Source organism: Clostridium sp. HCS.1 (assembly GCF_047900555.1).
GTDB lineage: Bacteria > Bacillota > Clostridia > Clostridiales > Clostridiaceae > Clostridium.
This window is the reverse complement of record NZ_CP170704.1, coordinates 1,057,400-1,172,742: the sequence shown is the minus strand read 5'-3', so window position 1 is coordinate 1,172,742 and position 115,343 is coordinate 1,057,400. Positions and strand designations below refer to the sequence as shown.

Genomic DNA, 115,343 nt, shown 5'->3' with positions numbered 1-115,343 from the left:
TATTAATAATTTCTTCTGATAAAAACTTAGAGCCATAACTTCCTATAAGGCTTCCTATCAAAATACTTATTCCCATATAACCTATTAGCTTTTTATTTAAATAGCCACTTTTTCTATAGACCATAATTCCACCAATAGTAGCAAAGAATACTTGAACAGCACTAATACCTGATACCTCATGAGCACTAAAGGCTGCTAACCCAAATAGTGGTGGTATATATAAAAGCATTGGGTATTTAATTATAGAACCTCCTATTCCAAGCATTCCTGATAAATATGATCCTATAAATCCTATTAAAAATATTGTTATTATATATGAAATTTCCATTTGTTTCCTCCTAGGTATTTAATAAAGAGGCTGTCCAAGCAGCCTCTAATTAAAAGTTTAGAATGTAAAATGAAGAATTATTGAAGTAATTGTTCCAAATTACTAAAAATATATCTTTTTCATAAACTCCTGAAGGAGTTTATTCATTTATTTTACATTTTTAATTATTAATTTTACATTGTGCCACAGCACCCTATAAACTATCTAACTGCACATCTATTAGGGCCAATCTCCATTTCTCTTTGTCTATCTTCATCTGGAGATATATTACCAATATTGGCTAGTCTTATATCTTTATAGTCATTAGGTTGAGGTGGAAGATTCTTTGTAACAAGATTTTTAAATTCCTCTTCATCCTTTATATTTAGACCATGATTTTTTTCAAAAAGTTCTCCCAATTTCTTGCCTACAGTTCCATCTTCATTAAGTTCATCTACTATCATAAAGTGAGCTGGAAGTACTAAAAGTTCATTAGATAATTCTCTATATTTCTTATATAGACTTTCTCTTAAATCCAATACCCAATCTTCAGCAAGTCCTGCAAGATCTGGTCTTCCTATTGAGTCAATAAATAGTATATCTCCTGTAAGTAAATAGCTATTATCTACAATAAAAGAAGTTGATCCAATAGTATGTCCTGGAGAATATAAAGCATGAATATCTACAGAACTGCTACCTACAACAATTTCTAATCCATCTTCTAAAGGATTATAGCTAAATGTTACCCCTTCTGCATCCTTTGGTGGAAGATAATATTTTGCTTCTGTCTTTTCAGCAAGGAAACGTCCTCCTGAAATATGATCTGCATGAAGATGTGTATCAAATACATGTTTAATCTTAGCACCCTTTGAATTTGCAAAATCACTATAGATATTAATGAATCTTGTAGCATCTATTACAGCTGCTTCACCATCAGAGATAATCATGTAAGAAAGACATCCCTTACCTATACGAACAAATTGATAAAGTTCTCCTCCGCTCTTTAAATCCGCAACCTTTAATGGTTCTAAATATTCACTATAGCTTTTCATACCACCTTCAAGATATGATGCTTTAAATCCAGCTTCATCTAACATATCAGCTATCATTAAAGAAGATCCTTCCTTAGCACATACTACTAATAATTCTTCGTTTTTAGGAAGCTTATCTGTAATACTGTCCACTCCATCTAAAAGATCAAAGTAAGGAACATTCATATGGGTAAAGTTTTTACCCTCTATTTTCCAATCTTTAAATTCTTCTGTATTTCTAACGTCTAATATAAATAATTTTTCTTTATTAATTACTTTTTTAGTTATTTCTTTTACATTTACTTTTCTTATACTCATCTCAAGTATACCCCCTTAGGTATTATTTTTTTAAAAAAATTTAGAAACTTAAAGTAATATCTGCATCTTTAGCAAATTCTAAAAATGTTACAGCTCCGACTACTTCAATATTGTCAAATAAATCTTCTTTATTAATTCCCATAACATCCATAGTCATTTGACATGCAATAAATTTAACATCCATTTCTTGTGCCATTAAAGCAAGTTCTTCTACTGAAAGTACATTAGCATTTTTAAAGCCTTCCTCTAATTGCTCATTTCCCTTTGGCATTACAATTCCCTTAACTCCTTGCTTGTGAATAAGGTTAAGTCCTTCAAAGGTAAAGAAAACTGTTACCTCCATATCTGTTGCTGCTGCTGCATTAGCAATGTTAAAAACTTTATAAGCGTTAAATATATCTCCATTGCTAGATATTATAGCTACCTTTTTACTCATTCTTATTTCCTCCTCTATTATTACATTATCCTCTATTATATATTTATATAATTTTACTTAAATATTATATTAATTTATTCCTTCTATGTCCCCTGTCCAATTACTCATTCCAGGAATAACATTTATAACCTTATTAAAACCATTATCAGAAAGCATTTGTGCTGCTAAATCACTTCTATGACCTGTTCTACAAATTACATATACTTCTTTATCTTTAGATAACTTAGAAATATTATCTTCTAAATCCCCTAAAGGCATAGATATAGCATTAGGTATATGAGCAAAAACATATTCTGCTTCTTCTCTTACATCTACAATTTGTATATCTTCTTTAGCATGAATCTTCTTAATTAACTCATCATTTGTAGTTGTTACTTCATGTTTTTTCTCTATTACTTCATTAGAAGATTCTTTTCTAATATAATGCTTGAATACTCCTTCATCTTGAAAACTACCTAAGTATTGGTATCCAGTATTATTTGCCCAAGCTTTTACATCTGCCATTGAACCCTTATCAGTTGATTGAAGTTCAACCACTTGACCAACTTCTAATTGAGCCATACCCTTCTTAAGTTTTACTATTGGCATAGGGCATGATAACCCATTTGCATCTACTACTAAATCAACCTTTATATTTTTCATATAAATTTTCTCCTTAATATTTTTTATTTTTTATATTTTTCCTATTCTCTCTTCAAGATTATTACTGAACTCTTGAATAATAAGGTCCTGTCTTTCTTAATTTCTAAGCTTGATATTTACTTTATTTCTTTATTAGAAGTAAATCATCAAATAATATATAGTACTAATAGATAAAATTATAAGTTGTGTAATACAATTAAATTTTACTCAAAGCCATTATACCCTATAGGGTATATTTTTCTTAAAAAAAATTTATCTGCTTTTTACTAGAAGATCTACAGCTTCTTGTACAATTTTATGTTTATTCTCTTCAGTGTCTTCTTGTGTTACAGACTTTACAAGATTTTCACTAACAATAATTCCTATGGACCTATCAATAGCTGATCGAACTGCTGAAAGTTGTGTTATAACTTCTTTACATTCCTTTTCATCTTCCATCATATTTAATATACCTTTTAATTGGCCTTCTAATCTTTTAATCCTATTTACAACTTTATGATTGTATTTCATAATTTCACCCCTAATATATGTACTATATTATTATTTTTTAACACATTATATACCATACGGGGTATATTGTCAACAGGTGAATACCTAGGATTAAAGTAAATAATCTTAATATTCTTTTTATTCTACAGATAATTTTTAAATTATATTTAATAACTTTATCTATAAATATAATGTCTATGTTCTATGTTGTTAATCTCATTATATACCCCCTATGGTATATTGTCAACATCTATTTCTAACAAATAATAATTATCCTCAAAATCCAACAATTGAAGTGATTATTGAAAAAGTAAAAAGTAAAGGTAAAGTAAAATCCACGACAATAATATCGTGGATTTATTGGTGGAAGCGAAATATTACTACACCTTGTTCCTTTTTGCTTATAAGTTTGTAAATACTCCTAACAAATCTAAAATTCCATACCCCCATTCTATATTAGGATATATATCATTTTTTCTTCTATATGTCCCTCTTAACATATAGGACTTAAGAGTTTGAGAATACATATAGGGATCATTCCCTTCTACTATTCCCCATTGAAATAATAATAAAGCTGCTCCTGTAGCTACAGCGGCTGATACACTTGTTCCTGTAATATAAACTCTTTGATTATTTAAAAATATACATTTTACATCTACCCCACCAGCTGCAACATCTATTTCAAAACCTTCTATTGATGTAGTAGCTAATCCTGATTTAGGATAAACTGTTATATTATTTTGATTATAATTGCTTATAGTTAAGGAATATCTGCTTGTACTTGGATTTGTAATGGTTCCACAAGTACATGGAGAAGTTAAGGAAGTTTCACCCTTTAACATCTTTCTAGAAAACATCCAAATATCAAACCTACCATTAACTATATATTCTCCCTTTAATCTTATTTTCCATATGCCAGCTTTAATATTTGAAAATGATAAAACAAAAGTCTGTAATCCAGTAAAGTTATCAACGTTGTAAAAATCAATCTTTAATGTTGTATTTTCAAGAACATATTCTATAACTTTTTCTTTATAAAGGTTAGAACTCATAAATTCAGAACTCTCAGAACTTGGAGCAATAACTGCTATAGCCATTTTATTAGGTCGCCTTACATATACCTTGAATTGCAAAAGCTTCATGCTTTCCCCAACTTGTAATTCAACTTCTTTTACGTCACCAATACCAGTTATATATCCAGAAGCATGCCCTTCTGCTAATCCTTCATTACCACAGCCTGCTACAAAAACAAGCCCTCTATAACTAGCTATTCTATTTAAATATCTAGAAAATATATCGCTAGAATCATGACTATGTTCTGAAGTACCAATAGAATTTAATATAATCATTGGTTTTTTCACTTTTAATGCATAATTTTTCAAATACTCTATTCCTGCTATTATAGAACTTAGATAATATACTGGAACATTTCTTATATTTTCATCTTCAAGTTGCTTTTTAAACTTTTTTGACTCTTTAAGTTTTACTATAGCAAAAGTACAGTCATTAGCTACACCTTCAACATCTTCATCATATCCTCGTGCACCTGCTATACTTGCCATTTGAGTGCCATGTCCTATTTCATCTTTTGATGGCACTATAGCATACGGATCATTTCCACTTAACTTTGCTTTAATAGCTTCATTAATTTTAGTATTATCAAAAATTGTTCCTGTAAATACCTCATCTGGATTCTGATTGGAATTAGGTAAATTTATAGTTTGATCCCATATAACCTCAATTCTAGAAGTATTGTCTTCTCTTAAAAATTCTCTATTTGTATAATCTATGCCAGTATCAACTATCCCGATTATTACTCCTCTTCCAGTTAGATTTAAATACTTATTAATTTTTATAGGATTAATATTACTTACATCTTCTACACTTGTCCCTTCTAAAACATACATATTTCTAAAGTTTACAAATATAATTGCAGGGACATTTTTTCTAAGTTCCTCCAACCTATCACCTTTTACAGCCAGTAAGGCTAATTTACTTGTGACTCTAAATACACAGGCATAATCAATGTTCTTCATTTGTTCTAATATATTCCCCCTATATTCTATTAGATACTCTTCTACATCATCTTGGTCTATAAATAGATTGCAAGTATTTCTATTCACTAATTGTTTCCCCTTATAAGTAGTATTTAATATAATATATTTGTGTAAATTATTACTTATTCAAAGAAAATAGCCTTAACCACTTACTTAAAAGGGTTAAGGCTAAAAAATCTCATTTATTTATAGTTCAATATTTTATTCTACTAAAAATTTAATCCACGACATTTGTGTGGTGGATTTATTGCTAATTTCTCTTTTGTATTACATCATTCTATAAACTTTAATTTCTATTTCTCCAGATTTATCTCCACCTTCTAAGGCACCTACATATACCCCCGTATTTAACCAGGCATATTTGCTGCTATTGTCTACTAAAAACTTAGTTCTTGTTTTTATAGTACTTTCATTAAGAAAATTAATAACACCTTCATTTTCAATAGATATATACTCATCATCTTCAGTTTTAAGCACATATTTAGCACTTGCATGAGCTATGCCATTCCCCCTATCTATATTCCAGTCTGCACCAATAGGCATTACACTTCCTTTGATCTTACCATCAAAAGTACCTCCTATAATAGGAATAACATTAAGGTTACCATCAACAACTTTTCCTACCTCTAAATTATTTGAACATATTACATGTATATTTAAAATTAATTCCGCTTGTAAATTCACCATATTATCATACTCTCCTAACTTTTATATTAATATTATTTATAGTTTTCATATCAACTTACTGATATATATATTTAAAGATTTTAATTTATACATTATTAGTATCTTTTAAGTTAATTTATAAGTATTTCAAACCTAAGCATATCCATAGATAAAAAGGCACCTCAAATATTATTTATTTGAGGTGCGAATTTAATTAACAAATAGTTAAATTATTGTGCTACTGCTTTTCTTCTAGCATCTAATTCTGCTTTTATTTGAGGATATTGTTTATCTAATTTATAAAATAAATTAGCTATGATGATTATACCAAACATAATCATTGGTATAACTAAATAATTGAATTGTATAGCTTTAACTGCAGCTTCAGTTTGAACAGCTTCTCCTCCAATATACCCATTACTTGCTAGAATTGCAGATGCTAACATAGTAGCAACAGAATTTGCTATTTTAACTCCAAATCCTATGAATGCTAATAATGATCCTTGAACTCTTTTACCATTCTTCCATTCGCCGTAATCAACACTTTCTGCAGACATTACATTAACAACACTATTTGGTATTGACATACCTACAGAAGCAATTACTGTAAAGAATAAAATTAATGCTGTACTACTTGTAGAGAAATAAACTCCTACACAACCTCCTATAGCCAGGAAACTTCCCATGATAACCATATTTCTTTTTCCCATTTTAGGAGCAAGTACTGGAACAAGCATTGCTATTGGAATACCCATTAAGTTAGCTATTGTTAATAAAATAGCTCCTATAGCTACATTTCCTACAACATATTGAGCATAGTATATAGTTTGAGTTGCACGAACTACAATTGCAGCTATATTTAATAGAATAGTTAGTGTACAAATAAACCATGGTAGGTTTTTGAATGCTTGTAATAAATCTTTTACAGTTATTTTTTCTCCGTGAGCTTGTGTAATTCTTTCACGTGAATTCTTAAAGCAAGTTAATAAAAGTAATACTCCAACTGTAGCAAAGATTATAATTGTACGTTGATATCCTTTATATTCTGAACCAGCACCTAAAAATGATACTAATGTTATTGTTAGTGCACCAACTAATAATTGTCCCATGTTAGTTCCTAGTGTTCCAAACATATTTGTTTGTAACCTGTCTTTTTCATCATCAGTAACACTTGCAAGCATAACTGTTTGAGGAATACATATAGCAGTATAAGCTATAGTATATAAAATATACATTACTAAACAATATATGTATTTTATTGAGCTACTAGCATCAGGTATTCTAAACATAAATGATACTACAAGTCCTAATGGTATTGCGCAGAATAATAAGTAAGGTCTGCATTTCCCCCATTTAGTATTTGTCTTATCTATGATAATTCCCATAAGTGGATCTGAAATTGCATCTGCAACTCCTCCAAGCATCATTATTGTTGATATTTGAACTAAGCTAATTTTTACAATATCAGAGTAGAAATACATCATGTATGTAGTTACTAAAGATGTAATTAAACATAATCCCATATTTCCACATCCATAACTAATTTTTTCTAACAATGACATTTTTCCTAGTCCAACACTTCCATACTTGTGACCAGTTTTTCCTAAAAAAGGTATTTCGTTTGATACATTATTTTCCATAAGTCCTCCTTAATAAATAAATTATTATATTAATAAATTAATATTTTACTGATTCATATTAAGATTTCTTTTACTTAAAATTTGTAAAAAGTCCTCCTAAAATCTTTAGATTTCAATTCTATTTTTCATCTAAAAGCCACTTCACAGCCTTTTCCAAATATTCATTCCAGAAATTCCAGTCATGGATTCCTTTGCTTTCCTTATAATCTACATTGATTCCCTCTTTAACTAAAAACTCATTAAACTCTCTATTTTGATTTAATAAGAAGTCTTCAGTTCCGCATGCCATAAAAATAGGCGGAATATCTTTACCTTCTCTTTTTAATTGTTTAATTAGATATTCAGGATTTTTATCACTTTCTTCTAATTCACTTAAATCTCCAAATACAGATGCATAATAATAGTAATCAGCTACTTCATTTTTAAAGTCTTCTTTTTTATTCTTAATATCATTTATAATTAGTGCAGATGATAGCCCAAATATCTTTCCAAAAGTATCAGTATTATTTAGCCCATTACGTATTGCACCAAATCCTCCCATAGATAATCCACCTATAAAAGTATCTTCTTTCTTATCAGAAAGATTAAATACTTTCCTTGTGTATTCAACTAATTCCTGGCTTACATAGTCTCCATAATTTTTACCTGTACCATTAGCATTTACATAAAAACTATTATCGCCAGCAGGCATAATAACAGCAATGTTATATTGTACTGCAATATTCTGTATTAGACTTCCATAAAGCCAGTCATTTTCATTTCCTGAAAATCCATGCAATAAATATAATGCTTTAGTTTTTCTTTTATAATGTTCATTTCCCTCTATCATTATTGGTAATAAATCGTTAGGAATTACAATATTAAAATTTGTTGCTTTCATTAGCGCTTGTGAATAAAAATTCACCTTCATTAGTGCCATATTTACTTTTCTCCTTTATATATACTTGAATGGTTCTTTTGCATCAATAAATTCAACGGGTATATCTCCAACAATATCCTTTACCCATGCAGCAGCATGTTTCATTCCCATTTCTTCGCTTCTTTCATGTCCTAAAATCAGCATAGCTTTATCTTGTCCAAATTCTATAGCATCCCTTACATATGGAACAATGGTCCATTCAGTAATATCTCCACATATTACTGTATCAAGATTGTTCTTTAGCATAAGCTGCATAGGAAGTTCCTCTACTCCTAATCCAAGACTTCCCCCTCCAACAAGAACACCTACTCTTTTTACAGTCATTTCAGGATTTCCAACAATCTGAACCACATCCATTTCTAGCTTGTCCTTAAAAAATAAGCATAGGTCTCTTAATGATGTTTCAGGAATCTCATAGCTAGCCCCAAACCATTCCATTCCTTTTGGATTATCTATTCTATATTTATTCCATTCTGTTTCTATTTCATAGCCTCTATATATCCCATCTTCATTTCCAATATGCATATGATCATGGAATCTCCAGATTGCAATATTATTTTCTTCTATAAGTTTTTTCTTTTCTAAATAAATTGGATCATTTTCTAGCCAGTCCACCTTATCATTTGCAGTAAACCATGTTGGTTCATGAGTAATAATAAAATCAGCACCTATCTCTGCAGCTTTTTTTATTACCTCTACTGTTGCCATAAAAGTAGTTACAATCTTTTTCACCTCTTTATCTTTGTCACCAATGATTAGATGATCACAGGTTTTTTCATATTCTATTGGTTCTAGTCCTGTTTTTTTGATTATTTCATCGATAATTTCATATACCTTCATAATTAATCTCTCCTTATAAAACTTCAATACATCCTGAATCTATTTTTTTTATCTCTCCATTATTTTTTATCCATACTGGTTCACATGAAGGATTATAAACAAATTTTCCATCTGCAGAATATTCAAGGTTATTAAACCTTTTCATACAGTCTACGATTTCTCCATTTGATGCCATCCATATCTTGTCCCTATATCCATGTAGATATTTAAACAAGTTCTCTATTACTTGCCAATTATTTTTTTGTGAAAATTCATAGGAATGTCCCCATAGATAAAATATCTGAGATTCTCCAAAGATATTATTTTCTTCACAAAAAGTTTTAGCTAAATTCATTAGTTCTGCATCATTATGATGACAGGTTGGATGCCATCTGAGGAAATCCTTTGGTATATCAAAACTCCTTGTATTCTCAACTGTTCTTGCATAATTAATACCACAATTTTTTAGAATTTGGATAACGTTATCATCATATACCCCAAAAGGATATGCAAATCCCTTTATAATCCTATTAGTCAATCTTTCTAAGTTTTTTCTATCTTCAATGATCTCATATGAAACCATTCCGAAATCTGATTCTGTAAGTTTCATATGAGTATATGCATGAGCTGCTATTTCATGATTACAGTACAAATCTACAATTTCATCTTCGGGTATTCTAGAGATATCTGTATCATATCCATCTATGACAGCTCTGCCTTCTTTTCCGAATAAAGATGAATTCAGATTAAAAGTACCTTTAATACCATACTCATTCATAAGTTTTATTAAATCCTTATCGAAAATAGTTCCATCATCATAACTTGCTGTAAATGCTTTTTCTTTTCCTTCTGGAAATACTAGCTGTATCATAAAAAACTATTCTCCCTTCAAGCCAAGATATTCTAACTTAACTAAGTCAGCCATTACTTTTCCACCTTCTACATTTGGATGTAATCCATCACCTATATGAGTTTTATTATTCATATAATGCTCATTATCTTTATCTCTTATTGCCTTGTCAAAATCCATAATGCCATCAGTAATTTTTTGTTGTCTTACCCATGAGTTGTATGCAATTCTTGTAGCTTCCCCTTCTGTCATCCAAGTAAATTCTTCATTAAAGAATGGCATAATAGTTCCTAGATAAACTCTACTATTAATACTGTGTAATTTATCAATAAGTGTTTTCATACCATTAATTAAATCTTCTGCTGTAACTACTTCATCCATATGATCAAATTGATAAGGATGCATGATATCATTTACACCTTCAAGAATAAAAACCGCATCTGGTTTCTCTCTTAAAACATCATTAGTAAATCTTTTTATTCCAGCTTCACCAAAAAATTTACCTTTGCCATCAATTGATTCTATATATGTAGCATCATTAAGAACTCTATTACCACCAATTCCCCTATTGATAAATGTGATTTCATCAGGATATTTGCTATATATTCTTTCAATTAATGCATCATAATAATATGACATATGAGTAATTGAATCACCAAAAAGTACCACTGTTTTGATATTTTTATTTGTAAATACCTTTATTTCTGATATACCAAACACTATATTAGATTTATTTACATCTGCTTTGACAAAAGGAAAAATGTCTTCACTTTTCTCACCAGCTATATTTTGAGTTTCTGTAAAATCTCCACCTTTAATATATTCTGTGTGCCAGCTTCTTGCTGCCCATGTAGAACAGGCTGATTGAATATTAGTTTTGTCTTTTACATACATAGAAATGACAAATTCTTCTCCTGCTAATATATCGAAATCAATGTCATCACTATAAAATTCTTCTCCACTTTTAATTACTATCTTTTCTTTTCCTTGGTAAGTGACATTAATGAAATTACTTATTTCTTTATCATTATTTTTTCTAGAACCAACTACTACTTTATCTAAAGTTAAATCTTCTTTAGAATATATATTTGAAAACTTTAACTTAATTTTATTTCCTGAAATATTATTCTTAAAATATGTTCTTTGTGTTAAATCACTTACACTACCAATAGTAGTATCATAATTAATGGGGCAATAACTCCACGCTGTTTTCCATTCCATTTTCTATACTCCATCACATTAAAATTAATTTAAAACATAATAATTCTAAATCTTTTCTGTAATCATTTTAACAATTTATAAATTTCTACTCTTGTTTTTCTTTAACTCTTATTATGTCAAAAATTGATTTATTTTAAATTTTCAAATAATAAAAGTATAAATATTGATCTTTTCAATAACAAATACTTATATTTTTCTACTTAATCCATATTTCTTATATACTTATATGGAGTTTCTCCATATGTTCTTTTGAATGCTGTTATAAATGATTTTAAATTAGGAAAACCATTTTCTAATGCTATATGTGTTATTGAATAATCCGTATTAATTAAATCCCTGTAGGCATTACTCAATCTAACATTTACTAAATAATTTTTAAAGTTAATTCCCATATACTTCGTAAAGCTACGGGATAAATACTCTTTTGAGAAATTAAACTTCATAGCTACATTTTCTAATGTAATATTGTCTTTATAGTTTTCATTTATATAATCAGTTATTCTCATCATTCTCTCTAAATATTTTTGGGATAAACAAGAGTTAATACTATCTTTTTTCACAGTATAATTTTTTAATAAAATATACATCACTTCATATACTAAAGAATTTATTTTAAGATAATTTAGCGAATTATTACTTTGAGTATAAAATATTGCAATTTCTCTAAAAATTCTTTTTAAATCCATAAGTTCTTTATTATCCCTTAATTCAAATATAATTTTATCTATATCTGGATAACTTTTTTTCAAGAAATCATAAGATACTATTATAGTTAATCCTATAAATACGTCTTCATTATCACCCTGGATGGAATGTACCTGCTTACTATTAATTAATATTAAATCATCACTCTTTACCAATGAAGGATTTCCATCAATACAAATATTCATTTCACCTTTGAGTATATAGGTTAATTCTAAATGATTATGCCAATGCTCAGGAACTACGAATTTAGCCTCCTCATGAATAATCACATTTGCTGCCATTCTATTATCTATCTCTATTACTTCATGATCATAATTCATTTCACTACCTACTTTACTATCAATAATTTTATAAACTATATATTATAATAATTTCAAAATTTATTCAATATTTATACAATATTTATTCTATATTTATCCAATATTTATTTTATAAATAAATACATTAAGCTGCAAAAAAATATATGTCAAACGCTTGACATATATTTTTTTTATATTTATACTCTTCTCATATAAAATAGTTTGGAGGTACTCATGTTTAATTTTAATAATGCTATACAATTTCAAAATAGAACTAATGATGTATTTACAATTGGTGAAATTTTAGTAGATATGATTTCAGATGACTACGATACTGATTTTTCTTGTAGTAAATACTCAAGATTCTTTGGTGGTTCACCTGCAAATATAACTATGAATATAAAAAAACTTGGCAGAAATCCAATTATAACTTCATGCGTAGGTAATGATGGATTAGGTGATTTTTTAGTTAATCACTTAAAGAAAAATAATATTAATACAGAACTAATAAATAGAGTTAATCATTCTACAAGTATGGTGCTTGTAACTAAAAGCAAAGAAACTCCTATACCTATTTTCTACCGTAATGCTGATTATAATTTGGAATATACTTCTGAAATCCATTCAGCATTAAAAAATAGTAAAATAGTTCATTTTTCTTGCTGGCCTATTTCTCAAAGAAAATCAAGAGAAATGATTGAAAAAGTAATTGAAGAAGCTAGAAAAAATGATGTTCTTATAGGATTTGATCCTAACTATCATGAAATGATTTGGGAAGAAGGACATGATGGAATAGAATATATAAAAAATCTTATAAGTAAAATAGATATAATAAAACCATCAGAAGTTGATGCTGAAAGAATCTTTGGCCCAGATACTCCTGAGAACCATGTAAACAAATTCATAGAGTGTGGCGCAAAATTTGTAATAATGACACTAGGTAAAGATGGTGCAATAGTTTCTAACGGAAAAGAAACTATAAGATTTAAAACTTTAGCTACTGAAATTGTAGATACTACTGGTGCTGGAGATGCATTCTGGGGAGGATTCTATGCTTCTATAACTAGTAATTATACCTTAAAGGAATCCTTAAATATTGGTTTTGCAGCAAGTGCATTTAAATTAAAACATACAGGTGCTATTGCGAAATTACCTTCTATCCAAGAATTAAAATTACTTTATAATATATAGCAATTCAAAAGGAGATAATAAAATGGCAGTTAAAAATAAAGTTCAACTAATAACGTACCCAGACTCTTTAGGTGGAGATTTAAAAACATTAGACAAGGTACTAAATAAATATTTTCCAAATACATTTAAAGGTGGTATTCATATACTTCCACCATTCCCATCATCAGGAGATAGAGGATTTGCACCTCTTACTTATCTAGAAATAGAACCAAAGTTTGGTACATGGGAAGATATCCGTAAGATAGGTGAAAAATATGATGTACTGCTTGATTTAATGGTTAATCATATTTCTAAGAATTCAGTATTCTTCCAAGACTTTTTAAAAAATGGAAAAGAATCAAAATATGCTGATTTATTTATTACATTAGATAAACTTTGGAGTGATGGAAAGCCTGTTCAAGAAGATATAGATAAAATGTTCTTACGTAGACAAGTTCCATACTCAACATTTAACATAAAAGGAGAAGAAACTTCTGTTTGGACTACTTTTGGTAAAGAAACTCCTTCTGAACAAATTGATCTTGATATAAACTCAGAATCAGTTAAAGCATTATTGAAAGAATTCTTCGAGAACTTCCATAAAAATAATGTTAAAATTGTAAGACTTGATGCTGTAGGATATATAACAAAAAAGCTTGGCACTAGCTGCTTCTTTGTTGAACCAGAAATATATAAATTCTTAGACTGGGTATCTGATTTAGCTAAATCTCTTGATATAAGCTTACTTCCAGAGGTTCATGCTCATTATACTACTCAATTTAAGTTAGCTAAGTATGGAAATTATATTTATGATTTTATACTTCCATACATGATTCTTAGTACAATAGTTAATAAATCTAGTTCTCAAATTAAAGAATACTTAAAAGATAGACCTAATAATCAATTTACAATGTTAGACTGTCATGATGGAATTCCTATAAAGCCTGACTTAGATGATTTAGTATCCTCTAATGATGCTAGAAAAATTGTTAATTACTGCTTAGATCATGGTGCAAATTTAAGTCTAGTTCATTCTGATGCACATAAGAGTGCTGATGGATTTGATGTTCATCAAATAAGATGTTCTTATTATTCTGTTTTAGGCTGTAATGATGATGCATACTTAACTGCAAGAGCAATACAATTCTTTGCTCCTGGTATTCCACAAGTATACTATGTTGGATTATTAGCTGGTGAAAATGATGTTGCAAATGTTACTCGTACTGGAGAAGGACGTGAAATAAATAGACACAACTTTACTTTAGAAGAAATCGATAAAGCCTATAACAAAAATGTAGTTCAAAGATTACTTAAACTTATTGATTTCAGAAATGATTATCCTGCATTTGATGGTGATTTTATTGTTGAAGACTCGGACAATAATAAAATTATATTAACTTGGAAAAAAGATGATAAATATTGTACTCTAAATGTTGATTTAAACACTAGCAAATCAACAATCAAATATATAAATAATGATGGTGATACATCAATATACACACTTTAATATAATAAGGGACTGTCGCAACCTAAATTAAAAATTTAGGGCGACAGCTCCTTTTATCTATTTATAGTACTATTTCTAATTATTAATTCTATAGGTAATATAGTATTTTTTATTACCTCTAAGTCCTTATTTTTTTTCTCAATTAATTCAATTGCTAAAGTTGCCATTTCTTTAATTGGCTGATGAATAGTTGTTATTGTTGGAGTTGTTAAAGTGGCTATATCAACATCGTCAAATCCAACTAATTGAATATCTTCAGGTATTCTGATTTTTAATTCATTACAAACTTGAATAACTTGTGCAGCTATTAAATCACTACTAGCAAAGATTCCATCTATATCTTTTAATTCTATTAATGCACTTTTTATATGACTATAGTAATTTTTCTCTTTATATGTATTAATATCATACTTTTTGATATGATATTCAATATTGTTTTTATTACAAATATCTATAAAAGCCTTTTCTCTATTATCTGCTGGCATATCCTCATCAATAACTCCACTAAAATGTAATAGTTTTTTGCAGCCACATTTTATTAGGTGTTCCGTTGCAATCTTTCCACCTTGATAATTATTACATTGAATTCCTAATTTATCTTCTTCAAAGTTTTTCTCTAATAATACAACAGGAATATTACCTGTATTTATTTTATTTGATTCTATATTCCCACTACAAAGGATTATTCCTGCAACTCTATTGCTTTTACACATATCTAAATATTGTTTTTCTTTTTCAACCTTTTCTTTACTATTACATAAAAGAATCTTATAACCACTTTTAGCAGCTTCTGTTTCTAGATTACTTATTAATTTTGCAAAGTATGGATGAGATATATGAGGAACTATTATTCCTATTGTATTGCTTTTTCGATTTGATAATGATCGTGCTATCTCATTAGGCTGATAGCCTAACTGTTCCATTGCTGCATTAACTTTATTCCTAGTTTTTTCACTAATATAACCTCTATTATTAATTACACGCGAAACAGTAGTTGGTGTAACTTCTGCTAACTTTGCAACATCTACTATTGTAGCCATATACCTTCTCCTATCCTATTTAATATTAATAATTATAATAAATTTCTACCTACAAGGTCAATGAACTTATTTATTTAATAATTTTTTATAAATAAAATATTTATGAGATATAGAATTACTATCTTTATAATCTTTATTATAATATTATATCGTGGTAATCTTATTATTTAACTTTTTAAAGAAAATTAATAATCCACCTCTAATTTTATTTCTCCCTTTTTTCTTTTGAAAACCTATGCCACTACCTAAAAGTATTTCCTCTTCTCCCTAACATTCACTGCACAAATTACATTATTATTGATAACTCACGTAACTTTCATTATAGTTATTAATAATTTTCAGTATAATTTACATACTATTATTTAGGAGGTGAAATTTTGAGAACAATAAAGGTTAGAATAAAAGATAGACATATATTAGATTATTTAAAAAATAAAATTTTTCTTACTCAACATTTTGAAAATATGTTAATAATCTTAATAAATCAAGATATAAACCAAAATAATGGTAAAAACTTTAGATTTTTAACTAATGGAAGAGTTATGAGGGCAATATTTACGAATACTAGTGGTGGTGTATTAAGAAATGATGTTGAGTATGTTAAAACATATTACAAAGATAATTCTCTTATGAATGATTTAATTAATGTTAGTAGAGAATTAAAATCTCATAATCTTGTAGAACAAATTAAAAATATTAAGAAAAACTATAAATCTACCTACACACAATCACAAAATGGCAACTTTAAAGTCAATAAACCATCTACTAAGAAACTATCCTCTGTAAACCACATAACATTATATATGGATGGATATAAATCTATAACACTTAAGAGGAAAAATGTTATTGGCTTAAATCTATATGATAAAATGATATACACTCATGTAAAACATGAACCATTATTGAAAATAGTGAAAAATTTTAGCAATATAAAAAATATAAATTTAAATTATTCAAATGGATATGTATATATGTTAATAAATTATATTGAATCTCAATTAAATATTGAAAGCGTTTATAGTATAAAATATGCTGGGTTAGATATTGGAATAAAGAATATAGCTTCAATATATATACATGATAATACTAGTAAGTCATTGATAATTAGTGGCAAAAAATTCATTGGTTATAATTCTAGTTTCAATAGATTACTTTCAAAGATAGATAATACCATTAATAATATTGAAGATAATAATTATTTAAATACTTATAAAAGATTTATATTTGAAAAGAAAAATAATTATTTCCATTCTGAATTCCATAAACTTTCCAAATATATATTATTATATTTAAAAAATAATAATGTCACACATTTAGTATTATCTAAAAGTATTAATGAATTAAAAAATAATGGTAAGTGCAAAATATCAAAAAATATAAGGCAACACTTTTTTCAAATCCCAATAATAAAACTGATAGATTATATTTGCTTAAAAGCATCTAAATTTAATATAAAAATAATCCAAATAGATGAATCATATACATCAAAAACTTCTTGCTTAAGTAGTAATATTTTTTACATAAAATCATTAGCTTCAAGTAATTTAATTTCAACTGATGTCTTCGGAGGAAGACGAGTTAAAAGAGGATTATTTAAAGATACTAAATATAATAAAATTTTAAATGCAGACTTAAATGCAGCCTTTAATATATGTAAATATGGCAGTTATGAATTAAAGGGTTTTGAAAGTATTTCAATACAATACTATAAATTATGTAACCCTAAAAAAATATATACGATAGCAATCTAAATATTAGTAGCTTAATCGAATAAAAGGATTTTTTCCTAACGTAAATTTTACGGCGAGGGGTCGTGCTCATATATATATTTTTTTACATATAATTATATTTTAATTAACCTTATAAATATTAAATTATGTATAATATATTATAAAAGAGTTATATTAATAGTAGATAATTAAATATACAAAAAAGCCGTGAATTACTTCACGGCTTATTAAGGTTATGGTGGAGGCGAGGGGTATCGAACCCCTGTCCGAAAGCAGACCAATCTGACTTTCTACGAGCGTAGTTTGTGACTAAAATTTCGGTCCTTAGTTCGCTCACAAACAAACTCCTAATTTCCTAGCTTCATGAATACCCCTTTAGCTCAAAGCTTTGCTAAACTTCGTTTCCCACTTTAATGACACCAGTGATCCAGAGCGTGGGCACCCTGGGCTGATGAACAGCTACATTAAGCTGCTAATGCAAAATTGTCTTCTGCGTTTATCTTTAATGCATACTTTATTAGCGAGGTGACATGCTTGCCTCGGCCCGCTTATCAAACCCATCTTACCCCCGTCGAAGCCAAAACGCCCCCAGGTTAAAATTAGTTTAACGCGAATATTCAATTTTCATTACGTTTGTAATTATATATTATAAAATTTTTTCTGTCAACAGCCTTAAAGGATACATTTTATCTAGTAATTTCCAATTTTGAATTATTTAAATTTCGAATTATCATAATTATAAGGAATACTTGTTCCAACTACTACATCTTCTATTTTATTTATAATTAGCCAATCATCCATATTATTTTGATGATCAAATTCTAAAGGACCTATTTCTTCTACATTATTAAATTCTACTAAGCATAAACACTATTTTATAAATGGTTGACATACTGGACAATAATAAACTGAACCACCTAAATATGTTTCTTTTATAATTTGGCCGCCACATTTTGGACACCCTTCTGAAACAGTATTTTTTGACATTTTAACTTTATAACCGCCTTTATGTCCAAAGATATCTTTTTCTGTATCACGTCCGCCTTCTTTAAGCATATTATTAGTAACTTTAATAATAGACTTTAATAAACTATCCTTTTCATCCTTACTTAAAGTACTTATTTTCCTCTTTGGATGAATACCTGCTTCAAATAAGATATCCTGTAATACCCCATTCCCAATGCCAGGAAATCTTTGTTCTGTTGCTAGAAAAGCCTTAACACTTAGATTATCTTTACTTTCTAAAAGGACTTTATTATAATATTTTTCAAATTCATCTGATAAAGGTGATGTATAATTTTTGCTTTTTATATAGTATTCATTATCATAATTATTATTATGAAGAATAATTCCACCATACATTACAACCTTAAATACTAACATTGACTCATCATCTAATTCTATTAGTAATTGATAATCCTTTGGAATTTCATCATCAGTAAAAAGTCTTATATTTACACCATCATTAAAACAAAGCTTATATCCATTATCAAAAGCTATTTCTACATATATTCCAAAACCCTCTACTGATACTATTTTAGAATTTTTTATTGCATCATTATATTCTGCTGGCTCTCCATTATACCAACAAAACTTATGTATCTTAGTTGGTGGCATAACCCTTTTAACTTTTTTCAAAGCAATGATATTATTAAGCTCTTTTGATATAGTTATTACTTCAGGAAATTCTAGCATAACTATAGCTCCTCTCATAAAATTCTTTTAATTATCCCAATTTAACAATTTAATATTATGTAATTAGCTGCCTCTGTTGGACTAATTCTTGATACATCTACTTTTTCTGTACTTAAATTTTTGTACAGAGGTACTCTTTCTAAACTTTTGCTAATAACATCTGTAGTTCTTAACCCATTATCTACATCCAATTCTAATCTATCCTTTAAAGCTTTTCTATTACAAACTAAAGAAATTAAATATACATTACAATTTTCAGTATTTAATTTAGATAAAATTTCATCAATAATACTTTGCTCATGCATAACCCAACAGAAAATTATATTTCGTAAACTGAAGACTTTATATAGTTATTTAGTAAAAAGCAAATGTTCTCCATAACTATTTTCTTAGTTTCTTCATTTACTATAAAGGGATCCATATCCCAGCACCAGTCTCCATCAAGAAAAACACTATTATTCAATTTTCTCTTCATAATTTGACAGGTGGTAGTTTTTCCAACACCCATAGTACCACCAATTAAATATAAATTCTTCATATATAAACTACCCCCCATTATAAATTATAATTTTTCTATTTCCTTTTCTAATAAGTAAAAAACACCTGCAACTAAGTATCCATCTGCTGCTGCATGATTCATCCTTACTGTTACTGGCATCATTAATTTGTTATTTTCTTTTTTATATTTTCCCCAATTTATAATTGGAATTAAATATAAATATCCATCTGGTAATTCTATATTTAATGAATCATATGAAAGCCAAGATATATATGAAGCATCAAAATAATTTTCATAACTATTATCTAATCCATAATTTCTTGTTTTCTTTGCATTTTCAATATCAGCCAAGCAGTTCTTATAAAACAACTCATAATCATCATTAAATTCACTATAAACAATGGTGAAAGTTTCTGTATCTTCATGAAAAATATAATGTTTAGGATTTATTTTCTCATATACTATAAGTTTATTATTCTTATAGTCATACTGCATTTTATAATCATCCCGAGAATTTAAAACCTTTGAAAGTATATATAAAAAGTTTATATAAAATTTTGTTTGTGTATCTTTAGAATGCTCCACTAATTTTGTTACATTGATTTTACTTGTTATTGATGTAGAGCACTTACAATCCTCTGAAAAATGCTTAAATACATCCTTTCTATAATAGTTATCTATATCTATAACTTTATATTTACTTGTTTCCATATAACCCACCTTTATTAAATTTCTGATTCTTATAATTCTTTAACAAAATAGTGCCTCTTCCCAATAACAGGATATTCATCTAGTGAAAATACCTTTTTATAGCCTAACTTAAGATAACATCCTTCTGCTTGAAAACTAAAGGTGTTTAGAAATGCATACTTGCAACCTCTTGATTTAGACTCCATTTCTGCCTTATTTATTATTTCACTTCCTATATCATTTCCCCTTAGGCTTTCATGAACCCATAAATAATCAATAGTTAACCAATTACCATGAGTCTTACCTATAAGCCCTGCTACTTTTTCGCCTTCTTCATTTTCTAAAAATATACCTAATTCCTGAACTTGACTATTTTCTAGATATTTAAGATTATACTTTAATAATTCATCATATATTTCTTGCTTATCACCTTCAGAAGGCATACTAGTTATCTTATAATGCATATATATTCCTCCATATATTAAGTAAGAAAATATTAATCTTATTCCCACTGACCTGGTAATTTTAATTTCTCCATATAAGGAAACTTCTTATCAAACTCATCTACCTTTTCATTAGATAAGTTTTCAAATACTTCAGACTCATAGAATTTCCCCTGTACTCCTTTAAGTCCATCCTTAACTAATTCTATTCCCATAAATGCATCAAAATTCTTAGAATCCCTAGTTGTAATATTAAAATTATCACAAGTTTTAAATCCATGTTTAGGATAATATCCAGGCTCTCCAAATATTATAATTGCTTTATAACCTGCTTTTCTTGCTAATTCCATTGTGGTTTCTAATAACACTCCACCAATTCCTTTATTTTGATAGCTTGGCTCAACACATAAAGGCCCAAAGGTTAAAACTTCTATTTTATTAATACCATCAGTAACATAAGCCTTTGAATACATTATTGTTCCAACAATTTCACCATCTATTTCTGCAACCCTACTTAATTCTGGAATATAATCTTCACTTTCACGAATTTTATGAACTAAATAATGCTCATTACATCCAGGAACATATTTGTTCCAAAAAGCATTCTTAGTCATATATTCAACCTCAAAATAATCCTTTTCATTTTCTTGTCTTATTATTAAATTCTCCAAATTCTCACCCCTTTAATTAATGCATAATGCATAATTTCTAAATTCCTGTGGAATTTATTCCTTAATTTTTTCATTCCTTCATTTTGATTTTGCCAATACAAAAGAGAATTTTCATTTTTTCATCCCCTCATTTTTCAAAACTCTGGAAGAGTTTTCTCCTAAATTCTTCATTCTACATTCTTCATTTTTCATTCCATTTAGTCTGCTGGGTATATTACTCCTATTTGTTTTCTAGCTTCTTCAATAACTTCAATAACATCTCTTGATACTTTTAATGAATTAATCTTAGACTCCTTTTCCCCAGAGTTAATTAGATTTGCAAATTCTTGAACTTCATAGCACATATCAGCTTCATTTTGTTCTAAAGATAAATTCTCTTCTCTTCCATCTCTATATATTATTTTCACATTATTAAATCCATTAATTCTATCTATTATAATGTTACCTTCTTCTCCTTGAATTTCTGATGGTAAATATGAATTACTTATTTTTGAGTAAATAACTACTGCTTCCATATCATCATAACCGAAAACTACACTACCTTCTCCATCTACTCCTGTGTTTAACATAATTCCATTGGCTTTTATAGTATTAGGTTTTCCAAAAAGGTTTACCATAGGAGATATGCAATAAACTCCTATATCCATTATTGCACCATTGGATAATTCATTTTTAAAGGCATTTAATACCTCACCTACTTTGTATTTATCATATCTAGAAGAATACTGACAGTAACTTGCAAAGTACTTTCTAACCTTTCCAATCTTATGCAGATTATCTTTAATAACTCTAAAGTTTGGTAATAAAGTAGTTTTCATTGCTTCCATAAGAACAACATCATTTTCCTTAGCTGCCTTTATCATTTCATCAACTTCTTTTGTGTTTGAAGCAAAGGCTTTTTCACATAAAACATGTTTTTTATTTTTTAAAAATAAGATAGCTTGGCTAGAATGTAATGCATTTGGAGAGGCAATATATACTGCATCTATTAAATCACTTTTAGCCATTTCTTCTAAATTTGTATATGTATATTTAATTCCATGCTTATTTGCAAATTCTTTAGCTCTTTCTTCAGTTCTTGAATATACAGCTGAAATATTTACATCACTAACTATTTTAGCCCCTTCAATTAATCTATCAGTAATAAAATTACTCCCAATTATACCTATATTTATCATATTAAACACCTCTTTTTATATAAAATCTTAATAATTTTATTATACCATATATTAGTTAATTATTAGCCAACAATTTCCAAAGAATTATACTGCTTTTAATGAGCATACTAATAATATCCTAATTTGGATTATTAACCTTTAATTTATACAAATTTAACTAAGGAGAGATTTTATGAATAAGAAATTATTAAAACTACTATCTGGATTTTTTCTTTATGCTTTTATAATAACTAATTTTATTTACTTTTTATCTAATACAAAAAAATTTATAAGTAATTCTGATAATCCTACTACCTCAAATGTTGGTACCTTTATAACTGATTCAAATAAAAATATTGAAACTTCAATAATTAATTTTATGCAAAATATTTTCGATATAAGAAATACTGCATTTTTAAATGGAAATGTAGAAAAGCTTTATAAGTTTTATGATACTAGTGAAAATTTTGGTGAGTACTCCTTAACCCATGAATTCAAAAGAATAGCTTTTTTAAGAAATTTAGCTAAAGATAAAAGATTAACTTTTAAAAATATAGAATCTACTCCTACAATCAAAGAGTTAAAAGTTAAAAATGGTTTATATAATTTAACTTTAAATGAAAAATATACTTTTACTTATTTTAATAATGATACTCCTGATAAAGTTAAAACCTTTAGTGTAGATTTAATTCATACTTTAGAATTAAAGGATTCAGGAAATAGTTTTATTATTTCTAAAGATTATTATGAAGATTATTTTAAAAATGGTTTAGATGAATATGAATTTAACTTAACAGAAAAGAAAATTCCCTAGAAATGTTATATGTGAAAATGAAATTAGAGGCCGCCTAAGCAGCCTCTAGGTGTTTTATTTATAGAACGTCACTTAATGTATATCTAGAAAACTCATGAAGAAACGCCTCTAGAGATTCCTTCATGATCCCTTTGATTTTGCAATCAGAAGATATATATGGACAACAATTGTCTTTGTTAAAACATTGAGCAATATTTAAGTTATCCTCTGTGATTCTAATTACTTCACCTAAATTTATATCTTGTGGTTCTAACCCTAATTTTAAACCACCAGTTCTCCCTTTCATAGATATAATTAAATCTGTTTTAGCTAACTTATGTATTATCTTCTTTAAATGATGTTCTGATATTTCTAACTTTTTAGCTAACTCCTCTACTGTACATAATTTATCTCTATTTTCTGCTAAATATATTAGTGCCCTAAAAGAATAATCAGTGAATTTGGATAAATACATATATACCCCTCTCTTTCGTGTTGTATAATAATCAATTACGAATATTATATGCATAATTTAAAAGTCTAATATAATTGTTATTACTTATATTTATATCCTTTTCTCATAAATATATGCAAAAATACCCTTTGCTAGATTATACTATAAAACGAAGCAAAATATCTCTAATTTATATACAATATTTACACATTATTTACATTATTCTTAGAATATACATATTATTTATACCTTATTAATAGTTTTTCACATAAAAATAAGAGGTTGTCTAAACAACCTCCTTAATTTTAAGTTATTTACTTAAATATTCATCTATTGCAGCTGCAGCTTTTTTGCCTGCTCCCATTGCTAGTATTACTGTTGCAGCACCTGTTACAGCATCTCCACCAGCATATACTCCTTCTTTTGTTGTGTGTCCATTTTCATCAGCAATTATACACTTCCACTTATTAATTTCTAATCCCTTTGTTGTTGATGAAATTAATGGATTTGGTGAAGTTCCAAGAGACATTATAACAGTATCAACATCCATAATGTATTCTGATCCTTCTTTAGCTATAGGCTTTCTTCTTCCTGACTCATCTGGCTCTCCAAGTTCCATTTCTACACACTTCATACCTTGTACCCAACCATTTTCGTCTACTAATATTTCAGTAGGATTAGTTAGTACATCAAAAATTACACCTTCTTCTTTTGCATGATGTACTTCTTCTATTCTTGCTGGAAGTTCAGATTCACTTCTTCTGTAAACTATATGAGTTTCAGAACCTAGTCTTAAAGCAGTTCTTGCTGCATCCATAGCAACATTACCGCCTCCTACAACTGCAACCTTCTTTCCTATTTTAACTGGAGTGTGATATTCTTCTTTGAATGCCTTCATTAAATTAACTCTTGTTAAGAATTCATTTGCTGATAATACTCCATTTGCATTTTCCCCTTGTATTCCCATAAACTTAGGAAGCCCTGCACCAGAACCTATAAATACAGCACTGAAATTTTCTACTTCCATAAGTTCGTCAATAGTTATAGTTCTACCAACAATAACATTTGTTTCTATAGTAACACCAAGTTTTTTGATATTTTCTATTTCAGGTCTAACAACATCATCCTTAGGTAATCTAAATTCAGGAATTCCATAAACTAAAACTCCACCTGGTTCATGTAAAGCTTCAAATATAGTTACATCATAACCCTTTTTAGCTAATTCTCCTGCACAAGTTAATCCTGCTGGACCACTTCCTATTACTGCAACCTTCTTATTCTTAAGTTCTTCTCTACTAGCTAAATCTATATTATTTTTTCTTGACCAGTCTGCTATAAATCTTTCTAATTTTCCTATTGAAACAGGTTCACCTTTAATTCCTAGTACACACTTACCTTCACATTGGCTTTCTTGTGGACAAACTCTTCCACAAACTGCTGGTAATGCACTATATTTAGCTACTTCCTTAGCAGCCTCTTCAAATTCACCTTTTTTCATATGTGATATAAAGTTTGGTATGTTAATAGATACAGGGCAACCATCTACACATTTAGGATTTTTACATCCTAAACATCTACTTGCTTCTCTTATTGCCTCTTCATCTGTATATCCAAGACATACTTCTTCAAAGTTTTTTGCTCTTACTTCTGGATTTTGCTCTGCTATAGGTACTCTCTTCATTCTATCTTGTACTTGAACACTCATAACTATTCCACCTTACAACCACAACCACCATGTTTGTGAGTTTCCCCTTCTTCTAATTTTAACTGTTCTCTACCTTCTTCAGTTTTATACATTGTTTGTCTTCTCATAGATTCATCAAAATCTACTAGATGCCCATCAAATTCTGGTCCATCAACACAAGCAAATTTAACTTTTCCACCAACAGTAACTCTACAAGCACCACACATTCCTGTTCCGTCTACCATTATTGGATTTAAACTTACTGTAGTTGGTATATTAAGTTCTTTAGTTAAAATTGACATAAACTTCATCATTATCATTGGTCCAATTACTACAGCATGGTCATATTTTTCCCCTTTTTCTTCTACTAAATATTTTAAACAATCTGTTACTCTTCCATTAAATCCATATGTTCCATCATCAGTTGATATATATAAATTTCCTGCAACTGCTTTTAACTCTTCTTCTAATATTAATAAATCTTTAGTCCTACTTCCAACGATTACATCACAGTCAACTCCATGTTCCTTCATCCACTTAACTTGAGGATATACTGGCGCTGCTCCTACACCACCTGCAATAAAAATAATATTTTTCTTTTTTAATTCCTCAATATCTTCGTGAATAAATTCACTAGGTTGTCCAAGAGGACCAACAAAGTCAGCTACATATTCCCCTACTTCAAAGCTAGCAAGTTCTCTTGTCCCTCTTCCAACGGCTTGAAAAACTATGCTCACTGTACCCTTTTCTGGATTATAATCAGCTATTGTAAGTGGTATTCTTTCACCCTTGTCATCATTTTTAATAATAATAAACTGACCTGGCTTAGCTGATTTGGCAACTCTAGGAGCTTCTATATCCATTAGGTATATATTTTCTGTAAGCTCTCTCTTATTAACTATCTTATACATAATTGTCCCCCTCATAATTTATATCTCAATATTATATTAACATTTTTCGAATTTTCATACAATTGTTTATTGTATTTTTAGGTCTAATTTAATTGCAAAAGTTACCTAAAATAGAACTAATATCTATTAAGGTAACTTTCATCAAATATTTGTCATATTAAGTTATTAATACTAAAAATCAACCTGTGCTCCATAGTATGTGCGTTCAAATAATTTTGCCATAGTTTCATCATCTATTTTTCTTGGATTAGAACCTGTACATGCATCTAAAACTGCATTATGAGAAATAAATTCTAAATTCGCCTTAAAGTCATCTTCTTTAACTCCATACTCCTTCATAGTATGTGGTATATTCAATTCTGTATTTAAGTTATTTATCATTTCAATTAATGAATCAGTTAATTCAGCATTTGTTTCACCTTTTAATTTTAATGCTTTCGCTATATCAGCATATCTATCTTCACATTCAACTCTATTATATTGAATTACATATGGTAAGAATATTGCATTGGCACATCCATGAGGAATATGGAATACAGCCCCTGTCTTATGAGCCATTGAGTGAACTATTCCAAGTAAAGCATTTGAGAATGCCATTCCTGCTAAACATTGTGCTTCATGCATTAAGTTTCTTGCTTCTTCATTTCCATTATATGAATTAACCAAATTTGCACTAACCATTTCTATTGCCTTAATAGCTAATGGATCTGAAAAGTTAGATCTAAGTGCTGCTGTATAAGCTTCAATAGCATGAGTTAATGCATCCATACCTGTATGTGCAACTAATTCAGCTGGCATAGTTTGAGCTAAATCAGGATCTACAATTGCTACATCTGGAGTTATATTAAAATCTGCTAAAGGATATTTAATCCTAGCCTTGTAATCAGTAATTACTGAAAATGCTGTAACTTCTGTTGCAGTCCCACTTGTAGATGGAATAGCTACAAATTTAGCTTTTTGTCTAAGTTCTGGTAATCCAAATGGAACAATTGCTTCTTCAAAAGTAAAATCAGGATATTCATAAAAAATCCACATTGCTTTTGCAGCATCTATTGGTGAACCACCACCCATTGAAACAATCCAATCAGGCTCAAATCTTCTCATGGCTTCTGCACCCTTCATAACAGTTTCCACTGATGGATCTGGTTCTACACCTTCAAAAATCTCAACTTCCATTCCTGCTTCTTTTAAATAATTTTCAGCCTTATCTAAAAATCCAAAACGCTTCATTGAGCCTCCACCAACTACAATAAAAGCTTTCTTTCCTTTTAAATTCTTTAATTCTTCTAAAGAACCCTTTCCATGATATAAATCTCTTGGTAATGTGAAACGTGCCATAATAAACCTCCCATAAGTATAAAATTTATTTTTACTCTCACTTATTATTAAGCAAGTGTTATGCCAACTGTTTTTTATTTAACAATATTGTTAAACAATTCACCTTTATGAGTTCATTTATATTTAAAAAATAATAATGTCATAAAATTGAACAATTAAAATTATTTATATCTGTTAAATTTTATGACAGTGTCCTATTATTGTACATTGACCTTTTCTATATTTAAATTATATTTTTTTATCTTAAGATATAATGTATTCCTACTTACCCCTAGTGCTTTTGCAGTTCTAGTAATATTATATTCATTATACTTTATAGCATTTATAATAGCTTCTTTTTCTATAAAATCTAAATTCAAATTCTTATTCTCTACATCTCTTGAATCTATAATACTATTTTTATTTACCACTTCTTTATTTATCTCTTCAAATTCATCTAGAAAATCCGGAGATAGTTCACCATTTAAATTAACTATGTTTTCAATGCAATTTTCTAACTGCCTTATATTTCCCTTCCATTCATAACTTAATAACCTTTCTAGAAGCTTATCACTTAACTTAGGTATATCTTTTTCTAATTTAAGTGACTTAACCCCTAAGAAATACTCAATTAATAGATTTATATCTCCACTTCTTTCTCTTAATGGTGGTAATTTTATTGGAATAACACATAGTCTATAAAATAAATCTTCTCTGAATCTTCCTTCTCTAACTTCTCTTTTTAAATCTTTATTAGTGGCAGCTATTACCCTCATATCTATTGTAATTTCTTTGCTTCCACCTAACCTTGTTACTCTTCCTTCTTGTAGAACTCTAAGAAGTTTAACTTGCATATCTAAAGGCATTTCTCCAATTTCATCTAAAAATAAAGTTCCTCCATTTGCTAATTCAATTTTACCTATTTTCCCTCCTTTTTTCCCACCTGTAAAGGTTCCATCTTCATATCCAAATAGCTCACTTTCAATAATATTTGATGGTATTGCTCCACAATTTATAGCTATAAATTTATTGTTTTTTCTTATGCTATAATTATGAATAGCTTGGGCTAATACTTCTTTTCCTGTTCCACTTTCTCCTTGTATTAATACTGTTGATGGGCTATTGGCTATAATTTTACAATTTGTAATTACATTTTTAATAGCATCACTTTTTCCTATAATATCACTAAAGGTAAAGAAAGCTCCAGTAAAGCTATTTTCAAAGTCCTTTTCCTTTATCTTTCCTAAAGTTGCAACAACTCCTATAACTTTATCTCCATGCTTTATTCCCTTAAGTATAACTTCTGTTTTATACTTACTATCATGACTTAACTTTATTTCTCTTCTTAAGCTTTCATTATTCTTTGAGATTCTTTCTATTATATTCTTAAAGCTTGGCACTATATAATTAATATCTTCATTGATTAAGTTATGATTTCTCTTATCTAAAATTTTTAATCCTAACTCATTTATATTAATTATTTTCCCATAGATATCTATTATGATTATTCCTTTATCCACATTTTCTATAACTGTTTTCATATAATTATATGTTTGATTTAATATATCCTTAGTATTAATTCTTAATATTTCATTTTCAATTGCCTTAACCCCAAATATAACTAAACCTAGTGTATGTGGATGCTTCATATTGCTTTTTCCTGTTAAGTTTAAAGTACCAATTATTTCACCCTTGCTATTATGAATAGGCGCTGCTGAGCAAGTTAAACTTTGAAATATTGATATATAATGTTCTTTTGCAGTAATTTGAATACATCTATCCTCTGATATTGCCATAGACATTGCATTGGTACCTATATTTCTTTCATCCATATAGGCTCCAACCTTTAAATTCAATTTTTCTAATTCATCTCTTATTTCACTAGCTCCTCTAATATATAGAATACATCCATTTTTATCAGTTAATATTATAATAAAGTCTTTATCATCAACAGATTCAGCTACCATATCTATATATGGCTTAGATATTTCAATAAGCTCTTTATTTGCTTCTAGAACTTTTTTAAGTTCATCTCTTTCTAGTATTATCTTTGAGTGATTTATATTTTTATTTACTCCATAAACTTCACTTCTCTTATGGGATTCTTCAATCAATAAACTTTTATTAATCATACTTACATACCTCATATTTTTCCATAAATACTCATTTATAGTTATAGTTTACTATTACAATAAAATATTTACCATATAAAATTTCATAAGCTTTATTTAATGTAAGGCTTTATTTAGCAAAATAAAAATAAGACTTTAATTTTAATATTTCTATTAAGCTTAAAGTCTTATTAATTTAATTAATATCTATTAGATTCCTTTAACTGTCTTTCTATGTCTCTCTTATGAGCTTTTTCTATCATTGAATCTCTTTTATCGTAATTCTTTTTACCTCTGCATAACCCAAGTGCTACCTTTACTTTACCATTTTTTAAATATAATGATAATGGAACTAATGTATAACCTTGTTGAGCTACTAATCCATTAAATCTAGCAATTTGCTCTTTATGAAGTAAAAGCTTTCTTTCTCTTAAAGGATCAACATTAAATATATTACCTTGCTCATAAGGACTTATATGCATATTCTTTACTATTATTTCACTGTTATCTACATCGGCATAGCAATCTTTTAAATTACATTTACCTGCTCTTATAGATTTAACTTCAGTTCCAACTAAAGCTATTCCAGCTTCTATAGTTTCTTCCACAAAATAATCATGTCTAGCTTTTCTATTTTCAGCTAATGAATTACTATTTTTCTTCCTTACCATAATCTCACCACGCATTTTATTTTTACTTATTAAGTATATCAAATTATTAATCAATAACTAAAATTTAAATTTATTGGACTAAGAAATTATTCTAATTCTTCCTCTTCATCATCTTCCAATAAGTCACTATTTATATTTACTTTAGCTTCATTTATTTTTTCAATTGTCTTTTCACTTGGAATTATTTCTTCTTTAGCTTCTTCTTCAATTAAATCGAAATATACTTCCCTATTGTCTATATCAACTCTAGTACATCTTACCTTTACTTCGTCCCCTAATCTATAAACCTTCTTAGTTCTTTCTCCTATTAGGCATAAATGAGCTTCATCATAAATATAATAATCATCATCTAAAGCAGTAATATGAATTAATCCTTCTATTGTATTTGGAAGTTCTGCAAATAATCCAAAGGATGTAACTGAAGAAATAATAGCAGAGAATTCTTCTCCAATTCTTTCTTGCATATATTCTGCTTTCTTTAAATCATCCACTTCTCTTTCAGCTTCTTGAGCTAATCTTTCCATTTCAGAGGATTGCTTTGATGCAATTTCTACTATATTAGATAATTTTGCAATTCTCTTTTCATCTATTTTTCCATTTAATTGTTCTTTAATAATTCTATGGATTTGTAAATCTGGATATCTTCTTATTGGTGATGTAAAGTGACAATAATATTTAGCTGCAAGACCAAAGTGACCTACACATTCTGGAGAGTATTTTGCTTGCATCATTGAACGTAATAGTAACGTACTTACTACAGTTTCTTCTTTTTTACCCTTAACCTTATCAAGTATATCTTGAAGGGCTCTTGGATGTGCTTCTTGTCCCCATCTAACTACATAACCTAAGTTATATACAAATTCCTTAAACTTTTCTAGTTTTTCTTCATCTGGATCTTCATGAATTCTATATACGAATGGCAAATTAGTCCAATACATATGTTCTGCAATGGTTTCATTACAAACTAACATAAATTCTTCTATTATTCTATTTGCAATAGCTCTATCATAAGGTTTAATATCTACTGGTTTTCCTAAATCATTTAATATTATCTTTGATTCTTCAAAATTAAAATCAATGGCTCCTCTTCGCATTCTCTTTTCACGTAAAATATTACAAAGCTCTTCCATAGCTTTAAAGTCATCAACTAAATAATCATATCTCTTTATTAGCTCTTCATCATTATTCTCAAGAATTTTTGTAACATCAGTATAAGTCATTCTCTCACTAGTTTTTATAACTGTTTCTTCTATTTCGTGTTGAATTACCTTTCCCTTGTTATCTATAATCATAAAGCAGCTTAATGCTAATCTATCAACCTTAGGATTTAAAGAACATATTCCATTAGATAACTTCTTAGGAAGCATTGGTATAACTCTATCTATTAAATAAACAGAAGTTGCTCTCTTTAAAGCTTCTCTATCTAAAGGATTTTTTTCTTTTACATAGTGAGATACATCTGCAATATGAACTCCTAATCTAAACTTACCATTATCAAGTCTTTCAATAGATACAGCATCATCTAAATCCTTAGCATCTTCTCCATCTATAGTTACCATTCTTAAATTTCTAAGGTCAACTCTTCTTGCATATTCCTTTTCTGGAATTTCTTCTTCTATGTTTTCTGCGTAATTTAATACTTTAGCTGGGAACTCTTCAGGCAATCCATATTTTTTTATAATTGTAAGAATATCTAAACCCTTATCTCCCTTTTTGCCTAGTACTTCTTTAACTACACCTTCTGGGCTTCTTCTTTTATCTGCCCATTTTACAATTTCGCAAATTACTAAATCACCTTCATTTGCTCCATTTCTATCTTTTTTAGATATGAAGATATCCTGATTTAGTCTAGAATCTTCTGGAACTACAAAGCCAAAGTTTCTACTATCTTCATATACACCTATAATCTTATTATTTGCTCTGCTTAATACTTCTCTTACTTCACCTTCACGCTTTTTACCATTAATATCTTCTCTTGTTATTTGAACTAGAACCTTATCTCCATTCATAGCTCCATTCATAGAAGAACTTGGTACAAAGACATCTTTTTCTCCTTCAGTTTCTGGTATTAAAAATCCATATCCCTTTGAATGAACTTCTAATTTTCCTGAAATTAGTCCAAGTCTTTCTGGAACTCCAAACTTATCCTTTTTAGTTCTAACAATAAGTCCTTCTTTTTCCATAGTCTTTAGTACTTTTTTAAAGGATTTATACTCGTCGGGATTTATATCAAATACAGATACTAATTCTTGAATGTCCATTGGTCTGTATGCTTCTTCTCTCATAAAACTTAATAAAGTTTCTTTAATTCCCATCTATATCACTTCCTTTATCTTTATTTTTATATTTTTGTATTATATTCAAATTATATTATTCTCCTTCTCTATTTTCCCCCATCTTGCTCATTATAAACAAAAAAGTTTATTTTAAGCAGTAGGTTGCTAATACTTGTTGTAATTCATAAATATTAAGACTGCTATTGAATTGCTTTTCAATAGGCAGTGCAGTTCCTGAAATCCAAATTTTAAGTTCTGCTTCTAAATCAAAATGTCCTGCAGTTTCTATACTAAAATGTGTAATAGATTTATAAGGTATTGAATGATATTCTGTTTTCTTTCCCGTTACCCCTTGCTTATCAACTAATATAAGTCTTTTATTAGTAAAGATAAATAAATCTCTAATTAATTTATATGATTTTTCTATTCTTTCATTTTCCGCTAATATTTTATTATACTCTTTAATTATACCATCTAAATCCATTTCTGAAGCATTACCCATTAATCCATTAAATATTCCCATATTAACCACTCCTTTATAGTATAAAAGAGCTACCTAAAGCAGCTCTTTTTTAATATTATATTAAGTTTAAAGCTAATGTATTCACAGCAAAAAGAGCCATAGATATAATTGTTAATTTTAACAACATAGCTTCCTTAGTTCTTGCTTTATTCTTAGAGAAGAATGTTTCATTTTTACTTCCTTGAATAAGTCCACTTAATGCATCTGTTTTACTTGGTTGTAATAATACTGATACTATAATTACTAATCCCAAAACTGCTTCCAATACTAACAATAAATTCTTCATTGCTATACCTCCCAACCTTAATAAAAATGGTCGTATTTACATAAGGTTATATTAACATATAAAATACTATAACACAAGTAATTATCTTCAAAAAAATTACATTAAAGTTTGTTATATAAGGTTGCTTATGACCTCGCATTCGCTCCAAGTCATCGCAACCTTATATAACAAACTTAGAAACTAAAGGTAATAATTCCTCATTTCATTCAGAATTATGAACTATCTATTTCAAATTAAAATATAAATTTAAAAGATATACTCGTTGCGACCTCGCAAGCTCCAAGTCGCCCTCATATAACATTTGTCTCTTTTTATACTTAATATAAATTATTAAAGATCATCCCCAAAAAGATAATTTTAAAATTATTAAATAAATTTAATAGGGATTGTAGGCTTTCGCTTACAATCCCTTATAAATTATATGGTAATTAAATTACTTCTTGATGTTGAAGAATGCTTTTCTTCCTCTGTATTCAGCTACATCGTCTAATTCTTCTTCAATTCTTATTAATTGGTTGTACTTAGCAACTCTTTCAGATCTTGCAGGAGCACCAGTCTTGATTTGACCAGCATTAACAGCTACAACTAAGTCAGCTATAGTTGTATCTTCTGTTTCACCTGATCTGTGAGATATAACTGCTGTGTATCCAGCTCTGTTAGCCATTTCTATAGCATTTAAAGTTTCAGTTAAAGTACCGATTTGGTTTAACTTAATTAATATTGAGTTACCAACTCCTAAATCAATACCTCTTTCTAATCTTTCAGTGTTTGTAACGAATAAATCATCACCAACTAATTGAACCTTCTTACCTAATCTTTCAGTTAATAGCTTCCAACCTTCCCAGTCTTCTTCAGCCATACCATCTTCGATTGATATAATTGGGTATTTGTTAACCCAGTTTTCTAAGAAGTCAACCATTTCAGCTGCAGTTAATGTCTTTCCTTCATGTTCTAATACATACTTTCCATCTTTGTAGTATTCTGATGAAGCAGCATCTATAGCTATGAACATATCTTCTCCAGCTTTGTATCCAGCTGCAGTTATAGCTTCTATAATAACTTCGATAGCTTCTTCGTTTGACTTAAGGTTTGGAGCGAATCCACCTTCATCACCTATAGCAGTTGAGTATCCTTTATCGTGTAAAGTTTTCTTTAATGTATGGTAAACTTCTGCACACATTTGTAAAGCGCCACTGAAAGTCTTAGCTCCAACTGGCATAACCATGAATTCTTGTAAATCTACTGAGTTGTCAGCATGTGATCCACCATTGATTATGTTCATCATAGGTACTGGTAAAACTTTTGCATTTACTCCACCTACATATTGGTATAATGGTAAATCTAATGACTTAGCTGCTGCATTAGCTACTGCTAAAGAAACACCTAATATAGCATTAGCACCAAGCTTAGCTTTGTTTGGAGTACCATCTAATTCTATAAGTAACTTATCTATATATGGTTGATCATATACGTTACATCCAATTAATTCTTCAGCTATTGTATCATTTACGTTTTGAACAGCCTTTAAAACACCTTTTCCTAAGTACTTACTCTTATCTCCATCTCTTAATTCAACTGCTTCATACATTCCTGTTGATGCACCTGATGGAACAGCAGCTCTTCCTACAGTACCATCTTCTAAATAAACTTCAACTTCTACAGTTGGGAAACATCTTGAGTCTAGAATTTGTCTAGCTACAACGTCAACTATTTCGCAATAATTTTTCATTACGTATCCTCCTTTATTTTAATGTTATTTATTATATTCTCTATATATTACCTTTATTATTATATCATAAACTGACATAATTATTCATAAAGCTACTAATAGTAATAGAAAATATTAAAACAAATAACATCTTTTGGCAAACAATAATCGTTATCATATTTTCTATATTATTATACCACTTTGCCCATAATTTTCAACATCAATTTAACATGTAATCATTTAACAAATTAATTATTTTTTCTTTTGTTTATTTAGAAACTGATATTTTTTCATTTATATTCCACATAGTATTTCATTTTACTTATATCCTCTTATTTAATATGCGTATTTAAAAATACTTTTTATTAATTTTTTATAATTAAAAAGAGGTTGTAGCAACAACCTCTAATTTTAAGTTAAGAATTACTTTAGTAATTTGAAACAAATTACTAAAAATATATATTTTATTATAAATTCCTTCAGGAGTTTATTCATCAATTTTACATTTTACATTATTAATTTTACATTTAATTAAACTGTTGCTTTTCTTTTACTAAATACATCAAATGCTACTGCTAATAAAAGAACTAGTCCCTTTATAGCCATTTGCATATCACTACCTACACCTAATATTGACATACCATTATTTAAAACACCCATTACTAATGCTCCAACTATAGCACCAATAACTGTACCTACACCACCGTAAGCTGATGCCCCTCCGATATAACATGCAGCTATTGCATCTAATTCGAAGTTTAAACCTGATTGAGGTGATGCAGCATTTAATCTTGATGTAAAACTTATAGCTGCTATTGCAGAAAGAACAGCCATATTAACATATACTAAGAATAAAACTTTATTAGTATTTATTCCTGATAGTTTTGCTGATTTTTCATTTCCACCCATAGCATAAAGATATCTTCCAGGTATTGTTTTAGAAGTAATTATTGTATAAATAAATACTAAAATACCTATAATTGCAAACATTATTGGAATTCCTTTATATATAGCAAGCCAATAAGTTACTAACATAGTTGCTGATACTATTAAGATAATTTTTGCTATACATAGTGGCATAGGAATAAGTTGGAAATTATATTTTTGTCTTTCAGCTCTATTTTTAAGTTCTATATATACATACACTAATGATAGTAATATACCTACAACAAAAGTTGTAATATTTACATTGCTACCTCCAAATAAATCTGGGAAAAACCCTCCACTTATAGCTTGAAATGATTTTGGAAATGGACTTAAAGTTAATCCTTGAAGTAGTTTTACTGTTAATCCTCTGAATAATAACATTCCTGAAAGAGTTACTATAAAGGCTGGTATTCTAACATATGCTATCCAGAAGCCTTGCCATATTCCTATTAATACTCCCACTGCTATACAAATTAATACTGCTGGAAAAACTGCCATACCTTTATTTATAATAAGTATTCCTGCAAGAGCACCCACAAAAGCAACTATAGAACCAACTGAAAGATCTATATTCCCACTAGATACTATACACAATGTCATACCAATAGATAAAATAAAAACATAACTGTTTTGAAGTATCAAATTAGTTACATTCATAGGCACTAAAAGTATGCCTTTAGTTAAAATTTGAAATAAAATTATAATTACAACTAATGCTATAAGCATTGCATATTGTCTTACATTATCTTTAAATATATTTTTTAATGATTCCCCTAAAGTTGGCTTAGATTTTAATTCTATATTTTTACCTAGTTGCATTTAAACTACCTCCTTATTACTATCCATTATGCATTTCATTATAATTTCTTGTGATGCTTCACTAGTTGGTAATTCACCAACAATTCTTCCAACATTCATTACATATACCCTATCACATATACCTAATATTTCAGGAAGCTCTGATGAAATTACTAAAATAGATTTGCCAGAGTCTGCTAAGTCATTTATTATCTTATATATTTCATACTTTGCCCCTACATCTATTCCTCTAGTTGGTTCGTCTAAGATTAAAATATCTGGATCAGTAAATATCCATTTACTTAAAACAACTTTTTGTTGATTACCACCTGACAAGTTTCCAGCTTTTTGTATTATTGAAGGAGATTTAATATTAAGTTTTTTCCTAAAGTCTTCTGTTACTCCTATTTCTTCATTATCATTTATAAATTGTATCTTACTAATCTTTTTAATTTTTGCTATTGATATATTATTCTTAATACTATCAATTAAGTTAAGGCCTGCTGTTTTACGGTCTTCTGTTACATAAGCTAGACCTGAATCTATTGCTTCTCTTATATTATTCAACTTAATTTCTTTTCCATTTTTAATTATAGTTCCACTTATATTTCTGCCATAAGCCTTTCCAAAAATACTCATAGCAAATTCTGTTCTTCCAGCTCCCATTAAACCTGAGAGTCCAACTATTTCACCTTTTCTTATATTTATATTTACATCTTTAATAATCTTTCTATCATCTATAATAGGATCATAAACATTCCAATTCTTAACTTCAAAAATAACTTCACCTATATTTGATTCATGGCTAGGATATCTGTTAGTAAGCTCTCTTCCAACCATGCATTTAATAATGTCATCCTCATCAATACTTCCATCATTTTTCATTGATTGTATTGTTGATCCATCTCTAAGAATTGTTATATTATCAGCTACTCTTAAAAGTTCATTTAGCTTATGAGAAATTAAAATACATGTAATTCCATCTTTCTTTAATTCCAATAAAAGTTGAAGTAAACTTTCTGAGTCCTTATCATTTAGTGCAGCTGTAGGTTCATCTAAAATTAACAGCTTAACATCCTTTGCTAAAGCTTTAGCTACTTCCACTAATTGTTGTTTACCAACACCAATATTTTTTATTTTGGTTTGTACATTTTGTTCTAATTTAACTCTTTCTAACATTTTTGCTGCTTCTACATCTGTCTCTCTCCAATTTATCATTAGCCCCTTCGCTCTTTCATTTCCAAGAAATATATTTTCTGATATAGATAATTCAGGTATTAATGCTAACTCTTGATGGATTATAACTATTCCTTTTTTTTCGCTATCTTTTATGTTGTTAAATTTGCATAGCTCACCATTAAAAATTATATCCCCACTATATGTTCCATAACTGTATATTCCACTAAGTACATTCATAAGAGTTGACTTCCCTGCGCCATTTTCTCCAATTAGTGCATGTATTTCTCCTTCTGTTACTTTAAGATTCACATCATCTAAAGCTTTAACTCCTGGAAAAGTTTTTGTTATATTTTTCATTTCTAAAATGACTTTTTCCATCTACTTTCCTCCCTCCTACCTTCATTCTTCTATGAATATATGCTATAGCTGAAATGCATATTACATTCAGCTATAGCTAATATATTTATCTTAAATGGTGATTTTTACTTTAAGTCAGCTTCTTTATAATATCCACTATCAATTAAAGCTTCTTTATAATTGTCTACAGTAACATTTACAGGATCACAAAGGTATGATGGAACTACTTTTGCACCATTATTATAAGTCTTAGTATCATTTACTTCTGCTTCTTTTCCATCAATTAAAGCATTTACCATTTCAACAACTTTTTTAGCAAGAGTTCTTGTATCTTTAAATACAGACATAGATTGTTGTTTATTTATCATAGCTAATACATTTGGTTTATCACAGTCTTGTCCAGTTAATATTGGATAAGGTTTATCTGCTGATCCATAACCAGCATTTTGAAGAGAAGCTACAACACCTATAGCAACACTATCATTTGATGATAAAATAGCATCTAACTTTTTATCACTAGCATAGTTTGCAGTAATTATGTTATCCATTCTAGCTTGTGCTTTTGCTGAATCCCAGCTTTGAGTTGCTACTTCTGTGAATTTAGTTTGTCCACTTGGAACTACTAATTTACCACTATCTATATATGGTTTTAATATACTCATTGCACCCTCAAAGAAGAATGTTGCATTATTATCATCAGGAGCTCCTGCAAATAATTCAATATTAAAAGGTCCTTTACCATTCTTTAAGTCTAATTTTTCTTCTATATATTGGCCTTGGTTAACACCAACTTTAAAGTTATCAAAGGTTGCATAGTAATCTACATTTTCAGATTGCATAATTAATCTATCATATGCAATTACTTTAATTTTATTATCAGCTGCTTTACTTAGAACATCTGTTAATGCAGATCCATCAATAGATGCTATAACTAGTACATTACATCCTTTAGTTATCATATTTTCTATTTGTTGAACTTGAGTATTTACATCATTATTAGCATATTGTAAATCAACGTTATAGCCCTTTCCTTCAAGTTCTGATTTCATGTTAGCTCCATCTTGATTCCATCTTTGAAGTGATTGTGTAGGCATTGCTACACCTATCAGATTAGATTTAGTTTCTTTTCCTCCGCCAGTATTACTACCTGTTTCTGCTTTACTACATCCAATAGTAACAGTCATTAAAGCTGCAGTTAAAGTTAAAGCAATTAATTTTTTAATTCTCATTTTTAACTCCCCTTTTCTTTTTTAATTTAAGTACATAAAAATCATATTATATGTATACGTTTAACTCAATGGAATTAATTGCTTTATCTCTTTATAAATTTGCCATTTTATTTATATTTTTTACCATAAAGTAAGCAAAAAAATACTATAAAAATAAAGCAAAAATATACTGCTAGTGCCTATTTACAATTTTTAATCTACACTAACATTATATTTTTACTTTATTAATTAAAAGAATAGTATTTTTTTGCTATTTAAATTTATATTCTTTTGGTGAATATCCTTCGTATTTTTTAAATACCTTACTAAAATAATTTGGATCACTATAACCTACAGTATATCCAATCTCTTTAATGCTCATTTCTTTTTGCTTTAATAGTTCTTTAGATTTTTTTATTCTTACAATATTTATATAATCAATTAAATTACATCCCATGGCCTCTTTAAAACTTCTACTAAAATAATATGGGCTTAGATTAAACTTATTTGCAACGCTTTCTAAGTTTAAATCCTCTTTTATATTGTTCTCAATGTATTCTGTAACCTTTTTGAAAAGCTTAGTTTTCTCTTTATCATAATCTTGACTATAGTTATACTCTTGAATTTTCCCAATATGAATTATTTCGCTTTCATTACTATAACTTATGGCTTTATTAGCCTCTTCATAAGATTTATTCATTAATTCAATTCCACTATAGCAATATCCTATTCCAATTTCAGTAGCAATATTAAAATGCCTTTCTATTTCTCTTTTTATATCATTAATGGCATTTATATTTTCTGTTATTTCTTCATTAATGTCCTTATAATTATGAATTTGAATAAAGAAAATAAGATTTTCTGTATAGCAATAGGTTCCAATTGCCTTATACTTAAATTTTAAAAGTTCATTTATATATTCTCCTACTTGTCTCTTTAATAAATTATTAAAGTTAGTTGATAATATTTTAATGCATATTGCAAAGGCATTGTTAAAATCTAAATCTAAGTAGTCCATATGCATATTAAAATCAATACTGTCTAATGCATTATTTATAATGCTGTAGCTTAATTCATTTTCTAATACTCCAATTAAATTATTAATTTTCTCTTCTTTTTCTATATCACTTTTACGCTTAGCCTTTTTCTTTTCTACTGATTCTATAGCATTATTAATTTTATTTATAAACTCACTTCTAACAAAAGGCTTTAATAAGTATTCTTTTACATTTAATTTCACAGCTTCAATAGCAAAATCAAAATAATCATATGCTGTTAACATTATAAAGTATGTGCTTGATGAAGTTTTTCTAATTTCCTCTATTGCTTTTATCCCATTTATACCTGGCATCTTAATATCCATTATTATTATTTCCGGTCTAATTTGTTCAGCAATTTCAATTGCTTCTCTTCCATTTTTAGCTTGAGCTATAGTAAGCTTATCTTTGAAATTTTCTTCTATAAGGCTTATTACTGAATCCCTCTCATATTTTTCATCATCAGCAATTAGAATTTTTAACATACTTATTTCAACTCCTTAATGGGAATTCTCAAAAATATTTTAGTTCCTTGTCCTTCCTTGCTGCTTATATTAAACATGTCCTTCTCACCATATAAAATTTCTAACCTATCAACAACACTTCTTATCCCTAGTCCAGTTGTATGGCCTATATGTTCTTTTTCGTTTCCTCCACTTTTTATTTTATTTAATGTATCTTCACTTATACCACAGCCATTATCTTCTATAATCACCTTATATTCATTTAATTCTTTATATATCTTTATATTAATATATCCCCCCTCTTCCTTAGGTTCTATTCCGTGAATAAAGGCATTTTCAACAAATGGTTGTAAAGTCATTCCAGGTACTACTATATCTCCAATATCGCAATTTATATCTAAACCAAAAGTTAATCTATCATCATATCTTACTTTTTGAATAAATATATATTGCTTTACTACATTTATCTCGTCTGCTAAGGTTGCATTTCTTTCCATCATACTTAAGCTATATCTAAGCATACCTGCTGCTGAAGTTATTAGACCTTCTGTTTTATAAGCTTTTTCACTTATAGCAGTTTGATTTATGCAGTTTAAAGTATTAAAAAGAAAATGAGGATTTATTTGTGATTGTAGCACTCTTAGTTGAGATAACTTTAATGCATTTTCATATTTTAATAATTTCACTTCATCATCTTTTATTTTTGCCTCTAGCTCTGCCTTTTCTTTAAGAGAATTTATGTATCCTATTAAATTTCTTATCATTTTATCAAAAGCTTCATTTAATATATTAATTTCATATATATCAGTTTTTTCAGCTTTTATTTCTTTAAAATTACCTTTAGATACATCCTTAGCTGCATTAATTAATACTTGCAATTTTTTTAATATCTCCTTAACAAAAAGAATTGTATAAACAGCACTGATAAATATAGTTATTACTACAAATACACTTAATATTTTATATAACTCTCTTTCCTTTTCCTTACTCTCATTATATATTATATTATTTGTCTTAATATAACTTTCATTTAGCTTGGTAATAAAGGAGTTACAATAGGAAAGCATATCTCTAGTTGACATATATTGATCATAATATGCATCAATAGCTCCTTGCTCACTAAATAACTGAATAGTCTTATCTCCTTGACTTTTATAACTCCTAATTGTATTTGACAAATCCCTTAATATGTATCTACTTTCAATATCTGAGCTTCCTTCTAGTGTAGATAGCTTTTCTAATGACTTAACTATATTATTTTCATAAACTCTTTTAGATTCTAAATCGCTAGTTTGGAAATGCTCATTAAAATAATTAAAAGATTCATTAAGAAGGTTTTTCACATCATTAGTTTCATTTAACTTATAAAGCATAATGCTATAATTATCATTTATTTCTTTACTAAGAATTAGTGATACTATATTACTAGTAACTAATGGTATTATTAAAATTATGACAAATACTATTATCTTACTTTTTAAACTTTTCATTATTATGCTTCTCCTTATGCTATTTGTACTCAGCTACGTTTTTATCATTGATAACTAATACATCAATAAGCTGAAGTTCTTGAACTTTATTTCCTTTTATTATGTTTACAATAGTATTTACAGATTCTTGCCCCATAACATATGGATTTTGTGCAATAGTTGCACTAATAACACCTTCTTCTATTAAATCTAATGTTTCTGGTAATGCATCAAAGCATATTATCTTAACTTTTCCAATTAAATTCATACTCTTAATTGCTTTTGCTGCTCCTATTCCATCTTGAGCAGAGGTGCAAAATAATGCTTTTATATCTACATTATCAGTTAATATTTTCTTAGTGGCTAATTCAGCTTGAAGCAAATATGAATCAGAAGATTCTGTATTAGTTATTTTAAGATTTGAATTCTCTTCAATATAAGATTTAAATCCCTTAACTCTTTCAATTTGATTTTTAACTTCTGCTCCCCCTAATATAATTCCAATATCTCCTGTATTCCCTACTTGTCTAATCATTTCCTTAGCTCCTACTTTTCCAGCATTAACATTATCAGTCCCAATATAAGCTAACCTTTTACTTTCTTCAGCATCTGAATCTATAGTTATTAAAGGTATATTATCATCTATAATTTTATTAATTATTGCATTATAACTACTTGAATCTTGAACATAGGTTATAATTCCACTTACATTAGAGGCATATGCCATTTTAATAAGTCGTATACCTTCTTCAACACTAGCATAATCTGGTCCTTGAAATTCTACTATTATATTTTTATCCTTAGCAGCTTCTTCGGCTCCTTTTTTTATATCTTGCCAATAGGGATTAGAATAGACATGTGAAATTAATACAACTTTATTTTTTAATTCTTCATAATAATTTTCTTGTTCTTTTAATATATCTTGTACACCAAAAAGTAAAGCAAAGAAGATACTAATAAAAACTAAATACTTTGCTATACCCAAAACTTTTTTCATATATATCTACCACCTTGCTAAAACCATGTATACAATTACATAAAAATATTATATCACATCAAATAATTTTATAATATGTGAAATAAATTTTTATTAATATTAAAAAAGAGCCTATGTAGACTCTTTTATTCCAATTCTCTATATTGAAGATATTGATTATATCTTTTTTCCCACTCTACAGCAGATTTTTTATTTATTATTCTAATGTCCTCTAAAAAACTTTCTAATACTCCTGCTTTTTCTAATCCCTTCATCAAGTGTCTTGGATAATTAACTTTTTTACTATAGCATTGCTTAGGATCTATAACCATTATTTCTTTACTATCTGATATATATATGTCTCTACATCGAGCATCTATTTTAGTAAATTTAAGTCTTTTAAACTCTGTTAATAAATTATATAAACCCTCTGAAATTTCATAGCTAAACCCCTTTTTCTTAATATAAGTATCTAGCCTGTTCCCTTGTATTTTATCTCTTACAATATAAAACTTTCCCATATTATAAACTCTTGGAAAATATTTAGATTTACTTACCCTTTTTAAAATTTCTCCTTCTTCTTTGCAACATTTTGCTTCTTGAAAAATCTTAATTGCTTTGTTATTAGGAAGCTCATAAACTATCCCGTTATGTCCTTCTCCAAGAAACACAGCATCTTTAAAAAGTCTTTCGGTTTCAGCATCAAAATCTGCTGAATAAGAATAGGTTCTAGGCATATTACTCTCCCATAAAAATACTATTATTATATATTATTATTTATTGGCAATATTTATAACAACTTCTACACTTAATAAAAGATTTAAGTTTGTACCTTTAAAATTATCTTTCATTTCCAATAAATACTAAAGCAAGAGTTCCTGGACCACCATGAGCTCCAATTACTGCTCCTATAGAATTTATACTAATATCTTTAACCTTAAATTCTTCTAATATCATTTTTTTCAACTCTAAAGCATCTTCAATGCAATCTGCATGACAAACAAATATATTTTGATTTTCTATATCTTCTCCCTTTAATTTCAACTGCTCAACTAAATACTTTAAAGCCTTTTTTCTTCCTTTAATTTTATCTGTAGCAACTACTTTTCCCTGATTATCAATTTTTAAAGTTGGCTTTATTCCAAGTAAGCCTCCTACCGTTGCTACTGTTCCTGAAATACGGCCACCTCTTTTTAAATGGTTTAAATCATCTACTGTTATAGTATGAATAACTTTTCTTTTGGTATCTTCCAAATAATTTACTATTTCTTCTATATCTATATTATTTTTTATCATTTCAACAGCCTTACATACTAAAAGGCCTTCCCCTACAGATACACTTAACGAATCTACAATATATATTTTAGCTTCTTTATTTTCTTCTAAAACCATATTTTTAGCAGTAGTTGCACTGCTTATTGTTCCACTTAAAGCTGATGATACTCCTATATATAAAATGGTTTCTCCTTTACTAACATACCTTGAAAATAAATCATAAAATGTTCCTACATTAACTTGAGTAGTTGAAGGCATTGCTCCTTCTCTAACACTTTTATAAAACTCTTTATGAGATAAAGTTTGTCCTAGATCATCTTCTATAAATTCTCCATTTAAATTAACCATCAATGAGGCCACAGCAATATTATTTTCTTTAATATAATCTATAGATAGATCACAAGCTGAATCTGTTAATAATTTTACGTTCATATAATACAACTCCTATAAATATCTATTAAAATTTATTGATATTATAACTTCATTTTATTTCTTTGTCAAATGATTTGATATTCAAAATATTTTATATACAATGCATATTAAATTTTCTCTCTAAAATATTTATTATATAAGCAATATTTATCCTTAATTTTACAAAATTGTATATTGACAATAATTTATCAAGGGGTTATACTTCAATTACAATATATGGCGATAATTCGCCAATTTTAGGGAGGATATTATGGCTCGTTTAAAAGGGAAAGTAGCAATAGTTACAGGGGGAAATTCTGGTGTAGGAGCAACAACTGCATTGTTATTTGCAAAAGAAGGTGCAAAGGTTGTCATTAGTGCTCGTCGTGAAGCTCAATTAATTGATGTTGCCAATAAAATTAAAGAAGCTGGTGGCGAAGTTCTTACAGTAGTTACTGATATATCAAAAACTGATGATGTTAAAAATTTAATTTCTAAGGCAGTTGAAGCTTTTGGTAAAGTTGATATTTTAGTTAATAATGCAGGGGTATTAGAAGAAGGATTAAAACCAATAGACTGTGTTCTTGATGATGATATGGATTATATCATAGACACAAATACAAAAGGAACTATGTATTGCATGCGTGAAGCTGCAAATGAAATGATGAAAACTGGAAATGGATCTATTGTAAATGTATCATCAGTAGCTGGTGCAGTTGGTAATGGTGGTGCTGCTTATGTTTCATCAAAGGCTGCAATTATTGGTGTAACAAAGCATACATCTTTACGTTTTGCAGGTACAAATATACGTTGTAACGTTGTATGTCCAGGAACAATTGTAACTCCAATGGTAGCACATATGAATCCAGAAAAGCTTGATAGAAATATGATGGGACAAATGGCTAAACATAGTGATTTATCTGTTAAACCTTGTATGCCTGATGATGTAGCAAACATTGTTTTATTTTTAGCAAGTGATGAATCTCGTGCAATTACAGGACAAACTATAATTTCAGATTTTGGTAGTACTTTATAATTTTAAATTTAAAAGTGCATTCTAAATAATCATAAAGCCTAGTGTCTATTTTCATAGAAACTAGGCTTTTATTTAAAATAAAGAACGCAGCTATTAGCTGCGTTCCTCCATTAACCATTATATATTCTCTCTTAGTTATTAACTATTACCTATTAATTATTTACTATTAAACATTCTCCAGTCATTTCTGCTGGTGCTTCAAGTCCCATTTCATTTAACATAGTAGGTGCTATATCTGCTAGCTTACCTTCTTTTAATGTTCTTCCTTCAGTGTTGTTTGATACCCATATAAATGGAACTGGGTCTGTTGTATGAGCTGTAAATGGATTTCCTGTTGAGAAGTCTATCATTATTTCTGCATTACCGTGGTCAGCAGTTATAAATAATGTTCCATCCTTTTCTAAAATCTTATTTGCAACTCTTCCTAAGCATTCATCTACAGTTTCTATTGCCTTAACAGCTGCTTCCATAACACCTGTATGACCAACCATATCTGGGTTAGCATAGTTTAATATAATCATATCATAAGTATCTGAATCTATTCTCTTAATTAATTCATCAGTTACTTCGTAAGCACTCATTTCTGGTTTTAAATCATAAGTTGCAACCTTTGGAGATGATATTAATGCTCTGTCTTCTCCTTCATATTCTTTTTCAACTCCACCATTAAAGAAGAAAGTAACGTGAGCATATTTTTCTGTTTCTGCAATTCTTAATTGCTTTAATCCTTTATTTGAAACATATTCACCTAAAGTGTTGTTTATGCTTTGTGGTCTATATGCAACATTTACACCTTCTAAAGTCTTATCATATTGAGTCATTGTAACAAATGTTAAGTTTAATCTTTCTCTATTAAATCCAGCAAATTCTTTATCATTAATAGCTCTAGTTATTTCTCTAGCTCTATCTGGTCTGAAGTTGAAGAATATTACAGAGTCTCCATTCTTAATCATTCCATTTTCATCTATAACAGCTGGTAAAACAAATTCATCAGTCTTGTTATCATTGTATGATTTTTCCATAGCTTCTGCTGCTGAAGATGCCATTTCGCCTTTTCCAAGAACCATAGCATTATAAGCAAGCTCAACTCTTTCCCACCTGTTATCTCTATCCATAGCGTAGTATCTACCTGATACAGTAGCTATTTTACCTACACCAATTTCTTTCATATACTCTTCAAGATCATTTACAAAATATTTTCCTGATGATGGTGGAACATCTCTTCCATCCATAAATGCATGAACATATACATTTTGTAATCCTGCTTCTTTTGCTAATCTTAATAATCCTTTTAAATGATCTATGTGTGAGTGAACACCACCATCAGATAATAATCCCATTAAGTGAAGTGCAGCATTATTTTCCTTTGCATTATTTATTGCTAAAGTTAATGCTTCATTTTTGAAAAATCCACCGTCTTCAATTTCCTTAGTTATTCTAGTTAATTCTTGATATATAATTCTTCCAGCACCAATATTTAAGTGTCCTACTTCTGAGTTACCCATTTGTCCATCAGGTAATCCAACAAACATTCCACTAGCTTGTAATTGTGTGTTTGGATATTGTGTCATTAATTTATTATAATTAGGTTTATGTGCTGCTTCAACAGCGTTTCCATCTGATTTTGGAGCTATTCCAAATCCGTCTAATATCATTAACATTACAGGTTTCTTCGCCATAATTCCCTCCAAATTTTCTATCTATATTTGAAATTATATTGACAATATTATATAGAATTAAAATCATATATATTTTAAAAATTTTATATAAGTTGCTAAAGTCCTAGCTTTTCTAAATACTTTAAACTAAAAATTAATTTAGTTAACTTAAAAATATTTATAACAACTTATTTAATATTATCTTTCTTTAATTTCATACTTATTATACTATATTTAATTTAAATAAACAATAAATGTAACTCTTAGTTAAACCTTTGCATCAAAATATTTTTAATAATAATTATTACCTAATAAAAAGGAGCTGTAATACAGCTCCTTAATTAATTAAAAATTAACTATTTGAGAGAAATCAGCTGGAACTAAGCTAGCACCACCAACTAAAGCACCATCTATGTCTGACATAGCCATTTGATCTTTAATTGTGTTTGGCTTAACTGATCCACCGTATTGAATTCTTACTTTATCTGCAACTTCTTTTCCGAACATTTCTGCAACTACATCTCTTATAGCTTTTATTGTTTCGTTAGCTTGTTCATTAGTAGCAGTTTTTCCTGTTCCTATAGCCCAGATTGGTTCGTAAGCAATTACAACTTTTTCAGCTAATTCTTTTGATAATCCTTCTAAATCAGCTTTAATTTGAGCTCCAACAACATCATTAGTTGTTCCATTTTCTCTTTGTTCTAAAGATTCTCCGCAACAAAGAATTGGAGTTAAGTTATGAGCAAATGCTGCTTTAACTTTCTTGTTTAAAGCTTCATCAGTTTCATTGAAGTATTCTCTTCTTTCACTATGTCCTAATACAACATAGCTAACTCCCATAGCTTCTAACATTCCTGGAGCAACTTCTCCTGTGAAAGCTCCTTTTTCTTCAAAGTGCATGTTTTGAGCAGCAACTTTTATATTTGATCCTTCAACTGCTTTTAATACAGCATCTAAACAAACAAAAGTAGGACATACTACAACATCACATGTAGCATTAGCTACTAATGGCTTTAATTCTTCTACAACTTTTACAGCTTCTGCTGGAGTGTAATGCATCTTCCAGTTTCCAGCTATTATTGGTTTTCTCATCTAAATCACCTCATATTTTTTAATTGGAAGAATGAAGAAATGAAAGAATGAAAAAATTAAGGTAGTTATTCAACTAAAGTTGAATAACTATAAATTTATTAATCCATTTAACTGGATTATTTCCATAATTCTTTCATTTACAATTAAAAGTTTAACTTTAAATTGTAATTTTCATTTTTTTCATTCTTTAATTTCATAGTACAGCTACGCTGGACTATCTCCTTAATTCTTTCATTCTAGCTAAAAGTGTAACTTTTAGCTAGAATTTTCATTTTTTCATTCAACAAATAAACTTGTTTTATTTGTTGTTTAATGCTTCTATTCCTGGTAAAGCCTTACCTTCTAAGAATTCTAGAGAAGCTCCACCACCTGTTGAGATGTGAGTCATCTTATCTCCAAATCCTAAGATATTAACAGCTGCAGCTGAGTCTCCTCCACCGATAACTGTTGTAGCATCTGCATCAGCCATAGCCTTAGCAACTGCAATTGTTCCTTTATTGAAGTTTTCGAATTCGAATACTCCCATTGGTCCGTTCCATATAACTGTTTTAGCATCTTTAATTGCATCAGCATATAAAGTTTCAGTCTTAGGTCCGATATCTAATCCCATGCTTCCTGCTGGTATGTTTTGATCTTCAGTGATTACTGGTTCTACATCTTTGAATTCTGTAGCAACTCTGTGGTCAACTGGTAATAAGAATTTAACTCCCTTTTCAGCTGCCTTTTCAATCATTTCTTTAGCGTATTCTATTCTATCAGCTTCTACTAAAGATGATCCAACTTCGTATCCTTGAGCCTTTAAGAATGTGTAAGCCATTCCACCACCGATTATTAATGTATCAACTTTTTCTAATAAGTTGTTGATAACAGCTATCTTATCTGAAACCTTAGCTCCACCTAATATAGCAACGAATGGTCTAACTGGATTGTTAACAGCTTCTCCTAAGAACTTTAATTCCTTTTGAATTAAGTATCCACATACAGCTGTATCTACGAATTCAGTAACACCAACTGTTGAACAGTGTGCTCTGTGAGCTGTACCAAAAGCGTCATTTACAAATATATCAGCTAATGAAGCTAATTCTTTTGAGAATTCTTCTACATTCTTAGTTTCTTCTTTTCTGCATCTTGTATTTTCTAATAATACAACATCTCCATCTTTCATTGCTTCTACAGCAGCTCTAGCATTTGCTCCTACCACTTCTTCATCTCTTGCAAATACTACTTCTTTGTTTAACATTTCGCTTAATCTCTTAGCAACTGGTGCTAATGATTTTGATGCGTCTTTTCCTAAGTGTGAGCAAAGAATAACTTTTGCGCCATTATTTATTAAGTAATTAATTGTTGGTAATGCACCATTTAATCTGTTTTCGTCAGTTATAACTCCATCCTTTAGTGGAACATTGAAGTCACATCTTACTAAAACTTTTTTACCTTTAACATCTATATCTTCGATAGTTTTTTTATTAAAGCTCATTTATTTCACCTCATAATTTATTTTTATATTTATAAAAACCGAAATTATTTGATTAATTTAAAATTGGCCTGGCCTCATAGATTTTCTATAAAACCAGACCAAATTTTATTTCCTAAATTAAAATATTTACTTAACTATTTAATTATCTAGTTACGAAGTATTTTAAAGTTCTGATTAATTGGTTAGTGTATGACATTTCATTGTCGTACCAAGCAGCAACTTTAACTAATTGCTCATCTCCAACTGTCATAACCTTTGTTTGAGTTGCATCGAATAATGAACCATAAGTGATTCCGATTACGTCTGATGAAACTATTTCATCTTCAGTGTAACCAAATGATTCGTTAGCAGCAGCCTTCATAGCAGCGTTTATTTCTTCAACAGTTGCTTTCTTATCTAAAGTAACAACTAATTCAGTTAATGAACCAGTAACAACTGGAACTCTTTGAGCACCACCATCTAATTTTCCTTTTAATTCTGGAATAACTAAACCAATTGCTTTAGCAGCTCCAGTTGAGTTAGGAACGATGTTTGCAGCAGCAGCTCTACCTCTTCTTAAATCGCCTTTTCCGTGAGGACCATCTAATGTGTTTTGGTCATTAGTGTAAGCGTGGATAGTTGTCATGAATCCTTTTTGGATTCCGAACTTATCGTTTAATACTTTAGCCATTGGAGCTAAGCAGTTTGTAGTACATGAAGCACCTGAAACAACTGTTTCTGTACCATCTAATATATTATTATTTACGTTGTATACTACTGTCTTTATATCTCCAGTTGCAGGAGCTGATATAACAACCTTCTTAGCACCAGCTTCTAAATGTAAACCTGCTTTTTCTTGAGAAGTAAAGAATCCAGTACATTCTAAAACTACGTCAACATTTAATTCTTTCCATGGTAAGTCAGCAGGATTTCTTTCTGCAGTAACTTTTATTTCTTTTCCGTTAACTACGAAAGCTCCTTCTTTAACTTCGATTTCTCCGTTGAATCTTCCTTGTGAAGAGTCATATTTAAATAAGTGAGCTAAAGTCTTAGCATCAGTTAAGTCATTGATTGCTACCACATTGAATTCTGGGTTTTCAATCATTAATCTTAATGCTAATCTTCCTATTCTTCCAAAACCATTAATTGCTACATTTACCATTTGCAATTACCTCCTAAAAATAGTTATATTTAAAATTTTAAAAATTTTAAGCTTATTTATTGTGTTCTTTAATATATTCCACAATCTTTCTGCCAGCTGCTTCATCTGTTACTAAAACTGCATTATGATTATTCATCATTGTTGCAATAATAGCATCAACTTTATTTTCCCCAGCTGCAACAGCAATATGTGTGTTAATTTTTCTTGCTTCATTAATATTTATTCCAATAGAAGTATTTTCTGATACAACCTGTGAATCTTTATTAAAATAACATCCAAAGGCTTCACCAACAGCTCCAAGAGATTTTAATTTATTATATTCTTCACTTGAAACATCTCTTTTTTCTGCCATTACTAAAGCTTCACCAATACCATATATTAAGATATCTGCTTTGTGTATATTATCTATTACTTCTTTTATTTCCTTTTCTTTTAATAAGGTATCTAAAAGATTTAAACTAAGATTCTCTGGAATATGAAGCAATTTATAAGAACCATTTAATTTTTGTGCTAGAGATGCAGCCAACGTATTTGCCTGTATTTCAACCTTTCTTCCCATACCACCTCTTGCAGGAAGTACTAGTATGTTTGAAAGATAGCTCATTTTAGGTACAGCTTCCACAAATTCCTTAATGGTGTTTCCACCTGTTATTGCTATTATATTATTATCTCTAATTATAGTTTTTAAGTAATTTGCTGTTGCTTTACCAAGGTCTTTTAATATGGTCTTATTTTTCTTTACATCTCCTGGAACAATTACTACATCTTTTAATCCAAGGAAAGATTTTATATTTTCTTCTATATCTGATAATCCCTTTATTTCATGTATAAAATCTTTTAATCTGTCTACAACTTCTTGTCCTTCTTCTGTTACTGTCATCCCCGGAGTATTGATTTCAATTAGATTTTGAGATTTTAAGAAATTTATTTCACTTCTTACTATTCTCTCACTTAAATCTAAATGATTTGCTAAAACTCGTCTTCCGATTGGCTGATTGTAATATATAGTCCTAAGAATACTATATCTTTTATCAAGGACTTCTACAAGTTCAGGAACTATTTTTTTTTCTAAAGACAATATTTCCTGCACAGTCAACCCTCCTTTGGTCTAAAAAAGTCCCGCACATTATTAAAATGTCCCACAAATATTATTATAAAACACTTCTATGAAATTTAAAAGCATTTTCTTAAAATTTTCCCAAAAGTTTTTACAAAATTTTATTATATTACCTGTAAAGAGGAAAGTTTTTATAAAATTATTTTATACATTTAACTTTCCTCTTTTGTATGTTTTTTATTCTATTCTTTTTCTTTTACCAGAAGATTTTATTTCAAGCTCTTCTCTATATTTAGCAACTGTTCGTCTTGATATATTTAAGTTTCTCTCATTTAGTTTATCGCATATTGCTTGATCTGATAGTGGCTTTTTCTTATCTTCTTCATCAATAATTTCCTTTATTTGCTTTTTAATATTTATTACTGCAATTTCTTCTCCATCACTTTTATTTACACTTAATCCTATGGTAAATAAATCTTTTATTTTTACTGTTCCAAAACTAGTTAATATATACTTGTCCTTTATAGCTCTACTAACTGTAGATTCATGAATTCCTAGTGTGTCTGCCATATCCTTCATGGTCATTGGTTTTAAATATTTTTGTCCTTTATCGAAATAATCTTTTTGATTTTCTACAACCTTTTCCAGTATTCTTAGCAAAGTGCTTTTTCTTTGCTCAATACTTTTAATTAAAAACATTGCGCTACTTAATTTTTCTTTTACATAATTTTCAGTAGTTTTATCATCTTTATTATTTAAGGCTTCTTTATAAATATTACTAATAGATAATCTTGGTATGACGCCTTCATTCATAATAACAAAATACTCACCATCAATTTTTCTAATGGCTGCATCAGGAATTATATATTTAACATCATCACCTGTATAAAAACCTCTTGAAGGTTTTGGTTCTAATTTCTTTATTATGTCCCCTAAATCTTGAGCTTCTTTAGGTGTTATTTTTAAATTTTTAGCTATTACATTAAATTTATTATCTGCAATTAAATCTAGATACTCATCTATTATAATTTCTAAATTATCATCTAATATTCCCTTTTTTATTAGCTGTATCTTTAGGCATTCCTTTAAATCTCTTGCTCCTATTCCATCTGGCTCCAAATCTTGAAGTATCTCTAAAGCTTCTTTTCCTAATTCTAAAGAAATATTAAGTTCCTTGCATATTTCTTCTAAAGGCATGTCCAGATATCCCTTATTGTCTAAACTTTCTATCATATATGATACAATAGCCTTCTTATATTCATCCTCTTCACTTTCAATTAGTTGTTCTTTTAAATATTCAGTAAGGGATTCCTTATCTGAAATAAAATTAAAGGGCGAAACATCATCCTCTTTATTGTACTCTCCATAACTTTGTGATCCATAATTGTCAAACTCTAAATACTTAATCATTTCTTTATAATCAATTTTGTCTTCATATTTTTTATCTTCTTGAACAAAATCAAAATCCCCTTCAAGAATTGGATTTTCTAAAAATTCATTTTCAATATATTCTCTTAAATCGTAGGTTGACATTTGTAATAACTTTATGGAAAGTTGCATTTGCTGAGTCATTATTAACCTTTGTTCTTGAGCAAGATTTAAATTAAAATCTAATTTCATAAGTATCACCTTCATTCACTAAACTATAACTGTATCGTCAGTATAATCCTTTTACTTAATAATATCACAATCTTTAAGTAAACGTTATATTAGGATGGAAACTTTTTTATTTTCATATAAAAATAAAGAGCTACCTAAGTAGCTCTTTACTATAATTCCCAATTAAATCTTAATTCTTATTAATATAAATAAATATAATTTCTAATTATTTAGTTACAAAAAATAATCCACATGCTCCAACTCCAGAATGGATACCAACGGTACAACCTGGCGTAGTTTCTATATGTTTAATATTATTTTCATCTAAGTACTTTTTAAGTTCACCTTTAATTTCTGGGCTCTCTATTTCTGTTAGCATAACATATTCATCTTTGTCAGCATTAGAATTTTCGTATTCAGAAATTATTTTTTTAATAACCTTTTTATTACCCCTTACTTTATCTTTAGCTATCATCATTCCATTTTCAAAGCCAACTATAACTCTAAGACCTAAAGCATTTCCAATTACACCTGCAGTCTTAGATATTCTTCCGCCTCTAACTAGATTCTCTAATGATTCAAAACATAAAGATGCATTCATCTTAGGTATCAAATTTTCTATTTCTCTTTTTATTTCTTTTGGACTTAAACCCTTATCTCTAAGTTCACATGCCTTTAGCACAAAAAAACCTTGAGCTGACGTTACAACTTGAGTATCTATTAAAGTTATATCATCAGATTCTACCATTTCCTTAGCTATACATGCTGAATTATATGTTCCACTCATGTTTGAAGACATAAGTAGCACAACTACTTCATATCCTTCATCTAAAGCTTTTCTAAAGTATTCTTCAAATCTATTTGGTGTAACTTGTGCAGTAGTTGGTATAACTCCCTCGTTATCAATCTTTTCTAACATTGTCTTTAAATCTATTTCATTTCTATCTAAATAACTCTTATCTCCAAAGTTAATTAGAAGTGGTAAAATATCAATATTATTTTCTTTAATTAACTCATCTGGAAGATCTAAACAACTATCTGTTAAAATTTTAATTTTTTTCATTCTTATTCCCCCTAATTATTTCATTTCAGGAAAACCAATTTGTCTTAAGGCTTCATAAGCAATTATTGCTACAGTATTCGAAAGATTTAAGCTTCTTGTGCTTGTTTTAATCATTGGAATTCTTATTCCTTCATGTGCCTTATGCACTTCTTCTGGAACACCTGCTGATTCTCTACCAAACATTATAAAATCTCCTTCTTTAAAGGAAACTTCATCATAATGCTCACCACCATGAGTGGTTGCTAAGTATATTTTTTTATCTCCGTACTTTTTCATAAAATCTTCATAACTTTCATGCATTTCAAGTTTTAGTTCGCTCCAATAATCTAATCCGGCTCTTTTCACTTGTTTATCATCAATCTTAAACTTCATGGGTTTAATTAAATGCAAGGTTGAATTAGTTAAAACACAAGTTCTTGCAATATTCCCTGTATTTTGTGGGATTTCTGGTTGATATAAAACTATATTTAAATTCATTTTATTGACCTCCAACAAAAAAGTAAGATCTTATAACCTTACTTATTTAACACCTATTAAAAATAATACTATATGGGAACCCATTAGTCAAAGTCATTTATTAATTATTAACATATTATTTTATAAAATAGTTTTTATACAATATATAAAATACTTTTTTCTCCAAAATCCATACTTAATCTTTCTGTGAAAAATTCTTTTATTTCTTTCATATCATCATCTTTATATATATATTTCCCATATCCAAATTGCCCATATTTAAATTTTCTATCTTCTTCTTTCATTGGTAATGTAGACTCTTTATATATAGTAAGAATATTGTTTTTTGCTCTATCTGTAAATCTATGAGTTATTATTTCAAAAGTTATTTTTTCTCCCTTAAACTCTTCTTTAACCTTATCTAATAATTTATTATAATCCTCTTTCCAACCTTCATATATAAATACAGGGGCTATTAGAAAACCTATTTTATATCCATCTTTTTTTACTTTTTTTGCAGCTTCTATTCTTTTCTCTGCACTATCAGTTCCATGTTCGTATTTTTTTATTATTTCTTGTGAATTTATACTAAATCTAATTTCTGTATGATTATTATGGTTTAATCCTATGAAAGGCTCTACATCAGAATATTTGCTTACAAATCTAAATCTTGTGTGTTCAAATTCACCAAATGCCTCTATAGCTTTACTTAATCCATGAGTATATCTTTCCACTGGAATTGGATCGGATGTAGCTGAGATATCACCTCTTATATATTATGCTTATAAATAAAATCATCTATACTAGTATTTATACATTGAAAATTTTCTTTATTGCTTTTGCAACTCCATTTTCTTTATTAGTATCTGTGATATAATCTGCTAGAGCCTTAACTTCATCTATAGCATTTCCCATTGCAACTCCAAGACCAGCATACTCAATCATTGATATATCATTTTCATTATCCCCTATGCATACTATTTCTTCTCTTGTGAATCCATAATAATCAGCAAGGGCTTTTACTGCTCTACCTTTAGACACACCTCTATTATTAATTTCTACACTTCTTAATCCAGAACCAAAATAAACAATGTCTTCCATATCTTTAAGCTCCTTTTTTAAAGCTACAACTTTACTAGGTTTTGGTGAAAAAGCTATACATTTTGTAATTTGTCCATTAGTTCTTTTAAAGAATTTTTTCCATTCCTCTAAATTATTTATAATATGATATTTAATTTTTAAATTTTCGAAACCTACTTGTTTAGTCATATATATCTCAGTAGCTAATTTAGTTATTTTATCTCCACAATAAATACTGTCTAGTGTATAAAAATGAAAGAAAAACCCCATCTTATATAGAAGTTCAATAAGTTTTACACATACTTCTGTCTCTATGGTATTCTCATATATTACCCTATTATTATGCTTATCCATAACAACTGCTCCATTGGCAGCAATGACAGGTGATTTCACTCCTAAAAGATGTGAATAATATGCTGCATTATTATATATTCTTCCTGTTGTTACTACTATTTCAACACCTTTATCATGTATCTTTTTTATAACTTCCTTACTTTCCTTAGATACTTTTCTTCCCTTACCAAGTAAAGTTCCATCCATATCTATACAGACCATTTTGTATGTCATAAAAAACTCCTTTGATAATTTAATATATTATATAATATCATTTACAAAAGTATCCGACAATAATCTTAAGTATAAATAAAAATAAAAATAAAAAACATTTTACAAAAAGTAAAATGTTTTTTATTAAAATTCTTATTATTGATTTGGTTTGTTTTCAGTTTCATTAGTAGTTTGTTCATTTGGTTTTTCACTGTTATTATTTGAGTCTTGAGGCTTTTGAGTTTGATTCTCTTCTTGTTTAGGTTCCTCTTTTTTAGGTTCCTCTTTTTTAGGTTCTTCCTTCTTAGGCTCTTCCTTTTTCTTAGTACCTTTCTTAACAACAGTATCAGTTGTTAAGTAAATATCAGTAGCAATAAACTCTCTATTTACTTCAACTCCATTTTCATAAGTAACTTGATAAGAGCTTGCTTTATAACCTGGCATACCATATGATACTACTTTTTCTGTTCCTTCTTCCATAGTTGGGTCATCTTCATATTTCTTGTTAGGTTCATACTTTTCGTGAACTTCATTTACAAGTTCATATGTTTTATTACCCATAGCTTCAACATTACCGTATATAGTAAAGTTTACTATTCCACCACTAACATAGCCTTGAATATATATTGGAAAATCATAAGTATTTACAAACTTATAATCTACTACTCCATTAGCAACTGTAGCATCTAAACCTGGTTCAGAATATGAAACTGTTAATGAGTGATTCATTCTTTCAGTAGATCTAATATTAGCTCTCATAACAGCTCTATATAAAGTTGTTGATACTTGGCAAATACCTCCGCCATAATCAGGAACTATTTCATTTCCTACATAAGTATTAGCTTTTGCATATCCTTTATCTGGAGTTGTATCGCCTATTAAGGCATTATAACTAAATTCTTCACCTGGCATAACTATAGTTCCATTAATTGTTCCAGCAGCTATTTCCATATTTCTAACTCTACCATCACCAGTATTGTTATAATGGCTACTATATTCACTAATTTTTCCTGTTATACTTTCTAAATCAGTTGATTTAATATTAGCTTCTTGATCCTTTAATTCAAAAGTAAGTTCTATGTCATTACTTGGATTTCCGTTAATGCTTTCTACTAATTTATTATGAAGCTCCTCTTTATCTATAGTTTTACCTGCTTCTTCAGGAACAATTGAAATATTACCTGAATTAACATTTATTGATGCATTTTTTGGTTCAATATTAACTTCTTCTAAGACCTTATTTTCAAAAGCTACTAAAGCTTCTTCATCAAAATTTACCTTAGGATTTAATTCTATAGACTTTTTCTCATTTATTAAAGAATTTTTAGCAATGATTCCCTTGTCTTTTCCATAGGCTACTGCTTCATCTACCACTGATTCAACATCATAACTTAAATTTAATGTATCATAACTTAGTTCTAAAGTTTTATCAGCAGCTAAAACAGTTAACTTCTTGTCCACAATTAAATTTGGTAGCTTTTCTTCTAATACCTTTATAGCTTCTTCTTTATTTAATCCACCTATGTTTACACCATAGACACTAACTTCTGGATAAATTTTATTTTCCCAAGCTGCAACTTTTTTATTAACTGAAAAAACATATCCTATAATTCCTACAATAACTAAAACAATTATAACACCTGCAGCTATTAATGTATTTTTATTTATTTTTTTCACCTGCCCCACTCCTTTCTAACTCGCCCTAACAATTCATATGTCTATACTATTATATTATATTTTTTAATCAAATTTAATATAAATCTAATAATATTATTTATTTTTTTATATGCAATGATTACCAATGTTTATAAGCACATTAAAAAAGATGAAAATTCTATTAACTCAGAATTATCATCTTTTTCAAATTAAAATTATACAGTTACTTTACTTCTTACTTGAGATGTTTCTCCATCATAATCAAAAGCTTCTATAGATATAGTTATTGGTACATTTGTCTTAACTGGCAATTCAGATAAACTAATTTCAAAGCTAGTATCATTTTTATCTACAGTTCCAATCCAATAACCATTAGCAAATATATTATATCCTAAAAGATCTGAATCAGTATTTTTATTCCAAGTTACCTTTAACATACCGCCTTCTTTTACAGCTTTCAAATTGCTAACTTGTTTTGGTTGCATCAATTCATCTAAACTATCTGGTCCCCAGTTTGCATCTACAGGATTTCCAACTCCTTGAACCACTTCACCTTCACTAAATTGCCATATTCTCCACCTAGTCCAACCTCCTAAGTTTGGTGGATATTCTGGATTTATTTCTATATTAGTGTACATAGCAATCCATAATGGCATACTCTTTAAAGGTTGACTTCCATCTGGCAATTTAAAATCATTATAAAATTCAATAAAAAATGCTCCTGTGTATAACATTAATCTTCTTCTGGTTTTTTTCTCAAAACATTTTCTAAATCGTTCTATCCAATCTATTAGCGCCTTTGTACTTATTTTATTATCTACAGGAACTTCTATATCTAATACTGGCAATAAATCACCATAATTCTTATTTCCAAAGCCCTCCTGCAATATGTTAATAAAATCATTACATTGTGAATCGGCAGTAGTTAAATCATAAGAAGGTACCCCGAAGTGATAGGCTCCTACTGGTATTCCATAATTTCTTGCTGCTTTAGCATATTCCAAAAACTTTTTATCTACTCTAAACCTTCCAGAGCCAGAACCTGAAGATCTTAGATATAAAAAGTCAATAGTCCTTGCTAAGGTTTGAAAATTAACATTTTGAGTATATTCATTTATGTCTATTCCAAAAGTACTGTTAGGATTTTTATTTTGCATTTTTCCTCCAAGAAAAATAATCTCTATATCAATTTATTAACTATCTTTCAAAAAGGTTACTTTAATCTTTAATTAATGGATTTTAACTTTATATAGAAACCTATATCATTACCTACAGACTCAGCCCAAATTTCTCCTTCATGTAGATTTATTATATTTTTTGATATTGCAAGTCCAAGGCCACTTCCCTTAACATTAGAATTTCTCGCTTCATCAACCCTATAAAATCTATCAAATAATCTTTCAACCTTTTCCTTTGGAATACTTTCGCCCTTATTTTTAATAACTATAGTAACATAGCCTTCGCTTTCAAATGTAGATACTGTTACTTTACCTGGTTTATAAGAGTATTTAATAGCATTAGAAAATAAATTTTCGAAAACCCTAACCATTTTACTTGCATCAATTTCTACTATAGATTTTTCATCTACAAATTTCTTATCTACCTCTATTTCATTTTCTTCAAATATAGGAATATATTCTTCTATAATTTGAGATAAAAATTCAACTATATTTACTTTATTCTTCTCTAATACAATTCCTTGATTATTAATTTTAGTGTATTCAAATAAATCTTCAATTAACTCTTTTAATTGATTTGATTTATTAAAAGCAATATCTAAATATTCTTTCATCATATCTGAATTTTGATACTTACCATCTTTAATTAATCCTATATACCCCATTACTGAAGTAAGAGGCGTTCTTAAATCATGAGAAACATTTGTTATAAGTTCGCTTTTTGTTTTTTCTGATCTTCTTTCTGCTTCCATTCTTTCTTGTATTTCTGATGCCATATTATTAATATTCTCTGCTAAATTTTTAATTTCGTCCTTACCTTTTTCTTCAACTCTATAAGATAAATCTCCACTAGAAATCATTCTAACTCCTGCTGCTATTTCTTCTATATACTTCATTTTCTTATTAGTAATTATTATAAATATAGAAATAAACACAATTACAGATAGAATAAGTGCTAAAAATGAATTTGTATCAATGAAATATTCATATGAAAGATAAGGTATAGGAGATTCAAAGTAAATAAGATAAGCTCTATCTCCATTTATATTAACTGGATAAAGATAAGTTCTTTCTGCCCCCTCATCTTGAGTAATGTTACTTTTATCTAAAATAGTATATATATCTAGCTTATTCTGACCATCTCCATTAATATTATAAAGAATGTTCCCATCTAAATCAGTTAAATATATTTTTGCTTTTCCATTATTAAATCTATTTAATACTTCCATTATAGCTTCTTTATCATCTAAACCTTTTATTCCATAAGATTCAGTATTATCATTATAATAACTATCATTAGAAATTAATTCCCTAGCAACAGAATTAGCTTTATACTGTATATCTTCTGCATCGTACTGAATCTTAGTAACTGTTCTATTTTGGGCAAGTATATTATTAGCAAAGCCATAAAATAAAAATGCAGCAACAAAACATATTGCAAAAACTACCATAAGTTCAAATCGAATGCTTTTTTCTATATTTTTTAATAACCACTCTAAAGTTTTTTTAATAATACTTCCAATCCTAGAATTATAGAATTTATAAAATATTCTTATTGCTAAATCTTTTAACCTTTTTATTATTCCAACCCTTTCCTTCTTTATTTTTTCCTTCTTTTCCTTTTGTTTACCTATCAATTTTATATCCTACCCCCCATACAGTCTTGATATATTTAGGTTTTCTAGGATCTTCCTCAATTTTCTCTCTAACTTTTCTTATATGTACCATAACTGTATTGTCAGACTGCATAAAATCTTGTTTCCAAACACTATTATATATATTTTCTATGCTAAATACCTTTCCCCTATTTTCTCCAAGTAAAACTAATATATCAAACTCAGTTGGAGTAAGCTTTATCTCTTCTCCATCTTTAAATACCTCATGAGTTTCCAAATTAACAGTCAGTTCATCTATTTCTAGTATGTTTTCTTGTTGCTTTTGACTTTCTGCTTCAGATGTTATCTTGTTAAATCTTTTATATCTTCTAAGCTGAGACTTTACTCTAGCTACTAGCTCCAATGGATTAAAAGGTTTTGTTAAATAATCATCTGCTCCAGTATTTAGTCCTAAAATCTTATCCATATCTTCTGACTTAGCTGAAAGCATAATTATTGGCATTTCCCTTTGTTCCCTAATTTTCAAACATGCTTCTATACCATTAACCTTAGGCATCATTATATCTAAAATTATTAAATCTACATTATTATTTTCTAAAATTTCTAATGCTTCTTCTCCATTTTCAGCCTTTAAAGTTTCGTAATCCTCACCCTTTAAATATATATCTATTAAATCTCTTATTTCTTTCTCATCATCAACTATTAATATTCTTTCTTTACTCACAATATCCACTCCCCTTCTGTTCTAAATATAAGTTTACCATACTCTAAACTTATATTTATATTTTAAAATATATATCTTAATAATAAACATAAAATTTTCTTAAGAAAAGCTTAATACAGCTGAAATTTATTGTATTTTAGTAAAATTTATAATCTAATTGAGCCTCTTGGTGTAATACTCAAAAAGGCTCATACTCTGTTTTAAAAAGTTGTTGTTATCTATAAATTTCTCGTTATATTATTTACTATTTATGTCTATAATTCAAACATTAGATAGAGCATTTTTTATAAAGGAGATTACTATGTCATTATTATGGAATATAGATACAATAAATTATAATTATAGTGAAAATGAACTTAATATAGTAACTAAATATCAAGACACCTTAACGTTAATTGATATTTTAAAAGATGTAAAAGTTAATAGTTGTCCACATTGTAATGGTAAAAGTTTTATAAAGTATGGAAAATATAAAGGAATCCAAAGATTTAGATGTATAAATGAGCATTGCAAAAAAACTTTTTCCTCAAAAACTAACACCTTATTTTATAATTCAAAAAAATCAATAGATCTTTGGCTTAAATATGTAATATTAATGAACAATGGAAAATCCCTTAGAGAGTGCGCCAAAATATTAGAAATCAATTTGGCTACAGCATTCTTTTGGAGACATAAAATTTTAATTACTCAATTAGAAAATAATAATAAGTGCCTTGAAAATTATGTGGAAGTAAGCAAAATAATAATTAAAGAAAACTTCAAAGGTAACAGAGATGCTAAATATAATAGAAAGGACAATATATTTATAGCTTGTGGAATGGATAGTACTAATACAATTATTTCAAAACCTATAAGTAGATACACTATTTCTTTACCAGCAATAAATAAAAATTTTTCACACAATATATCTAAAAACTCAATTATCTCAGCCTATAATGATAGATATTTTGATGTCTATGCTAAAAAACATAATTCATCAACTCTACCATTATCTAAAAATTCAATATTGAATTTAGTTCAACAAGTAATTAGTAATAAAATTACAACTAAGTCTCCAGAAGAACTTATAAATATTAATAAACATCTTCCACGTGAAAGTATATTTATACACAGTTTTTCTCTTAATATAAAGAAATGGTTAATAAGATTTAGAGGAGTTGCAACAAAATACTTAGAGAATTATCTTAATTGGCATATTTTAGATTTTAGGAATGATTACAAAACCTATTTACTTAATCAAATTAAATTATTTAAAGATAATTATATAAAAAATAATTATATAAAAATTAAAGATTTTCCTAGCTATGAAGTTGCCTATTAATCTATTTTATATCAACAACATTTTAAAACATACACTTATAGTCTTTAAATATATTACTAGTACCACTTACTAATACATTTAAACATAGTAATAGTACTTTTATATATAAAAAATGCCATACTTTAAAAGTACAGCATTTTATTTATTCTAGTATTTTTTATATTATAATGCTCCAAAAGCAAGAATTAGTGCTCCAAATACTATTGAAACCATTGACATTAATTTTATTAATATATTGATTGATGGTCCAGTTGTGTCTTTAAATGGGTCTCCTACTGTATCACCAACTACTGCTGCTTTATGGCAGTCTGAACCTTTTCCTCCAAGAACTCCTGATTCAATATATTTTTTAGCATTGTCCCAAGCTCCACCTGAGTTTGACATCATAATTGCCATTGCAAATCCAGTTACTGTTGCACCTGCAAGTAATCCTGCCACTCCATTTGGTCCTAAAATTAATCCAACAATTACAGGTGTTGCTATTGCTATTATTGCTATAGTAATAAGTTCTTTTTGAGCAGATCTTGTACAAATATCTACGCAAGATTCGTAATCTGGTTCTCCCTTTCCTTCCATAATTCCTGGGATTTCTTTAAATTGTCTTCTTACTTCTACAACAATTTTTGAAGCAGCTCGCCCTACTGCATCCATTGTTTTTGCTGAGAATAGGAATGTTACCATTCCACCTATAAATAACCCTATAAGAACTTGTGGGTTTAATATAGATAAATTAAATTCAAAATTTATTGTTCCACCTTTAACTATATTTTCTATGGAATCTTTATAAGCAGCTATAAATGCTAAAGCTGTAAGTGCTGCTGAGCCTATAGCAAATCCCTTACCTGTTGCTGCAGTTGTATTTCCTAGGGAATCTAAGGCATCTGTTCTTCTTCTAACCTCTGGATCCTGTTCAGACATTTCTGCAATTCCTCCTGCATTATCTGCAATTGGGCCATAAGCATCTGTTGCAAGAGTAATTCCTAAAGTAGATAGCATACCAACTGCTGATATTGCTATTCCATATAATCCTAAATTAAAATCACTACCTCCACCTGATAAATTAAAGCTTATAAGTACTGATATAGCTACTATTATAACTGGAATAGCTGTTGACATCATTCCAAGGGAAAGTCCTCCAATTATTATAGTGGCTGGTCCTGTTTTACTCATATCAGCTAAATTTTTAGTAGGTTTATAACTATCTGAAGTATAGTATTCTGTAAAGAAGCCTATTAACATACCTGCAAAAAGTCCCGATAAAATACTAAAGTAAACGCCTATGTTTTCTGAACCTAAAAGGTATCTTACAATAAAGAAAGAACCTACAGCAACTATTATAGATGATATATATGTTCCTCTTCTTAATGCACTTAGAAGATTCTTTTGACTTGCATCTTCTTTTGCGCTTACAAAGAAACTTGAGAAAATAGAAGCTACTACTCCTAAAGTTGCAACTAATAATGGAACTGCTACTCCATTTCTTGATAGCCCTGCTGCTACTGCTAAAGCGCAAGATGATATTAATGAACCTACATATGATTCATAAAGGTCTGCCCCCATTCCAGCTACATCCCCAACATTATCACCAACATTATCTGCAATAACGGCTGGATTTCTAGGGTCATCTTCTGGAATCCCAGCTTCTACTTTTCCTACTAAGTCAGCTCCTACATCTGCTGCCTTTGTAAAAATACCACCACCAACTCTTGCAAATAAAGCCATTGATGAAGCTCCTATACCGAAAGTTAATATGTTATTTGTAACTTGTAGTAATCTGTCAGCTTCTGCTAAATCTCTATAATACCAATCTAAAAATACATATCCAGCTGCTATATATAGTAATCCTAGCGAAACAACAACAATACCTATTATAGAACCACTTTTAAAAGAAATTTTTAATGCACCATTTAAACTTTTCTTAGCTGCTGTAGTAGTTCTTGAATTAGCATTTGTTGCCACCCTCATACCTATAAACCCAGTAAGACCTGATAAGAATCCTCCAATAATAAAAGAAAAAGGAACAAAAATTGAAACATATCCAAAAAAGCTCATAACTAAAAATATAAGAAACATCAATACAAAAAATATTGCAACTCCCTTATATTGTCTTTTCAAATATGCATTTGCACCTTTTCTAATCTTAGCAGAAATACTCTTTACTTTTTCTTCACCTTCATCTGCTTGCATAACTATTTTTCCTTGGTAAACGCAAAAAAGTAAACCTAAAATTGATCCTAGTAGAACTAAAAAAATAAAATTCACAAAAATTCCTCCCATCTATATAAAATAAAATTAGTAAATTTACTATATAAATATATGTCGAAAATTCCAATAAATTACTCTTTAGTTCCTCTATTTTTCATCTTAGGTTTCCTTAATTAATCTATTTATTTTTCTTTAAAGAATATTCAATTATCATATCTATAAACTCTGGATAACTTATGCCCTTTTCTGATGCACTTTGAGGGAAAAGGCTAGTTGCTGTCATACCAGGTAATGTATTTACTTCTAGCACATAAGGGGTTCCATCTTCTGTTATTATCATATCAATTCTAGAATAAACTGAACACTTTAAAGCCTTATAGGTATCTAAAGCCATTTTCTTAACTTCTTCATATATCTTAGGTTCTAAATCTATAGCATAATGTTCCGCTCCATTTGCAGAATACTTTTGTTCATAATCATAAAAATCAGTTTTTGCCTTTATAGCAAGTACTGGGAATAATTCATTATCAAATACAGGGCATGTAATTTCATCCCCCTTAATGAACTCTTCTATCATAACTTCTTTATCCCATTTTAAACCTTCTACAACGGCATTCTCTACATCTTCTTTTTTTGTAATTTTAAAAGTTGCAACACTTGAACCACCATTTGTTGGCTTTATAAATACTGGATATCCCATTTCTTCTATTTTTTCATAATCTATTTCATCTACTGAAGAAACATTTAACCATTTTGCAGTTCTAATTTCTTTAGCCTTTAATACACTCTTAGTTAAATCCTTATCCATACAAAGAGAGCTGCTTAAAGCATCACAACCTGAATAAGGAATTCCTAAAGTATCAAGTACTGCTTGAACTGTTCCATCTTCTCCAAATTCACCGTGTAATGCAAGTAGTGCAAAATCTAAGCCTTTAACCTTTTCTAATAATTCTTCCTTCTTATCTATAACAACAGGAATAACTTCATACTTATCTTTATTGATATGTTGCATCATAGACTTTCCGCTATTTAATGAAACTTCTCTTTCTGAAGATATTCCTCCCATTAAAATTCCAACTTTCATATACTGTCCTCCAATATTACAAATTTGCTAAAAATTTTTTCATATTAATTATAGCACTATATAAAATATGATAAAAGTTTTAAAAACTTACAAATATCTTATAACTAAATAAATAATTTAAAAATTCAGGCTAAACTTAGCCTGAATTCTACTTCTTCTTAATTTCTTTTTTCTTAATTTCTTTATAATATTTACAGTAATTAGTTAAATTACACATTTCACATTTAGGATTTCTAGCAATGCAGCATCTTCTTCCATGAAAAATTAATAAATGATGTGTTAAACTCCATTCTCTTTTTGGAAGTTCCTTTTGAAGCTGCTTTTCAACTTCTAAAACATTATCAGAATCAGCCATTCCTAATCTATTTGATACTCTAAAAACATGTGTATCTACTGCAATAGATGGAACACCAAAGGCATTTGATAACACTACATTTGCAGTTTTTCTCCCTGCACCAGCTAAAGAAGTAATTTCCTCCATAGTTCTTGGAACTTCTCCATTAAACTTTTCCTTAAGTTGATTACACATCATAATTAGATTTTTAGCTTTACTTCTATATAATCCTATTTGTTTAATTCTCTCTTCAAGTTCTTCTACTGAAAGAGTCAAAAATGCATCTAAATCTGGATAATCTCTAAATAATGTTTCAGTAACTTCATTTACCTTCTTATCAGTTGTTTGAGCAGAAAGTATTGTTGCCACTAAAAGCTGAAATGGAGATTCATGATTTAGTTCACATTTTGCATCTGGATAATCTTCTTTTAGTATATCCAAAATAGCTTTAGTTCTTTTTTTCATAAAAACACCTACTTATATATTCCTCTGTATTTTTCAGGTAGTAAGTTTGCTATTGATTTCATTATGTATTCCATACATCTATCATCATATTCGTGTTTATCTTCATCTTTTTCTTTAGCTGGTAATGACAAAGGTTCTCCAAAATTAATATTAATATCTGAATAATTAAACTTTTCTCCACCCATATCTCCATTTTTATTTATTGGAAGAAGAATTTCACTTCCTGTCATCCCAATTGGAATTATTTTCGCCTTAGTAAGTCTTGCTATTAATAATATCCCTTTTTTACCTTCTATCATTGCTCCAGTTCTACTTCTAGTTCCTTCTGGGAAAATCATAAGATTTTCTCCACCTCTAACTAGTTTAACCATCTTAGTTATAGCTTCCTTATCTGCTGAATTTGGTTTAATTCCAACATTTTTAATTATCATAGTTCCAAGTCTTGTTATGGGGTCATTAGATAATTTAACTCCTGCTACAAAGGTTGGATCAAATTTTTCTTTAAGAATCTTATCTAAAACTAACCCATCTGCATTACTTAAGTGATTGCAAATGAATATTACAGGACTTTCTACATTTTCTATTTTTTCAAAGCCCTCTACTTTTATATTCGCGTACTTTTTAAAATACTTATTTACAATGATTTTTGTTATCTTTACTACTAATGACTCTGGTAATACATTAATTACCTTTACTAATGTTGGTGATAACATTATTCTCCCTCACTTCCTAATTTATATATCTATAATTATATTTTATTACTATTTAAAAGTCTATCAACATAATCTTTCAAATAAGGAGAATCTGTTTTAACTTCACTTATATCTCCCTTATCATTATTAATTCTTATTAAAGCATTCCTCTTTAGTACATTTTTACCTCTCCACCCACAAGAAGTTCTGAAAAATGTTTCTTTAAATTCCTTTGTACTTGCATTTACTAATTCTAAAGTATTATTATTATTCATAAAATCAAAGGGATAAAACTCTTCAATTTTAGAGAATTCAGCATTTTCATTATATGGACAACAATTTTGACAGCTATCACAACCAAATACCCTTCCCTTTAATAATTTTATGTGCTTATCATCTAAATCCTTCTTTTGAGTAAAATAAGATACACAAATATTACTATTCTTTTTATAAGGATTTATAGCTTTGCTAGGACAACTCTTATAGCAAAGTTCACAGCTTCCACACTCTTTAAAATCCTGTATTTCCTTATAATTTTTCTCTGAAGTTTCTATTTCTAAGTCTGTTATAATTTCACCTAAAAATACATAAGAACCATACTTCTTAGTAATTATTAAGTTATTTTTACCAATAAAACCTACTCCTGCTAAATAAGCTATATGTCTTTCAGGTAAGAAATTACTATCTACAAAGGATAAAGCTTTTCCACCAGCATTTTCAATAAATTCACATATTTGATTTAAATAAAACTTTACTACCCTATGATAATCAGTTCCTCTAGTATATACTGAAAAACCATTATCATAATATTTTACATCATGAAGATAAGGGAAAGCTATTGATATAATAGTCTTCCCCTCTTCCATATAAATAAAAGGATTTACTCTCTTTGATATATCCCTTTCTTCAAACTCATTTTCAAGACCTTTTTCTTTTCTATCATAAAAGAAAGCTTCAAGTTCTTCAAACCTTCTACATTTGATAAATCCTAAGGTATCTATCCCTAGTGAATTACAAAAATTTATAATATCCTCTTTCTTCATACTATCCCTCTAATATTATCCCTCTAAATAATCATGTGATTATATATAGTTTTCTTATTACCATCTTCATCTACTATTTCAATTATATCATTAACATTTCTAATTATATTTCTTCCAGCACATCCAACAACTGTTGCATCACTTGGTACATCCTTTAATACCACAGTATTAGCTCCAACTCTACTTCCTTTTTTTAGTACTATTGGGCCAAGAACCTTTGCACCTGCTCCAATTATAACATTATCTTCCACTGTGGGGTGTCTCTTGCCCTTTTCTTTTCCAGTACCACCTAAGGTAACTCCATGGTATATAGTAACATTATCTCCTATTTCACTAGTTTCTCCAATTACTACTCCCATTCCGTGGTCTATAAATAACCCTTTTCCTATTTTTGCTCCTGGATGAATTTCTATACCTGTCATAAATCTAGCTATTTGTGAAATTAATCTAGCACAAAAAAATCTTTTATGATTATATAAAAAATGTGATATTCTATAAGCTATTAATGCATGGATACAAGGATATAATAAAAATACTTCTATTTTACTTCTTGCTGCTGGGTCATTTTCTAATATATTATTTATATCATATTTTAAATTCTTAAACACAGCTTTTCCTCCTCTAAGTGATAATGCTAATCATAAATACCCATGGATATATATTTTTCTCCACCATCTGGTGCTATTGCTAAAACCTTTTTACCTTTTCCTAATTTCTTAGCCATTTCTAAAGCTACATAAATAGCTGCTCCAGATGATATTCCAAGTAATATCCCTTCTTTTTCAGATATTAATTTTGTTACCCTATAGGCATCTTCATCTGAAACATTTACTACTTCATCAATAATTTCTGGATTATAAATTTCAGGTATAAAACCAGAACCTAATCCTTGAATTTTATGAGCTCCTGCTCTTCCACCACTTAATACTGGTGACTTTTTAGGTTCAACAGCAACTATTTTTATATTATTTATTTTTTCTTTTAATTTTTGTCCAACTCCTGTTACTGTTCCTCCAGTACCAACTCCAGCTATAAAAACATCTAAATCCTTTATGTCATTATATATTTCTTCAGCAGTAGTATCATAATGATATTGTCTATTAGCTAAATTTTCAAATTGCTGAGGCATAAAGTAGTTTGCTTTCTTAGAAAGCTCATTAGCCTTTTCTATGGCTCCATTCATTCCTAAGGAACCTTCTGTTAATATAAGCTCTGCTCCATAAGCCTTAATTAAATCTCTTCTTTCTTTAGACATACTATCTGGCATAACAATTACAACTTTATAGCCTTTAAGTCTTCCTATCATTGCTAAAGCTATTCCTGTATTCCCACTAGTAGGTTCAACTATAATGGATCCTTCTTTTAAAAAACCTTCTTTTTCTGCTTTTTCAATCATACCTAAGGCAGCTCTATCCTTAACACTTCCCCCTAGGTTATACTTTTCTAATTTCACATAAACTTCCGCACTATTTTTTGAAACTAAATTATTAAGCTTCAATATAGGTGTGTTACCAATTAATTCTAACGTGTTATTATAAATCATTTTTCCTCCAAATACTAATTAAATAAATTACCTTACTAAGAGTTAAAATTAAGAATACAACAAAAAAACTTCGTCTCTAAGCCTTATAGAGACGAAGTAAACTCCGTGGTTCCACTCTAATTAGATTAAGCAATTAATCTCACTCTTAATACAAATTACATTTCATTATAACGGATGATACCGGATAGTCCTACTATTATTTCAAACTTCAACTCCAAAGGGCACTTCATATAAATTATAGGTAAAAAGTTCTCATCTATCTTTTCTCTCTGTAACCTTCCTTTATACTACTTTTCTTTTTCACAGTTTTTAATTCCGAGTAATTTACTAAGTTTTATATTTTATATTATATGACTAAAATTATAAATGTCAACAGTCACTATTTATCTTATTTTTTTCTTCCATATTGGATATAAAATTTCATCTATTATATCATGAGTATTTACTGCTCCAATTAACTTATTTTCCTCATCTATAACTGGTATTGTCAATAAATCATATTTTGCTATAAGTTCTATAGCTTCACTTATATCTACGTCATTTCTTATAACATCTATATCCTCTGTCATTATATCCTTAACTTTAACATCTGGTTTATTTAAAATTAAATCTGCTGGTGTAATAGATCCAATTACTACATCCTCTTCATCAGTTATATAAATTCTATAAAGTTCATCTTCTTCTAGTTCTTCCATTTCTCTTAATATATCTATTATTTCTCCAACAGTTATATCTAAATTAAATGAAATAAAGTCTGTACTCATTATACTTCCTACAGCTTCATCTTCATATTCTAATATTTCTTTAACTTCATCAGCATCTTCTTTTTCTAAATTCACAAGAATTTTTTCTCTTTCTTCATCGTCTAACTCATCTAATACGTCTGCAATTTCATCATTAGACATTATTTCTAAAAGTTCAGCTGCCTTAGTTTCACTTAATTCCTTTATTATACTTCCTTTATATTCTGGTTCTATTTCTTCCAATGTATCTGCTGCTAAGTCTTCATCTAAAGATTCAAATACTTGCTTTCTTGAACTTGCATCTAAGTTTTCTAGAATATCTGCTAAATCAGCTGGATGAAGTGTTGAAAGTTTCTTATACGGAACTGAAATTTGTAAATTATTATTTACCATTTCTAAAGACTCAACATCATCCCACATTAAAACTCTATCTTCATAATCTTTTCTTAAGATTTTATAGATAAAGCTTCCAAGCTTTGCACAATTTAGTCTTCTAAATCTTGCAAAAGGACCTGTTTCTACTGCAATAACTCTGTACTCACCTGCAATTTCAGCTATTCTTAAATCATCAACTCTTACTACTTGCTTTCCATTAATATCAACTATTTTTTTATCTAATAAGTTTTCAGATAATAAATAGGAATATGTTCTTGGTAGTATTTCCTTACTTCCTCTTGTAACTATTTTTATCCTATTACCCTCTTGTTGATAAAAGTTAATAGTTCTAAATTCATAATGAAAAGTAGATCCATCACGTTTAACTTTATAGCCAATTACTCTAGGATAGCCATCTTCAGTAGTTACATAAATATCCTTAAGTTCGCCAATACTTTCATCAAACTCATCATAAATCTTTTTTCCAAGAATATTTGTATATAAAAATACTGATAGCTTTTTCATATTCTTCATGTCTTTTCCTCCTCATTTTTTAGAGGAGACCTTTAAGAATGTTAATTTATAATGAAGCTTATCTCCTCTAAAAATCTAATATTCAGTTTTATTAAATTACTACTCTGAGGGACACCCTCCATTTAAATTCACTCCTTATTTAAACTTTATTTTTTAAAATTACTATACATTCTCTTCAATATTATATTATATTAAAATCAAGTAAAAAGGCAACTTATAAATGCAAAATAAATAAAAAAAAGCTACCTAAGTAGCTTTGAATTAAATTCATATATATTATCTTACTATTTTGCACCTAAGACTTTAAGTCCACCTTTTATACATTTTATGTTAAGAGGGAAATCTGGTCCCTTTTCACCATCTATGTCAGTTACTATATCCTCATGTGATTCAATATATATATTATTAGTTTTAAAATAAATAACATTATCAGAGTCTAAATGTTCGCCCTTTAACACCTTCACAAATAATGGTATAAGTTCAATAATAGGAATAGCCTTAAAAATAATAACATCTAATAATCCATCAGTAGCACTTGCTCTAGTTGCAAGTTTAAAATTTCCTGCCGTTTGTCCATTGAATACAAGCATAAAGTACATATTACCTTCATACTCCATTTCTTTGGATCTAATTTTTATTTCAAGCTTTCTAAAGTTAGGTAATTCCTCTAATCCCTTTAAATAATAAGCTAACTTTCCTATAGTATTTTTTAAATTAACATCTGTTTTTTGAGAAACATCAGTAAATAATCCAGTACTTGCTACATTAACGAAATACTTATCATTTATACTTCCTAAATCTACAGAAGTAACCTCTGAAGATAAAATTTGCCTGCAAGCTTTAGTTATATCTGATGGCATTCCTAAGAATTTTCCAAAATCATTAGCAGTACCAACTGGTAATATACCTATTGGAACAGATACCCCTGCCTTAGTCATAGCATTAACTACATTATCTATAGTTCCATCTCCACCAGCAATTAAAACATAATAATAATTTGTATCTCTAAAGTCACTAAAAGCATTAATTACATCCATTTCCTTGTCTATTCTGTAGGGGACAATAGTGTATCCTGCTTCTTGATGAATTTTTATTACACTATCTAGATGATCTAATATTACGTTTTCTCCAGAATATGGGTTATAGATAAATTTAACCTTTTTCACTTTACCCCTCCTTATTTTATAAAAGTAAATATCTTTCTAAAAACTTGTTTACAATATAATATATTACTATACTACTATATTTTTCATATAAATCAAATTATTTATTAATTGCAAATCTTAATTTTATATTAATAATTATTTAAATCTTTTATTAGCTTATCTTTTTGTAAAAATTATGATATAATATTGCATTGATAATAAGATTAAGGCAAAAATTTAAAGCGACCTTAAAATCAGGAGTGATTATATGAGAAAAAGTTGTATTCCTAATATTTTTACATTTATTAATTTATCATGCGGCATAATATCTATTTTATACACTTTCCAAGAAAATTATTTGTTTGCTAGCTTTTTTATATTAATAGCAGCCCTTGTAGATAGATATGATGGCCGAATAGCTAGATGGTTAAATGTTTCTAGTGAACTAGGTAAGGAATTAGATTCCCTTGCAGACCTTGTTTCCTTTGGTGTTGCACCATCTATATTAATGTTTTTAATGTATCAATTAAGAAATGTAGGTCCAGCAGGACTAATCGGTACAATAGTTTTATTAGCCTTCCCTATTTGTGGAGCTTACAGACTAGCTAGATATAATACTTCCACTTTTGATGGAGTATTTACTGGAGTACCTATAACTATTACTGGAAGCTTTATTGCTATATTTGCATTTTTTACAATTAACCGTGCAGTAAGCCCATTAATTCCAATAGGTTTATTAATATTAGGTTCTTATCTTATGGTGAGCACATTTAAATTAAAGAAAGTATAATATTTATTTTTATATAAAAATAGGAGCTGTTAAACAGCTCCTATTTCCCATTTTTAATTACAAGCATTTAATTGTAAATAATTAAAATTCATCATCCTCATCATCTTCCCTTGATGAAGAATTTTGAAATTCTATTTCATTATTAATTTCTGTTAATATATTATCCTTAATAGTTTTATCATCTATAAAGCTTTTCTTTATTTTACAATACTTAATATAGGATGTATTACATTCATCTAAAGTCTTTATTATTTCATCTATTATTTCTCCTAAGTTATCTGCTCTTTTAACTGCTTCTTTAACATCACTTTTTTTAGCTTCAGATATATTATTAAGTTCGTAGGCACCTCCTATTAATAACCTGTAGGAGTTTACTAACGTACCTAATAAGGTAGTAAGGTTACTTACATCAGTATATTGATTATCTATTAGCCCTCTATAAGACAATAAATTCACCTGCTTATTTACCTATTTTTTCATTTCCATAACAAACTCATTATCAAGTTTATCATAAGTTTTCTCTCCATTGTTAAATTTATTTTCTACTTCTTGTGGACTTTTACAAGTACTTGTTACATTTACTAATTCACAATTTATATTTCTTATTTCCTCTTTTATAATTTCCCTTGCATTATCAAATATTTCATTTAAGGTAGACTCTATATAATCATAATTTAAATTTGTGCAATTAAGTTCTTTTAAATTTCTATTATATATATCTTCAAGGCTACCTATATACTTATCTATAATTTGATTCTCATCAGAGGAAGAAATAGGCATTCTAACATTAGTTATTAACTTTTTATAATTATTATAAAGCTCTCTAAAACTTTTAGCATAATAATTAATTAATGTTCTAATGTTAACTCCATTTTTATCTAAGCAATTTGCCTTTTTAAGTTCTTCTATAAATTTCATAAAACTCTTTGAATAATTTAAAATTTGTTCTTCTATTTTTTTATCATTTATGTTAATTAAATCTTCCATATACTCTGCAGTAAATCCAGAATCTTCTCTTGTATCTCCTACAGAATCCAAATCCTGTAGCCTTCTCCTATTAATATTGTACTTTGAATTTCTTAAATCCGTATCATATTCCATAGAATCATTTTCACTGTTATACCTAAAATCATCACTAAAGACTACGGGAACAAAAAAATCCCTTGGTATTGAAATAAACATAAGCTACCTCCTTAAGCATTTGAAACTTTACAATAAGGTTTAAAATATGCTCTTGGATACTTACATAATGGACAAACTAATGGAGCTTCTTCTCCTTCATGGATATATCCACAATTCATACATACCCATAAAGAATTCTTTGGGCCCTTAAACATTGTTCCATCTTCAATCTTATCATAGAGTTCCTTAAATCTCTTTGAATGACCTTCTTCAACTTCTCTAAGTTCCTTATAGAAATCAGCTATTTCATTAAATCCTTCTGCTCTAGCTTCATCCTCGAACTTTTTATATATATTTTCTGTTTCATTAGTTTCACCTAAAACACTATCTAATAGGTTATTTTTGGTACATCCAATTAAATTTAAATATCTACCTAATACTTCTCTTGCATGAGCTAATTCATTATGTGCAGTTTCATCAAAAATTTCTGCCACCCATTGATATCCATCAACTCTAGCCTTTTCAGCATATAAATTATATTTAGTTCTAGCTCTAGATTCACCTGCAAAGGTTCTATAAAGATTTTGTTCAGTTTTACTTCCTTTAAGATCCATAATATTCTCCTGTAAATTTATATATATTTATAGATTATGCAGGGTTTATTTAATTGTGAAATAAAAGAACTCCTAATTAATATATATATTCCTATCTTCATTACAAACTATTTCTAAAGATTTATCATCTTTACTCTTAGTTAAGAATATAACCTTATGTCCCCATAAATCTTGTATATACTTTAAGGTTTCCTTAGCATAAGTTAATTCTAGTTCTCTTCCATCAAAATTATGCTCTAAAGTCAAACTTAAATCTCTTTTATTTAAATTAATAACTCTTATATATGGAATTGATGCAACACCACAAGTATCTGCTAAATAATTTCTAATTTTTCTCCAACCCTCTTCATCAGGTACTTCTTTTACCATGTAATCAAAACTCTTCTTAGCATATTGAAATAAATTAAGTTCCTGACAAAGCTCCTTTGTTAGATATCTTCTAATAAAGGAGCTATCTCTTTCATTTTTTCTGACCTCAAATAATTTTTCCCTGCCATATCTCTTTTCTATATCTTGAAAAATATTAAATCCTATATAATAAGGATTTAGTCCCCCTAAAATAGGTGCAACTACATCATTATGTCTTTTTAGAAATTCAAAATGAAGTCCATCATCTAAATCTAAGGATTTTAATATATTATAATGCCAAAAGCTTGCCCATCCTTCATTCATTATCTTAGTTTCAATTTGAGGTAAAAAATACTCTGTTTCTCTTTTTACTATTTTTAATATATTCTTTCCCCATTCCTCTAAGGAGCTATATTTTATAATAAAGCCTAATAAATCATCAGAAGGTTCTAATGGAATCTTAGATACATCTGGGAATGGTACTTCTTCATACACATCTAATATCCCTTTATTTTCTTTTTTAGAATTATAATCTGAAATAATACTATTCCTAAGCTCTTCTTCAGATAATTCCTTAATTCCAATTGTTCTAGGAATTTGATATCTTATTGCATGAGCTGCATCTAATACCTTTTCTACTCTTTCATATCCTATACTTGGATCATTAATATAGCCCCTTATTATTTCTGCATCTAGCTTAAACATCTCTATAACTGTTTTTGCTTTTGTCCCTTCTACAAAGAGTCTATTATTTGCAAAAAAGTCATTATGACCATATACATGTGCCATGGTTAATATCTGAAGTAATAATGTATTTTCCTTCATTAAATATCCAAGACAAGGGTCTGAGTTTATTACCATTTCATAGGGCAACCCTGTCATATTTAATGAATACAAAGTTTTATTTTTATCATAAGCCTTACCATAGCTCCAATGAGGGTATTTTGAAGGCATACCTAAATAGGCTTCATATCCTAACATTTCATTAAAACCTATTATTTCAAATTCTTGAGGATAAAAATCAAGTCCAAACTCCCTTGCTTTATCTTCAATTATTTCATTCCATTCTTCTAAAGTTCTAATAGTGTATTCCATCTTTACTCCTCCTTTAGCTCCTTAGATAACATTATCTTTAAAGCTATCCATAAATCCTTTTTCTCTTTAACTATTACAGATACAAAGTTTTTACAGGTTATTTCCTTATTAAATCTATAATACATAGTTGTTGAATAAGTAGAAGGTAGTAATTCAGCATATCCAAACATATTACTTAAATCACATAATTCTCTTACAGATTTCATAGCTCTTTCATTATCTTCGCTCCAGTTATCCCCATCACTAGCATAGACAGGATAAATATTCCACATTTCTGGTGGATATTTTTCTCTAATTAACTTTAGAGCTTCATTAATTCCACTAGAAATATAGGTTCCCCCTGACTCCGCCTTATGAAAAAATTCAAATTCATTTACTACTTTTGCTACAGTTGTATGAGATATAAATTCAAAAGAAATATTAGTATATTTTCTTTTTATAAACCTTGATAAAACAAAAAATAATGATCTTGCCATGTATTTTTTACTACTATCCATAGATCCTGAAACATCCATAATAAAAATCATTACTGCATTACTTTCCTTCTTAGGTTTCTTTTTTATCTTATGATATCTAAGATCTTCATCCTTAAAAGGAAATCTTGTTATTTTACTATCCATGCCCGCTTCAATTAATGCTCTTTTTTTGCCTTGCTTTCTTGATATCTTTGAAATAACAGTTTTTTTCTTTGCAAGCCTTGGATTTATTCCATATCTTTGATACCCACGCTTTCGCCCTGAACTTTCTGTTATTATTTCTGAATATTTCTTTCTATCTAAATTAGGTAATTCTAAATCTTCTACTATATAATCCATAAGCTCTTCTAAGGTTATTTCAGTCTCATATACATCTTCCCCTGGGGAATTACCTGCCCCTTTATTTCCTGTATTTCCAGAATTTTTACCACCGTCTCCAAGTTTATCTCCACGCTTTTCTTGTCCAGTTCCAGTAGCAACCCCTTTATTATTTTTACCAAAGACAAATTGGTATTCCTTTATTCCCCTAATAGGAATCTTAAACTTCTTATTTTTACTTTCCCCTATTATGCTTTCTTCTGAAAGTATATCTCCTAAGTTTTCTTTTATAGACTTTTCTACTAGTTGCCTATGTCTTCTCCTATCTTCTATAGATCTATCATGCTCCAATGGATTATCTGTATTGTCTCTAAAGATTGCCATTATATCAATCCTTCCATAAGTTGTTTGCTGCGTATTTAAGTATTACATCACAACAATGTAGACAATATCCATTATTTTGCATTTCCTCAACCATAGAATTATACTTTTCTGCTTGTTCTGAATCTCTAACTCTAGACTTTGTTATTATTCTAGATAAGTCCTTGACTGATGCCATAAGCTTCTTTTCTATTGCTTCCTTTAAAGGTTCGTAAGAAGAGTAATCTATTTTGCTACCATTTCTAACTAAATAGAACATATATGAAGTTACATCTGCTCTAAAGCCCTTGGAGGAATTTTCTGAAACTCCAATTTGCTCTTCTATACTTCTCATAAATTCTTCATCTGGATTTAATTCTTCTCCAGTAGAGGTATCCTTTATTTTACTCTTATTAACAAAAGCTTCTGCATTATCTATATAATTATCAAAAAGGCTTTCTGCTTGTTCCCTAAAGGAATGAATAAATGCCTTAGTAATTTCCTTTTCTAATATCTTGTTATATTCTTTTCTTATAGTATCTTGAATAAAGCCTAAATACTTTTTCTTATCTTCTATAGCAATATCTAACTCTTTAACAGATTTAATTATGCTTTCCATTATACTTAGTGGATTAATACAGTTATGCTCTGAACTAGATAAGGCATTATCTATTGCTTTTATAATAAATCTTGTACTAATTCCCTTCATGCCTTCATAAGAGCCTGCTTCTTCTCTAAGCTCACTTATATCTATTCTCTTAGTTCCACCCTTTTCTACTATTTCTTCTCCATTATATATCTTAAGCTTAGTTATAGGATCTACCTTAGATGAAGGTGATAATCTTGAGAGAATGGCAAACATAGCTGCAATTTCAATAGTATGTGGAGCTATATGAGCATTAAAATTACTTTTCTTTAATATCTTTTTATAAATCTTCACTTCTTCATCAAGCTCTAAGCAGTATGGAACTTCAATTTTTACAATTCTATCTAATATAGCTTCGTTAGTGTGATCTGACTTAAACTTATTCCATTCTGCCTCATTAGAGTGTGCAATTATAACTCCATCAAAATAAATCATAGAACCCTTTCCAGGTGATGGAATAGACTTTTCTTGAGTGGCTGTTATAATAGTATGAAGATATTCAACATCATTTTTAAATACTTCTATAAATTCAACTAAACCTCTATTTCCAACATTAAAGGCACCATTTAATGAAAAAATTCTTGGGTCATCTTCTGGATATATATCCATTTTAGAAATATCTATTGCCCCTGTTAAAATAGAAGTATCTTGATTATTTGGGTCTACTGGTGGCACTACACCAATTCCCTTTCTTGATCTAATGGAAAATTCTTTTTTCTCTACTGGGAAATTTTCATATTCTCCATTATAATCATTTAATAATTTATATCTACATACTGGACATAAATCTCCTTCTATTTTAGTTCCTAATAATTTTTCAAATTCTGGTCTTAAATGACTTGGTATTAAATGTAGAGGCTCTTCATGCATAGGGCATCCCTTTAAGGAATAAATTGGCTCACATTCTACTAAAGCTCTCTTTAAAGCTTCAACTAAAGATGACTTTCCTGCACCAACTGGTCCAACTAAATATAATACTTGTCTAGCTTCTTCACCATTCATAGAAGCTGAATGAAAGTAGTTTACAAGCTTCATAATTATCTTATCAATACCAAAGAAATCATCCTTAAAGAATCCATATTTTCTTATAGAATCATTGCCATATATTTTTTTAACCTTAGGATTTTCTTCACCTTTTAGTACTTCTACTCCCTTACTAACTATCATGTCATAGATTCGTCCGTGTGAAAGCTTTGCTATATCTGGGTTAGCCTTAACTATCTCTAAATAATCCAGAAATATTCCTTCAAATTTTTCTCTGTTTCTGCTTTCTCTATCACTTTTTATAAATTCCTTGAAATCCAAAATGACTCCCTCCTTTTTATAAAATATATTCATTCTGCATGTTTATATATGACAAATATTTAGGGTATAAATATTTCCTTTAATTTTCTATAAGTATGCAATCCCACCTAAAAAAGTGAATGCAAATGAGATAAATATTATATTCCTTGCGACCTCGCAAGCTCCAAGTCGCCAGAACATAATATTTATCTCATTTTATAAAAACTGAAGGAAATAATTCCTCGTACCTCGGAATTATGAAAAAGCTCTTCTATAATTTAACTTCTATTCTTATTTTTTTATTTATTTTCTCCAATTTGATGGAGCATAATATATCTTATATCTATTCTTTTATACTAACTTTTATATTTTATTTGCTTTTAGGCATTATAATTTATATTAATCTAATTTTTAAGAAAATTTATTAGTTTAATAATTAACAGCATTGTTAAATTAATAATTATTACTATTTGATAACAATTATTGATTTGTTGATTATAATATAGTATAATAAGTTTAAATAAAAAAACATATAAAGGGGTGTTAAATATGGACGGAATTGCATGTGCATTAAGCAAAAAATGTAGAAGAGAAAAATCAGAGGAAATCGTTAAGAAGATGAATCAAGAACAAGAAGCTTACGAAAATATTTATGAAAACGAAAACAAGAAGAATAATAAATAATATAGATTAATGTGTTAACATTAAATAATCCGTAAAAATAGCTGCCATATAGACAGCTATTTTTACGGATTATTTAATTTCATAGGGCTCTATTGAATTATCTATAAATTTTACGGAACCTTCCATATTAATATTAACAGATACCGCATTTTCTTTAGGTCTATACTTAAAATACTCAATACTATAATATATTCCCATTCTATTTGTATCAAAAACATTTTCATCAAAACTTAAGCCTTTAGGAATTTCGAAAACATACAGTTTTTCTTCACTTGGATTAAAAAAAGGACTACTATATTCTTTTCTCTCTTCTTCATAATTCTCAAAAGACTCTCTTTCTACTAATTTATAGCCTCCAAATGTAGGTCCTGAATTAGTAGAAGTAACATTCCAACTATAATTTTGAAACTTAAGTTTAATATCTCTTAAACTACCATAATATTTGCTATTATTTTTTATACTTACTTTAATTTTATAATTATTTTCATCTTCTTCAAATCCTGAATATTTTATACTAGCTTCTGGAACCTTAATTGATCCATCAGAGTATAATTTTCTATCACCATATAGAAATTTAAATCCTAAGAGAGAGATAAACAAAAACATAAAAATTCCTAAACTTACTTTAAAAAACTTTTTATCCATTGCATTTCCCCCTAAGTTATATCCTTATTTTTATAAGTTTTCAAAGAAATAAACATTGATAATAAAAATATAAAAACTATTATTAAAAATAATAATACATTATATATACTTATTGCCCTACTTCCATAATCATGAGTAACTAAATTAAAGTATTTTGCAAAAAGAACACCTATTTTATAAGATATATCCATTAAGAAACCACTTTTCATATTATAACCTGGAATTAGATAATCATATTTAAATGTAAAATTATAAGATATCACAATAGCTATAATTGGCCCAATAACTCTCACAACCTTATACCCCCACTTAAAAGCTAAAGGTATAATTATAATAAAACTAATTATAATACTATAGAAGCTCGCAATAGTATCCTGTAATACCATTAGCCTAGAAGTAATTAAAATATTAATTCCAAAGAACAAATAAGCTAAAACATTTGATAAAACCAATATCAATGTTACTAGAATATACTTTGAATAAACTACATCTTCTCTTTTATTTGGCATACTTAATATATAGCTTTCACTATTGTTTAGGCTATCATAATAAAAACTATTCATAACTACTATATAAGTAATTATTATAGGTAATATAGCTGGGTACACAGATGAAAATTCTGGTAGTAAAACCAGTACAATAATAAAGGTAAATATAGCAGTCTTTATGGATTTTATCTTAAGTCCCACTAATAAATCTTTTTTTATTAATTGAAGCATTATCTTTCTCCTCATAATCTCATTTTATCGTATTATATCTATATCAGCTTCTATTCGTCTTGACCCGCCTCCACTTTGCCCCCTGCCAATTACAGTATTGCTATTAATTCTATACTTATATAATTGATAACTATATCCTATATCTATATTTTTAGAATTAAACACATCTTTATCAAAGCTTATCCCTTTAGATACTTCAAATACATATTCTCTTTCTTCATTAGGGCCAAAGTAAAAACTATAATTATATTTATCTCCGGGTTTATAATTTATTAATGCTTTTCTTTCATCATTGTCATATCCATTAAATGTAGGAGCTCCTTGAGAGGTTCCAGTAAACTGCAAACTTATATTATTAAAACTAGCATAATAATCGCTATTGTTCTTTATACTTACTTTTACCTTATAGAGATTTTCATCCTCTTCTAATCCAATGTAATTTATCTCTGGAATCCCATCATTAAAATTAAAAGAATCACTATACAAAATTTTATCTCCTAAAATAAAGTTAAATCCTAATATAAAAAGTAGACTAACAATAAAAATACTTAAACTTATAATTATATATTTTCTATTCATTTAATATCCACCTACCTTATATCTCTTTTTATATATATTTTTAAAGCTATGTTCATTGAAAGTAAAAATAAAACTACAGCTATTGTGAATAAAAGAATAATATATATATTGACTGATACCAATTTATAATCATAATTATTAAACTTAAATATTTTATAAAGAAAAATTCCTATTTTTCTAGATACACCTATTAATACGCTCTCTTTTCCATTATTAATAAAATTATTAATGATATTATTTGTATAAGTTAAATATACAGTAAGAATAGTAATTAAAGGAGCCACTATTCTACCTACTCTATATCTATACCTAAAAACAACAGGGATAATAATTGAAAAGCTAAATAATATAGTTACGCTGCTTACAACTACATCTTGTAAAACCATCATCCTTGTTGAATTAAATATATTTAACCCAAATAATATAAACATTAAAACATTTGATAGGACCAATACTAAAAGTACTAATATATACCTTGAATAAACTACATCTTCTCTTTTATTTGGCATACTTAATATATAGCTTTCACTATTATTTAAGCTATCATAATAAAAACTATTCATAACTATCATATAAGTAATAACTATTGGTAAAACAGTTGGAAATATAAAAGAAAATCCATTTAAAAGGAATAATCCAACTATAAAGGTTAATACTACTGGCTTTATTGATTTTACTTTAAGTGAAACTAAAAGATCCTTCTTAATTAATTGAAGCATTACTTTTCCCCCTTTATATAGTGATACATAATATCTTCTAAGGTTGGAGTACTTACATTTTCTGAAACTAACTCTTTGTTATTAATAAATAATCCCTCTTCATAATACTTATTTTTCTTTACAGATATAAAGTTTAACTTACTATTTTTTAGCTCCTCACTAGAACCTCTAAATAACCTAAATCTCTCTTTTATCCATTCCATATTTCTTGTAAAAACTTCTTTACCTTTATTTATAAATGTTATATAATCTGCAATTCCATCTAAATCTGAAGTTATATGAGTTGAAATAATAACACTTTTACTTCCATCTTCAATTACTTCCTGTAGTAACTTTAATATGTCCTTTCTAACTAATGGATCTAAGCCTGCTGTTGGCTCGTCTAAAACTATAAGCCTTGCATCATGGGATAAGGCTCCAGCTAACATTACCTTTATAGCCTCCCCCTTAGACAAATTACCTATATAGCTTTTATTTTTTATTTCAAAACTTTCTATATAAGAATTAAATAATTTCTCATCAAATTTTGAATAAGAACTTCTTAATATTCTTTTATAATCTTTAATGCTTAAATGCTGATAAAAATTAAAATTATCAAATACAAATCCTATATTATCTTTTACATAAATTTCATCTTCAAAAATATCCTTATCAAATATTTTAATTTCTCCTTCGTCAGCCTTTAATAACCCAAGAATAAGTTTAATTAATGTAGTTTTTCCTGAACCATTTGGTCCAATTAGTCCCATAATATATCCTTCTTTTAACTCAAAAGATATATTTTCAAGTTTAAATTCTCCTCTTCTTTTACATAAATTCTCTACCTTAACCATATTAATCTCCTTCATAAAGTAAATCTATTATACTTTTAATATCACTTTTATCTAATTTTATAGATCTAGCTATACTTAAAGCATCCTGAAGTTTTTCTTCTACCTCTTTTAGCTTTTCTTCATAAACTAACTCCTTATTAAAAAAAGAAACATAACACCCCTTACCTCCTACTGTTTCTATAAACCCTTGATTTTCTAATTCCTCATAAGCTCTTTTAGTTGTTATTACACTTATATTTAAATCCTTAGCTAAGGATCTTATAGAAGGCAATTTTTCATTTGGCGATAGCTCGCCAACTACAATAGCTTCCTTAATAGAATTAACTATCTGTTCATAAATAGGAAGCTTTGAAGAATTACTAATTAATATCTTCACTTTCTCACCTCACAGAACTGTATTTTCCGTAAATACTGTATATGTATACTATATACACATTTAAATTAAATGTAAACATATTCCAAAACAAATTTTTCGACAAAATAATATGGAGATAAATATTATATTCCTGTGACCTGGCAATCTCAAAGTCATCCTCATATAATATTTATCTCCTTCTATACTAAAAGTAATAATTCGTCACTTTATTTGGAACTATGAAAGTTATTCACAAATTAAACTTTATAATTATCCCTTACCTCCAAATTTCGATCTTACTTTTTCACTATTCCTTTTTACTTATTCTAATCTCTAATGTTTATTTTTCATTCTTTCATTCTTTCATTTTTTAATTTACTATTCATTTCTTCTCCATTCTTATGTTCTTCTCTACCATTCCCATTGCTTTATAAAATTCCAATGCTACTTTATTAAAGCTCCACACCCCAAGTTCTAATGATTCTGCCCCTTTATTTTTTACTAAATTATAAATATATTCAAATAAAATTTTTCCTAAGCCCTGTCTTCTAAAAGTTTCTTTAATACATATTTCATCTATATATGCATAATATCTATCCTTTAACAAATCTATATTCTTTAAATCCACATATCTAATAATGGTATACCCAACAACTTTTTCATCTACTGTGATGACTATTAATTCTATATCATTATCCTTTAAAATTTCATTAAAATAGCATTTACAAATTGGCTTTCGTTCCTCTTTATATATATCAGGCCTATTTTTTACATGCCATAAATGTAATTCTTTAGAAATATTACATATACTTTTGTAATCCCTTAATTTAGCTGCTCTAATATCTATCCCAAAAAATCACCCCATAACTTTAAAATACAAACGCTTTAATTAACAACTAATATATGTAACATTCTTTATTTTTTCTCCTATAATAAATTATAAAATACTATACTAGGAGTTATGTATGAATTTTAACGATGACGATTTAATTCTTTATCCAGATGATTCTAGCTTAAGACCTCCTCCATTTTCAAATTTTCAACCAATGAACCCTAATCCAATTTCTGGCTTCCCAGGTGGTCCAAATCAAATTCCAGGCTTCCCAGGTGGTCCAAATCAAGGTAGTAACTTAAATGTTGGTCCACCACCTAATTTCGTTCCATCAAAGAATACTCCAGGTGTTAAAAGTTTAAGTGGTGAAGGTACTGGCCCTCAAGCTAAAGCTGTAAGTCCTGGCTCTATTAGTTTTTGCTTATTCAAATTTACTTATATTTGGGAAAGAGGCAAAAGGGAGTACTGGGCTTTCTTGTTAAATGTCGACAGGAGAAGTGTGTCTGGATTACGCTGGCATAGGGGAACTTGGGTTTTCTTTGGATTAGACTTAAGAAGAATAGATTCATTTATATGCTATAGAAGTGATCCTAACGAAATTCAAAGTACAAGAAAAGAATCATTAACTCAAACTAAGAAAGAATTTAAACTTGATGAAATTAAGCATACTTACACAAGAGTATTATCTTCAGTGGAAATTCCTGAAGAAAGAGATGATTTTTTGGTAAGTTACTTAGGTGAATTCGAAGGAAATGATTTAACTATAAAAGTTCCATGCAAACAAAGAAGAACTATAAGCTATAGAATAATTTTAGAAGTTAAATATCCTGAAAACTTTAATAAAAACTCAATAGAAGAAATTAATGAATTAGCACTTGAAGCATCAAATGAAGCCCTTAAATATTTAGATGATTTTAGAGATAGTAAGAAATTCTTAACGCCTTTAGAAGTCTTTACTAATTCCACTAAAAATATGGGTAAAGCTGTAAAGGTATTTTCTGAAGAATTTACAGCTAAAATCAAAAAATTAAAACTTCCTAGAGATATTTCAAAGGAAATAGACTACTCATTAACAGAAGAAAAAATAGAAGAACCATGGAGAATAGTTTAGGGAATGTAGAATTAAGAATGAAAAATGTAGAATTAAGGAATAAATTCCTCCAAAGTCGGAATTTAGAAATGAAAGAATGAAGAGCTTCTTTGCTGAAGCAAAGTCAGCATGAAAGAATGAAAAAATTAATGATTAAATCCCTCAGGAATTTATAACTTTTAATAACTCAGCTTGTCTGAGTTATTTCCTTAATTATGCATTATCAATTACGCATTATGCATTATTTTAAGTGCATTATCAATTATGCATTATGCATTATTTTAATTGGTAAAGTGAACAATGCATAATTAGGTATTAAATTCCTTGGAATTTATAATTTTCATAACTCAGCTTGCCTGAGTTATTTCCCTAATTATGCATTATGCATTATGCATTTATTTAAATTATGAATATATTATTTATTTTGAATATACATTTTATATTCAAAAGGTAAAACCTTAATATTTTTATTTAGGATAATGTTTTTTTCTTCTATGCAATCTATGCAGGTTGTGTCTTTTAATTCTTCAGGTAGTGGTATTTCTACATCTATGTCATCGTTATTTAAAATTACATATAAGATTTCTTCTTCTGATTCTTTTTTGTACATTAGGGTATTAGTGTTTGTATCTATATTTACCCATTGAAAATTTTCTATTTTAAAGCTTTCATGATTTTTTCTTAAATCTACTAGTTTTTTTATAAATAAATATAAATCTTGATTTTGTTTTTCTTTTTCCCATATCATAGGTTGTCTATTGCTATGTTCTCCGCCTGTCATCCCAATTTCACTTCCATAATAAATACAAGGTGAGCCTGGGAAGGTAAATAATAATATATATGCAAGTTTTGCTACGTCTATTTTCCCATCTACTACATTTAACAAACGCTCAGTATCATGGCTATCTAAAAGGTTAAATAGATTTTTAGTTAAATGCTTTGGATATCCTACTAGCAATTTACTAATTTCAAATTTAAATTCTTCTACATTATATTTAACTTTTGAAGAGTTATTAAGTCTAAAGAAAGACCACATAGGTATTAAGAATTCATAATTCATAACTGAATCAAATTGATCTCCTTGAAGCCATGGATATGAATTATCCCAATTTTCTCCTAGTAAAAATATATCTGGCTTTATAGCCTTTACTCCTTTTCTAAGCTCTCTCCAGAAATCGTGAGAAACCTCATTTGAAACATCAAGCCTCCAACCATCAATATTGTATTTTTCTATCCAATAACAGGCTACATTTAGTAGATATTCTCTTGCAATAGGATTACTTGTATTCCATTTTGGCATTGATTGTGTATATGCAAAGGTATAATAATTTAGTTCTTCCCTTGGTGCTTCTTGTGGAACACCATTTTTTACTTCTCCATATACTAAAGGCTTATTTTCATCTAATACATAGAAGCAATCAAAATATTTAGATTTAGAGCCCTTTTCTATAACATCTTGCCAAAAGGGATGGAAGAAACCACAGTGATTAAATACAGCATCTAGCATAACCTTAATTCCACGGTTATGTGCCTCTTTAACTAACTCTCCTAGGATTTCATTATTACCAAATTCTTTATCTACCTTAAAATAATCTGTAGTATCATACTTATGATCGCTAGGTGATTCAAAGATTGGAGTTAAATATAATCCATTAAACCCCATGTCTTTAATATAATCAAGCTTTTCTATAATACCAGCTAAATCTCCATTATTTTTCCCCTTTGAGCCATAAAAGCTCTTAGGAAATATTTCATACCAAATAGTATCAGATACCCATTTTGGTGCTTTATAAATATCCTCTTCATTTATATAAGGATAATTAAAATAATTAAACAAGTCATATAGTTTACTTTCATCCTTTGTATAAGGAAGCCTGTGATGGCTTCCTAAAATATACTTTTCATTATTATTTTCAAGTATAAAGCAATATTTAATTCTCTTCCAATTAATATCATTAATTTCTGCAAACCAAACATCATGGTCCCTAGTAATCTGTTCTTTTATCATTTTAATCCTATATACTGATTCTTTATCAAAATCATATATTCCTGTTCCATCATTCCTAGGTATCCAATTGAATGGATCTACAGCTAAAAGTTCAATAGCCTCCACATCATTTTTAGATGTTTTTATCCTTATATGCAGCTTGTCTTTACTATATGCATATGAATAAGAACTTTTAGGCTCATGTATAACAGCTGCAAAATTCATGCTGATTCTCCTTTCATTATTCACTTGTTACTAAAGCTTCAAAATCACTTTGTGCTTTTTTTCCTCCCTCTTCTGGTGTCATTTTCCCATCAAATACAGGATTTAAAACGCTTTGCATTATTGTCCAATAATATGAAATCCTCTTTGTACTTGGCATAGGTACTGAATTCTTAAATTGTTCAGTAAATACACTTAAATCCTTATCTTCCTTTAATCCCTTTACATTTGATATATCATTTTTCGCAGTAATCTTATATGACTTTTCATATAAAAGTTGTGCAGCTTCATCTGATGATAAGAAAGTTGCTAATAATTCTGCTGCCTGTGGATATTTAGAGTAAGATGAAACATAAGCACTTTGAACTCCACTTAAAGACTTCATTTGTTTTCCATCTAATGTTGGAAGCTTTGTAACTCCAAAGTTAACATTTTCAGCTTTTAAAGATTTAATTAACCATGGTCCTATTGGATAATAAGCAGTTTTTCCATCTTTAAAATTTTGCTCAAGAAGTGTCATTGTTTCCATTTTTAAATCATCTGCTTTAATAGGGATAAATTCCTTTAACTTAGCAATATTTTCTAGGCCTTTTTTAAACTCTTCTGTATTAAATCCTGGATTATCTCCATCTTTACCATCTGGTCCAAAAAGTTCAAAGCCATTTAAGCTTAAATATGGATAAGCTGGGAATCCATCTGTTGGTACAGTTAAATACCAGAATTTATTTGCACTTGGATCATTATATTTAAGAGCCTCTTCTTTTATTTGTTCCATAGTTGTAGCTGGGTCACCCTTAACTAAATCCTTATTGTATAAAAGTGCATAGGTTTCTACAGATATAGGTACTCCATATATCTTTCCATCATCAGTAACTGTTTTAACTGCCACTTCTGAAACTTGGTCCTTTACTATTTTACTAGCATTTGAGCTAAGTTCTGCTACTACACCTGAATCCTTTGCTGTAGTAAATAAATCATGTGGTGCTACAAATACATCTGCTCCATTACCTGATGGACCATCTAACATCATTTTATTAACAACATCAAAACCCGCTTCTTGAACTTCAACTTTCACACCATATTTTGCTTCAAATTCTCCTGCTACAGCTTTACCAAATTCAGCATCTCCAGAAAGTACCCAGAAGGATAATTCTGCTCCTTCTTCAGGTTTTAATTCTGCTGCTTCCTCTTTAACATTGTTGTCTTCATCAGTTGGTATTTCCTTTTTAGAACAACCACTTAAAGCTCCAAGTAACATAGATGCAACTAAACATAAATTGATTATCTTTTTAAATTTCATTTTATACCCTCCAAACTAATTTTTATCAGCTCCTGCTGAAATACCTTGAACTAAATATTTTTGAAAAATAATAAATACTATTGTAATTGGTATAGCTATAAGTACAGCACCAGCTGCAAATATAGTGAAATTAATACTTTCTTTTCCATTTATTAATGCAAATAATCCAACTGCCAAAGTTTTAGATTTATCATTTGATAATAATATATTTGGTAAAATAAAGTCCATCCAAGGAAGCATAAATTGGGATACTGCGCAATAAGTAATAATTGGTCTTGACATAGGAAGTATTATTTTGAAGAAGGCTTGGAATCTAGAGCATCCATCTATATATGCAGCTTCATCAATTGCATATGGTACACCATCTAAATAGCCCTTTACTAACCATGTATTATAAGGTATAGCCCCTACAGAGTAGACTATCACCATACTTATAGGCTTTCCTACTAAACCTAATATTAAAAATAAAGTATATATTGCCGTCATTGATAAAAAGGTTGGGAACATTGATAAAATCATTATTGCCATAAGGCTTGTCTTCTTTCCTTTAAACTTAAAACGTGACATAATCCAAGATGTTAACATAATTAAAATTAAAGAGAAGAAAGTACTTGCTATTGCAATCTTTAAAGTATTAAAAAACCATGTAGCATAATTTGTCTCTGAAAATAACCTTCTATAGTTATCTAAAGTTATTTCCCTTAAATTAATACCTGTTGATGGCCCACTTCCTCTTTGAAAAGAAGATAGAATAATCCACATAACTGGAACAATAACAATTAAAGACATAATAATAAGTTCTGTATTTACTAAAAAAGCTGTTATCTTCTTTCTCATAATTATTACCTCCTACAATTCCTTAAAGGATACTGTTCTTTTGAAGTTCCAATAAGAAACACCACCTACAATAATAAATAGTAAAACACTCATTACAGCAGCAATATCATACATTTGTTGATTTAATGTAAGTTTATATATCCATGAAATCAAAATATCTGTATCTCCTGCAAACTGCATTTTTTCATTTATAGGTCCACCTTGAGTTAGGAAGTAAATTGCTCCAAATGAATTAAAATTTGCTGCCATACTCATAATTAAATTTGGAATAGTAGCTTTAAATACTAATGGAAATGTTATTTTCTTAAAGGCTTGAAACTTTCCTGCACCATCAATGTAGGCTGCTTCATAAAGACTTTTATCTAAATTTGCAAATACTCCTAGCATCATAACCATAAACATTGGAAAGCTAAGCCATAAATTAACTACTAGTACAGTAACTTTTGCTATTAGGGGATCAGATAAAAATGGTATATTTTCTGATATTATCCCAATCTTTAATAAAAGGGTATTTAATGGTCCAAATTGTCCATTTAACAGATTTCTAAATACTAATAGAGAAATCATTTGTGGAATTGCCCAAGGTAAAATCAAAATAGTTCTAAATATATTTTTAAATTTTACTGATTTATGATTTACTAATATAGCTTGAAACATCCCTAAGAAATATGATGATAAAGTCCCTATTAATGTCCAAAGTACTGTCCATGTTAATACCTTTAAAAATGTTTGAGACCAAATAGGTACTGTAAGTAATTTTTTAAAGTTATAAAGTCCAACCCAAGATAATAATTTACCAGGTGGAAGATGATCTCTATTGTAATTTAAAAAAGCTGTTAAAACTGAAAATATAATAGGCAAAATTACTACAAATAAAAATGCAATTCCTATAGGTATTAGAACCATATAAGGGAAGTTCTTATTTTTAGTTTTCTTAAAATATTCTAGTGAAGTTACATATTCAGAAGTTTCATCAATTCTCTTACCAGTTAAATATGCATCTCTAAGATTGTATATATATACACCTATAAATAGTATTAAAGTAAATATAGCAATCATTCCATTTATAACAAGCATAGTAGAATGATCTCCGTACTTTCCTCCTGTCTTTTCTCCTAGGGTTATTAACCCCCAAAAACCTTTAGTAAAGAATCCTCCATGGAGCCTAATGGAGAAATCATTTACATAGCCTGCAAAATATTCAATCCAATATCCATTAAATACTTCTAAAGATATCATTAGTAATTGTAATGCAAACATTATAATACCTTTTAATCTTTGCTTACAAATGAAAAACTGACCGCTTCCCCAGAAAAAAATTGATAAAATTAATGATTTTTTTCTTTTCATCAAAACCTTCCTCTCTGACATAATCTAATTAACTACTTCTTTTGTTTAGGATAACTTATATTTTACTTATACGCTTAACCTATTGAAATTATAGTATATTAATAATTTAATATCAACGATTTTATATGCACATTTTGAAATTTAGAATATTAAACAATTTTATATTTGCTAACTTTTTATAAAAACTACTTAATTTATTTTCTTAACTAAAAGTAAAAAGATTAACTATTAGAATTTACATACCTTTCCTAAGGCTTTTATCTTTTTGTTAATTACTTAAATTTTTATACATATAAAAAAAGAAAAATTGTACTTTTGTATATTTGCACAATTTTACTTAATAATTTTATTCATTTTTCTATAGGCTTTATATATGAAACATTATTAATATCTCCATGATTATCAAGTCTTAGTAGCTTTTCCATAACCTCAACTGCTTTTTCAGCTTTTTCTCTATTACTAACAATAATTTTTTTAGTATCTTCTAGTAACATAAGATCTCTTTCTGAATTTACTACTACACAGATATTTTTATTATCTATATATTTTTCCACTTGCATTCCAAGCACTTCACCTATTACTAAAGCTTTTTTATCTTTATGATTATTTATGAATTCCTTTAAATCACTATCATATCTATTAATAAATATATCTTCCATAGTTATTCTCTTAGATATATCTTCTAAAGCTCTTTTGCTTGAATAATCCTCCATAACTACATAGAAGTCCTTACCTAGAATTTTTTCTGCCTTATCTAATACAGAATTGTAATCTGTTATAATTTTACAAAATATATCATCTTCTATATATCCTTCTATAAATATTGCAGGCACAAAAAATTTGCTAGCAATTTCTTTAAATCTTTCCTCATCTAAATCAACAATAAATACTGCCTCAAGGGACCTCTTTTGCCCAATTGTTACATCTTTTTCCATTTCCTTAGTTGTAAGTAGTAATATGTCATAACCTAGAGCATTTAACTTTCGTTGAATTTCCCTTGATAAATCATAATATTGATATATCTTACTCTTTTTGTTCTTAACTTCCATATTAATTATTATCCCAACCATATAGCTTCTTTTACTTGCTAAGGACTTTGCGTTCATGTTAGGAATATAATTTAGTTTATTGGCTACTTCAAAAATACGCATTCTTGTTTCGTGGCTTATATTTTCTTTTTTAGAATAATTTAATACATATGAAACAGTAGCTGTTGAAACTCCAGCTTCTCTAGCAATATCTTTCATTGTTACTCTTTTTGTAGACATATTACCCACCCCATATATGTTCTTATTTTGGCTTTAAGTATAGCATCAGCAATATTTACTGTCAATTTATGCATATTCAATGAAATCCCATAAATTAATTAGTACTTTTAGTAAAAAAAGAAACTTACAGAAATTAAACTTTAATAGTAGTTACATATATTAAATTTAAACTTTTTAATATGTTTCTTAGATAAAAAGGTACCCTTAACCTTAGATAGTGAGGTCTATATTCTTCAAGCTGCTAAAGGTGATATCTTTTCTAGCATTAATCTAGGAATAAATGAAGATAAAGAGTATTTAAAAAGTGTTTTAGAAAGACATGATGAAAATTTTCTTATAAAAATATCTCTTAAAGAAGCTAATATAAATGAATAAATAGTAATTATGTAAACATTAATAATTTTAAAAAAGAAGGGATCAAATTATTTTAATTTGTTCCCTTTCTATAATCCAATATTAACCAACTTTTTCTTTTCTTTCATTGTACATTGTAATTCCTAGTGTTAATACTAATCCGCCCCATAATACAACTGCACCTAATAGAAAAAATCCAAATGCAACTCCAGTCATTTTAATTCCCCCTTATTTTACTCTTTTAATCTAATAAATTATTTTTCCATTTTCTTTTACTAATTATTAATGATAGGATTATTCCAAATCCAATTATGCTCCATCCATAAGCAAATAGTGCTGAAAGTGGATAACCACCATATGGTGTTTTAATTTCTGTTATCAAGCTTTGAACTAACATAAATATTAATATAGCAGGTGTTACAAACTTAACGCATACATTCCACCACTTACCTATTCTAAAGTAAGAAATCTCGTTGGTATGTTCTCTAACAACATCAGGATTAGAAATCCATCCTATTAAGAATACCTCTAATAATCCAACAACTACTATTCCATAATTATTTATAAAGTTGTCTATTATATCTAAGAAATATAATCCTGCTCCCGAAGCATAAATAAGCCCTGTTGAAATTCCTATAATGCAAATAACTGTAACTACCTTATTTCTAGCCCATCCAAACTTATCTATAAATGGCGCTGAAACTGCTTCTATTAATGAAACTGAAGAAGTTAATCCAGCAAATAGTAAACAAAGGAAGAATAATACTCCTAATATATTTCCTAATACACCCATTTCATTAAATACAGCTGGGAAGGCTACAAAAGCAAGTCCAACTCCATTTGAAACTACTTCACTCATAGGAACACCTTGATAATTAGCCATAAAACCTAATATTGAAAATACAGCTATAGCTGCTAAAAATTCAAATCCACAATTTGCAAAGGCAGTCATAAAAGCACTATTATTAATATCAGTTTTTTCAGGTAAGTAACTTGAATAAGTCATCATAATTCCCATTGCTAGACTTAAGGAGAAGAATACTTGTCCATATGCAGCTATCCAAACCTTTGGATCCATAACCTTAGACCAATCTGGTGTAAATAAAGTATTTAGACCCATTGATGCTCCTTCTAAATTCACTGCTCTAATTGCAATTATTATCATTATTACTACAAGAGTAGGTAAAAGAAATTTATTTGCCTTTTCAATTCCACCTTTAATTCCTTTATAGCATATTAACCAATTAATAAGCCAAACTGCTATAATTCCTATAAATATAGGTAAAATATAACCTCCAAACTCAAAAGGTGATGATGTAAGCTTTAAAAAATCAGCATTGAAAAATGCATTGCTATCAGCTCCCCATGACTTTTTAAAACTAAAGCCTAAGTAATTTACTGTCCAACTTAAAATCATTGAATAATATGTTAATATTATAAAAGCATTTATTGTTGGCCACCATCCAAGCCATTCCCACTTTCTTTTTAGCTTCCTTATAGCTAGTGGTGTTGAGCCTTTAAATTTATGTCCTAATCCATATTCTAATATTAATAATGGTATTCCTGCTGTAAAAATAGCAAAGAAATATGGTATTAAAAATGCTCCACCTCCATTAGAATAAGCTATATAAGGAAATCTCCATATGTTCCCAAGACCTACTGCTGATCCTACTGCAGCTATTATAAACCCAATTTTAGAACCCCATTGCTCTCTTTTTTCTTCCATTATTATGCCCCCTATTTATTTATACTTTTGCTTATTAATTATATATATTATATCAAAATGTTAACAAAATCAATATTATATTAATAAAATGTTATAACTTTGCTAATATTTTTTGCTTTTTATTTACAAGATAAAGTTTTTCTTAATATATTAATTTTATAAAATTAAAATATTAACATATCATCCTACAGAACTTATTAAATATTTAAAGTTATTTCACAGATAAATTTTACTATAAAATAAAAGATGCTTCCTCATAATATAAAATTAATAATTAAATGTAAAAAAATAAACTCCTAGAGGAGTTTATAAAAATATATATTTTTAGGAATTTTGAAAAAGTCACTTAACTAAGTCCTAATTTTACATTCTAAATTTTTAATTAGAGGCTACTTAAATAGATTCTATTATTTTCTTTTCTATCTTAAATTCCCTATAAAGCTTCCACGTCTTATCTTCCCACTTGAAAATACTTATATTATCAAAGAAACAATTAAAATTAAAGGAATATTGATTAACGTAATTCCAAAGTTCATTAAAAATAGGTGGAACTTTTTTTGAAGTTAATGTTACATGAAAAACCTTATCTTTTCCATCTTTTTTATTAAAGTTAATATAATCAAATTTATCTAATACATCTATTAGTCTGTCATGAAGGTCTTTTCCCTCCTTAGACATATTAACATCCATATAAATTACTCTGTCATCAAAGTGATTATATTTATCCATGGTAAAAGGAGCCTTGTCTTCTTCATTACAAAATTTATATAATGCTTCTTCTAAATTCTTTATGCTTCCTTCATAGTCAAAGGGAGCTTTTATAGTGAAATGAGCTGGAAGTTTAGATGACTTAGCATTAAACTTTTTAAAAATATCTCTCCTCAGCTCATTATTAAACCTCCCTGCTTCTCCTTTTACTACACATACTATTACATATCTCAAAGTGCATCCCCCTTTAGTACTACTCTTTCTTGATAGATAAATTTTCTATTCTATATCCTATTTCCTTATTTGCCATTCTATAACCTTCATCTATCATTTCTTCTCTGGATTTTTCATTTCCTAATAAAGCATCTATTGTTAATTGTCCTCTATCTGGAAAATATTTATCTAAAAGTCTTTCATCTATATAACTTTGATCCTTTATACTTAAATCATCTAAAATATGCATTACATTAAAGCCTGATTCCTTTAAAGCTCTACCAACTAAAATACTTCTATGACACCTTATAGGGTCTTGCATAGCTCCAAGTAAAGCAATTCTATATCCTTTATTGCAACCATCCTTAAGTCTCTCTATTCCCCTTAAGAAATCTTCTTCTTGTACTACTTTCTCAAAATCAGAATATCCCTCACTATTATATGAAACCTTATTTTCTCTTTTGGCTGCTAACTCCTTAGCCATATAAATATATATAAAACCTGCCTTTGTTAAGGTGTACTTTATTCTTTCCTTATCAAATTGAACATTATATTTAGAATAAGGAGTTCCTCTAATATCTACAACAGTATTAATATTAAAATATCTTAACATCTGTATTAATTTTTCCATTGTATAATTTGAATGACCTATTGTATATATATCCATATTTATTTACTAACTAAAAAGATTTAGTAATTCCTCCTCTGTAATTGAATTTAATTTATCTCCTGTTAACATATTTCCGTCAATTACCTTACTTATTAATTCCTTCTTTTCTTCTTGTAGCCTAATAATTTTTTCTTCTATGGTATCCTTAGAAATTAACTTTATAACTTCTACTATATTTTTTTGACCTATTCTATATGCTCTATCTGTGGCCTGGTCCTCTACAGCTGGATTCCACCATGGATCAAAGTGTACAACTATATTTGCAGAGGTTAAATTAAGACCTACTCCTCCTGCCTTTAAAGAAATTAAAAATATATTTGTACTTCCTTCATTAAATTCTTCTGCTAATGTTAATCTTTCCTTGGCTTTAATGCTACCATCTAAATAAAGATATTCTATATTATTAGTTTTTAGCTTATTTCCTATTTTATTTAATGCTGATGTAAATTGTGAAAATATAATTATTTTCTTATTAGCTTCTAAAGCTTCCTCTACAATTTCTTCAATGGCCTTTATTTTAGAACTTTCTTCTTTAAAATCATCTATTAAAAGGGATGGATCTAAGCATAATTGACGTAGCTTTGTAAGGAAAGAAAATATTAATATCTTATTATCCTTATTTTCTTTTAACTTCTTTTTAACTTCCTTCATATAAGAATTATAAACTTGTCTTTGCTTACTTGCCATTGGAATTATATATTCCTTTTCTATCTTTTCTGGTAATTCATCTAATACTTCTTCTTTCAGCCTTCTTAAAATAAAAGGTGATATAAGTTCCTTTAATTCCTTTAAATCTTCATCATTACCCTTCATAAATTTATCTTTAAACTTTTCCACAGAAAATAAATACATAGGCATTATAAAATCAAAAATTGACCATAATTCTAGCAAAGTATTTTCAATAGGAGTTCCTGTTAAAGCTATTTTAGTATTTGCTTTTATAGATTTAACAGCTTCTGAAACCTTTGAAGTTCTATTTTTAATATTTTGACCTTCATCAATTATACAAAAATCAAAGCTCTTATCTTCATATAATTCTAAATCTCTTCTTAAGGTTCCATAGGTTGTTAGTAAAACATCATAGTCCTTATAGCTGTCTATAATTCTGCTTCTCTCCTTTAGACTTCCATGAATAATTCCTATTTTTAAAGTAGGTGCAAATTTCTCAAACTCATTTTTCCAATTATATAAAACAGAAGTAGGTGTAATAATTAAGCTTATCCTTCCTTCCATAGATAATAATAATGCTATAGTTTGAATAGTCTTACCAAGTCCCATATCATCTGCAAGTATTCCGCCAAAACCTAAATCTTCAATGGTCCTTAGCCAGTTATAGCCTATTTTTTGATATTCCCTAAGATTAGCATTTAAATTATCAGGAAGGCTATATTCCTTATCTTTATTTTTTAACTTTTCTAATAAAATATTTATTTTTTCTTCTCCAGAAATAAAAGGAAGCTTTTTATTCTTTATATTATTTTCTAAATGTAGCAAATTTAATTTATCCACATAGATTTCTTCTTTATACACATTATTAAATAAATTTAACTCCTCTATTCCTCTAAAAAATCCAATTACTTTTTCATCCTTTAAATCTAGAAAGCTATTTTTCTTAGTTCTATAGAAATTACTACCTTTTCTTATTTCATTTAAAACCTCTGGAATTTCTCTATATTCTAATCCCTCTATCTTATATTCAAAATAAAAGCCTTCATTTTCTTCTTTTATAGAACTAAAGATACTATTGGAATCTATTAAATTCATATCTTTGAACTCTTTAGATAAGCTTACTCTTCCTATTTTATTTAAGAATTCTATTCCTTCTTTTAATAAGGTGTAAGTTTCTTCTTCATCACCTATAAATATGAATCTATCATCCTTTTTTATAAATCTATATCTCTCAAGAGCCATTTGAAGCTTTTCCATATCTTTATTATCTTTCATTCCCTCTAAGCTATTAACATAGTCTATTTTTAGAGTACAATAAATATTAGAGCCTTCCTTTGATATATAAAATCTTGGTGTATTAATCTTATTTATTTGCTCTTTTATGGTTTCATCAATAATAATATCCTTTGATACTTCTCCTAGGATAAATAATATCTTTTTTAAGTTATCATCTGTATCTTTATAAAGTAAACTATCTCTTTCCTTTAACTTTTCATAAAGATTCTTATAATATTTCAATTGTTTATCAGTTGGTAAATATATTTTCTTATCATATATCCATATATCTTTATTACTATCTAAAGGGATTATGCTTTTCCTTTGAGGTTTTACTATTATAGCATCAGCTTTTTTCTTAATAGTAAAAATTAAAGGAATATCCTCTTTATAAATTAAAGATGTATAATTCATATAATCATAGTTTAAGTTTATTTCTTTTTTACTATTTATTAATTTTAATAAATCCTTAAGCTCATTATCATAAAGCTTAAAGCTTCTTCCATTAACTATTCTACTTTTATCTTTACTAAATTTTTCTCTTAAAAAATCTATAATTAAATAATCCTTATATTTAAATTTATTATCTTCATGAAACAAAAATTTTCCTAATGCTTCAACTGCTATAGTTGTTTCTTTTCCAGCTCTTAATTCAAGATAATATTCATTTTTATTATTAGCTTTAACTTGTTTTATTTTTATATCAAGGTTTAAAGGTTTATTTATATTATTAATAATTTTATTGCTATTAGTAATGATTTTATTGTTATTAGTACCACCTTTAATCTTAGGATTTGTATTGCTATTAATATTATTATCACTATAAATATTGCTATAAATATTGCTATCAATGTTAATATTACTATAAGTATTAGTATCATTATTGTTAATATCATTACTAATAATATCATTGTTATTAATATTATTAGTATGAGGTTTAGCATGAGTATGAGGATGAGTATTGGAAATAATACTGTTTCTATTATTACTTTCTTGTTTTTTTAGCTTACTAGATGCTTCATAGTAGAATTTATACATAGTTGCAGTTATATGACTACATATATAATTTCTAATCTGTCTACTATTTTCCTCAAATTGATTACAGGTACACTTAACAGATTTCACTTCATCTTGTAAGTTAAATTTTATATGTGTACTATATTCAATATTACTATCTATAACTCTTCCATAAATATGATAGCTATCATCTATTTTTTTACTTATAATCTTCTTAACAAAACCTTCTTTTAATAATTTTTTACCATTATTCTTAGCTATACTAGATCCTAATTTTAATACTGAGCTTAGCATATTTCTCAAATTCATATTATCCCTCCTTTATAAGAGCACATAATATTATACCACAACCCCTAAAATAACCCCAGGGGACCAAAAAACTGGGAAATAATAATTCAATAATATATAATGATATTATTGAAAATATTATATTGAGGTGATTACATGGATTATAGAAAGTTAAGCTATGAAGAATTAAATATAGATTTATTTAGTAACTTTCATCGTTATCAAGAGGTTACGAAATGCTGGAGAAAAGAAAATGGTAGATGGGTAATTAAAGATATTTCTTTTATTGATGATTGGGGGCAGGAAGAATATAAGATTCTTGTAAAGTATCTTAAGAATACATTAAAGACAAAAGGAGTAGTTTATGGTGCCTTTTTTAATAATAAATTAAAGGGCTTTGCCTCTGTTGAATATGGATTTATAGATAAAAATAAGGAGTATTTTGATTTATCTAGCCTTCATGTATCAAATGATATGAGAGGCTGTAGCATAGGAAAGAGTTTATTTGAAATGGCTGCTAAATGGGCAAAAAATTCTGGTGCAAAAAAATTATATATTTCATCTCACTCTGCTGTAGAAACTCAAGAATTTTATAAAGCCATGGGGTGCAAAGAAGCCTTAGTTTACAATGAAAAACATGTGGAAAATGAACCTTGTGACTGCCAATTAGAATATGTACTATAGATGGTGTTGCCTCATTATGGTAACACCCCAGGGGACCAAAAAATTGGAAATAAATATTTTTATATATTAAAAAAGAGTTTTAAGATTAACTTAAAACTCTTGTATAAACAAAAACTATCTTCTATTTTGTTCTTTTTTAGCTCTTCTACAAGCTAAACATCTTGTTGGTTCATTATCGAATCCTTTTTCCTTGTAGAATTCTTGTTCTCCTACTGAAAATATAAATTCGCTTCCGCAATCTCTGCATGTTAAAGTCTTATCTGACATAAATATTCCTCCTAAATTAAAGATTTCAAATTGATAATAATCTCTAATAAACGAGAACTTACTTATCCAAATTAAATCTATTTTTTTGTTAGCTTTTTGCTACCCTCTTAATATAACATATTATTTATTAAATTGCAAGTTTTTTCTTAATTTATTTATATTTTAGAAAATTATCAATTCTTCATACCCCAGGGGACCAAAAAACTGGAAATAAAATTTTGGAAAGTAGCTTTTTTAAAAGGATGCTACTTAAGAACCTTTCTACTGCTGTCTTACAATGTAAAATCAACATATTTTATCAATTTATAATAAATTACATATATAATAATTCTACATCTAAAATTAAATATAATTTCCGTCAGCTACATATTTGTCGCTTCACTTTATTTTCCTCTTTCTGTATTAGTTTCATTTTTATTTATTAATAAAATAAATTAATAAAAATATATTAACTAAATATATTAACTAAATATATTAACTAAATAGTATCTTAATTAAAAATATCTTAATTAAAAGTATATTAACTAATAGTATCTTGAAGTACATCAATTTATTATACTTATTTTTAAATAATAAAAAAGAGTTTTAAGATAAACTTAAAACTCCTGATATAACAAAACTATCTTCTATTTTGTTCTTTTTTAGCTCTTCTACAAGATATACATCTTGTTGGCTCATTATCGAATCCTTTTTCCTTGTAGAATTCTTGTTCTCCTACTGAAAATATGAATTCACTTCCGCAATCTCTGCATGTTATAGTCTTATCTGACATAAATATTCCTCCTAAATTAAAGATTTCAAATTGATAATAATCTCTAATTAATGAGAAATTCTTATCCAAATTAAACCTATTTTTTTGTTAGCTTTTTGCTACTCATTAAATATAACATATTATTTTTTTTATTGCAAGTATTTTTTTAATTTATTTTCATTTCAGAAAATTATTAAATTTCATATATATATTCCATGCTTTTAGCATTAAGTCCTTGAAATTTTATAACTACAATTAATGGCATAATATCTTTTATCATATTGAAATCTTTATAATTGAAAGTATTATCATAATAATTAATTATTGTACTTAAGGCTGTTCCATGGGTTCCTATTAATATATTCTCATTAAGATTTTTATTAAGAAGCTTATGTAATGCTTCTATATTTCTATCTTGAACTTCTCTTAAATTTTCTCCCTCTTCAAGACTATAATTAAAATCCTTCCATTGCTTTTCTGCAAAGCTATTAAAATCTTTTATCCAGCTATTAGATACTTTTCTTTCTCTAAAATCTTCAACTAATTCAATATTCAAATTATTTACATCTGCAAAATTCTTTATAGTATCAACTGATCTTTTGTAAGGGCTTGAATATACTTTGGTTATATTCTTATCATTTAAATATTTTGTTACTTTCTTACTAGCATTAATTCCTTCTTCACTAAGAGGCCTAAGTAAATCATCTTCTACAGTAAAATCTGGCTTTGCATGTCTTACAAAGTAAACCTTATTCATATCTACATCACCCTTTTCATTTCATTTATTTATCTACCCTTGCTCCACCCCATTCAACAACTGTAAAACCTTCTCTATTAAATTGTTCAAGCTTCTGCTCTTTAATTTCAATAGGTTTGTCCAAAGGTTTATAAACCATCATTACTCTTAAAATTGAATCAGGTTTAGGAGTTATATTAAGCTTTGCGTACTCATTATATTCTTCTCCTGCAAAGGATATTAGATTATATTTATTTTCTTGTAAAATAGGAAGCCAATAAACTATAAACTCATTGTATTCCTTTGGAGTTAATCCCATGTATTCTAACTTTTCTTGTAGAAAATCAGCTGTATCCTCTTTTTTTATAACAAAACCTTCTGATACATCATAGCTTAAATCTGATATACCTTCCCAAAATAAATATGAGTATTCTTTATTATCCTCTAAATTTATTAAAGTACCATCTGGATTAGCTTTTACCTTCCAGCCATCCTTATATTCAGGATAAGTAACTGTAAGTTCTCCTTTGTATTCTAAATTTACATCAATAACCTCTTCTTTTGTTGGGTACAAATAAATTACTGGCTTTTTCTCTGTAGCTTCTGAAGAACATGATATTAATAATACTGATATTATAAGTATCATGTTAATAAAAGATACCTTTTTTAATCTCCTCATAAAATACCCCTCTAATTCAATTATTAATAAAACCACATTGTTGGTAAGAAAAATAAATATGGTGCTGTGAAAATTGCTAAAGAAATTGCAAGTTTTTTCTTTGATTTTTCTTCAATAGTCAATTGTTTAAAACTACTTTTATAATTAAATAAATAAATAAAAAATGAAGTGATAATTGTAGCAAATAATATCCAAGCAACTGAATAAATGTTATCAAATGGACTATATGATACTGGCATAGTTAAATTTTTATACCACCATTCTTTAGTAGCTCCTGAAAGAAAATTTTCAATTGTTCCTGGAATAATCATTATTATTGTGCCTATAAGATCTGCTAAAAATCCATATCCCCAAACCTTCAAAATTGTTTTCTTATATATATTTTTCTTTTCATTAATATTCAGCACTTTTAAAGTAATTAAAAGAACTAAAGAATCTATTATAAAATTACTTGGCAAAATTATAATCCATGTAAGTGGGAATAACCAAATCAACCATATTGGAAAAATCATATTATAAAATTCAATACTTGATTTATTTCTCATAAAACACCCCTTATCTTTCATAACTCCTTCTAGTAATCATAAATATACCTTTTATATTTAAATTAATACTTTTAACTATAATATTTATAAGGATTTCTTCTAAAGCAGCAAGAGTTGATACACTACATACTATAGCAATACATATATTCATCCCTACTAATCTATATATTAATGGAGTAAAAAACAATAATATTCCTGCTAATTTATTTGCATAAGTGTGTAAAAATGTTATCTCTTTAAACCTTGAAAATCCAATAATTAATGACAAAACTTTAATTATAAAAATAAAAATAATCCATAAAATCATCCATAATTCTAATCTTAAGCTTGGTAAAACTTTCATAAGTGTTACCATAATGAAAAATGCATCAGCTACACTATCTAATATCGCTCCAAACTTACTACATAATTTAAATTTTCTAGCAATATACCCATCTAAAACATCACTTAATCCACAAATTAAATATAGTATGAAAAATATACTTGAAAATGGTTTTGTAAATATTAATAAACTTGTTCCTATAATTCTAATTAATGTTATGAAATTAGGTATCAATTTATTACCAACTTTCTTTAAAACTTAAGTAAACCATTTTCATCATATTTAAAGTTTGGTCCCCATGCAACTTCCCAGTAGTAGCCATCTAAGTCCGCAAAATACCCATGATATCCACCCCAAAATACATCTTGTGGCTCTTTAACTATTTTTGCACCAGCCTTCCTAGCTAATTCAATAATCTTATTTACATCTTCCTTTTTTTCTACATTATAAGCTAATGTAATTCCAGCAAAACCATTAGATATTTTAGGAGTATTTTCTTCACTAATATCTTTTGCTAATAAATCTAAAGGAAATAGTTCAAACTTAGTTCCAGTTGTATTAAAAAATATTACACTTGGATTATTTTCCTTTTCATCAGTTTGAAATCCAAGCTTATCTCTATAAAATTTAATGGATTCTTCCATATTCCTTACCCCTAGGCAAATACATGTAATTTTATTCATACTAAATCCCTCCCAATTAAATTCCTCTTAATCCTCATAAGTAACGATATACCTTATTTCCAATTTATGTATCAATATAATTATAAGTATATCAAACAGCTTCTCAGTTTACAATATATGGTTACGCCGTTAATTATCTATATAAAAAGAGATGACTATTAACTAGTCACCTCTAAATAATTTATGAATTTCTTTCTTCAATTTCTTTTTCTATTAATACTTTAGAAATATACATTGCTTCTATAAGGGGCGTTAACCTCTTATACTGATTACTATCTTCTCTATATTTACTTCTAGCTTTTTCTGTTTTATTTATAATAGAAATTACTGGTGGCAATGCTTTTTCTAAATCATTATTGCTATATATATCTATATTTCTATCTGCTTCTAATAAGCAATTAGAAATTTTTAATGCTTTAATTCTATTCTTTAAAAGTGAATGCTGTGATGTACCTTCTGCAAACTTAGGTTGCATTTTTTCACAGTTATTTATAGTTGAAGATACAATTTTTATTGCACCTTGTAATTTTTGTTGTGAATAACTTTCCATAAAACTCCTTTGTAAATTCAAAACTACTTTATATATTCTCTGAAGCTAACCTTAAATTATAAAAAATTTCAAGTCATTCTTCTCAATTTTTTAAGACTTAAGTTAAATATATTAACCTAGGAATAATATCAAATATTATAGTAGTTGCCAATAAAATTACACCACTTATAACTTGATATTTGTAGTATTCTGGATACTTATTTTTCATACTTATTCCACCTAAAATAATTAAAATACATGTTATACTAAAGATTAATGTTCTGAAAAAATTACCTTTTTCTAGGTTTTCTATAAAACTTCCATTACTAAAACTTATATAAATTACAATTAATGAGGCTATTATTGAGAAAATCAAAAGAAATCTTCCTAAATTTTTATAAGATTTTTTTATCACGTATTTTCACCTTCTTTTATTTTATTTAAAACTAATAGCACCGAATACAGGAAATACTAATAGAATTAATATTATAATAATTAAAGAAATTATTTTTCCAATTTTAGATATAAAATTATCTTTAGATTTGTACCCAAAAATAAATGAAGGTATAAAAAATATAAGTGAATAAAATGCTGTATAATGTGTCCCGCTATTACCATTAGACCAAGGCTTTAGCCCTATTTTTGTTAAAATAACATCTCCATAACACACCTTATTTCCAAAAGAAAAAGCAAATAAAATACCCATAATAGCCATCAATAATGAAAGATAACCTAACCATACTTTTTTATTATTTGAGCTCAATATTAAGACCTCCTAAAATATTTTTACATTACTACATTTAACATATTATCCCATACATTGAAATCTTCATTAGCTTCATCAATCATATCCTGGGTTTTAGGACTAGCATATTTGTCTTTTAACTATACATTTAACTTACCTTCTAATTAATCTAATTTTTCTAAATATATATTAGCTTATTTATGCTGTATTATTATGTTTTCTTATGTCTTTTAATTCATAATAGTTTAATAAAATTCTTTTGATCTTTTTTATTAATGTATTGACAACCCCTAAATTCCTAGAATCCTTTTTCGCCACAAATCCCATAATGTTTACTAATGAATTAAAATAAAGTGTTTCATATTGTTTTGTTTAATAGTTATATTCTATTTTTATGCCATTAAATATCTCAACTTTTAAACGAGTATAGCTTTCATTTTCTTTTACATTAGTGAAATTAACTTTTAGAGTTTCATTATCTTCCCATTTCCCCTTATATATGAATATAATTATTTATGTTATTAAGGTTCCTTGATGAAATACCATTTTCCACTTACCATCATATAATTTCCATATAGAACTTCTAATTGAACTTTTTATTATATTATCTTTATGATAGATTTTATCTATTTTATATGTTGCTAATATACAATCCTTTGATAATTCCCTTGAATTAAAATCCTTTAACTTAAAGGATACATTATCCTCATAAAAAGTATCATTCACATTATAGTTATAAATAACTCCACTACTACAATATTCAATAAAGTCTTCTGATAATAGTTCCTTTAACTTTTCAGGTGATTTTCTAATCTCTGGTTTTAATAATTCTTTTTCTAAATTTAATATTAATTCACTATTTCCCATACCCTTCACCTTCCTAGTATCTATGACACCTTATTTTCTTTAATTATTTGTAATATTTCATATCCATAACCACTAATCTGTCATGTAAGTATTAACTAATTCATAGCATCTATTCTTAGTTGCTTCATATAAAGATACTTTATCAGCTACAAATTCGAAGGTTCCTCCCTTATATTTTAAAGATTCCTCTTTTGCTGCCTTTTCTTTTTCATCTATCCATTTAATTTCTTCTTGCTCTAAACTTTCCATTACTTCTTTTGATAATTCTTTTTGTAGTAAAGCATAAATATTATTTAATTCCTTATCATACATTTCATAGCCTATACCATAATAGTTTTTCATAGCATTTGTTACCCCTGCATCTGAATCCTTCTTTTCTGGTAAAGCATCAATTTCTTTTTGTATATTATCTAATCTTTCTAAGAATTCTTTTCTTCTTCCTTCTATCTTTGTTACTTTATTTTCAGAAGTATTTTCATTAGAATTCTCATTCTTTGAATCATTATCATCTGTGTTACTATCATTGTCTTTTACTTGTTGGTTTTGATTTGTTTTATCTACAGTATTTTGGTTTTCTTTATTGCCTTTTGTACAAGACACTAACATAATTACTGATAATATCATAGCTAAATTAAGAACAAGCTTTTTATTCTTCATATACATTATCTCCTTTATATTTGTAATTATATTTTTATATCTTAATTATTAATCTTATTTATATTTAAAATTCATATTCAGCCCATGGAAAATTAAAATTATTAATAATAGTTGACCAAGTTATATATATACATACCCAAACCCAGAAACTTGTACTATCATTTTGAGTAAATCTTGTAAAAAAGTTTATAAGTTCATAATAAAATACTCCCCCAAATGTTAATGGAACAAATGTAAGCATTAAATTTATCCTATCTGCTTTTTTGGTTAATTTAAATCTTGTATTACATTTATGACATTTTAATTTATAAAATGGACTTCCAAACATATTTTTAATAAATCTATATTTAAATTTTTCTCTACATTTAGGACAGACTCTAATATAAATCACCTTCCCTTTTTTTAATTATTTTTATAATTATATTCTTCTTAAATAATATTATCCAAATAAACTTTTAATCTTTTACCATGAGCCCCAGCATATTCATCAGAATTCACAAAATCTAAAAACTCATCTTTATCCATCCATTTATATGCGATAGTTTCCCCCTTCTGTAGAATAATTGAATCTTTATCACACTCTACTATACATAAATATCCATGGTAAATTCTTTGATTCTCATCACTAACTATATGATAAATTTCCTCTAAGGAAGTTGCAATAATCCCTGTTTCCTCCTTAAGTTCTCTAAAAGCACATTCTATTGGAGTTTCACCTTTTAATGAACTTCCTCCTGCACTTGCTTCATATTTCCCAGGAAAAGTTTCCTTGTTAAAATCTCTTTGCATTAATAAATAGCTACCATCTATATGTTTCACTAAAACTTCAGAAACAACATGATAAAATCCTTTTGGAATTTCTTCACCTCTTATTAAATCATAATTAGCCTTTGTTTCATCCTTATAATAAGCATCCCATATTTCCATTTACTACCTCCTTATAGAATCTTTTATATTATTATAATTTTACCATTTTTTATATAATATGCGAATTAAATCTATAATATAAAAATAGGCCTTCTAACAATGTAAAATTTAAAATTATTCATTTTACATTATTAAAAAGCCCCTATAAATAACTATTTTTTATTTACTAATAGTTTTTAAAACAAAAACCAACCATTGCAGTTATTAAAGCCACAATTATTCCAATTGCAGTTTCTTCTGCATCTATTGCAGCAATTCCATCCATTCCAATTATTACAGCCGTTCCAATTATTACAACCATTCCAATTGTTGCAGCCATTCCAGTTATTACAGCCATTCCAATTGTTACAGCCATTCCATCCATTCCAATTATTACATCTGTTACATCTATTATTACATCCGAAACACATATAAATTACCTCCTTAGTTGTATACTATAATATATTCACTACATTACAAATTGTTCTATTATGTATAACTCTTAAGTGAAATTTTTTTTTCAAAATAGCAATTAATAATCAAGGATGTAAAAATTAGTGCAATTCAAATACATTAATATATATATTATATAATCATTTAATGTAATATAATTAATAATATCCCATAAATAATACCCTATAAATTTTATATTTTTACCATATGAAGGAGGAAAACAATGCTAACCTTACTACTAATAATAATTTATATATCCTTTATTAGTTTAGGTCTACCTGATGCAATACTTGGATCAGCTTGGCCAATCATTCATCAAGATTTAAATGTTCCTGTTTCCTATGCAGGAGTTATTACCATAATTATATCCTGTGGAACTATTATCTCTAGTTTATTTAGTGAAAAAGTAATACGAAGATTTGGTACTGGTAAAGTTACAGCCATTAGCGTACTTTTAACTGCTATAGGATTATTAGGTATATTCCTTTCACCTAATTTTATATGGATATGTTTCCTTGCAATACCTTTAGGTATAGGAGCAGGTTCTGTAGATTCTGCTTTAAATAACTTTGTAGCACTACATTACAAAGCTATACATATGAATTGGCTTCATTCCTTTTGGGGAGTAGGTGCTACAGCTGGTCCCTTTATAATGTCTATATTTTTATTAAAAGAAAATGGTTGGAGACTTGGTTATGCTACTATAGGAAGTATGCAAGCCTTATTAGTTATCTGCTTATTTTTATCACTACCCCTATGGAAAAAGTTCGAAAATGCTAATTCTGAAAATATTACTACTACTGAAGAAACTAAAATTTCAAAATTAATCAAAGTACCTGGAGTTAAGCCTGCTCTTTTATCTTTCTTTTGCTATTGTTCAGCAGAATTAACTACAGGCTTATGGGTTAGTTCCTACTTAGTTATAATTAACGGTTTTTCCGCTGAAAAAGCTGCAAAATGGGTATCATTTTATTATCTTGGTATAACTATTGGTAGATTCTTATCTGGATTTATATCTATAAAATTAAATAATAAGCAAATGATAAGAGTTGGACTAGCTATATGTATTTTAGGAGGTATTCTATTAAATATTACTTATTCAAGTAATATACAACTAATAGGATTAATAAGTATAGGTCTTGGATTCTCACCTATTTTCCCAGCTATGATTCATGATACACCAAATAAATTTGGAAAAGAGTTATCTCAAGGAGTAATAGGAATACAAATGGCTTCTGCTTATGTTGGAAATACTTTTATGCCACCTTTATTTGGAGCAATTGCAAAATTTATTGGATTTGAAATACTTCCATATTTCCTATTAATTTTAATGATAGCTATGCTTATATCCACAGAAAGAGTTAATAAAATATGCAAATTATAGTTTAAAATAGTGGATAAAATACAAAAACAAAGACTGCTTACACAATGTCAGCAGTCTTTATATATATTCATCATCTTTAATTATTGTTTCCCTTACAAATTACATACTTCTCCATTAATTTAATTACAGATTTATAGGATAAATAATTAGCAAAATTAAAAACAAATATAAGGATAGTTATAATTAATAATCCTTCAATAATATTTGATATTTTATTTATATTAATTGAAGGCATTAGTAATAAAGCTATTAAGATTATAGATATTCCTAAAGAATATATACTTAACTTCTTTTTACGATTACTTATATTAATATATTTTTTTATTTCTCCTATGTAAGTTTCATCACTGCATTCAAATTTATAGTTATTAATTGTACTATCATTCATAATTCTCACCCAAATTTACATTTATTATTGTTATATATGCTTCTTATTTAATAACTAATTTATTTTTTATTTATATATAAATATTTTAAGTTCATCAGACCATAGTAAACTTTCCTATTCATACTTCTAATTCTTATTAAATAATATTTTTAAATCTTTTAATCCTTGTAATACTTCTTCTTTTGAAAAATTATTTTCTAATAAATCTTCATTACTTTTTTCTAATAATTCTTCATAAAAGTCAAGTGCTACTTTATAATTTGCTTCTGACTTATTTTTTTCTATTTCTTCAAAAAGAACATTTTCAGCTTTGTTATATTCTTTTTTAGTAATAAGGCTTTTCAAAATAATTCTAAGTATTTCTGATGACCCTGTATCTTCTAAATTAACCACTAACATATTCTCTTCCTCTTTTCACAATGAAAATATTATCTATCGATTATTTTTACCACATTTTAGTTAAAAAGTATACCCTATTTTTTTAAAATTTTCAGTAATTCAAGTATTTCTTCTCCATATTTTTCATATTTCTTTTCTCCCATTCCTCTTATGCTAAGTAACTCTTCCTTTGTTTGTGGAATTTTATTTGCCAGCTCCATAAGAGTTGAATCTGAAAATATAATATAAGGCTTTATACCTTGAGAATTTGCCTTGTCTTTTCTCCATAATCTTAATTTATTAAATAAATCTTTATTAATTATCTTTTCTTCAGTATCTTCACTAAGCTTACATATAACTCTTTCTTTAGATTTTAATACTCTCATTGACCTAGGATTTAATTTTAACATAGAATAAGTCCCATCTTTTAAACTAACATATTCCAAATCTATTAAGGTTTTAATTAAATCTCTTATAAATTTGCTGCTATAATCCTTCATTATTCCAAAGGTTGTTAGCTTATTTAAATTATTTTGAATTATCTTAGGTCCTGTAAATCCTCTAAGTATATCTATTAATACTGAAGTTCCATACCTTTCCCTGCTTCTATATACACAGGATAATATCATTTGAGCTTCTGTTGTAAAATCTCTAAGTTCTTCATTATTTAAGCAATTACTGCAATTATTACAATAAGGCTTTACATTTTTATCTCCAAAATATTCTAATATGTAGCTTCTATAACACTTATCATATTCACAAAAATCAATCATACCCTGTAGCTTTTTAATTTCAATTTCTTTTCTTGTGCTACCAGCTGTAGTATAAATTAAATATTCTAAGGTTCTTATATCATCTCTATTATATAAAAGATGGCATTCTGTTTTCTCTCCATCTCTTCCACCTCTACCTATTTCTTGATAATAGCTTTCTATATTCTTACACAAAGTAAAGTGTATTATGTATCTTACATTAGATTTATCTATTCCCATTCCAAAGGCGTTTGTAGCTATCATTACATTATAATTATCTTTTAAAAATTCATCTTGATAATAATTTTTTTCTTCGTCTTTAAGTCCACCATGATATTTTGCTATAGATAATCCTCTTTCTTTTAAATAATAATAAAGGGCTTCTACTTCTTTTCTAGTAGCACAATATATTATTCCGCTTTCCTCTTCATGATCTCTTATATAATCTTTTACAAATTCAGCCTTATCTTCTTCTTTATGAATAGAAATATCTAAATTTTCTCTATCAAAACTACCTAAATATGTATAGGGCTTAATTAGTCCAAGTAAATTTAAAATATCAGCTCTAACTTCCTTTGTTGCTGTTGCTGTAAAAGCTGTTACAACAGGTCTTACCCTTAAACTATTAATAAAAGGTGCAATATATCTATAGCTCTTTCTAAAATCATGTCCCCACATAGAAACACAATGTGCTTCATCCACAGCCACTTGACTTATCCAAAGCTTTCTAAGCATCTTATTGAAATATTCACTTTCTAACCTTTCAGGAGCTATATATAAAAGCTTAATCTTTCCTTCATAACAATTATTTAATATTTCTTTAATTTCATCTAAGCTTTGTGTGCTATTTATATAAGCAGCACTTAATCCAATATCATTAATAGAATCTACTTGATCCTTCATTAAAGATATTAAAGGAGAGACAACTAAGGTTATTCCATTAAAAATCAATGCAGGAATTTGATAACAAAGGGATTTTCCTCCTCCTGTTGGCATTATACAAAGGGTATCCACTCCATTTAAAATATTATTTATTATTTCCTGCTGGCCTTCCTTAAAGGAGTTATATCCATAATATTTTTGTAAAATTTCCATTGCTTTATTTAAAATGTTAATCACTCCTTTCTTCTTAAGATTTTACCATATTTTTTACATACTAAACTACTAATGGTATAATTATTTTATTATATGGGGGTACATTATGCTTACTTTTTTATTATTCTTCGGAGTTTTATTTATTTGGTTTATCTGTATTGTTATTCAACATAATATGGAAAAGAATAAATTAAAATTCACATCTACTTTTACTATATTAATTAGTATTGCTATTAATATGTTTGTAGTAAACATAGATACAGCTTTTGCATTTATATTAAAATCTATATCCTTTTTATTTTTAAATTTCGGAATAATTTCAGGTATACAATATCTTATTAGAAAATAACAATGGCAGTAAATATATTTAAATATTTACTGCCATTGTTATTATACAAAAGAAGTTAAACTTTACATAGCTATTGCTCTA

Annotated in this window: 115 protein-coding genes, 1 other RNA gene and 1 other annotated feature (2 of these 117 running past the window's edge); of the genes, 12 read left to right on the top strand and 104 right to left on the bottom strand. The window is 28.0% G+C overall.

The window, feature by feature from the left end; all coding sequences use genetic code 11:
- The 13 genes from ACFYH6_RS05560 to ACFYH6_RS05500 form a co-directional block, all read right to left on the bottom strand.
- Positions 1-328, bottom strand: partial view of a sulfite exporter TauE/SafE family protein gene (locus tag ACFYH6_RS05560; protein ID WP_416178934.1) — the start only. 449 nt of this gene lie to the left of the window's left edge; 328 of the gene's 777 nt are visible here — the first part of the coding sequence; it begins with the start codon at positions 326-328; the stop codon falls past the left edge of the window.
- A gap of 200 nt (positions 329-528) precedes the next feature.
- Positions 529-1,656, bottom strand: coding sequence for an MBL fold metallo-hydrolase (locus ACFYH6_RS05555; protein ID WP_416178935.1), 1,128 nt, complete (start codon positions 1,654-1,656; stop codon positions 529-531).
- A 40-nt stretch (positions 1,657-1,696) separates the two neighbouring features.
- Positions 1,697-2,092, bottom strand: a complete 396-nt coding sequence (locus ACFYH6_RS05550; RefSeq protein ID WP_416178936.1) for a DsrE/DsrF/DrsH-like family protein — start codon at positions 2,090-2,092, stop codon at positions 1,697-1,699.
- Positions 2,093-2,161: 69 nt separating this feature from the next.
- Complete coding sequence (locus ACFYH6_RS05545) at positions 2,162-2,734, bottom strand: sulfurtransferase TusA family protein (protein WP_416178937.1); 573 nt, start codon at positions 2,732-2,734, stop codon at positions 2,162-2,164.
- 252 nt (positions 2,735-2,986) lie between these two features.
- Positions 2,987-3,244 carry a metal-sensitive transcriptional regulator gene (locus tag ACFYH6_RS05540; RefSeq protein WP_416178938.1) on the bottom strand — a complete coding sequence of 86 codons (258 nt, stop codon included), beginning with the start codon at positions 3,242-3,244 and terminating at the stop codon, positions 2,987-2,989.
- 380 nt (positions 3,245-3,624) lie between these two features.
- Positions 3,625-5,346 (bottom strand): S8 family peptidase, encoded by a 1,722-nt coding sequence (locus tag ACFYH6_RS05535; RefSeq protein ID WP_416178939.1) that lies wholly within the window; start codon positions 5,344-5,346, stop codon positions 3,625-3,627.
- Positions 5,347-5,547: 201 nt separating this feature from the next.
- Positions 5,548-5,967 carry a DUF3237 domain-containing protein gene (locus ACFYH6_RS05530; RefSeq protein WP_416178940.1) on the bottom strand — a complete coding sequence of 140 codons (420 nt, stop codon included), beginning with the start codon at positions 5,965-5,967 and terminating at the stop codon, positions 5,548-5,550.
- A 209-nt stretch (positions 5,968-6,176) separates the two neighbouring features.
- Positions 6,177-7,586 carry an MFS transporter gene (locus ACFYH6_RS05525; RefSeq protein ID WP_416178941.1) on the bottom strand — a complete coding sequence of 470 codons (1,410 nt, stop codon included), beginning with the start codon at positions 7,584-7,586 and terminating at the stop codon, positions 6,177-6,179.
- A 118-nt stretch (positions 7,587-7,704) separates the two neighbouring features.
- On the bottom strand, positions 7,705-8,505 hold the full coding sequence (locus tag ACFYH6_RS05520) for an alpha/beta hydrolase (RefSeq protein WP_416178942.1): 801 nt from the start codon (positions 8,503-8,505) through the stop codon (positions 7,705-7,707).
- 15 nt (positions 8,506-8,520) lie between these two features.
- Complete coding sequence (locus ACFYH6_RS05515) at positions 8,521-9,345, bottom strand: Nif3-like dinuclear metal center hexameric protein (protein ID WP_416178943.1); 825 nt, start codon at positions 9,343-9,345, stop codon at positions 8,521-8,523.
- A 13-nt stretch (positions 9,346-9,358) separates the two neighbouring features.
- Positions 9,359-10,195, bottom strand: coding sequence for a polysaccharide deacetylase family protein (locus ACFYH6_RS05510; RefSeq protein ID WP_416178944.1), 837 nt, complete (start codon positions 10,193-10,195; stop codon positions 9,359-9,361).
- 6 nt (positions 10,196-10,201) lie between these two features.
- Positions 10,202-11,395, bottom strand: a complete 1,194-nt coding sequence (locus tag ACFYH6_RS05505) for a GDSL-type esterase/lipase family protein (protein ID WP_416178945.1) — start codon at positions 11,393-11,395, stop codon at positions 10,202-10,204.
- Positions 11,396-11,595: 200 nt separating this feature from the next.
- Positions 11,596-12,420: an AraC family transcriptional regulator gene (locus ACFYH6_RS05500; protein ID WP_416178946.1), complete on the bottom strand. Its 825-nt coding sequence runs from the start codon at positions 12,418-12,420 to the stop codon at positions 11,596-11,598.
- A 213-nt stretch (positions 12,421-12,633) separates the two neighbouring features.
- Here ACFYH6_RS05500 and ACFYH6_RS05495 point away from each other — a divergent pair, with 213 nt between their 5' ends.
- Together ACFYH6_RS05495 and gtfA are read left to right on the top strand one after the other, a co-directional pair.
- Positions 12,634-13,590 carry a carbohydrate kinase family protein gene (locus ACFYH6_RS05495; protein ID WP_416178947.1) on the top strand — a complete coding sequence of 319 codons (957 nt, stop codon included), beginning with the start codon at positions 12,634-12,636 and terminating at the stop codon, positions 13,588-13,590.
- Between the two features lie 22 nt (positions 13,591-13,612).
- Entirely contained in the window at positions 13,613-15,076 is a 1,464-nt protein-coding gene (gene gtfA / locus ACFYH6_RS05490; RefSeq protein WP_416178948.1) for a sucrose phosphorylase, read from the top strand.
- Positions 15,077-15,129: 53 nt separating this feature from the next.
- On the opposite strand, the gene ACFYH6_RS05485 is transcribed toward gtfA, so the two are convergent.
- The gene (locus tag ACFYH6_RS05485) at positions 15,130-16,116 is read right to left on the bottom strand and encodes a LacI family DNA-binding transcriptional regulator (RefSeq protein WP_416178949.1); all 987 of its coding nucleotides are present in this window, start codon (positions 16,114-16,116) and stop codon (positions 15,130-15,132) included.
- Positions 16,117-16,493: 377 nt separating this feature from the next.
- Here ACFYH6_RS05485 and ACFYH6_RS05480 point away from each other — a divergent pair, with 377 nt between their 5' ends.
- The gene (locus ACFYH6_RS05480; RefSeq protein ID WP_416178950.1) at positions 16,494-17,867 is read left to right on the top strand and encodes a hypothetical protein; all 1,374 of its coding nucleotides are present in this window, start codon (positions 16,494-16,496) and stop codon (positions 17,865-17,867) included.
- A 215-nt stretch (positions 17,868-18,082) separates the two neighbouring features.
- Here the strand turns inward: ACFYH6_RS05480 and ssrA are convergent.
- The 8 genes from ssrA to ACFYH6_RS05440 form a co-directional block, all read right to left on the bottom strand.
- Positions 18,083-18,436, bottom strand: a transfer-messenger RNA (tmRNA) gene (gene ssrA / locus ACFYH6_RS05475).
- A gap of 280 nt (positions 18,437-18,716) precedes the next feature.
- On the bottom strand, positions 18,717-19,541 hold the full coding sequence (locus tag ACFYH6_RS05470) for an endonuclease VIII (RefSeq protein WP_416178951.1): 825 nt from the start codon (positions 19,539-19,541) through the stop codon (positions 18,717-18,719).
- A 41-nt stretch (positions 19,542-19,582) separates the two neighbouring features.
- Positions 19,583-19,846, bottom strand: coding sequence for a hypothetical protein (locus ACFYH6_RS05465; protein ID WP_416178952.1), 264 nt, complete (start codon positions 19,844-19,846; stop codon positions 19,583-19,585).
- 14 nt (positions 19,847-19,860) lie between these two features.
- Complete coding sequence (locus tag ACFYH6_RS05460; RefSeq protein WP_416178953.1) at positions 19,861-20,079, bottom strand: AAA family ATPase; 219 nt, start codon at positions 20,077-20,079, stop codon at positions 19,861-19,863.
- Positions 20,080-20,103: 24 nt separating this feature from the next.
- Positions 20,104-20,751 (bottom strand): CatA-like O-acetyltransferase, family 3, encoded by a 648-nt coding sequence (locus ACFYH6_RS05455; RefSeq protein ID WP_416178954.1) that lies wholly within the window; start codon positions 20,749-20,751, stop codon positions 20,104-20,106.
- A gap of 29 nt (positions 20,752-20,780) precedes the next feature.
- On the bottom strand, positions 20,781-21,194 hold the full coding sequence (locus ACFYH6_RS05450) for a GNAT family N-acetyltransferase (protein WP_416178955.1): 414 nt from the start codon (positions 21,192-21,194) through the stop codon (positions 20,781-20,783).
- A gap of 38 nt (positions 21,195-21,232) precedes the next feature.
- The gene (locus ACFYH6_RS05445; RefSeq protein WP_416178956.1) at positions 21,233-21,844 is read right to left on the bottom strand and encodes a GNAT family N-acetyltransferase; all 612 of its coding nucleotides are present in this window, start codon (positions 21,842-21,844) and stop codon (positions 21,233-21,235) included.
- A gap of 197 nt (positions 21,845-22,041) precedes the next feature.
- Positions 22,042-23,022, bottom strand: a complete 981-nt coding sequence (locus tag ACFYH6_RS05440) for a Gfo/Idh/MocA family protein (RefSeq protein ID WP_416178957.1) — start codon at positions 23,020-23,022, stop codon at positions 22,042-22,044.
- A 172-nt stretch (positions 23,023-23,194) separates the two neighbouring features.
- Here ACFYH6_RS05440 and ACFYH6_RS05435 point away from each other — a divergent pair, with 172 nt between their 5' ends.
- Positions 23,195-23,815, top strand: a complete 621-nt coding sequence (locus ACFYH6_RS05435) for a hypothetical protein (protein WP_416178958.1) — start codon at positions 23,195-23,197, stop codon at positions 23,813-23,815.
- 58 nt (positions 23,816-23,873) lie between these two features.
- Here ACFYH6_RS05435 and ACFYH6_RS05430 read toward each other — a convergent pair whose 3' ends face one another.
- From ACFYH6_RS05430 to ACFYH6_RS05345, 18 genes are all read right to left on the bottom strand, one after another.
- On the bottom strand, positions 23,874-24,269 hold the full coding sequence (locus ACFYH6_RS05430; protein WP_416178959.1) for an RrF2 family transcriptional regulator: 396 nt from the start codon (positions 24,267-24,269) through the stop codon (positions 23,874-23,876).
- 289 nt (positions 24,270-24,558) lie between these two features.
- Positions 24,559-25,953, bottom strand: coding sequence for an NADPH-dependent glutamate synthase (gltA, locus tag ACFYH6_RS05425; protein WP_416178960.1), 1,395 nt, complete (start codon positions 25,951-25,953; stop codon positions 24,559-24,561).
- A 2-nt stretch (positions 25,954-25,955) separates the two neighbouring features.
- Entirely contained in the window at positions 25,956-26,843 is an 888-nt protein-coding gene (locus ACFYH6_RS05420) for a sulfide/dihydroorotate dehydrogenase-like FAD/NAD-binding protein (protein WP_416178961.1), read from the bottom strand.
- A 171-nt stretch (positions 26,844-27,014) separates the two neighbouring features.
- Entirely contained in the window at positions 27,015-28,181 is a 1,167-nt protein-coding gene (locus tag ACFYH6_RS05415; protein WP_416178962.1) for an iron-containing alcohol dehydrogenase, read from the bottom strand.
- A gap of 197 nt (positions 28,182-28,378) precedes the next feature.
- Positions 28,379-30,292, bottom strand: a complete 1,914-nt coding sequence (locus tag ACFYH6_RS05410; RefSeq protein WP_416178963.1) for a sigma-54-dependent Fis family transcriptional regulator — start codon at positions 30,290-30,292, stop codon at positions 28,379-28,381.
- A 179-nt stretch (positions 30,293-30,471) separates the two neighbouring features.
- Entirely contained in the window at positions 30,472-30,942 is a 471-nt protein-coding gene (smpB, locus tag ACFYH6_RS05405; RefSeq protein ID WP_416178964.1) for an SsrA-binding protein SmpB, read from the bottom strand.
- Between the two features lie 86 nt (positions 30,943-31,028).
- Positions 31,029-33,257, bottom strand: a complete 2,229-nt coding sequence (gene rnr, locus ACFYH6_RS05400; protein ID WP_416178965.1) for a ribonuclease R — start codon at positions 33,255-33,257, stop codon at positions 31,029-31,031.
- 106 nt (positions 33,258-33,363) lie between these two features.
- Entirely contained in the window at positions 33,364-33,741 is a 378-nt protein-coding gene (locus ACFYH6_RS05395) for a PH domain-containing protein (protein WP_416178966.1), read from the bottom strand.
- A gap of 55 nt (positions 33,742-33,796) precedes the next feature.
- Positions 33,797-34,027: a preprotein translocase subunit SecG gene (gene secG, locus ACFYH6_RS05390; protein ID WP_291706946.1), complete on the bottom strand. Its 231-nt coding sequence runs from the start codon at positions 34,025-34,027 to the stop codon at positions 33,797-33,799.
- Positions 34,028-34,460: 433 nt separating this feature from the next.
- Positions 34,461-35,756, bottom strand: coding sequence for a phosphopyruvate hydratase (eno, locus tag ACFYH6_RS05385; protein WP_416178967.1), 1,296 nt, complete (start codon positions 35,754-35,756; stop codon positions 34,461-34,463).
- A 510-nt stretch (positions 35,757-36,266) separates the two neighbouring features.
- Complete coding sequence (gene mmsB / locus ACFYH6_RS05380) at positions 36,267-37,481, bottom strand: multiple monosaccharide ABC transporter permease (protein ID WP_416178968.1); 1,215 nt, start codon at positions 37,479-37,481, stop codon at positions 36,267-36,269.
- On the bottom strand, positions 37,482-39,017 hold the full coding sequence (gene mmsA / locus ACFYH6_RS05375) for a multiple monosaccharide ABC transporter ATP-binding protein (RefSeq protein WP_416178969.1): 1,536 nt from the start codon (positions 39,015-39,017) through the stop codon (positions 37,482-37,484).
- Between the two features lie 104 nt (positions 39,018-39,121).
- On the bottom strand, positions 39,122-40,225 hold the full coding sequence (gene chvE / locus ACFYH6_RS05370) for a multiple monosaccharide ABC transporter substrate-binding protein (RefSeq protein WP_416178970.1): 1,104 nt from the start codon (positions 40,223-40,225) through the stop codon (positions 39,122-39,124).
- Positions 40,226-40,475: 250 nt separating this feature from the next.
- Entirely contained in the window at positions 40,476-41,726 is a 1,251-nt protein-coding gene (locus tag ACFYH6_RS05365) for a response regulator (RefSeq protein ID WP_416178971.1), read from the bottom strand.
- Positions 41,727-41,728: 2 nt separating this feature from the next.
- Entirely contained in the window at positions 41,729-43,195 is a 1,467-nt protein-coding gene (locus ACFYH6_RS05360) for a sensor histidine kinase (protein ID WP_416178972.1), read from the bottom strand.
- 19 nt (positions 43,196-43,214) lie between these two features.
- Positions 43,215-44,171, bottom strand: a complete 957-nt coding sequence (locus tag ACFYH6_RS05355; protein ID WP_416178973.1) for a substrate-binding domain-containing protein — start codon at positions 44,169-44,171, stop codon at positions 43,215-43,217.
- Between the two features lie 125 nt (positions 44,172-44,296).
- On the bottom strand, positions 44,297-44,887 hold the full coding sequence (locus tag ACFYH6_RS05350; RefSeq protein ID WP_416178974.1) for a protein kinase: 591 nt from the start codon (positions 44,885-44,887) through the stop codon (positions 44,297-44,299).
- Between the two features lie 103 nt (positions 44,888-44,990).
- Positions 44,991-45,857 (bottom strand): DegV family protein, encoded by an 867-nt coding sequence (locus tag ACFYH6_RS05345; protein WP_416178975.1) that lies wholly within the window; start codon positions 45,855-45,857, stop codon positions 44,991-44,993.
- A 250-nt stretch (positions 45,858-46,107) separates the two neighbouring features.
- On the opposite strand from ACFYH6_RS05345, the gene ACFYH6_RS05340 reads away from it, so the two are divergent.
- Complete coding sequence (locus ACFYH6_RS05340; RefSeq protein WP_416178976.1) at positions 46,108-46,872, top strand: SDR family NAD(P)-dependent oxidoreductase; 765 nt, start codon at positions 46,108-46,110, stop codon at positions 46,870-46,872.
- Positions 46,873-47,024: 152 nt separating this feature from the next.
- Here ACFYH6_RS05340 and gpmI read toward each other — a convergent pair whose 3' ends face one another.
- From gpmI to ACFYH6_RS05270, 14 genes are all read right to left on the bottom strand, one after another.
- A complete protein-coding gene (gpmI, locus tag ACFYH6_RS05335; protein WP_416178977.1) occupies positions 47,025-48,551 on the bottom strand; it encodes a 2,3-bisphosphoglycerate-independent phosphoglycerate mutase in 1,527 nt (508 codons plus the stop codon).
- A 324-nt stretch (positions 48,552-48,875) separates the two neighbouring features.
- Positions 48,876-49,622 (bottom strand): triose-phosphate isomerase, encoded by a 747-nt coding sequence (gene tpiA, locus ACFYH6_RS05330; protein ID WP_316342696.1) that lies wholly within the window; start codon positions 49,620-49,622, stop codon positions 48,876-48,878.
- A 298-nt stretch (positions 49,623-49,920) separates the two neighbouring features.
- A complete protein-coding gene (locus ACFYH6_RS05325; RefSeq protein ID WP_316342695.1) occupies positions 49,921-51,099 on the bottom strand; it encodes a phosphoglycerate kinase in 1,179 nt (392 codons plus the stop codon).
- Between the two features lie 142 nt (positions 51,100-51,241).
- Positions 51,242-52,240: a type I glyceraldehyde-3-phosphate dehydrogenase gene (gene gap / locus ACFYH6_RS05320; protein ID WP_416178978.1), complete on the bottom strand. Its 999-nt coding sequence runs from the start codon at positions 52,238-52,240 to the stop codon at positions 51,242-51,244.
- A gap of 52 nt (positions 52,241-52,292) precedes the next feature.
- Complete coding sequence (locus ACFYH6_RS05315; RefSeq protein WP_316345053.1) at positions 52,293-53,330, bottom strand: sugar-binding transcriptional regulator; 1,038 nt, start codon at positions 53,328-53,330, stop codon at positions 52,293-52,295.
- Positions 53,331-53,534: 204 nt separating this feature from the next.
- Positions 53,535-54,917 carry an RNA polymerase factor sigma-54 gene (gene rpoN, locus ACFYH6_RS05310; RefSeq protein WP_416178979.1) on the bottom strand — a complete coding sequence of 461 codons (1,383 nt, stop codon included), beginning with the start codon at positions 54,915-54,917 and terminating at the stop codon, positions 53,535-53,537.
- Between the two features lie 205 nt (positions 54,918-55,122).
- Complete coding sequence (locus tag ACFYH6_RS05305; protein ID WP_316345050.1) at positions 55,123-55,959, bottom strand: DegV family protein; 837 nt, start codon at positions 55,957-55,959, stop codon at positions 55,123-55,125.
- Positions 55,960-55,974: 15 nt separating this feature from the next.
- Positions 55,975-56,436 (bottom strand): tRNA (cytidine(34)-2'-O)-methyltransferase, encoded by a 462-nt coding sequence (locus ACFYH6_RS05300; RefSeq protein WP_291706934.1) that lies wholly within the window; start codon positions 56,434-56,436, stop codon positions 55,975-55,977.
- A gap of 134 nt (positions 56,437-56,570) precedes the next feature.
- Entirely contained in the window at positions 56,571-57,176 is a 606-nt protein-coding gene (locus tag ACFYH6_RS05295) for a radical SAM protein (RefSeq protein ID WP_416246480.1), read from the bottom strand.
- 49 nt (positions 57,177-57,225) lie between these two features.
- On the bottom strand, positions 57,226-58,062 hold the full coding sequence (locus tag ACFYH6_RS05290; protein WP_416178980.1) for a Cof-type HAD-IIB family hydrolase: 837 nt from the start codon (positions 58,060-58,062) through the stop codon (positions 57,226-57,228).
- A 135-nt stretch (positions 58,063-58,197) separates the two neighbouring features.
- Complete coding sequence (locus ACFYH6_RS05285; protein ID WP_416178981.1) at positions 58,198-59,718, bottom strand: VanW family protein; 1,521 nt, start codon at positions 59,716-59,718, stop codon at positions 58,198-58,200.
- Positions 59,719-59,912: 194 nt separating this feature from the next.
- Positions 59,913-60,854, bottom strand: coding sequence for a glycoside hydrolase family 25 protein (locus tag ACFYH6_RS05280; RefSeq protein ID WP_416178982.1), 942 nt, complete (start codon positions 60,852-60,854; stop codon positions 59,913-59,915).
- Positions 60,855-60,922: 68 nt separating this feature from the next.
- Positions 60,923-62,512, bottom strand: a complete 1,590-nt coding sequence (locus ACFYH6_RS05275) for a sensor histidine kinase (RefSeq protein ID WP_416178983.1) — start codon at positions 62,510-62,512, stop codon at positions 60,923-60,925.
- Entirely contained in the window at positions 62,502-63,215 is a 714-nt protein-coding gene (locus ACFYH6_RS05270) for a response regulator transcription factor (RefSeq protein ID WP_316343569.1), read from the bottom strand. The genes ACFYH6_RS05275 and ACFYH6_RS05270 overlap by 11 nt, the downstream gene beginning before the upstream one ends.
- 301 nt (positions 63,216-63,516) lie before the next feature.
- Between ACFYH6_RS05270 and ACFYH6_RS05265 the strand changes: the two genes are divergently transcribed.
- Positions 63,517-64,536: a transposase gene (locus tag ACFYH6_RS05265; RefSeq protein WP_416178984.1), complete on the top strand. Its 1,020-nt coding sequence runs from the start codon at positions 63,517-63,519 to the stop codon at positions 64,534-64,536.
- Positions 64,537-64,698: 162 nt separating this feature from the next.
- Here ACFYH6_RS05265 and ACFYH6_RS05260 read toward each other — a convergent pair whose 3' ends face one another.
- The 9 genes from ACFYH6_RS05260 to ACFYH6_RS05220 all read right to left on the bottom strand — a co-directional run bounded on the left by ACFYH6_RS05260 (position 64,699) and on the right by ACFYH6_RS05220 (position 74,720).
- Positions 64,699-66,798 (bottom strand): sodium-translocating pyrophosphatase, encoded by a 2,100-nt coding sequence (locus ACFYH6_RS05260; RefSeq protein WP_416178985.1) that lies wholly within the window; start codon positions 66,796-66,798, stop codon positions 64,699-64,701.
- Positions 66,799-66,919: 121 nt separating this feature from the next.
- Positions 66,920-67,825 carry a D-alanine--D-alanine ligase gene (locus tag ACFYH6_RS05255; protein ID WP_416178986.1) on the bottom strand — a complete coding sequence of 302 codons (906 nt, stop codon included), beginning with the start codon at positions 67,823-67,825 and terminating at the stop codon, positions 66,920-66,922.
- Between the two features lie 148 nt (positions 67,826-67,973).
- Positions 67,974-68,624: an endonuclease III gene (gene nth, locus ACFYH6_RS05250; protein ID WP_316343573.1), complete on the bottom strand. Its 651-nt coding sequence runs from the start codon at positions 68,622-68,624 to the stop codon at positions 67,974-67,976.
- 8 nt (positions 68,625-68,632) lie between these two features.
- Positions 68,633-69,337, bottom strand: a complete 705-nt coding sequence (locus tag ACFYH6_RS05245; protein WP_416178987.1) for a lysophospholipid acyltransferase family protein — start codon at positions 69,335-69,337, stop codon at positions 68,633-68,635.
- Positions 69,338-69,372: 35 nt separating this feature from the next.
- Positions 69,373-70,359 (bottom strand): tRNA epoxyqueuosine(34) reductase QueG, encoded by a 987-nt coding sequence (gene queG, locus ACFYH6_RS05240; protein ID WP_416178988.1) that lies wholly within the window; start codon positions 70,357-70,359, stop codon positions 69,373-69,375.
- Between the two features lie 23 nt (positions 70,360-70,382).
- Positions 70,383-70,967, bottom strand: a complete 585-nt coding sequence (gene epsC, locus ACFYH6_RS05235) for a serine O-acetyltransferase EpsC (protein WP_316343576.1) — start codon at positions 70,965-70,967, stop codon at positions 70,383-70,385.
- Positions 70,968-70,993: 26 nt separating this feature from the next.
- Positions 70,994-71,902, bottom strand: a complete 909-nt coding sequence (cysK, locus tag ACFYH6_RS05230) for a cysteine synthase A (protein WP_416178989.1) — start codon at positions 71,900-71,902, stop codon at positions 70,994-70,996.
- A gap of 84 nt (positions 71,903-71,986) precedes the next feature.
- Positions 71,987-72,215, bottom strand: a binding site (T-box leader).
- A gap of 70 nt (positions 72,216-72,285) precedes the next feature.
- Positions 72,286-73,545: a magnesium transporter MgtE N-terminal domain-containing protein gene (locus ACFYH6_RS05225; RefSeq protein ID WP_416179031.1), complete on the bottom strand. Its 1,260-nt coding sequence runs from the start codon at positions 73,543-73,545 to the stop codon at positions 72,286-72,288.
- Between the two features lie 293 nt (positions 73,546-73,838).
- On the bottom strand, positions 73,839-74,720 hold the full coding sequence (locus ACFYH6_RS05220) for a YegS/Rv2252/BmrU family lipid kinase (RefSeq protein ID WP_316343578.1): 882 nt from the start codon (positions 74,718-74,720) through the stop codon (positions 73,839-73,841).
- A gap of 247 nt (positions 74,721-74,967) precedes the next feature.
- Here ACFYH6_RS05220 and pssA point away from each other — a divergent pair, with 247 nt between their 5' ends.
- Positions 74,968-75,489 carry a CDP-diacylglycerol--serine O-phosphatidyltransferase gene (pssA, locus tag ACFYH6_RS05215; protein WP_316343579.1) on the top strand — a complete coding sequence of 174 codons (522 nt, stop codon included), beginning with the start codon at positions 74,968-74,970 and terminating at the stop codon, positions 75,487-75,489.
- 81 nt (positions 75,490-75,570) lie between these two features.
- On the opposite strand, the gene ACFYH6_RS05210 is transcribed toward pssA, so the two are convergent.
- The 6 genes from ACFYH6_RS05210 to ACFYH6_RS05185 form a co-directional block, all read right to left on the bottom strand.
- The gene (locus ACFYH6_RS05210; RefSeq protein ID WP_316343580.1) at positions 75,571-75,936 is read right to left on the bottom strand and encodes a hypothetical protein; all 366 of its coding nucleotides are present in this window, start codon (positions 75,934-75,936) and stop codon (positions 75,571-75,573) included.
- A gap of 21 nt (positions 75,937-75,957) precedes the next feature.
- Positions 75,958-76,671 (bottom strand): hypothetical protein, encoded by a 714-nt coding sequence (locus ACFYH6_RS05205; RefSeq protein WP_416178990.1) that lies wholly within the window; start codon positions 76,669-76,671, stop codon positions 75,958-75,960.
- A gap of 11 nt (positions 76,672-76,682) precedes the next feature.
- Positions 76,683-77,225, bottom strand: a complete 543-nt coding sequence (locus ACFYH6_RS05200; RefSeq protein ID WP_316343582.1) for a rubrerythrin family protein — start codon at positions 77,223-77,225, stop codon at positions 76,683-76,685.
- A gap of 72 nt (positions 77,226-77,297) precedes the next feature.
- Positions 77,298-78,668, bottom strand: a complete 1,371-nt coding sequence (locus tag ACFYH6_RS05195) for a SpoVR family protein (RefSeq protein WP_316343583.1) — start codon at positions 78,666-78,668, stop codon at positions 77,298-77,300.
- 2 nt (positions 78,669-78,670) lie between these two features.
- Positions 78,671-79,846 carry a sporulation protein YhbH gene (gene yhbH, locus ACFYH6_RS05190; RefSeq protein ID WP_416178991.1) on the bottom strand — a complete coding sequence of 392 codons (1,176 nt, stop codon included), beginning with the start codon at positions 79,844-79,846 and terminating at the stop codon, positions 78,671-78,673.
- A 4-nt stretch (positions 79,847-79,850) separates the two neighbouring features.
- Positions 79,851-81,773, bottom strand: coding sequence for a PrkA family serine protein kinase (locus ACFYH6_RS05185; RefSeq protein ID WP_316343585.1), 1,923 nt, complete (start codon positions 81,771-81,773; stop codon positions 79,851-79,853).
- Positions 81,774-82,301: 528 nt separating this feature from the next.
- On the opposite strand from ACFYH6_RS05185, the gene ACFYH6_RS05180 reads away from it, so the two are divergent.
- A complete protein-coding gene (locus ACFYH6_RS05180; protein ID WP_316343586.1) occupies positions 82,302-82,436 on the top strand; it encodes a hypothetical protein in 135 nt (44 codons plus the stop codon).
- Between the two features lie 69 nt (positions 82,437-82,505).
- Here the strand turns inward: ACFYH6_RS05180 and ACFYH6_RS05175 are convergent, their stop codons facing one another.
- The 7 genes from ACFYH6_RS05175 to ACFYH6_RS05145 form a co-directional block, all read right to left on the bottom strand.
- Positions 82,506-83,081 carry a hypothetical protein gene (locus tag ACFYH6_RS05175; RefSeq protein WP_416178992.1) on the bottom strand — a complete coding sequence of 192 codons (576 nt, stop codon included), beginning with the start codon at positions 83,079-83,081 and terminating at the stop codon, positions 82,506-82,508.
- Positions 83,082-83,092: 11 nt separating this feature from the next.
- Positions 83,093-83,800, bottom strand: a complete 708-nt coding sequence (locus ACFYH6_RS05170; protein WP_416178993.1) for an ABC-2 transporter permease — start codon at positions 83,798-83,800, stop codon at positions 83,093-83,095.
- A 24-nt stretch (positions 83,801-83,824) separates the two neighbouring features.
- Entirely contained in the window at positions 83,825-84,379 is a 555-nt protein-coding gene (locus tag ACFYH6_RS05165; protein WP_416178994.1) for a hypothetical protein, read from the bottom strand.
- 11 nt (positions 84,380-84,390) lie between these two features.
- Positions 84,391-85,098 carry an ABC-2 transporter permease gene (locus ACFYH6_RS05160; protein WP_416178995.1) on the bottom strand — a complete coding sequence of 236 codons (708 nt, stop codon included), beginning with the start codon at positions 85,096-85,098 and terminating at the stop codon, positions 84,391-84,393.
- Positions 85,098-85,931 (bottom strand): ABC transporter ATP-binding protein, encoded by an 834-nt coding sequence (locus tag ACFYH6_RS05155; RefSeq protein WP_416178996.1) that lies wholly within the window; start codon positions 85,929-85,931, stop codon positions 85,098-85,100. The genes ACFYH6_RS05160 and ACFYH6_RS05155 overlap by 1 nt, the downstream gene beginning before the upstream one ends.
- A 1-nt stretch (position 85,932) precedes the next feature.
- Entirely contained in the window at positions 85,933-86,307 is a 375-nt protein-coding gene (locus tag ACFYH6_RS05150) for a GntR family transcriptional regulator (protein WP_316343879.1), read from the bottom strand.
- 361 nt (positions 86,308-86,668) lie between these two features.
- Positions 86,669-87,085: a GNAT family N-acetyltransferase gene (locus ACFYH6_RS05145; RefSeq protein WP_316343884.1), complete on the bottom strand. Its 417-nt coding sequence runs from the start codon at positions 87,083-87,085 to the stop codon at positions 86,669-86,671.
- A 166-nt stretch (positions 87,086-87,251) separates the two neighbouring features.
- Between ACFYH6_RS05145 and ACFYH6_RS05140 the strand changes: the two genes are divergently transcribed.
- Positions 87,252-88,229: a hypothetical protein gene (locus tag ACFYH6_RS05140; RefSeq protein ID WP_416178997.1), complete on the top strand. Its 978-nt coding sequence runs from the start codon at positions 87,252-87,254 to the stop codon at positions 88,227-88,229.
- A gap of 394 nt (positions 88,230-88,623) precedes the next feature.
- On the opposite strand, the gene ACFYH6_RS05135 is transcribed toward ACFYH6_RS05140, so the two are convergent.
- From ACFYH6_RS05135 to ACFYH6_RS05090, 10 genes are all read right to left on the bottom strand, one after another.
- Positions 88,624-90,420 carry a glycoside hydrolase family 13 protein gene (locus ACFYH6_RS05135; RefSeq protein WP_416178998.1) on the bottom strand — a complete coding sequence of 599 codons (1,797 nt, stop codon included), beginning with the start codon at positions 90,418-90,420 and terminating at the stop codon, positions 88,624-88,626.
- Between the two features lie 16 nt (positions 90,421-90,436).
- A complete protein-coding gene (locus tag ACFYH6_RS05130; RefSeq protein WP_416178999.1) occupies positions 90,437-91,717 on the bottom strand; it encodes a maltose ABC transporter substrate-binding protein in 1,281 nt (426 codons plus the stop codon).
- A 15-nt stretch (positions 91,718-91,732) separates the two neighbouring features.
- Entirely contained in the window at positions 91,733-92,554 is an 822-nt protein-coding gene (locus ACFYH6_RS05125) for a sugar ABC transporter permease (protein WP_294167891.1), read from the bottom strand.
- A 12-nt stretch (positions 92,555-92,566) separates the two neighbouring features.
- A complete protein-coding gene (locus ACFYH6_RS05120) occupies positions 92,567-93,904 on the bottom strand; it encodes a carbohydrate ABC transporter permease (protein WP_416179000.1) in 1,338 nt (445 codons plus the stop codon).
- Between the two features lie 350 nt (positions 93,905-94,254).
- A complete protein-coding gene (locus ACFYH6_RS05115) occupies positions 94,255-95,172 on the bottom strand; it encodes a LacI family DNA-binding transcriptional regulator (RefSeq protein ID WP_416179001.1) in 918 nt (305 codons plus the stop codon).
- 456 nt (positions 95,173-95,628) lie between these two features.
- Positions 95,629-95,742, bottom strand: a complete 114-nt coding sequence (locus ACFYH6_RS05110; RefSeq protein ID WP_316343873.1) for a MetS family NSS transporter small subunit — start codon at positions 95,740-95,742, stop codon at positions 95,629-95,631.
- 25 nt (positions 95,743-95,767) lie between these two features.
- Positions 95,768-97,252 (bottom strand): sodium-dependent transporter, encoded by a 1,485-nt coding sequence (locus ACFYH6_RS05105; RefSeq protein WP_416179002.1) that lies wholly within the window; start codon positions 97,250-97,252, stop codon positions 95,768-95,770.
- Positions 97,253-97,645: 393 nt separating this feature from the next.
- The gene (locus ACFYH6_RS05100) at positions 97,646-98,194 is read right to left on the bottom strand and encodes a 2'-5' RNA ligase family protein (RefSeq protein WP_416179003.1); all 549 of its coding nucleotides are present in this window, start codon (positions 98,192-98,194) and stop codon (positions 97,646-97,648) included.
- Between the two features lie 19 nt (positions 98,195-98,213).
- Positions 98,214-98,840, bottom strand: coding sequence for a DUF488 family protein (locus ACFYH6_RS05095; RefSeq protein ID WP_416179004.1), 627 nt, complete (start codon positions 98,838-98,840; stop codon positions 98,214-98,216).
- A gap of 9 nt (positions 98,841-98,849) precedes the next feature.
- Complete coding sequence (locus ACFYH6_RS05090; RefSeq protein ID WP_416179005.1) at positions 98,850-102,113, bottom strand: SNF2-related protein; 3,264 nt, start codon at positions 102,111-102,113, stop codon at positions 98,850-98,852.
- A gap of 135 nt (positions 102,114-102,248) precedes the next feature.
- Here ACFYH6_RS05090 and ACFYH6_RS05085 point away from each other — a divergent pair, with 135 nt between their 5' ends.
- On the top strand, positions 102,249-102,776 hold the full coding sequence (locus tag ACFYH6_RS05085; RefSeq protein ID WP_416179006.1) for a GNAT family N-acetyltransferase: 528 nt from the start codon (positions 102,249-102,251) through the stop codon (positions 102,774-102,776).
- 114 nt (positions 102,777-102,890) lie between these two features.
- Here the strand turns inward: ACFYH6_RS05085 and ACFYH6_RS05080 are convergent, their stop codons facing one another.
- The 14 genes from ACFYH6_RS05080 to ACFYH6_RS05015 all read right to left on the bottom strand — a co-directional run bounded on the left by ACFYH6_RS05080 (position 102,891) and on the right by ACFYH6_RS05015 (position 110,839).
- Positions 102,891-103,043 (bottom strand): zinc-ribbon domain-containing protein, encoded by a 153-nt coding sequence (locus ACFYH6_RS05080; protein ID WP_316345689.1) that lies wholly within the window; start codon positions 103,041-103,043, stop codon positions 102,891-102,893.
- A 619-nt stretch (positions 103,044-103,662) separates the two neighbouring features.
- On the bottom strand, positions 103,663-103,815 hold the full coding sequence (locus tag ACFYH6_RS05075) for a zinc-ribbon domain-containing protein (protein WP_008680595.1): 153 nt from the start codon (positions 103,813-103,815) through the stop codon (positions 103,663-103,665).
- Between the two features lie 172 nt (positions 103,816-103,987).
- The gene (locus ACFYH6_RS05070; protein ID WP_316345181.1) at positions 103,988-104,551 is read right to left on the bottom strand and encodes a histidine phosphatase family protein; all 564 of its coding nucleotides are present in this window, start codon (positions 104,549-104,551) and stop codon (positions 103,988-103,990) included.
- A 25-nt stretch (positions 104,552-104,576) separates the two neighbouring features.
- Entirely contained in the window at positions 104,577-105,209 is a 633-nt protein-coding gene (locus ACFYH6_RS05065) for a hypothetical protein (RefSeq protein ID WP_416179007.1), read from the bottom strand.
- 23 nt (positions 105,210-105,232) lie between these two features.
- Complete coding sequence (locus ACFYH6_RS05060; RefSeq protein WP_416179008.1) at positions 105,233-105,754, bottom strand: hypothetical protein; 522 nt, start codon at positions 105,752-105,754, stop codon at positions 105,233-105,235.
- Between the two features lie 10 nt (positions 105,755-105,764).
- The gene (locus ACFYH6_RS05055; RefSeq protein ID WP_416179009.1) at positions 105,765-106,310 is read right to left on the bottom strand and encodes a CDP-alcohol phosphatidyltransferase family protein; all 546 of its coding nucleotides are present in this window, start codon (positions 106,308-106,310) and stop codon (positions 105,765-105,767) included.
- Positions 106,311-106,327: 17 nt separating this feature from the next.
- A complete protein-coding gene (locus ACFYH6_RS05050) occupies positions 106,328-106,759 on the bottom strand; it encodes a VOC family protein (protein WP_316345186.1) in 432 nt (143 codons plus the stop codon).
- 181 nt (positions 106,760-106,940) lie between these two features.
- Positions 106,941-107,309, bottom strand: a complete 369-nt coding sequence (locus ACFYH6_RS05045) for a hypothetical protein (protein WP_416179010.1) — start codon at positions 107,307-107,309, stop codon at positions 106,941-106,943.
- Between the two features lie 415 nt (positions 107,310-107,724).
- The gene (locus tag ACFYH6_RS05040) at positions 107,725-108,051 is read right to left on the bottom strand and encodes a hypothetical protein (RefSeq protein WP_416179011.1); all 327 of its coding nucleotides are present in this window, start codon (positions 108,049-108,051) and stop codon (positions 107,725-107,727) included.
- 495 nt (positions 108,052-108,546) lie between these two features.
- Entirely contained in the window at positions 108,547-108,900 is a 354-nt protein-coding gene (locus ACFYH6_RS05035; protein ID WP_416179012.1) for a DUF4440 domain-containing protein, read from the bottom strand.
- A gap of 72 nt (positions 108,901-108,972) precedes the next feature.
- The gene (locus ACFYH6_RS05030) at positions 108,973-109,557 is read right to left on the bottom strand and encodes a lysozyme inhibitor LprI family protein (protein WP_416179013.1); all 585 of its coding nucleotides are present in this window, start codon (positions 109,555-109,557) and stop codon (positions 108,973-108,975) included.
- Between the two features lie 64 nt (positions 109,558-109,621).
- Positions 109,622-109,948, bottom strand: coding sequence for a hypothetical protein (locus tag ACFYH6_RS05025; protein WP_416179014.1), 327 nt, complete (start codon positions 109,946-109,948; stop codon positions 109,622-109,624).
- A gap of 38 nt (positions 109,949-109,986) precedes the next feature.
- Entirely contained in the window at positions 109,987-110,484 is a 498-nt protein-coding gene (locus ACFYH6_RS05020; RefSeq protein WP_416179015.1) for an NUDIX hydrolase, read from the bottom strand.
- Between the two features lie 166 nt (positions 110,485-110,650).
- Positions 110,651-110,839, bottom strand: coding sequence for a hypothetical protein (locus ACFYH6_RS05015; RefSeq protein WP_416179016.1), 189 nt, complete (start codon positions 110,837-110,839; stop codon positions 110,651-110,653).
- 300 nt (positions 110,840-111,139) lie between these two features.
- Here ACFYH6_RS05015 and ACFYH6_RS05010 point away from each other — a divergent pair, with 300 nt between their 5' ends.
- Positions 111,140-112,300 (top strand): MFS transporter, encoded by a 1,161-nt coding sequence (locus ACFYH6_RS05010; protein WP_316345619.1) that lies wholly within the window; start codon positions 111,140-111,142, stop codon positions 112,298-112,300.
- A gap of 76 nt (positions 112,301-112,376) precedes the next feature.
- Here ACFYH6_RS05010 and ACFYH6_RS05005 read toward each other — a convergent pair whose 3' ends face one another.
- From ACFYH6_RS05005 to recQ, 3 genes are all read right to left on the bottom strand, one after another.
- Positions 112,377-112,688 (bottom strand): hypothetical protein, encoded by a 312-nt coding sequence (locus ACFYH6_RS05005; protein WP_416179017.1) that lies wholly within the window; start codon positions 112,686-112,688, stop codon positions 112,377-112,379.
- Positions 112,689-112,814: 126 nt separating this feature from the next.
- Positions 112,815-113,087 carry a DUF6483 family protein gene (locus ACFYH6_RS05000; protein WP_316342500.1) on the bottom strand — a complete coding sequence of 91 codons (273 nt, stop codon included), beginning with the start codon at positions 113,085-113,087 and terminating at the stop codon, positions 112,815-112,817.
- A gap of 74 nt (positions 113,088-113,161) precedes the next feature.
- Complete coding sequence (gene recQ / locus ACFYH6_RS04995) at positions 113,162-114,934, bottom strand: DNA helicase RecQ (RefSeq protein ID WP_416179033.1); 1,773 nt, start codon at positions 114,932-114,934, stop codon at positions 113,162-113,164.
- An 85-nt stretch (positions 114,935-115,019) separates the two neighbouring features.
- Here recQ and ACFYH6_RS04990 point away from each other — a divergent pair, with 85 nt between their 5' ends.
- Entirely contained in the window at positions 115,020-115,262 is a 243-nt protein-coding gene (locus ACFYH6_RS04990) for a hypothetical protein (protein ID WP_416179018.1), read from the top strand.
- A gap of 70 nt (positions 115,263-115,332) precedes the next feature.
- Here the strand turns inward: ACFYH6_RS04990 and ACFYH6_RS04985 are convergent, their stop codons facing one another.
- Positions 115,333-115,343 carry the 3' portion of a hypothetical protein gene (locus ACFYH6_RS04985; protein ID WP_316342504.1) on the bottom strand. It continues 415 nt past the right edge of the window, so the window shows 11 of its 426 coding nt (coding positions 416-426); its start codon lies beyond the right edge, outside the window — the gene reads right to left on this strand; it ends in the stop codon at positions 115,333-115,335.

Excerpts from the sequence above, each read along its gene's own strand:
- gltA (WP_416178960.1), bottom strand. The coding sequence starts at position 25,953 with ATGAGTGTTCAAGTACAAGATAGAATGAAGAGAGTACCTATAGCAGAG.
- ACFYH6_RS05075 (WP_008680595.1), bottom strand. The coding sequence starts at position 103,815 with ATGTCAGATAAGACTATAACATGCAGAGATTGCGGAAGTGAATTCATA.
- ACFYH6_RS05340 (WP_416178976.1), top strand. The coding sequence starts at position 46,108 with ATGGCTCGTTTAAAAGGGAAAGTAGCAATAGTTACAGGGGGAAATTCT.
- ACFYH6_RS05355 (WP_416178973.1), bottom strand. The coding sequence starts at position 44,171 with ATGAAAAAAGTTTTGGGTATAGCAAAGTATTTAGTTTTTATTAGTATC.
- ACFYH6_RS05290 (WP_416178980.1), bottom strand. The coding sequence starts at position 58,062 with ATGACATACAAAATGGTCTGTATAGATATGGATGGAACTTTACTTGGT.
- ACFYH6_RS05035 (WP_416179012.1), bottom strand. The coding sequence starts at position 108,900 with ATGGGAAATAGTGAATTAATATTAAATTTAGAAAAAGAATTATTAAAA.
- ACFYH6_RS05090 (WP_416179005.1), bottom strand. The coding sequence starts at position 102,113 with ATGAATTTGAGAAATATGCTAAGCTCAGTATTAAAATTAGGATCTAGT.
- ACFYH6_RS05470 (WP_416178951.1), bottom strand. The coding sequence starts at position 19,541 with ATGCTAGAATTTCCTGAAGTAATAACTATATCAAAAGAGCTTAATAAT.
- chvE (WP_416178970.1), bottom strand. The coding sequence starts at position 40,225 with ATGAGAATTAAAAAATTAATTGCTTTAACTTTAACTGCAGCTTTAATG.
- eno (WP_416178967.1), bottom strand. The coding sequence starts at position 35,756 with ATGAAAAATTATTGCGAAATAGTTGACGTTGTAGCTAGACAAATTCTA.
- ACFYH6_RS05080 (WP_316345689.1), bottom strand. The coding sequence starts at position 103,043 with ATGTCAGATAAGACTTTAACATGCAGAGATTGCGGAAGCGAATTTATA.
- ACFYH6_RS05515 (WP_416178943.1), bottom strand. The coding sequence starts at position 9,345 with ATGAAGGTATATGAAATTATCGATGAAATAATCAAAAAAACAGGACTA.
- rnr (WP_416178965.1), bottom strand. The coding sequence starts at position 33,257 with ATGGGAATTAAAGAAACTTTATTAAGTTTTATGAGAGAAGAAGCATAC.
- ACFYH6_RS05165 (WP_416178994.1), bottom strand. The coding sequence starts at position 84,379 with ATGAATAGAAAATATATAATTATAAGTTTAAGTATTTTTATTGTTAGT.
- ACFYH6_RS05050 (WP_316345186.1), bottom strand. The coding sequence starts at position 106,759 with ATGAATAAAATTACATGTATTTGCCTAGGGGTAAGGAATATGGAAGAA.
- ACFYH6_RS05305 (WP_316345050.1), bottom strand. The coding sequence starts at position 55,959 with ATGAAAAAAATTAAAATTTTAACAGATAGTTGTTTAGATCTTCCAGAT.
- ACFYH6_RS05200 (WP_316343582.1), bottom strand. The coding sequence starts at position 77,225 with ATGGATCTTAAAGGAAGTAAAACTGAACAAAATCTTTATAGAACCTTT.
- ACFYH6_RS05365 (WP_416178971.1), bottom strand. The coding sequence starts at position 41,726 with ATGTTAAAAATTCTAATTGCTGATGATGAAAAATATGAGAGGGATTCA.
- ACFYH6_RS05520 (WP_416178942.1), bottom strand. The coding sequence starts at position 8,505 with ATGGCACTAATGAAGGTGAATTTTTATTCACAAGCGCTAATGAAAGCA.
- ACFYH6_RS05465 (WP_416178952.1), bottom strand. The coding sequence starts at position 19,846 with ATGCATGAGCAAAGTATTATTGATGAAATTTTATCTAAATTAAATACT.
- ACFYH6_RS05130 (WP_416178999.1), bottom strand. The coding sequence starts at position 91,717 with ATGAAATTTAAAAAGATAATCAATTTATGTTTAGTTGCATCTATGTTA.
- ACFYH6_RS05360 (WP_416178972.1), bottom strand. The coding sequence starts at position 43,195 with ATGAAAAGTTTAAAAAGTAAGATAATAGTATTTGTCATAATTTTAATA.
- pssA (WP_316343579.1), top strand. The coding sequence starts at position 74,968 with ATGAGAAAAAGTTGTATTCCTAATATTTTTACATTTATTAATTTATCA.
- tpiA (WP_316342696.1), bottom strand. The coding sequence starts at position 49,622 with ATGAGAAAACCAATAATAGCTGGAAACTGGAAGATGCATTACACTCCA.
- ACFYH6_RS05140 (WP_416178997.1), top strand. The coding sequence starts at position 87,252 with ATGAATTTTAACGATGACGATTTAATTCTTTATCCAGATGATTCTAGC.
- ACFYH6_RS05125 (WP_294167891.1), bottom strand. The coding sequence starts at position 92,554 with ATGAGAAAGAAGATAACAGCTTTTTTAGTAAATACAGAACTTATTATT.
- ACFYH6_RS05245 (WP_416178987.1), bottom strand. The coding sequence starts at position 69,337 with ATGTTATCACCAACATTAGTAAAGGTAATTAATGTATTACCAGAGTCA.
- gtfA (WP_416178948.1), top strand. The coding sequence starts at position 13,613 with ATGGCAGTTAAAAATAAAGTTCAACTAATAACGTACCCAGACTCTTTA.
- queG (WP_416178988.1), bottom strand. The coding sequence starts at position 70,359 with ATGAAGAAAGAGGATATTATAAATTTTTGTAATTCACTAGGGATAGAT.
- ACFYH6_RS05530 (WP_416178940.1), bottom strand. The coding sequence starts at position 5,967 with ATGGTGAATTTACAAGCGGAATTAATTTTAAATATACATGTAATATGT.
- ACFYH6_RS05450 (WP_416178955.1), bottom strand. The coding sequence starts at position 21,194 with ATGCATTATAAGATAACTAGTATGCCTTCTGAAGGTGATAAGCAAGAA.
- ACFYH6_RS05350 (WP_416178974.1), bottom strand. The coding sequence starts at position 44,887 with ATGCCTAGAACCTATTCTTATTCAGCAGATTTTGATGCTGAAACCGAA.
- ACFYH6_RS05105 (WP_416179002.1), bottom strand. The coding sequence starts at position 97,252 with ATGGAAGAAAAAAGAGAGCAATGGGGTTCTAAAATTGGGTTTATAATA.
- yhbH (WP_416178991.1), bottom strand. The coding sequence starts at position 79,846 with ATGGCAATCTTTAGAGACAATACAGATAATCCATTGGAGCATGATAGA.
- ACFYH6_RS05265 (WP_416178984.1), top strand. The coding sequence starts at position 63,517 with ATGTCATTATTATGGAATATAGATACAATAAATTATAATTATAGTGAA.
- gap (WP_416178978.1), bottom strand. The coding sequence starts at position 52,240 with ATGGTAAATGTAGCAATTAATGGTTTTGGAAGAATAGGAAGATTAGCA.
- ACFYH6_RS05195 (WP_316343583.1), bottom strand. The coding sequence starts at position 78,668 with ATGGAATACACTATTAGAACTTTAGAAGAATGGAATGAAATAATTGAA.
- ACFYH6_RS05410 (WP_416178963.1), bottom strand. The coding sequence starts at position 30,292 with ATGATTAATAAAAGTTTATTGATTGAAGAATCCCATAAGAGAAGTGAA.
- ACFYH6_RS05065 (WP_416179007.1), bottom strand. The coding sequence starts at position 105,209 with ATGAGGAGATTAAAAAAGGTATCTTTTATTAACATGATACTTATAATA.
- ACFYH6_RS05460 (WP_416178953.1), bottom strand. The coding sequence starts at position 20,079 with ATGAAGAATTTATATTTAATTGGTGGTACTATGGGTGTTGGAAAAACT.
- ACFYH6_RS05030 (WP_416179013.1), bottom strand. The coding sequence starts at position 109,557 with ATGAAGAATAAAAAGCTTGTTCTTAATTTAGCTATGATATTATCAGTA.
- ACFYH6_RS05300 (WP_291706934.1), bottom strand. The coding sequence starts at position 56,436 with ATGAATTTAAATATAGTTTTATATCAACCAGAAATCCCACAAAATACA.
- nth (WP_316343573.1), bottom strand. The coding sequence starts at position 68,624 with ATGAAAAAAAGAACTAAAGCTATTTTGGATATACTAAAAGAAGATTAT.
- ACFYH6_RS05545 (WP_416178937.1), bottom strand. The coding sequence starts at position 2,734 with ATGAAAAATATAAAGGTTGATTTAGTAGTAGATGCAAATGGGTTATCA.
- mmsB (WP_416178968.1), bottom strand. The coding sequence starts at position 37,481 with ATGCAACTAGGTAAAAATATAGAATTAAAATCTAAGCCAACTTTAGGG.
- ACFYH6_RS05395 (WP_416178966.1), bottom strand. The coding sequence starts at position 33,741 with ATGGGAATATTTAATGGATTAATGGGTAATGCTTCAGAAATGGATTTA.
- ACFYH6_RS05225 (WP_416179031.1), bottom strand. The coding sequence starts at position 73,545 with ATGAAAAAGCTATCAGTATTTTTATATACAAATATTCTTGGAAAAAAG.
- ACFYH6_RS05110 (WP_316343873.1), bottom strand. The coding sequence starts at position 95,742 with ATGACTGGAGTTGCATTTGGATTTTTTCTATTAGGTGCAGTTGTATTA.
- cysK (WP_416178989.1), bottom strand. The coding sequence starts at position 71,902 with ATGATTTATAATAACACGTTAGAATTAATTGGTAACACACCTATATTG.
- ACFYH6_RS05060 (WP_416179008.1), bottom strand. The coding sequence starts at position 105,754 with ATGAGAAATAAATCAAGTATTGAATTTTATAATATGATTTTTCCAATA.
- ACFYH6_RS05115 (WP_416179001.1), bottom strand. The coding sequence starts at position 95,172 with ATGTCTACAAAAAGAGTAACAATGAAAGATATTGCTAGAGAAGCTGGA.
- secG (WP_291706946.1), bottom strand. The coding sequence starts at position 34,027 with ATGAAGAATTTATTGTTAGTATTGGAAGCAGTTTTGGGATTAGTAATT.
- ACFYH6_RS04990 (WP_416179018.1), top strand. The coding sequence starts at position 115,020 with ATGCTTACTTTTTTATTATTCTTCGGAGTTTTATTTATTTGGTTTATC.
- ACFYH6_RS05325 (WP_316342695.1), bottom strand. The coding sequence starts at position 51,099 with ATGAGCTTTAATAAAAAAACTATCGAAGATATAGATGTTAAAGGTAAA.
- ACFYH6_RS05085 (WP_416179006.1), top strand. The coding sequence starts at position 102,249 with ATGGATTATAGAAAGTTAAGCTATGAAGAATTAAATATAGATTTATTT.
- ACFYH6_RS05175 (WP_416178992.1), bottom strand. The coding sequence starts at position 83,081 with ATGGATAAAAAGTTTTTTAAAGTAAGTTTAGGAATTTTTATGTTTTTG.
- ACFYH6_RS05070 (WP_316345181.1), bottom strand. The coding sequence starts at position 104,551 with ATGAATAAGGTTTACTTTGTAAGACATGCAAAGCCAGATTTTACTGTA.
- ACFYH6_RS05020 (WP_416179015.1), bottom strand. The coding sequence starts at position 110,484 with ATGGAAATATGGGATGCTTATTATAAGGATGAAACAAAGGCTAATTAT.
- ACFYH6_RS05525 (WP_416178941.1), bottom strand. The coding sequence starts at position 7,586 with ATGGAAAATAATGTATCAAACGAAATACCTTTTTTAGGAAAAACTGGT.
- ACFYH6_RS05155 (WP_416178996.1), bottom strand. The coding sequence starts at position 85,931 with ATGGTTAAGGTAGAGAATTTATGTAAAAGAAGAGGAGAATTTAAACTT.
- ACFYH6_RS05170 (WP_416178993.1), bottom strand. The coding sequence starts at position 83,800 with ATGCTTCAATTAATAAAAAAAGATTTATTAGTGGGACTTAAGATAAAA.
- rpoN (WP_416178979.1), bottom strand. The coding sequence starts at position 54,917 with ATGAAATTAGATTTTAATTTAAATCTTGCTCAAGAACAAAGGTTAATA.
- ACFYH6_RS05005 (WP_416179017.1), bottom strand. The coding sequence starts at position 112,688 with ATGAATGATAGTACAATTAATAACTATAAATTTGAATGCAGTGATGAA.
- ACFYH6_RS05010 (WP_316345619.1), top strand. The coding sequence starts at position 111,140 with ATGCTAACCTTACTACTAATAATAATTTATATATCCTTTATTAGTTTA.
- ACFYH6_RS05510 (WP_416178944.1), bottom strand. The coding sequence starts at position 10,195 with ATGATACAGCTAGTATTTCCAGAAGGAAAAGAAAAAGCATTTACAGCA.
- ACFYH6_RS05440 (WP_416178957.1), bottom strand. The coding sequence starts at position 23,022 with ATGATAAATATAGGTATAATTGGGAGTAATTTTATTACTGATAGATTA.
- ACFYH6_RS05205 (WP_416178990.1), bottom strand. The coding sequence starts at position 76,671 with ATGTTTATTTCAATACCAAGGGATTTTTTTGTTCCCGTAGTCTTTAGT.
- ACFYH6_RS05500 (WP_416178946.1), bottom strand. The coding sequence starts at position 12,420 with ATGAATTATGATCATGAAGTAATAGAGATAGATAATAGAATGGCAGCA.
- ACFYH6_RS05160 (WP_416178995.1), bottom strand. The coding sequence starts at position 85,098 with ATGCTTCAATTAATTAAGAAGGATCTTTTAGTTTCACTTAAAGTAAAA.
- ACFYH6_RS05495 (WP_416178947.1), top strand. The coding sequence starts at position 12,634 with ATGTTTAATTTTAATAATGCTATACAATTTCAAAATAGAACTAATGAT.
- smpB (WP_416178964.1), bottom strand. The coding sequence starts at position 30,942 with ATGGTAAGGAAGAAAAATAGTAATTCATTAGCTGAAAATAGAAAAGCT.
- ACFYH6_RS05000 (WP_316342500.1), bottom strand. The coding sequence starts at position 113,087 with ATGTTAGTGGTTAATTTAGAAGATACAGGGTCATCAGAAATACTTAGA.
- ACFYH6_RS05415 (WP_416178962.1), bottom strand. The coding sequence starts at position 28,181 with ATGGCACGTTTCACATTACCAAGAGATTTATATCATGGAAAGGGTTCT.
- gpmI (WP_416178977.1), bottom strand. The coding sequence starts at position 48,551 with ATGGCGAAGAAACCTGTAATGTTAATGATATTAGACGGATTTGGAATA.
- ACFYH6_RS05255 (WP_416178986.1), bottom strand. The coding sequence starts at position 67,825 with ATGAAAGTTGGAATTTTAATGGGAGGAATATCTTCAGAAAGAGAAGTT.
- ACFYH6_RS05485 (WP_416178949.1), bottom strand. The coding sequence starts at position 16,116 with ATGGCTACAATAGTAGATGTTGCAAAGTTAGCAGAAGTTACACCAACT.
- ACFYH6_RS05505 (WP_416178945.1), bottom strand. The coding sequence starts at position 11,395 with ATGGAATGGAAAACAGCGTGGAGTTATTGCCCCATTAATTATGATACT.
- ACFYH6_RS05120 (WP_416179000.1), bottom strand. The coding sequence starts at position 93,904 with ATGAAAAGAAAAAAATCATTAATTTTATCAATTTTTTTCTGGGGAAGC.
- ACFYH6_RS05280 (WP_416178982.1), bottom strand. The coding sequence starts at position 60,854 with ATGCAAAATAAAAATCCTAACAGTACTTTTGGAATAGACATAAATGAA.
- ACFYH6_RS05430 (WP_416178959.1), bottom strand. The coding sequence starts at position 24,269 with ATGTATTTATCCAAATTCACTGATTATTCTTTTAGGGCACTAATATAT.
- ACFYH6_RS05555 (WP_416178935.1), bottom strand. The coding sequence starts at position 1,656 with ATGAGTATAAGAAAAGTAAATGTAAAAGAAATAACTAAAAAAGTAATT.
- ACFYH6_RS05135 (WP_416178998.1), bottom strand. The coding sequence starts at position 90,420 with ATGAATTTTGCAGCTGTTATACATGAGCCTAAAAGTTCTTATTCATAT.
- ACFYH6_RS05015 (WP_416179016.1), bottom strand. The coding sequence starts at position 110,839 with ATGGCTGTAACAATTGGAATGGCTGTAATAACTGGAATGGCTGCAACA.
- ACFYH6_RS05420 (WP_416178961.1), bottom strand. The coding sequence starts at position 26,843 with ATGTATAAGATAGTTAATAAGAGAGAGCTTACAGAAAATATATACCTA.
- ACFYH6_RS05550 (WP_416178936.1), bottom strand. The coding sequence starts at position 2,092 with ATGAGTAAAAAGGTAGCTATAATATCTAGCAATGGAGATATATTTAAC.
- ACFYH6_RS05045 (WP_416179010.1), bottom strand. The coding sequence starts at position 107,309 with ATGGAAAGTTATTCACAACAAAAATTACAAGGTGCAATAAAAATTGTA.
- ACFYH6_RS05180 (WP_316343586.1), top strand. The coding sequence starts at position 82,302 with ATGGACGGAATTGCATGTGCATTAAGCAAAAAATGTAGAAGAGAAAAA.
- ACFYH6_RS05455 (WP_416178954.1), bottom strand. The coding sequence starts at position 20,751 with ATGGAAACAAGTAAATATAAAGTTATAGATATAGATAACTATTATAGA.
- ACFYH6_RS05095 (WP_416179004.1), bottom strand. The coding sequence starts at position 98,840 with ATGGATATATATACAATAGGTCATTCAAATTATACAATGGAAAAATTA.
- ACFYH6_RS05345 (WP_416178975.1), bottom strand. The coding sequence starts at position 45,857 with ATGAACGTAAAATTATTAACAGATTCAGCTTGTGATCTATCTATAGAT.
- ACFYH6_RS05540 (WP_416178938.1), bottom strand. The coding sequence starts at position 3,244 with ATGAAATACAATCATAAAGTTGTAAATAGGATTAAAAGATTAGAAGGC.
- mmsA (WP_416178969.1), bottom strand. The coding sequence starts at position 39,017 with ATGGAAAAAGTCATTTTAGAAATGAAAAATATAACAAAAACTTTTCCA.
- ACFYH6_RS05435 (WP_416178958.1), top strand. The coding sequence starts at position 23,195 with ATGAATAAGAAATTATTAAAACTACTATCTGGATTTTTTCTTTATGCT.